This is a genomic window from Streptomyces sp. NPDC006283 (genome assembly GCF_040613325.1).
In the GTDB taxonomy this organism is placed as follows: domain Bacteria; phylum Actinomycetota; class Actinomycetes; order Streptomycetales; family Streptomycetaceae; genus Streptomyces.
Window position 1 is genome coordinate 1 of record NZ_JBEXRZ010000006.1, and the last position, 82,189, is coordinate 82,189.

The 82,189-nt window shown below is 71.5% G+C and carries 75 protein-coding genes, 1 other RNA gene, 3 pseudogenes and 1 riboswitch; of the genes and pseudogenes, 41 read left to right on the plus strand and 38 right to left on the minus strand.

From position 1 onward, the window contains the following. Nucleotides 1–494 precede the first annotated feature (494 nt). A pseudogene (locus tag ABZ070_RS02545) lies at nucleotides 495–671 on the minus strand (peptidoglycan-binding protein); the annotation flags it as partial. Nucleotides 672–848: 177 nt separating this feature from the next. Here ABZ070_RS02545 and ABZ070_RS02550 point away from each other — a divergent pair. After that, entirely contained in the window at nucleotides 849–2,915 is a 2,067-nt protein-coding gene (locus ABZ070_RS02550) for an MFS transporter (protein ID WP_356629089.1), read from the plus strand. A gap of 96 nt (nucleotides 2,916–3,011) precedes the next feature. On the opposite strand, the gene ABZ070_RS02555 is transcribed toward ABZ070_RS02550, so the two are convergent. Further along, nucleotides 3,012–3,491 carry a GNAT family N-acetyltransferase gene (locus ABZ070_RS02555; RefSeq protein WP_356629091.1) on the minus strand — a complete coding sequence of 160 codons (480 nt, stop codon included), beginning with the start codon at nucleotides 3,489–3,491 and terminating at the stop codon, nucleotides 3,012–3,014. A gap of 112 nt (nucleotides 3,492–3,603) precedes the next feature. Between ABZ070_RS02555 and ABZ070_RS02560 the strand changes: the two genes are divergently transcribed. Next, entirely contained in the window at nucleotides 3,604–4,230 is a 627-nt protein-coding gene (locus ABZ070_RS02560) for a hypothetical protein (RefSeq protein WP_356629093.1), read from the plus strand. Beyond that, nucleotides 4,230–4,790 (plus strand): hypothetical protein, encoded by a 561-nt coding sequence (locus tag ABZ070_RS02565; RefSeq protein WP_356629095.1) that lies wholly within the window; start codon nucleotides 4,230–4,232, stop codon nucleotides 4,788–4,790. The genes ABZ070_RS02560 and ABZ070_RS02565 overlap by 1 nt, the downstream gene beginning before the upstream one ends. A 31-nt stretch (nucleotides 4,791–4,821) precedes the next feature. Here ABZ070_RS02565 and ABZ070_RS02570 read toward each other — a convergent pair whose 3' ends face one another. The 3 genes from ABZ070_RS02570 to ABZ070_RS02580 all read right to left on the minus strand — a co-directional run bounded on the left by ABZ070_RS02570 (nucleotide 4,822) and on the right by ABZ070_RS02580 (nucleotide 7,353). Further along, complete coding sequence (locus ABZ070_RS02570; RefSeq protein ID WP_356629097.1) at nucleotides 4,822–5,163, minus strand: antibiotic biosynthesis monooxygenase; 342 nt, start codon at nucleotides 5,161–5,163, stop codon at nucleotides 4,822–4,824. A 345-nt stretch (nucleotides 5,164–5,508) separates the two neighbouring features. Continuing rightward, entirely contained in the window at nucleotides 5,509–6,180 is a 672-nt protein-coding gene (locus tag ABZ070_RS02575) for an O-methyltransferase (protein WP_356629099.1), read from the minus strand. Nucleotides 6,181–6,231: 51 nt separating this feature from the next. Next, nucleotides 6,232–7,353 carry a DUF2330 domain-containing protein gene (locus tag ABZ070_RS02580; protein WP_356629101.1) on the minus strand — a complete coding sequence of 374 codons (1,122 nt, stop codon included), beginning with the start codon at nucleotides 7,351–7,353 and terminating at the stop codon, nucleotides 6,232–6,234. Between the two features lie 243 nt (nucleotides 7,354–7,596). On the opposite strand from ABZ070_RS02580, the gene ABZ070_RS02585 reads away from it, so the two are divergent. Beyond that, nucleotides 7,597–9,621, plus strand: coding sequence for a bifunctional glycosyltransferase 87/phosphatase PAP2 family protein (locus tag ABZ070_RS02585; protein ID WP_356629103.1), 2,025 nt, complete (start codon nucleotides 7,597–7,599; stop codon nucleotides 9,619–9,621). A 119-nt stretch (nucleotides 9,622–9,740) separates the two neighbouring features. Here ABZ070_RS02585 and ABZ070_RS02590 read toward each other — a convergent pair whose 3' ends face one another. Further along, nucleotides 9,741–10,349 carry a TetR/AcrR family transcriptional regulator gene (locus tag ABZ070_RS02590; protein ID WP_356629234.1) on the minus strand — a complete coding sequence of 203 codons (609 nt, stop codon included), beginning with the start codon at nucleotides 10,347–10,349 and terminating at the stop codon, nucleotides 9,741–9,743. Between the two features lie 169 nt (nucleotides 10,350–10,518). Here ABZ070_RS02590 and ABZ070_RS02595 point away from each other — a divergent pair. After that, a pseudogene (locus tag ABZ070_RS02595) lies at nucleotides 10,519–13,024 on the plus strand (glycoside hydrolase family 3 C-terminal domain-containing protein). Between the two features lie 237 nt (nucleotides 13,025–13,261). Here the strand turns inward: ABZ070_RS02595 and ABZ070_RS02600 are convergent. After that, the gene (locus tag ABZ070_RS02600) at nucleotides 13,262–14,506 is read right to left on the minus strand and encodes a cytochrome P450 (RefSeq protein ID WP_356629105.1); all 1,245 of its coding nucleotides are present in this window, start codon (nucleotides 14,504–14,506) and stop codon (nucleotides 13,262–13,264) included. A 274-nt stretch (nucleotides 14,507–14,780) separates the two neighbouring features. Between ABZ070_RS02600 and ABZ070_RS02605 the strand changes: the two genes are divergently transcribed. Continuing rightward, entirely contained in the window at nucleotides 14,781–15,950 is a 1,170-nt protein-coding gene (locus ABZ070_RS02605; RefSeq protein ID WP_356629107.1) for a steroid 3-ketoacyl-CoA thiolase, read from the plus strand. Nucleotides 15,951–16,348: 398 nt separating this feature from the next. Here the strand turns inward: ABZ070_RS02605 and ABZ070_RS02610 are convergent, their stop codons facing one another. The 6 genes from ABZ070_RS02610 to ABZ070_RS02635 all read right to left on the minus strand — a co-directional run bounded on the left by ABZ070_RS02610 (nucleotide 16,349) and on the right by ABZ070_RS02635 (nucleotide 23,672). Next, nucleotides 16,349–17,257, minus strand: coding sequence for an ECF transporter S component (locus ABZ070_RS02610; protein ID WP_356629109.1), 909 nt, complete (start codon nucleotides 17,255–17,257; stop codon nucleotides 16,349–16,351). Further along, nucleotides 17,254–19,014 carry an ATP-binding cassette domain-containing protein gene (locus tag ABZ070_RS02615; RefSeq protein ID WP_356629111.1) on the minus strand — a complete coding sequence of 587 codons (1,761 nt, stop codon included), beginning with the start codon at nucleotides 19,012–19,014 and terminating at the stop codon, nucleotides 17,254–17,256. The genes ABZ070_RS02610 and ABZ070_RS02615 overlap by 4 nt, the downstream gene beginning before the upstream one ends. Further along, nucleotides 19,011–20,273 (minus strand): energy-coupling factor transporter transmembrane protein EcfT, encoded by a 1,263-nt coding sequence (locus tag ABZ070_RS02620; protein WP_356629113.1) that lies wholly within the window; start codon nucleotides 20,271–20,273, stop codon nucleotides 19,011–19,013. The genes ABZ070_RS02615 and ABZ070_RS02620 overlap by 4 nt, the downstream gene beginning before the upstream one ends. Nucleotides 20,274–20,434: 161 nt before the next feature. Further along, nucleotides 20,435–21,076 carry an SCO2322 family protein gene (locus ABZ070_RS02625; RefSeq protein WP_356629115.1) on the minus strand — a complete coding sequence of 214 codons (642 nt, stop codon included), beginning with the start codon at nucleotides 21,074–21,076 and terminating at the stop codon, nucleotides 20,435–20,437. Then, a complete protein-coding gene (locus tag ABZ070_RS02630; RefSeq protein WP_356629117.1) occupies nucleotides 21,076–22,314 on the minus strand; it encodes a prenyltransferase/squalene oxidase repeat-containing protein in 1,239 nt (412 codons plus the stop codon). Before ABZ070_RS02630 ends, ABZ070_RS02625 begins: the two co-directional genes overlap by 1 nt. Nucleotides 22,315–22,457: 143 nt before the next feature. Then, a riboswitch (cobalamin riboswitch) is annotated at nucleotides 22,458–22,528 on the minus strand. A gap of 67 nt (nucleotides 22,529–22,595) precedes the next feature. Beyond that, complete coding sequence (locus ABZ070_RS02635; RefSeq protein WP_356629119.1) at nucleotides 22,596–23,672, minus strand: MBL fold metallo-hydrolase; 1,077 nt, start codon at nucleotides 23,670–23,672, stop codon at nucleotides 22,596–22,598. 80 nt (nucleotides 23,673–23,752) lie between these two features. On the opposite strand from ABZ070_RS02635, the gene ABZ070_RS02640 reads away from it, so the two are divergent. The 3 genes from ABZ070_RS02640 (at nucleotide 23,753) to ABZ070_RS02650 (ending at nucleotide 26,062) form a co-directional block, all read left to right on the plus strand. Beyond that, nucleotides 23,753–25,213: an aldehyde dehydrogenase gene (locus tag ABZ070_RS02640; protein WP_356629121.1), complete on the plus strand. Its 1,461-nt coding sequence runs from the start codon at nucleotides 23,753–23,755 to the stop codon at nucleotides 25,211–25,213. Next, the gene (locus tag ABZ070_RS02645; protein ID WP_356629123.1) at nucleotides 25,213–25,446 is read left to right on the plus strand and encodes a ferredoxin; all 234 of its coding nucleotides are present in this window, start codon (nucleotides 25,213–25,215) and stop codon (nucleotides 25,444–25,446) included. Before ABZ070_RS02640 ends, ABZ070_RS02645 begins: the two co-directional genes overlap by 1 nt. A 91-nt stretch (nucleotides 25,447–25,537) precedes the next feature. Beyond that, nucleotides 25,538–26,062, plus strand: coding sequence for a hypothetical protein (locus tag ABZ070_RS02650; RefSeq protein WP_356629125.1), 525 nt, complete (start codon nucleotides 25,538–25,540; stop codon nucleotides 26,060–26,062). 29 nt (nucleotides 26,063–26,091) lie between these two features. Here ABZ070_RS02650 and ABZ070_RS02655 read toward each other — a convergent pair whose 3' ends face one another. Then, entirely contained in the window at nucleotides 26,092–26,772 is a 681-nt protein-coding gene (locus ABZ070_RS02655) for a TetR family transcriptional regulator (RefSeq protein WP_356629127.1), read from the minus strand. A 177-nt stretch (nucleotides 26,773–26,949) separates the two neighbouring features. Between ABZ070_RS02655 and ABZ070_RS02660 the strand changes: the two genes are divergently transcribed. The 3 genes from ABZ070_RS02660 to ABZ070_RS02670 are packed head-to-tail and all read left to right on the plus strand — an operon-like array spanning nucleotide 26,950 to nucleotide 30,124. After that, on the plus strand, nucleotides 26,950–28,278 hold the full coding sequence (locus tag ABZ070_RS02660; protein WP_356629129.1) for a glycosyltransferase family 4 protein: 1,329 nt from the start codon (nucleotides 26,950–26,952) through the stop codon (nucleotides 28,276–28,278). A gap of 35 nt (nucleotides 28,279–28,313) precedes the next feature. After that, entirely contained in the window at nucleotides 28,314–29,048 is a 735-nt protein-coding gene (locus tag ABZ070_RS02665) for a methyltransferase domain-containing protein (protein WP_356629131.1), read from the plus strand. After that, complete coding sequence (locus tag ABZ070_RS02670; RefSeq protein ID WP_356629133.1) at nucleotides 29,045–30,124, plus strand: prenyltransferase; 1,080 nt, start codon at nucleotides 29,045–29,047, stop codon at nucleotides 30,122–30,124. The genes ABZ070_RS02665 and ABZ070_RS02670 overlap by 4 nt, the downstream gene beginning before the upstream one ends. A gap of 696 nt (nucleotides 30,125–30,820) precedes the next feature. Here ABZ070_RS02670 and ABZ070_RS02675 read toward each other — a convergent pair. Further along, on the minus strand, nucleotides 30,821–31,114 hold the full coding sequence (locus tag ABZ070_RS02675) for a hypothetical protein (protein WP_356629135.1): 294 nt from the start codon (nucleotides 31,112–31,114) through the stop codon (nucleotides 30,821–30,823). Between the two features lie 126 nt (nucleotides 31,115–31,240). Here ABZ070_RS02675 and ABZ070_RS02680 point away from each other — a divergent pair, with 126 nt between their 5' ends. After that, nucleotides 31,241–31,810 (plus strand): hypothetical protein, encoded by a 570-nt coding sequence (locus ABZ070_RS02680; RefSeq protein ID WP_356629137.1) that lies wholly within the window; start codon nucleotides 31,241–31,243, stop codon nucleotides 31,808–31,810. Nucleotides 31,811–31,812: 2 nt separating this feature from the next. Here the strand turns inward: ABZ070_RS02680 and ABZ070_RS02685 are convergent, their stop codons facing one another. The 4 genes from ABZ070_RS02685 to ABZ070_RS02700 form a co-directional block, all read right to left on the minus strand. Beyond that, entirely contained in the window at nucleotides 31,813–32,823 is a 1,011-nt protein-coding gene (locus ABZ070_RS02685; RefSeq protein ID WP_356629139.1) for an LLM class F420-dependent oxidoreductase, read from the minus strand. A 119-nt stretch (nucleotides 32,824–32,942) separates the two neighbouring features. Further along, nucleotides 32,943–33,767, minus strand: a complete 825-nt coding sequence (locus ABZ070_RS02690) for a hypothetical protein (protein ID WP_356629141.1) — start codon at nucleotides 33,765–33,767, stop codon at nucleotides 32,943–32,945. A 151-nt stretch (nucleotides 33,768–33,918) separates the two neighbouring features. Next, a complete protein-coding gene (locus ABZ070_RS02695; RefSeq protein WP_356629143.1) occupies nucleotides 33,919–34,875 on the minus strand; it encodes an N-acetylmuramoyl-L-alanine amidase in 957 nt (318 codons plus the stop codon). 33 nt (nucleotides 34,876–34,908) lie between these two features. After that, nucleotides 34,909–35,565, minus strand: coding sequence for a class I SAM-dependent methyltransferase (locus tag ABZ070_RS02700; protein ID WP_356629145.1), 657 nt, complete (start codon nucleotides 35,563–35,565; stop codon nucleotides 34,909–34,911). A 126-nt stretch (nucleotides 35,566–35,691) separates the two neighbouring features. Between ABZ070_RS02700 and ABZ070_RS02705 the strand changes: the two are divergent. From ABZ070_RS02705 to ABZ070_RS02720, 4 genes and pseudogenes are all read left to right on the plus strand, one after another. Further along, a pseudogene (locus ABZ070_RS02705) lies at nucleotides 35,692–35,962 on the plus strand (XRE family transcriptional regulator); the annotation flags it as partial. Between the two features lie 127 nt (nucleotides 35,963–36,089). Further along, nucleotides 36,090–36,281: a DUF397 domain-containing protein gene (locus ABZ070_RS02710; RefSeq protein WP_356629147.1), complete on the plus strand. Its 192-nt coding sequence runs from the start codon at nucleotides 36,090–36,092 to the stop codon at nucleotides 36,279–36,281. Continuing rightward, nucleotides 36,278–37,411 (plus strand): hypothetical protein, encoded by a 1,134-nt coding sequence (locus ABZ070_RS02715; RefSeq protein WP_356629149.1) that lies wholly within the window; start codon nucleotides 36,278–36,280, stop codon nucleotides 37,409–37,411. The genes ABZ070_RS02710 and ABZ070_RS02715 overlap by 4 nt, the downstream gene beginning before the upstream one ends. A gap of 92 nt (nucleotides 37,412–37,503) precedes the next feature. Then, nucleotides 37,504–38,691: a lipid-transfer protein gene (locus tag ABZ070_RS02720; RefSeq protein ID WP_356629151.1), complete on the plus strand. Its 1,188-nt coding sequence runs from the start codon at nucleotides 37,504–37,506 to the stop codon at nucleotides 38,689–38,691. Nucleotides 38,692–38,699: 8 nt separating this feature from the next. Here ABZ070_RS02720 and ABZ070_RS02725 read toward each other — a convergent pair whose 3' ends face one another. After that, nucleotides 38,700–39,623: an aminoglycoside phosphotransferase family protein gene (locus ABZ070_RS02725; protein WP_356629153.1), complete on the minus strand. Its 924-nt coding sequence runs from the start codon at nucleotides 39,621–39,623 to the stop codon at nucleotides 38,700–38,702. Between the two features lie 393 nt (nucleotides 39,624–40,016). Here ABZ070_RS02725 and ABZ070_RS02730 point away from each other — a divergent pair, with 393 nt between their 5' ends. Genes ABZ070_RS02730 through ABZ070_RS02740 form a run of 3 tightly spaced genes read left to right on the plus strand, consistent with a single transcriptional unit; the run spans nucleotide 40,017 to nucleotide 42,437 of the window. Further along, complete coding sequence (locus ABZ070_RS02730; RefSeq protein ID WP_356629155.1) at nucleotides 40,017–40,601, plus strand: phosphoribosyltransferase family protein; 585 nt, start codon at nucleotides 40,017–40,019, stop codon at nucleotides 40,599–40,601. Next, entirely contained in the window at nucleotides 40,598–41,440 is an 843-nt protein-coding gene (locus tag ABZ070_RS02735; protein WP_356629157.1) for an inositol monophosphatase family protein, read from the plus strand. Before ABZ070_RS02730 ends, ABZ070_RS02735 begins: the two co-directional genes overlap by 4 nt. 28 nt (nucleotides 41,441–41,468) lie before the next feature. Beyond that, nucleotides 41,469–42,437, plus strand: a complete 969-nt coding sequence (locus ABZ070_RS02740; protein WP_356629159.1) for a glycosyltransferase family 2 protein — start codon at nucleotides 41,469–41,471, stop codon at nucleotides 42,435–42,437. Between the two features lie 7 nt (nucleotides 42,438–42,444). On the opposite strand, the gene ABZ070_RS02745 is transcribed toward ABZ070_RS02740, so the two are convergent. After that, nucleotides 42,445–43,086, minus strand: a complete 642-nt coding sequence (locus ABZ070_RS02745; protein WP_356629161.1) for a response regulator transcription factor — start codon at nucleotides 43,084–43,086, stop codon at nucleotides 42,445–42,447. 4 nt (nucleotides 43,087–43,090) lie between these two features. Further along, complete coding sequence (locus tag ABZ070_RS02750) at nucleotides 43,091–44,221, minus strand: sensor histidine kinase (protein WP_356629163.1); 1,131 nt, start codon at nucleotides 44,219–44,221, stop codon at nucleotides 43,091–43,093. Between the two features lie 412 nt (nucleotides 44,222–44,633). Here ABZ070_RS02750 and ABZ070_RS02755 point away from each other — a divergent pair, with 412 nt between their 5' ends. The 3 genes from ABZ070_RS02755 to ABZ070_RS02765 are packed head-to-tail and all read left to right on the plus strand — an operon-like array spanning nucleotide 44,634 to nucleotide 47,587. Continuing rightward, complete coding sequence (locus ABZ070_RS02755; RefSeq protein ID WP_356629165.1) at nucleotides 44,634–45,488, plus strand: MaoC/PaaZ C-terminal domain-containing protein; 855 nt, start codon at nucleotides 44,634–44,636, stop codon at nucleotides 45,486–45,488. Between the two features lie 23 nt (nucleotides 45,489–45,511). Then, complete coding sequence (locus ABZ070_RS02760) at nucleotides 45,512–46,588, plus strand: Zn-dependent alcohol dehydrogenase (protein WP_356629167.1); 1,077 nt, start codon at nucleotides 45,512–45,514, stop codon at nucleotides 46,586–46,588. 45 nt (nucleotides 46,589–46,633) lie between these two features. Beyond that, the gene (locus ABZ070_RS02765) at nucleotides 46,634–47,587 is read left to right on the plus strand and encodes a 3-oxoacyl-ACP reductase (protein ID WP_356629169.1); all 954 of its coding nucleotides are present in this window, start codon (nucleotides 46,634–46,636) and stop codon (nucleotides 47,585–47,587) included. A 321-nt stretch (nucleotides 47,588–47,908) separates the two neighbouring features. On the opposite strand, the gene ABZ070_RS02770 is transcribed toward ABZ070_RS02765, so the two are convergent. Then, entirely contained in the window at nucleotides 47,909–49,261 is a 1,353-nt protein-coding gene (locus tag ABZ070_RS02770; protein ID WP_356629171.1) for a hypothetical protein, read from the minus strand. A 183-nt stretch (nucleotides 49,262–49,444) separates the two neighbouring features. Here ABZ070_RS02770 and ABZ070_RS02775 point away from each other — a divergent pair, with 183 nt between their 5' ends. Genes ABZ070_RS02775 through ABZ070_RS02790 form a run of 4 tightly spaced genes read left to right on the plus strand, consistent with a single transcriptional unit; the run spans nucleotide 49,445 to nucleotide 53,417 of the window. Beyond that, on the plus strand, nucleotides 49,445–50,482 hold the full coding sequence (locus ABZ070_RS02775; protein ID WP_356629173.1) for an iron-siderophore ABC transporter substrate-binding protein: 1,038 nt from the start codon (nucleotides 49,445–49,447) through the stop codon (nucleotides 50,480–50,482). A 42-nt stretch (nucleotides 50,483–50,524) separates the two neighbouring features. Continuing rightward, the gene (locus tag ABZ070_RS02780; protein WP_356629175.1) at nucleotides 50,525–51,364 is read left to right on the plus strand and encodes a Nif3-like dinuclear metal center hexameric protein; all 840 of its coding nucleotides are present in this window, start codon (nucleotides 50,525–50,527) and stop codon (nucleotides 51,362–51,364) included. Next, nucleotides 51,361–52,104 (plus strand): C4-type zinc ribbon domain-containing protein, encoded by a 744-nt coding sequence (locus ABZ070_RS02785; RefSeq protein ID WP_356629236.1) that lies wholly within the window; start codon nucleotides 51,361–51,363, stop codon nucleotides 52,102–52,104. The genes ABZ070_RS02780 and ABZ070_RS02785 overlap by 4 nt, the downstream gene beginning before the upstream one ends. Further along, entirely contained in the window at nucleotides 52,104–53,417 is a 1,314-nt protein-coding gene (locus tag ABZ070_RS02790; RefSeq protein ID WP_356629177.1) for a bifunctional RNase H/acid phosphatase, read from the plus strand. Before ABZ070_RS02785 ends, ABZ070_RS02790 begins: the two co-directional genes overlap by 1 nt. Nucleotides 53,418–54,089: 672 nt before the next feature. On the opposite strand, the gene eda is transcribed toward ABZ070_RS02790, so the two are convergent. Further along, on the minus strand, nucleotides 54,090–54,713 hold the full coding sequence (eda, locus tag ABZ070_RS02795; protein WP_356629179.1) for a bifunctional 4-hydroxy-2-oxoglutarate aldolase/2-dehydro-3-deoxy-phosphogluconate aldolase: 624 nt from the start codon (nucleotides 54,711–54,713) through the stop codon (nucleotides 54,090–54,092). Between the two features lie 60 nt (nucleotides 54,714–54,773). Continuing rightward, a complete protein-coding gene (gene yaaA, locus ABZ070_RS02800; protein WP_356629181.1) occupies nucleotides 54,774–55,580 on the minus strand; it encodes a peroxide stress protein YaaA in 807 nt (268 codons plus the stop codon). A 111-nt stretch (nucleotides 55,581–55,691) separates the two neighbouring features. On the opposite strand from yaaA, the gene ABZ070_RS02805 reads away from it, so the two are divergent. Further along, the gene (locus ABZ070_RS02805) at nucleotides 55,692–57,134 is read left to right on the plus strand and encodes an RNB domain-containing ribonuclease (protein WP_356629183.1); all 1,443 of its coding nucleotides are present in this window, start codon (nucleotides 55,692–55,694) and stop codon (nucleotides 57,132–57,134) included. On the opposite strand, the gene ABZ070_RS02810 is transcribed toward ABZ070_RS02805, so the two are convergent. Together ABZ070_RS02810 and ABZ070_RS02815 are read right to left on the minus strand one after the other, a co-directional pair. Further along, nucleotides 57,121–57,951, minus strand: a complete 831-nt coding sequence (locus ABZ070_RS02810; RefSeq protein ID WP_356629185.1) for a hypothetical protein — start codon at nucleotides 57,949–57,951, stop codon at nucleotides 57,121–57,123. The two genes, ABZ070_RS02805 and ABZ070_RS02810, sit on opposite strands and share 14 nt — an antisense overlap. Continuing rightward, nucleotides 57,948–58,739, minus strand: coding sequence for a MerR family transcriptional regulator (locus tag ABZ070_RS02815; protein WP_356629187.1), 792 nt, complete (start codon nucleotides 58,737–58,739; stop codon nucleotides 57,948–57,950). The genes ABZ070_RS02810 and ABZ070_RS02815 overlap by 4 nt, the downstream gene beginning before the upstream one ends. Nucleotides 58,740–58,815: 76 nt before the next feature. Here ABZ070_RS02815 and rnpB point away from each other — a divergent pair. Next, an RNA gene (gene rnpB, locus ABZ070_RS02820) (RNase P RNA component class A) lies at nucleotides 58,816–59,226 on the plus strand. A 302-nt stretch (nucleotides 59,227–59,528) separates the two neighbouring features. Here rnpB and ABZ070_RS02825 read toward each other — a convergent pair. Then, nucleotides 59,529–60,518 (minus strand): TerC family protein, encoded by a 990-nt coding sequence (locus ABZ070_RS02825; protein ID WP_356629189.1) that lies wholly within the window; start codon nucleotides 60,516–60,518, stop codon nucleotides 59,529–59,531. Between the two features lie 183 nt (nucleotides 60,519–60,701). Here ABZ070_RS02825 and ABZ070_RS02830 point away from each other — a divergent pair, with 183 nt between their 5' ends. Further along, complete coding sequence (locus ABZ070_RS02830) at nucleotides 60,702–61,598, plus strand: slipin family protein (RefSeq protein WP_356629191.1); 897 nt, start codon at nucleotides 60,702–60,704, stop codon at nucleotides 61,596–61,598. 118 nt (nucleotides 61,599–61,716) lie between these two features. On the opposite strand, the gene ABZ070_RS02835 is transcribed toward ABZ070_RS02830, so the two are convergent. Then, nucleotides 61,717–62,175: a TIGR03618 family F420-dependent PPOX class oxidoreductase gene (locus tag ABZ070_RS02835; protein WP_356629193.1), complete on the minus strand. Its 459-nt coding sequence runs from the start codon at nucleotides 62,173–62,175 to the stop codon at nucleotides 61,717–61,719. 46 nt (nucleotides 62,176–62,221) lie between these two features. Next, nucleotides 62,222–63,016, minus strand: a complete 795-nt coding sequence (locus ABZ070_RS02840) for an SDR family oxidoreductase (protein ID WP_356629195.1) — start codon at nucleotides 63,014–63,016, stop codon at nucleotides 62,222–62,224. Between the two features lie 132 nt (nucleotides 63,017–63,148). On the opposite strand from ABZ070_RS02840, the gene ABZ070_RS02845 reads away from it, so the two are divergent. The 5 genes from ABZ070_RS02845 to ABZ070_RS02865 all read left to right on the plus strand — a co-directional run bounded on the left by ABZ070_RS02845 (nucleotide 63,149) and on the right by ABZ070_RS02865 (nucleotide 68,857). After that, a complete protein-coding gene (locus ABZ070_RS02845; RefSeq protein WP_356629196.1) occupies nucleotides 63,149–64,780 on the plus strand; it encodes an alkaline phosphatase D family protein in 1,632 nt (543 codons plus the stop codon). Nucleotides 64,781–64,911: 131 nt separating this feature from the next. Beyond that, entirely contained in the window at nucleotides 64,912–66,258 is a 1,347-nt protein-coding gene (locus ABZ070_RS02850; protein WP_356629198.1) for a Bcr/CflA family multidrug efflux MFS transporter, read from the plus strand. Nucleotides 66,259–66,292: 34 nt separating this feature from the next. Next, entirely contained in the window at nucleotides 66,293–67,288 is a 996-nt protein-coding gene (locus ABZ070_RS02855; protein ID WP_356629200.1) for a small ribosomal subunit Rsm22 family protein, read from the plus strand. 66 nt (nucleotides 67,289–67,354) lie between these two features. Next, entirely contained in the window at nucleotides 67,355–67,972 is a 618-nt protein-coding gene (locus ABZ070_RS02860) for a TetR/AcrR family transcriptional regulator (protein WP_356629202.1), read from the plus strand. A 126-nt stretch (nucleotides 67,973–68,098) separates the two neighbouring features. Beyond that, nucleotides 68,099–68,857, plus strand: coding sequence for a bifunctional DNA primase/polymerase (locus ABZ070_RS02865; RefSeq protein ID WP_356629204.1), 759 nt, complete (start codon nucleotides 68,099–68,101; stop codon nucleotides 68,855–68,857). A gap of 387 nt (nucleotides 68,858–69,244) precedes the next feature. Here the strand turns inward: ABZ070_RS02865 and ABZ070_RS02870 are convergent, their stop codons facing one another. Then, nucleotides 69,245–70,240: a hypothetical protein gene (locus tag ABZ070_RS02870; RefSeq protein WP_356629206.1), complete on the minus strand. Its 996-nt coding sequence runs from the start codon at nucleotides 70,238–70,240 to the stop codon at nucleotides 69,245–69,247. A 231-nt stretch (nucleotides 70,241–70,471) separates the two neighbouring features. Here ABZ070_RS02870 and ABZ070_RS02875 point away from each other — a divergent pair, with 231 nt between their 5' ends. Then, nucleotides 70,472–71,254, plus strand: a complete 783-nt coding sequence (locus tag ABZ070_RS02875; RefSeq protein ID WP_356629208.1) for a PhzF family phenazine biosynthesis protein — start codon at nucleotides 70,472–70,474, stop codon at nucleotides 71,252–71,254. Here the strand turns inward: ABZ070_RS02875 and ABZ070_RS02880 are convergent. Both ABZ070_RS02880 and map read right to left on the minus strand, forming a co-directional pair. After that, nucleotides 71,244–71,906, minus strand: a complete 663-nt coding sequence (locus tag ABZ070_RS02880) for a biliverdin-producing heme oxygenase (protein ID WP_356629210.1) — start codon at nucleotides 71,904–71,906, stop codon at nucleotides 71,244–71,246. The genes ABZ070_RS02875 and ABZ070_RS02880 overlap by 11 nt on opposite strands. 130 nt (nucleotides 71,907–72,036) lie before the next feature. Beyond that, entirely contained in the window at nucleotides 72,037–72,894 is an 858-nt protein-coding gene (gene map, locus ABZ070_RS02885; protein ID WP_356629212.1) for a type I methionyl aminopeptidase, read from the minus strand. 58 nt (nucleotides 72,895–72,952) lie between these two features. Here map and ABZ070_RS02890 point away from each other — a divergent pair, with 58 nt between their 5' ends. Next, nucleotides 72,953–73,180 carry a hypothetical protein gene (locus ABZ070_RS02890; RefSeq protein WP_356629214.1) on the plus strand — a complete coding sequence of 76 codons (228 nt, stop codon included), beginning with the start codon at nucleotides 72,953–72,955 and terminating at the stop codon, nucleotides 73,178–73,180. A gap of 152 nt (nucleotides 73,181–73,332) precedes the next feature. Here the strand turns inward: ABZ070_RS02890 and ABZ070_RS02895 are convergent, their stop codons facing one another. Then, the gene (locus tag ABZ070_RS02895) at nucleotides 73,333–73,953 is read right to left on the minus strand and encodes a hypothetical protein (protein WP_356629216.1); all 621 of its coding nucleotides are present in this window, start codon (nucleotides 73,951–73,953) and stop codon (nucleotides 73,333–73,335) included. 95 nt (nucleotides 73,954–74,048) lie between these two features. Between ABZ070_RS02895 and npdG the strand changes: the two genes are divergently transcribed. Both npdG and ABZ070_RS02905 read left to right on the plus strand, forming a co-directional pair. Further along, complete coding sequence (gene npdG, locus ABZ070_RS02900) at nucleotides 74,049–74,768, plus strand: NADPH-dependent F420 reductase (protein WP_356629218.1); 720 nt, start codon at nucleotides 74,049–74,051, stop codon at nucleotides 74,766–74,768. A 72-nt stretch (nucleotides 74,769–74,840) separates the two neighbouring features. Next, nucleotides 74,841–75,026 carry a hypothetical protein gene (locus ABZ070_RS02905; protein ID WP_356629220.1) on the plus strand — a complete coding sequence of 62 codons (186 nt, stop codon included), beginning with the start codon at nucleotides 74,841–74,843 and terminating at the stop codon, nucleotides 75,024–75,026. Here the strand turns inward: ABZ070_RS02905 and ABZ070_RS02910 are convergent. The 3 genes from ABZ070_RS02910 to panB form a co-directional block, all read right to left on the minus strand. Next, nucleotides 75,018–75,818, minus strand: coding sequence for a site-2 protease family protein (locus ABZ070_RS02910; protein ID WP_356629222.1), 801 nt, complete (start codon nucleotides 75,816–75,818; stop codon nucleotides 75,018–75,020). The two genes, ABZ070_RS02905 and ABZ070_RS02910, sit on opposite strands and share 9 nt — an antisense overlap. 304 nt (nucleotides 75,819–76,122) lie before the next feature. Further along, nucleotides 76,123–76,485, minus strand: coding sequence for a cupin domain-containing protein (locus tag ABZ070_RS02915; protein ID WP_356629224.1), 363 nt, complete (start codon nucleotides 76,483–76,485; stop codon nucleotides 76,123–76,125). A 126-nt stretch (nucleotides 76,486–76,611) separates the two neighbouring features. Next, nucleotides 76,612–77,472 carry a 3-methyl-2-oxobutanoate hydroxymethyltransferase gene (gene panB, locus ABZ070_RS02920; RefSeq protein WP_356629226.1) on the minus strand — a complete coding sequence of 287 codons (861 nt, stop codon included), beginning with the start codon at nucleotides 77,470–77,472 and terminating at the stop codon, nucleotides 76,612–76,614. A gap of 401 nt (nucleotides 77,473–77,873) precedes the next feature. On the opposite strand from panB, the gene ABZ070_RS02925 reads away from it, so the two are divergent. Together ABZ070_RS02925 and ABZ070_RS02930 are read left to right on the plus strand one after the other, a co-directional pair. Next, entirely contained in the window at nucleotides 77,874–78,908 is a 1,035-nt protein-coding gene (locus ABZ070_RS02925; RefSeq protein ID WP_356629228.1) for an endonuclease/exonuclease/phosphatase family protein, read from the plus strand. Between the two features lie 213 nt (nucleotides 78,909–79,121). After that, nucleotides 79,122–80,354 (plus strand): MFS transporter, encoded by a 1,233-nt coding sequence (locus tag ABZ070_RS02930; protein WP_356629230.1) that lies wholly within the window; start codon nucleotides 79,122–79,124, stop codon nucleotides 80,352–80,354. Here the strand turns inward: ABZ070_RS02930 and ABZ070_RS02935 are convergent. Beyond that, nucleotides 80,323–82,080 carry an NAD+ synthase gene (locus tag ABZ070_RS02935; protein WP_356629232.1) on the minus strand — a complete coding sequence of 586 codons (1,758 nt, stop codon included), beginning with the start codon at nucleotides 82,078–82,080 and terminating at the stop codon, nucleotides 80,323–80,325. The two genes, ABZ070_RS02930 and ABZ070_RS02935, sit on opposite strands and share 32 nt — an antisense overlap. Between the last annotated feature and the right edge of the window lie 109 nt (nucleotides 82,081–82,189).

The following is an 82,189-nucleotide window of genomic DNA, read 5'->3' on the forward strand; positions in this document are numbered from 1 at the left end:
GCTCCTCGGCGACCGCGAGGTCAAGGGCGTCCCGCCCGATCCGCAGGGCGTAACCGCCCGATTCGCTGACCAGGGAGTCGGGGGCCTTCCTCCGAGGCTAGGGGTCCGGCACCCGCCCAGTGCAACGTTTCTGCGGGCGTGGGCGCCCCCGGCGCGTCCGCGATGCGCGGCAACGGCGCGGTGTCGCCGCTCACGGCGGCCGATGCCGACGCCGCTCCCGCGGCGAACCCCCGGCCCTGCCCGTCCGGGCCCCGCCCGCCCGCCGCCGCAGTCGCGCCTTCGGTGTCCTCGGCCTGCGTCGCCCACGGCGCCGGCCCCGCCGCAGCCGCGCCTCCCGTGCCCGGGCCCTGCCCGGCCGACTCCGCGGTGTCGGCCGCCGTGTCCTCTCCCTGCGACACGGGTCTCCCCGCCATCGGCGTCCGGACCGGGCGGGGCAGCGGCGGGTGGGGCATCTCGGGTGCCGGGCCGAAGTCGTCGGCGGCCCCCCGCAGGCCCTCCAGCGTCACGTACGGCCTGATCCGCAGCGGGTCGAAGTCCTCCGCCGCCGCGATGTCCGCCCGGCGTTCCGCGCGCAGCGCGGCCCCCGCCCGCTCCGCGCAGTCGCAGCCGGGTCCGGCGGTGCCGTCCCCGTTCCGCGGTCTGTCGCACTCCGGACATCTGTTTCCGGTCATTGCCGGTCCCCTCCCCTTGGAATGCCGCCGATTATGCAGCGCTCCTCCCCGTCACCCAACGCCCCATCCCGGGGCGCGGCCGCATCCTTCGGCTCTCGGCAGGCCATAACCGGACAGACCCACCACGATGGAGGAAAGTGCGAATGGAGAGTGCGCAGCCGGAACGAGGAGATCGGCATGGCCCAGGATGTGAGCAGCGCGCAGTTGAGTCCCGCCCCCGGCGAGGGACAGGACCGGCGAACCGTCCTCGTAGCCATCGGCGCGCTGCTGCTCGGTATGCTGCTCGCCGCTCTCGACCAGACCATCGTCGCCACCGCGTTGCCGACCATCGTCAGCGAACTCGGCGGCATGGACCACCTGTCGTGGGTGGTCACCGCCTATCTGCTGGCCTCGACCGCCGCCACGCCGCTGTGGGGCAAGCTCGGCGACCAGTACGGCCGCAAGAAGCTCTTCCAGACGGCCATCGTCATCTTCCTCATCGGCTCCGCGCTGTGCGGCATCGCCCAGGACATGCCGCAGCTCATCGCCTTCCGCGCCGTCCAGGGCCTCGGCGGTGGCGGGCTGATGGTGCTCTCGATGGCGATCGTCGGCGACCTGGTCCCACCACGCGAACGCGGCAAGTACCAGGGCCTGTTCGGCGCCGTCTTCGGCGCGACGAGCGTGCTCGGCCCGCTGCTCGGCGGCTTCTTCACCGAACACCTCGACTGGCGCTGGGTGTTCTACATCAACCTGCCCATCGGCGTCGTCGCCCTGCTCGTCGTCGCCGCCGTCCTGCACATCCCGGTCCGGCGGACCCCGCACACCATCGACTACCTCGGCACCTTCCTCATCGCATCCGTCGCCACCTGCCTCGTCCTCGTCGCCTCCCTCGGCGGCACGACCTGGGCGTGGAGCTCTGCGCAGATCATCGGGCTCGTCGTTCTCGGAGTCGTGCTCCTCGTCGCGTTCGTCGCCGTGGAGCGGAAGGCCGCCGAACCGGTCCTGCCGCTGAAGCTCTTCCGCATCCGGACCTTCACGCTCGTCGCGGTCATCAGCTTTGTGATCGGCTTCGCGATGTTCGGGGCGATGACGTACCTGCCGACGTTCCTCCAGGTCGTCCACGACATCTCGCCGACCCTGTCGGGTGTGCACATGCTTCCGATGGTGCTCGGTCTGCTGATCACGTCGACCGTCTCCGGGCAGATCGTCAGCCGCACGGGCCGCTGGAAGGTCTTCCCGATCACCGGAACCGCGATCACCGCGCTCGGTCTCGTCCTGCTGCACCAGCTCAAGGAGTCCAGCTCCACCTGGCAGATGAGCGTCGTCTTCTTCGTCTTCGGCGCGGGACTCGGTCTGGTGATGCAGGTCCTCGTCCTGGTCGTGCAGAACGCGGTCGGCTACGAGGACCTGGGCGTCGCCACGTCCGGTGCGACGTTCTTCCGCTCCATCGGGGCCTCGTTCGGCGTCGCCGTCTTCGGCACGATCTTCGCCAACCGGCTGGAGCAGAAGCTCGCCGACGCCCTCGCCGGGCAGCAGGTCCCGCCCGGGGCCGGGCCGGCGGACATCGCCGCGGACCCGCGCGCGATCGCCGAACTCCCCGCCGGCCTGCGACCCTCGGTGCTCCACGCCTACTCGACGTCCATCACCGACGTCTTCCTGTACGCCGTGCCGGTCGTCGCCGTCGCCTTCGTCATCACCTGGTTCCTCAAGGAGGACAAGCTGCGCGCCTCGGTGACCGCGCCCGACCACAGCGAGACGCTCGCCTCCAACCCCGTCGAGCGCTCCTCCCACGACGAGGTGGCCCGGGCCCTGTCGGTGCTCGGCTCCCGCGAGGGCCGGCGGCACATCTACGAGAAGATCACCGAGCGGGCCGGTTACGACCTGCTGCCCGCGTCCAGTTGGCTGCTCCTGCGGATGAAACGCCATGGCGTCGTCGAACCGGCCACGCTCGCCGAGGCCACGCTCGTACCGCTGCGTGCCATCACGGAGGCGGCCCGCGAGGTGGAGGGGCGGGGTCTCGCCCGCCGTGAGGGGCTCGACCTGATGCTCACCGACAGGGGCGCGGAGGCGGCCGTACGCCTGTCCGAGGCCCGGGAGGACTCCCTCGCGGAGCTGCTCGGCGACTGGTGGGGCCCGGAACGGCCGACCGACCTCGTCCAACTGGTGCACGAACTGAACGCGGAGCTCTGCGGGTCCGACGCCGAGCGCCCGCACAGCCCCGAACCGCGCGGCGACCACCAGCGCCCCAAGCGCCACGCCGTCTGAACGTCCCGGACCGTGCCGTCGCTGCCCTCCGACCGTCCCGGACCGGGCTGCAGCTAGGGCCCGCTCGCTGATCCGGCATGATTTAAACGAGCGGCCCTACAGGTCCTTGCCGTACCAGATGTCCATGTACGGGCCCGTGCAGTACGCCGGAATCTCCGCGTACCCGTGCCGCAGGTACAGCCTGCGGGCCTCGACGAGATCGAGGCGGGTGTTGAGCACCATCCGGCGGGCGCCGAGCGAACGGGCCTCGTGCTCCAGCGACTCCATCAGCAGGCCGGCGCCGCCCAGGCCGCGGAAGTCGTGGCGCAGGAACACCCGGGTCAGTTCGGCGCGTTCCTCGTCCAGCATCAACACCCCGCCGCAGGCCGCCGCTTCGCCGTCGCACCGGCCGACGACGAACCGGCCCGTGGGCGGTGTCAGACGCTCGGCCCCGTCCCCGTCCAGACCTGCGTCGACCTCGGCGACGGTCGCCGGCCGGCCCCAGTAACGGCTCGCCACGTCGTGGTAGTAGGCGTGCCTGAGGGCGGTCGCGTCGGGGGAGTCGACGGCCTCGGCAGTCAGGGTCCACACAGTCATGGGAGTTCTGTATCCCACGTGTTGGTTGTTTGGCCAACGATTTCCTGGCTACTCGCAGCGAGGCACGCTCGCGAACAGTGAGCGTCCCACGGGTCAGCCCGGAAGGTGAGTCATGTCAACCCTGACCACAGTTCTGATCGTCGCCGCGGTGATCGTGGTCCTCCTGATCATCGCCGGCGCGCTGTACGCCCGCCGCACGCGTGGACACGGCGGCGGGAGGCGAGCTCTGCGCCGGCGGTTCGGTCCAGAGTACGAACGAACCCTCGCCCGCCACGACCAAGACGCCAAGGCCGCCGACCGCGAACTGCACGACCGCGTGAAGCGCCACGGCGACCTGAAGCCGCAGCCCCTCGCGCCCGGTGTGCGCGAGCACTACGACGCCGAGTGGACCGCCGTGCAGGAACGCTTCGTCGACTCCCCGGCCAGGGCTGTCGCCGACGCGGACCAGCTGCTCGGCCGACTGGCCGCCGACCGGGGCTTCCCGGCAGCGGGCCGCTACGAGGAACAACTCGCCGCGCTGTCGGTGCACCACCCCCACCACGTCGAGGGCTACCGCGAGGTGCACCGCGCCGCGCGCACCGGCTCCGAAGTGAGTACGGAAGGACTCCGCGAGGCGATGGTCGACGCCCGGGCCCTCTTCGAGGACCTGGTGGCGGATCGCGCCGTCGACCACGGCCGCCACCGTCCCGGCCGCCCCGGCCGAGGGCACGCGCTGCACCCGAGGGGGAGTGGCGCCTGATGAAGCACGGCCGTGACGACGAGCGCCACAGGTCTTCCCTGACTGCCGTTCCGCCCGGCGCCCCCGGCGACGCGGGAGACACCCACGTCCCCGCCGCGCCGGACGGGCGGGACGGCAAGCAGCCCGAACGCAGCGCGGCCCACACGCCCCGACCGGCCCCGGGCGGCGAGCCGCTGAAGCCGGCACTCGGCGCCGAGGCCTCCGGGGCGGTGGGCGCGGGTACGGGCACGGACCGGGGCCCGGGGCCCTCGGCCACCCCGGTCACCGCGCCGGGCGCCGGTGACGCCGAGCCGCGGGCGGCCCAACTGCTGCCCCAGCCCGAGCGCGAGCAGCTCGCGCAGCGACTGCAGCACGCCATGACCGGCTTCGTCGACGCCCCGCGCCGCGCCGTCGAGGAGGCCGCCGACGTCCTCCAGGACACCGGCGACCGGCTCACCGCCGCGCTTGCCGAGTGCCGTCGCTCGCTCGGCGAGGAATGGCGGCACGAAGAGAACACGGAGGAACTACGCCTCGCGCTGCGCGCGTACCGCGAGGTGACGGAGCGGCTCCTGCGGACCTGAGCGGTGGCCGGGCCTGTAGGTCTTTTGACCTTCAGGCTTTCGGGGCCGCCTGCTGGACGACCTCGAACGACCACAGGGTGGACCCGGTGGCGGCGGGCTTGGGACGCTCGCCGCCACCGTCGCCTTCGCCGCTGCCGCCGCCGCCCTGGTGGGCGGCCTTCATGGGCCCCTCCATCCATGCCTGGAACGACTCCTCGTCGCGCCACCGGGTGTACACCAGGTACTGGTCGGTGCCCTCGACGGGCCGCAGCAGCTCGAACCACTCGAAGCCGTCGGAGTTCTCCACGGAGCCGGCGCGGGCGCTGAAGCGCTTCTCGAGGGTCTCGCGCTGTTCGGCGGGGACGGTGAGGGCGTTGATCTTCACGATGCTCATGCGGCCATCCTGCCGCACGACGGGGCGGGTGCTCGCTCCCCCACCCCGCCCCTCCCCGGAACCGGGGTGAGCCCCGGACCCCCGCGCCTCGAACTTCCCCGATGGCGTGGCGGCCGGGGGAGGTGCCCCCGAGGGCTGACCTGTGCGCGGCGGGCTGTCTTCGTCAGCCCGTCCGGTGGCACTCCCCTACGCCTGGCGCGTGGGAGGCCCCCTACGGGCCGGAGGCCGCAGGGGGATCGAGGACCCTGCCGAAGGCGGTACGGGGTCCGGGGCCTGCTCCGGTTTCGGGTAGGGCGGGCAGAGGACCGGTCCCCGAGGGCCACGACCCGCCCCGTCCCCCACGCGTCACGCAATCACCCGTGCCACCAGCATCCCGTCGTACCCCTTCACCCCCACGGTCTGCAGCGCCGTCGCGTCCAACCTCGGCTCGCGTGCCACCAGTTCGAACATCTCGCGTGTACCGGTGATCGCCGGGTCCTCGCTCGACGCGTCCGTCACCGCCCCGCCCCGCACCACGTTGTCCACGATGATCACGCTGCCGGGGCGGGTCAGGCGCAGGGCCCATTCCACGTAGCGGGGGTTGTTGCGCTTGTCGGCGTCGATGAAGACCAGGTCGAAGGGGCCCGCCCCCGGCTCCGCCGCGATGCGCGGCAGGGTGTCGAGGGCCGCTCCCGTGCGGACCTCCGCGACCTTGTCGAGGCCGGCCCGGGCGAGGTTGGCGCGGGCCACGTCCGCGTGGGCCGGGTCGTACTCGAGCGAGATGAGCCGGCCGTCGGCAGGCAGCGCCCGCGCCAGCCAGATGGTGCTGTAGCCGCCGAGCGTCCCGATCTCGAGCGCCGTGCGCGCGCCCTGCGTCCGTGCCAGAAGGTGCAGCAGTTTGCCCTGGTTGGGTGCCACGCTGATCGCGGGCAGCCCCGCCGCGTCGCTCGCGGTGAGGGCCGCGGTGAGGGCCTCGTCCTCGGGCACGAGGAGATCGCTGATGTAGCTGTCCACGGCCTGCCATTGCTCCTGAGTCATACCCTTCAACCTACGTTCAGGAGACCGGCGGAGGCACGCGTCAACCTGACTTCAGGAGACCGGCGGAGGCACGCGTGCCGGCGTCGGCCGGCGTCGACCCGCCCGTACGCGCAGCAGCACGGCCGCCGTGAGTGCCACCGCCGCGCCGCCCACCGTCAGCAGCCATGCCGGTACGCCGCCGACCGTCAGCAGGTCGTCGTCGTACACCACCCGCCGAAAGGGTGTGTCCTGCGCGGTGGCCTTCAGTTCGTGGTCGCCGTCGATCCTGCCCGGCTCGGGAAAGCGCTGGTCGAGGGCGGTGAGGAAGCGTTCCTCCCCGCCGGTGAGGCGGCCCACCGCGCCCTGCGGCTCGACCGTGCCCGCAAAGGTCACCTCCGGCTCCGAGCCGCCGATCGTGTCGCGCGGCTCCATGCGGTGCCGCGCGAGGACGAACAGGCCGAGCGACTGCGGTGTCTTCGCCCGCCGGGACAGCCGCATCGGGTAGATGAGCCGGTCGCTGGCGAAGCTGAGCCGCAGCGGATCGAGCGTGCCCGTGAGTACCGCGCCCTTCTCGCGCGGCGCCAGTCGCACGGCCACGTACTCCCAGCCCTGGTCGACGTACGGGCGAAGGTCCTCGCCGAGTCCCTCGGGCAGTTCGAAGCCGTTCTCGTCCAGCCAGTCGCCGAGCGCGCCCGGGTCGGTGGCCGTCAGCCGGGCCACGTCGAAGTCGCCGAGCCGCTCCCGGCCGACCACACCGACCCCAGAGCCGTCCGCGCTCGCGCCCGGTGCCGCCCCGGCCGCGCCGTCGACGTCGTCGAGGGGCCAGTCGCCGCCCCGCGGCCAGAAGTAGTGACGCGTACGGTGCTCGGGCGCCGTGATCCGCACCAGTTCGTCGAAGAGCGCGTCGTCCGCCAGTTCGACGTCGGCCCGCGTCGGCACCGGCATGATCCACGCCGCGTCGGGCGCGTCCGAGGCGACCGTGAAGCGCATGACGATCTGTTCGGTGCGGCCGTCCCAGTCGATCACCGAAGTTTCCCGGTCGACGGACAGTTCCGCGTTCCGGTCGACCACCATCGCCCCGCAGCCGCAGGCGTACGCCGGGCTGATCAGGGACGCGATCTGCAGCACGAGCAGCGCCAGCACCACTGTGACCAGGCGCGCGCCCGGTCCGAATTCTTGTATGTTCCCCCGCATACCTCCTGTGACGGTGCCGTGAACATCTTCGGTTCCGCCGCGGACGTATCCGTTCCGCCGCTCTTTCCGCCGCTCGTTCCGTCGCGATCGGCGGGCAATACCGGCCGGTGACGGGGTGACAGTCAGGCGAACAGGGGGTTGCGTAGGTCTTCTTCACGGGGCAGTGCGACGCTCTACGGACGCGCTGTGGACACCAGATCTACAGACAACTGGACGACAAACGGTGGGGAGGCTCGGCGCGACGTGGCGAACGCGGAACACAGCCCGCGCGGGAGTGCGACGGCGGATTCGAGGATCGGCGCGGCGAGAGCCGCGCTGTGGCTCTTCGCGGTAGTGCTCGCGGTACGGCAGACGGCAGCGGTTCTGACCCAGCCGCCCGGCAAACGGCTCACCGATCTGGGGACGTGGATCGGCGACAACGGCGTCCTGCACGTCCCGGGCTCCCTCTACGAGTCCGGCCGGTTCACCGGCACGCCCTTCGCCGGGCTGGTCCTCAAGCCGATCGCCAGATCCGCGGAACAGAGCCTCGGCGTCGCCTGGACCTTCGGCACGCTGCTGCTCGTGGTGCTGCTCGGTCTGGTCGTGGCCCGTGCCCTGCCGATCCCCGTCTCGCGCCGCAGCACCCTGCTCGCCGCGCCTGTTGCCATCAGCCTCCTGATGCTGTCGCTGCCCGTCCGCAACAGCTTCCACCTGGGCCAGACCAGCATCATCCCCGTCCTGCTCGTGCTGCTCGGCTGCCTCGCGGTGCGCGGGGAGAGACCGGCGGGTGTCCTCATCGGTGTCGGGGCCGCCCTCCAGCCCACCGTGCTGCTCTTCGCGCCGCTGCTGTGGTTCACCGGCCGCCGCCAGGCCGCCGTGACCTCGGCGGGCACCTTCGGCGCCCTCACGGCGCTCGCCTGGGCGGCCATGCCGGGCGACTCGTGGACGTACTGGGTCCACCACGTCGCAGGCGCCGGGCTCGGCGACAACCCCGACAGTCTCGCCAACCAGTCGCTGCACGGCGCGCTCCTCCGCTTCGGCCTCGAGGGCCCCCTCGAGATCGCCGTCTACGTCCTCCTGGCCGCCGCCGTCGTCTTCTTCGGCCTGCGCCGCGCCGTCCACTACGCCCAGGACGGCCAACTGCTCCTCGCCGTGGCCGTGACCGGATGCGTGGCCGTCGCCGTCTCACCGACCGCCTGGCAGCACCAACTGCTGTGGGTGCTCCTCGCGGTCGTCGGCCGAGTCGGCAGGCGAGCGGCCGACCGGATGCTGTGGCCCGTTCTTGTCGTCCTCGCGATCACCCTGCCGGGCAACATGCTGCTGCCCGACATGACGGTCTTCCACCCGGTCCGGGACAACACGCTGCTCATCGCCGCGCTCGCCGCGGCCTGCGCGGTGCCGTACCTGTCGCTGGGCTCGCCCTACTTCCGCCGCCCCGTCCCGACCGAGTACGCCGCGCCCGCCCCGGCCCGCTGGGCCCGGGTGCCGCTGCTGCCGTTCTGGCGGAGGGTGCTCACCCGCCCGAATCTGCTGCTCGAACTGCTCGTCATACGGGTCGGCTACTCCGTCTACTCCCACATCCGCGCCGCCGCCACCGGGAGCGTGGCCGCGGCGGAGGAGCACGGCCGGCAGATCCACGCCGTCGAGGGCGTCCTCGGCATCGACATAGAACACTGGGCCAACCAGGCGGTGGTGAGGACGGAGTGGGTCGAGGCCCTCTTCAACTTCCACTACACGTCGTTCCACTTCCTGGTCCCGCTGTCCATCCTCGGCGTGCTGTACGTCCGCCGGCCCGCCGACTACCGGTGGGCCCGCTCGTCGCTCGCGTTCGCGACGCTCCTCGCGCTCCTCGGCTTCTGGCTGTACCCGCTGGCGCCGCCGCGGCTGATGCCCGGTATGGGCTTCGTCGACACCGTCCACGGCCCGCAGGACTTCGCCAATCCCGACTACGGGGCGATGACCGCCGTCACCAACCAGTACGCGGCCATGCCCTCGCTGCACTTCGGCTGGTCGCTGTGGTGCGGACTGATCGTGCTGATGCTCGCGCCCAAGCTGTGGATGAAGCTGCTGGGGCTGCTGCACCCGCTGATCACGGTCTGCGCGATCGTGGTCACCGCCAACCACTGGGTCCTCGACGCGGTCGGCGGCGCGCTGGTCGTCGGTGCCGGCTTCGGCCTGACGTACGTACTGGCGGGCCGCAGGAACCTGCTGATCCCGCCGAAGTCCGTACCGGCCCCGAGATCGCACGCGGACACGCAGGACGCGGCGGTCCCCGCCGGACGCGCGTGACCCCGGGGGGTACGGGTCCTCCGTACCCCCCGGGGTGGATCGCCGCGTCCAGTAATGGTCCGCCACCTGGGGGCCTTCCGCCACTTGAGTGACGGGCGGGGCGAGCCGCGCCCTGCCGGTCAGCCCCGGCGGCCGGGCCGTGCTTCAGCGTCCCCGCCGGGCCGCGCCTCGCCGTCCCCGCCCAGCAGGGACAGGAAGTCCCGGAACGCCTGCGGCATGTCCACCACCTCCGGCGACAGCAGCCACTGGTACTGCAGACCGTCCATCACCGCCGTCATCAGCGGGGCCGCCCGCTCCGGGGTGAGGCCTCCGGGCAGGTGGTCGCCGTACTCCGCGCGCAGGACGGCCGTCATGTTCTCCCGGACGGTCGCGTAGCGACGGGTGAAGAAGTCCCGGGCCGGGTGGTCCTCCGTGACGCTCTCTCCGAGGAGGGCGGAGAAGGTCTGGATGATGCCAGGCCTCATCGCGTTGTACTCGACGAGTGAGCCCAGCAGGTCGATGCGCCACTGGGTGTCGGGCACCGCGTCCCACTGGTCGCGCTCCTCCAGCACCGCGACGAGCAGCGCCGCCTTGCTGGGGAAGTAGTGCAGCAGGCCCTGCTGGGTGAGGCCGACCCGCTCGGCGATCGCGCCGAGGCTCGCGCTGCGGTACCCGCGCTCGGCGATCACCTCCAGGGCGGCCCGCAGGATCTCGGCCCGCCGCTCCTCACCTCTGACGCCGGCCGCCATCGCGTCCCTCCGGGGTTCTGGTTCCACTGCTGGTAGGACCGTACGACATTGCTTTGTAACGTAAATATAACGTAACCTACCGATCGCCAGGTAGGTGGAGCACGATGGCGCTCACCGCACCGACGTCCCTGCCGCGACGTCGCTGTCACGGACACGAGGAGGCCCCGCCATGCCCGAAGCCCTGGCCGATCCGGAAAGCAGTCGCACCGAGGCCGAAACCGCCGCTGCCCGGGTGCGCGAGGCGGCGGTCGACGCGGCACTCGGCAAGCTCGACCTCGACACCAAGACCCGGCTGCTGACCGGTCAGGACATGTGGTCCCTGCCGGCCGTCCCGCAGATCGGGCTCCGATCGCTCGTCATGTCCGACGGCCCGATCGGCGTGCGCGGTGTCCGGTGGACCGCGGACGACCCGTCGATCGCGCTGCCGTCGCCGACCGCGCTCGCCGCCACCTGGGACCCGGCCCTCGCCCGCCGCGCCGGTGGCCTGCTCGCCCAGGAGGCGCGCCGCAAGGGCGTCCACGTGCTGCTCGCGCCGACCGTCAACCTGCAGCGCTCGCCGCTCGGCGGACGGCACTTCGAGGCGTACAGCGAGGACCCGTACCTCACGGGGGCGATCGGCACCGGCTATGTGCAGGGCGTCCAGGCCCGGGGGGGTGGGAACCACCGTCAAGCACTACGTCGCCAACGACGCGGAGACCGACCGCTTCACCGTCGACAACGTCGTCTCCGCCCGCGCCCTGCGAGAGCTGTACCTCGCGCCGTTCGAGGCCGTCGTCAGAGACGCTCGCCCGTGGGGCATCATGACGGCCTACAACTCGGTCGACGGCACGACCATGACCGAACACCGGTATCTCGTCGGCGAAGTACTGCGGGGCGAATGGGGCTTCGACGGCTGCAACGTCTCCGACTGGATGGCCGCCCGCTCCACCACGGGCGCCATCGAGGGCGGCCTCGACGTCGCCATGCCGGGCCCTCACACCGTCTACGGCGCGGCCCTCGCGGCCGCCGTCCGCGGCGGCGAGGTCGACGAGGCGACGGTGGACGAGGCCGTTCGCAACGTGCTGCGCCTCGCTGCCCGCGTCGGTCTGCTGGAGGGCGCCGAGCCCGTGGCCGCCGAGGCCCCGCCCGAGATCGACGGCCAGGCGCTCGCCCGCGAGATCGCCCGTCGCGCCTTCGTGCTCGTACGCAACGAGGTGGTACCGGGCGCGGACGGTGCCGGACGTGCCCTGCCGCTGGACCCCGCCCGCGTCCGCAAAGTGGCCCTCCTGGGTGCGGCGGCCCGGGACGCCCGCGTGCTCGGCGGCGGTTCCGCGACCGTCTTCCCCGCGCGTACGGTCTCGCCGCTCGACGGCCTGACCGCCGCGCTGCCCGAGGGGTCGGTCACCTACGCCGTCGGCGCCGACCCGAGTGAGGAACTCGCCCCGGCCGGCCAGGGATTCACCCTCCGCGCCCTGTGCCGTGACGCCGATGGGAACGTCATCGGCGAAGGGAGCCTGCCGAGCGGACAGCTCCAGTGGATCGGCGACGACCTGCCCGACGGCGTCACCCACGACGCACTGCGCAGCGTCGAGATCACCGGCACGTTCTGGCCGCGGGAGAGCGGCGAGCACGCCTTCGGCACCCGCGGGCTCGGCACGTTCACCCTCACCGTGGACGGGCAGGTCCTCTACGACGGCACCCAGGCGATGGGCGACGAGTCCGATCCGTTCGAGGCGTTCATCGGCGCCCCGCTCGAGCGCGGCAAGGTGGCGCTCACCGAGGGCGAACCGGTGCGCGTGTCGCTGCTCCACACGCTGCCCGAGCAGTCCGCCGCGCCGCTGCCCGGCGTGCTGTTCTCGCTGGTGCACCTCGGCCCCCGCCGTGACGCGGAGGAGCTGATCGCCGAAGCGGTCGCCGCGGCCCGCGACGCGGACGCCGCCGTCGTGGTCGTCGCCACCACGGAGCGCGTCGAGTCCGAGGGATTCGACCGCCGGGACCTGTGCCTGCCCGGCCGTCAGGACGACCTGGTACGCGCGGTCGCGGCCGTCAACCCGCACACCGTGGTGGTCGTCAACTCCGGCTCTCCCGTCGAGCTTCCGTGGCGCGAGGAGGTGGCCGCGGTCCTGCTGAGCTGGTTCCCCGGCCAGGAGGGCGGCGCCGCGCTCGCGGACGTCCTCCTGGGGGCGGAGGAGCCCGGCGGGCGACTCCCCACCACCTGGGGGGACCTCGACCGGGCCCCCGTCACCGAGGTCGTGCCGACCGACGGCCGGCTGCGCTACACGGAGGACGTCTTCATCGGCTACCGCGCCTGGGAGAAGGCGGGCCGGACCCCTTCGTACGCCTTCGGGCACGGCCTCGGCTACACGCAGTGGACGTACGAGACCATCGAGGTCCGGGGAACGTCGGTCACCGTCGGGGTCCGCAACTCCGGTGCACGCGCGGGCCGGGAAGTCGTCCAGGTGTACCTGGCGCCCGTCGGGGAGGTCGAGGACCGCCCGGCGCGGTGGCTCGCGGGGTTCGCCGCCGTGGCGGCGGAGCCGGGCGAGACTGTGCGTGTGACGGTCGAGCTGCCGCCCCGGGCCTTCGAGACGTGGGACGAAACGGCCGGGACCTGGCGGCGGATGACGGGAGCGTACGAGGTCCAGGCGGGCCGCTCCGTCGCCGACCGCCGCCTGAGCGCGCCGCTCACGATCTGAACGGGCACACCGGTGGCGCCGGCGTTTCATGATGCGGCCACCCCTCCGCCACGTGCCGCGCCCCCGTCACCGGCCGTCTGCGTCTTCGTGCCCGGGGCGCTCGTACGCGTGGTGCACGTCAGCCACCCGCCACCGTCGCGGCGCCCTCCCCGGACGCCACGACCGTGCCCCTCCCGGGCGGCGCGACGCCGTAACGCTGCCTTCCCCTTGCCGGGCGCGGCAGCGCGGTCCCACCGGTCAGTCCGTCGTGACCTGGAGCTCCTTGATGCCGTTCAGCCACGCCGAGCGGAGGCGCCGGGGGTCGCCGGCGAGGCGGAGGGTGGGGAGCGCGTCGGCGATCGCGTTGAAGATCAGGTCGATCTCCATCACCGCCAGGGACTTGCCCAGGCAGAAGTGCGGGCCGCCGCCGCCGAAGCCCAGGTGGGGGTTGGGGTCGCGGGTGATGTCGAAGCGTTCGGGGCGGTCGAAGACCGCCGGGTCGTTGTTGGCGGAGGAGTAGAAGAGGCCCACCCGGTCGCCCTTCTTGATGCGGGCGCCGCCCAGGACCACGTCCTGTGTGGCGGTGCGCTGGAAGGAGACGACCGGGGTCGCCCAGCGCACGATCTCCTCGGCCGTCGTGTCCGGCCGCAGCCGTTTGTAGAGCTCCCACTGGTCGGGGTGGGTGAGGAACGCGTGCATGCCGTGGCTGATCGCGTTGCGGGTGGTCTCGTTTCCGGCCACCGCGAGAAGGATGACGAAGAAGCCGAACTCGTCGGACGACAGGTTGCCTTCGCCCTCCGCCGCCACCAGCCGGCTGACGATGTCCTTCGCCGGGCACTCCTTGCGTGCCGCCGCGAGGTTCATCGCGTACGCGACGATCTCCATGGCGGCCTCCGCACCGACCTCCTCCGTGATCGCGTACTCGGGGTCGTCGTAGGCCGCCATCTTGTTGGACCAGTCGAAGATCTTGGCCCGGTCCTCCTGGGGGACGCCGATGAGTTCGGCGATGGCCTGGAGGGGCAGTTCGACGGCGACGTTGGTGACGAAGTCGAAGCTGCCGTCCGGTTTCGCGCCCGCCTTCGCCGTCTCGACGATCGCGCGTGCGCGGCGGCGCAGTGCCGCCTCCAGGGAGCGCACCGCGCGGGGGGTGAAGCCGCGCTGGACGATCTGGCGGACACGGGTGTGCTCGGGCGGGTCCATGTTGAGCATGATCAGCTTCTGGACCTCGATCTGGTCGCGGCTGATCGACTCGTTGAAGCGGATCACGGCCGTGTTGGTGTTCGAGGAGAAGAGCTCGGGGTGCGTGGAGACGTGCTTGACGTCCGCATGCCGGGTGACGACCCAGTAGCCCTCGTCGTCGAAGCCGGAGATGCCTGCGCGCTGTTCGCACCACCAGACAGGCGCTGTACGCCGCATCTCGGCGAACTCGGGGTGCGGGACGCGGGCTTGGAGGAGGTCGGGGTCGGTGAAGTCGAACCCTTGGGGCAGATGGGGGCAGGACATCGGCAGCTCCCGCTTCAGGTCTGATGGTCTGACGGTCCATCAGGAGTGGCCGAAAGGTAGTAACGAGTTCTACAAGAGGCAAGGCATCCGGTCGGAACTGTTGCGAGCCAGGGCTGCAGCAAGAGGCGTGCAAGACCCTTGCGTACCGGCGGTAGCACTCATAAGACTTCTCGAGGAACTAGAACGCGTACCAGTTCCATGTTTCTCGATTTTCGAGAGTTCGGCCCGGAAGGGCGCCGGGACGCCCGAACGGCCGCGAGGAGAGGACGAGCTCATGGCCGCGGAACCCGTCATCGTCGAAGCCGTACGCACTCCCATCGGCAAGCGGGGAGGACTCCTCGCCAACCTCCACCCCGCCTACCTGCTCGGCGAGACCTACCGTGAACTCCTCGGCCGCACCGGCATCCACGCCGACTGTGTCGAGCAGATCGTCGGAGGCACGGTCACACACGCCGGCGAGCAGTCCATGAACCCCGCCCGCACCGCCTGGCTGACCGTGGGGCTGCCGTACGAGACGGCGGCCACGACCGTCGACTGCCAGTGCGGCTCCTCGCAGCAGGCAAGCCATATGGTCGCCAACATGATCTCGGGCGGCGTCATCGACATCGGCATCAGCTGCGGCGTCGAGGCCATGTCCCGGGTGCCGCTCGGCAGCGGCTCCAAGCACGGGCCGGGCAAGCCGTTCCCCGACGAGTGGAACGTCGACCTGCCCAACCAGTTCGAGGCCGCCGAGCGCATCGCGCGGCGCCGCGGCCTGACACGGGAGGACGTCGACAGGCTCGGACTGCTGTCCCAGCAGCGAGCGGCGACGGCGTGGAGCGAGGAACGCTTCAAACGCGAGACGTACGCCGTGCAGGTGCCGACGACGGAGGAGGAACAGGCGGCGGGGCAGGGCATGTGGCGGCTCGTGGACCGGGACGAGGGACTGCGCGACACGTCGGCAGAGGCGCTGGCGGGTCTGAAACCGGTCATGCCGACCGCGGTGCACACGGCCGGGAACTCCTCGCAGATCTCCGACGGGGCCGCCGCCGTCATGTGGGCGTCCAAACGCATGGCGCGGGCGCTCAAGCTGAAGCCGCGCGCCCGGATCGTCGCGCAGGCGCTCGTCGGCGCCGATCCGCACTTCCACCTCGACGGCCCGATCGACGCGACGCGGGCGGTGCTGGGCAGGGCCGGCATGTCGCTCAAGGACATCGACATCGTGGAGGTCAACGAGGCGTTCGCGTCCGTGGTGCTGAGCTGGGCGCAGGTCTTCGACCAGGACCTCGAGAAGGTCAATGTCAACGGCGGCGGGATAGCACTCGGGCACCCGGTCGGTGCGACGGGTGCCCGGCTCATCACGACGGCGCTCCATGAGCTGGAGCGCAGGGACAAGGAGTTCGCGCTGATCACCATGTGCGCGGGCGGCGCGCAGGCGACCGGCACGATCATCCAGCGGATCTGAGGCCCATCGCCCTGGGAGAGGCCGGTCGGTATCAGCCCTGGCCCTGGCAGGGGGAGGTGGTCCGGGCCCCGCTCGACCTGGTGGCCGGGTCGGCCCTCCTGTCGGCGCCGGCGCCGGGCATGCCGGAACCCCGGGGGGGGGGAGGGGGTTCCGGCCGCCGGGTGGGGCGCTGCCGCCCCGTCAGGAGCACGGCGTTGCGCCTTGCGACCGGACCAGTGTGAGCGGCGCACCGGACACGGTGCAACGCCCCCGACTACTAGTCGCTCTCGCACCGGGGGCGATCTGCCCAAGGCTTGACGGCCGCGAAGTCCGCAGGTCATGGCCGTGTGGGCGGTCGCCGTCCCCCTCGTAACGTCTACTAAAGGACCTCGTACGGGTCGAAGGGCATGTGGGGCGCCTCACGGGCGCGAGGCCCCCGGCGGTGCCTCGAATGTGACCTGCGCCTCGAAGGCGGCCCGCCGGGTCGCCCGACGCAGCGCCTTGAGGAGCGTCGCGCCGAGCGTGAGCGTCAGCACGACGGTGAGGACCGCTCGGCCGAGGTCCCAGCCGAGGGAGGTGGCGGCACAGAAGGCGACGAACCGCACCAGGTTCTCGTGGAGCGGGTCGCCGGCGTGGAACGAGATCCCGGACGACATGCCGGTGATGAGAGTCCAGCCGTGGAGGTTCATGACCGTGCCGTACGCGAACGCCGCGAGCGCCCCGTACCCGGCGAGCATCAGCAGCTCCGTCCTGCCCCGGAGCCGGTGCGGCCCCGGCAGGAGACCCGCGCCCATCGTGAACCAGCCCATGGCCAGCATCTGGAACGGCATCCACGGGCCGACGCCGCCCGTCAGCAGCGCCGACGCGAACATCGTCACCGAGCCGAGCACAAAACCGAAGCCCGGCCCGAGGACGCGGCCGCTCAGCACCATCAGGAAGAACATGGGCTCCAGGCCTGCCGTCCCCGCCCCCAGCGGTCTGAGCGCCGCCCCCACCGCGGCGAGCACGCCCAGCATCGCCACCGCCTTGGCGTCCATGCCGGTGTCGGCGATCGTCGCGACGACGACGGCGACGAGAAGGGGGAGCAGCGCGCCGAACAACCACGGTGCGTCACCGGAGTGCGCGAGGCCGGACTGCGGTTCGGCCAGCAGCGGCCAGCCGAAGAACACCACCCCCACGCCGCTGATCAGGACGAGGGCGGCGACGGAACGGGGGCCGAGACGGACAGGACGGGCCGCGTTGCGGCCGGGGGCGTTCTTCACCGGGCTGTTCTTCACCGGGCTGTTCTTCGCCGGGCTGTTCTTCGCCGGGCGGGCTGCGTTCCTCATGGGGCTGCCTCCACGGCGGCCTCGACCTGGGAGACCGTAAGCCACTGTTGCGGCGCGAGGACCTTGGCGACCTGTGGCGCGAACGCGGGCGACGAGACCACGACCTCGGCCGTCGGCCCGTCGGCGACGACCTCGCCGTCGGCCAGGATCACCACCCGGTGCGCGAGCTCGGCCGCGAGCTCCACGTCGTGCGTGGCCAGGACGATGGCGTGCCCGTCCCCGGCGAGGCCGTGGAGCACCTCCACCAGCCTGGCCTTCGCCGCGTAGTCGAGGCCCCGGGTCGGCTCGTCGAGCAGCAGGAGCGGCGGCCGGCCCGTCAGGACGATCGCCAGCGCGAGCGCGAGGCGCTGGCCTTCGGACAGGTCGCGGGGGTGGGTCGCGTCCTGAACGCCGGGGAGGAGCCGTGCGACCAGCGCCCGGCAGGTCCCGGGCGCGGCCTGCGCGTCGGCATCGGCAGCAGCGCACTCGGCGGCGACGGTGTCGGCGTAGAGGAGGTCGCGGGGCTCCTGCGGGACGAGGCCGACCTGGCGGACCATCTCGCGAGGCTGTGTGCGGTGGGGTGTCCGGCCGCCCACGGTGACCGTGCCGGTCGTGGGCTCGATCATGCCGACGAGGGTACCGAGGAGCGTGGACTTCCCCGCGCCGTTACGGCCCATGAGCGCGACGGTCTCGCCGGCGGCGACGGTGAGACCGACGCCCCGGAGGGCGTCGACACCGGCTCGCCGGACCCCGAGGCGGGTGGTGGTGGCCGTGTCGGGGGACGTGGCGGAGGGGGTGGCCGTGACGGTCGCGGGGGCGTGGCCGCGAAGGCGGGCGAGCATGCGGCGGGCGGGGCCGCCGCGCGGGGCCGTTCCCTTGCCCGCCACACTGTCCGCGACGGCCGGACGGGCCGGCGGCATCGGTCCCGTCGGCATCCGAGGCGCGGGCGTACCGGGCAGGACACCCTCCAGTCGCTCCCGCAGCGCCCCCGCGCGCCGCCGGGCGTCCCGTACCGACAGGGGGACCGGCGTCCACCCCGCCAGCCGGGCCAGCGCCACCACCGGCGGGTGGACCGGTGAGTCGGACATCACGGTGGCCGGATCGCCGACCACGGGACGCGCGCCGCGCGCGGGCAGGAGCACGACCCGGTCCGCGTACTGCACGACCCGCTCCAGGCGGTGCTCCGCCATCAGCACCGTCGTGCCCAGGTCGTGGACGAGGCGCTGCAGCACCGCCAGGACCTCCTCCGCCGCGGACGGGTCCAGCGCCGAGGTGGGCTCGTCGAGGACGAGGACCTTCGGGTGCGGGGTCAGTACGGAGCCGATCGCGACACGCTGCTGCTGGCCCCCGGACAGGGTCGCGAGCGGCCGGTCGCGCAGGTCCGCCAGGCCCAGCAGGTCCAGCGTCTCCTCCACCCGCCGGCGCATCACCTCGGGCGCGAGCCCCAAGGACTCCATGCCGTAGGCCAGTTCGTCCTCGACGGTGTCGGTGACGAAGTGCGCGAGCGGGTCCTGGCCCACCGTGCCGACAAAGTCCGCCAGTTCACGCGGCTTGTGCGTGCGTGTGTCACGCCCGTCCACGGTGACGCGGCCGCGGAGTGTGCCGCCCGTGAAGTGCGGGACGAGCCCGGACACCGCGCCCAGCAGTGTCGACTTGCCGACTCCGGAGGGGCCGACGAGCAGCACCAGTTCCCCTTCGGGGACGGTGAGGTCGATGTTCTCCAGCGTCGGCGCGGCGGCGTCGCCGTACGTCACGGAGACGTTCTCGAAGCGGATCACGGGGTCGACTCCTCATGAGGAACAGGACGAGGAACAGGCCGAGGAACGGGCGCGACGAACGCCGGAAGCAGCCCGATCAGCACGGACAGCGCGGGCCACAGCGGCAGCGCGGGCGCCGTCAGCGGTACGACGCCGGGGTGCAGCGCCTCCGGCGAGTGCGCCGCCGCCCCGACCATGAAGGCGGCGACGGCCGCTCCCGAGCCGGCCACCAGCCAGGCGCGAGCACCCCAGCGGTCCGGGCGGTACCGGGTGCGGACGGAACGCCTGCCGCCCAGCCACAGGCCCCCGGCCGCCGCGGTCAGCCCGACCGCGAGCAGCGGCACCCCGTAGACCGAACCGGTCGAATCGAGCAACCCGTACGAACCGATGCAAACGCCCAGCAGCCCGCCCAGCGTGAGCACGGTTGTCGTGCGGCGTACGGCGGGCGGGACGTCGGCGGTTCGCCCGTATCCGCGGGCGTCCATGGACGCGGCGACCGCGACCGACCGCTCCAACGCGCCTTCCAGGACCGGCAGTCCGATCTGGGCCACCGCCTTGACACCGCCGGTGGGGCGGCCGCGCAGCCGGCGGGCCGTACGGAGCCTGAGCACGTCCGCGACCATGTTCGGCGCGAACGTCATGGCGACGACGACGGCGACGCCCGCCTCGTACAGCGCGCCGGGCAGCGACTTGAGGAGCCGCGCCGGGTTGGCGAGCGCGTTGGCGGCGCCGACGCAGATGAGGAGCGTCGCGAGCCTCGCGCCGTCGTACACCGCGAACACGAGCTGCTCGGCGAAGACGCGTCCGCCGATGCGTATACCGTCCGCCCAGTCGGGCATGGGCACTTCGGGGAGGGCGAAGAGGACGTGCGTACCGGCGATGGGGGAGCCGAGGGCGACGGAGAACACGACGCGCACGGCGATGACGACGAGCCCGAGCTTCACGAACGCGCCGTAGGAGCGGGCCCAGGGCGCGTCGGCGCGGCGCGCGGCGACGACGTAGCCGGCGACGCCGACGAGCAGCCCGAGGAGGAGGGGATTGGTGGTTCGGGACGCGGCGACGGCGAGGCCGAGGGCCCACAGCCACCACGCGCCGGCGTGAAGGGCGTTGCTGCGGGTGGCGGTGGGCGCGCGGAGCGCGCCGAGGGGGTCGCGGCGGTGCGGTGCGGGGCCGCTGCGCGGAGCTGTTCCCCTGCCCGCCCCTTCCCGAACCGGGCTCCCCCCGGAGCCGCTACGGCGCTCGGCGTGGTGCTCGGGGGGTCCTCCTCCGCTTGGCGGCACGGGAGAACTCTCACCGGACAGCCGCGCCGGGGCTTGATGCGCCCGTTGGTTGCCGGCAGGGTCCGGTGCGCCGGGCACCGACGAGGCCGGCTTGTCCGGAGGCATCGGTACCGCCCGGTCGGCCTGCTCGTGCACCGCCCGGCCGGACCGGTCGTGCCGGGTCATCGGGGCCGGCGGCGGGCCTGCCACATTGCCGCCGCGCCCAGTGCCAGTACCGCCGCGATGCCCGCGAACACGCCCACGGACGGGCCGCCGTCGTCCTTGGTCCCCGCCCCTTCGGCGCTCCTGGCCTTGGGCGCGCTCTTCGTGACCTGCTCGCCGCAGCCCGACTTCGGGTAGCCCTCGATCGCGCACAGCAGCGCCTGGCTGTTGTAGCGCAGGGGCTTCGCCGTCCGGGCGAGTGCCTCCGCCGTCGTCGCGTCGGGAGCGACCTGCGCGCATGCCGTGCGCTGGGCGGGCGGCGTCTCGCCCTGCGGGGCGTCGGACGCCGTGCCCGGGTCGACGACGAGTGCGATCCGCTTCGTACCGTCCTTCGCCGCAGTCTTCGCGCAGATCGCGTCGAAGTCCGGTGCCGTACGCGGCTTCGCCGAGTCGGCGCTGTCCTCGCTGACCGAGAAGCGGAAGCCGTTCACGGACCCGTCGGCGGGCCTGGCCGTGGCAGGGCCCTCGGTGGCGTACGTCCAGGAGCCGCCGCTGCTCTGCCAGTACGACCAGTAGCGGTAGCCGGCGGCTTGCACGGGCGCCGCGCCCAGCACGGTGAGCAGGGCGCCGAGCCCGAGGAGGACGAGGAAGCGGGTGCGCATCAGTTCTGGTTCTTCCGGCGGCCGCTGAACAGGAAGCCGACACCGACGGCGGCCACGAAGAACACGCCCACGATCCACCAGGTCGTGGAGGAGGAGTCGGAGGACTTCTCCTCCCGGGCGTCGGCACTGTCCGCCGGGCCGGGGGACGCGGCCGCCTTCGGCGCCGGGCCCGTCGCGCCCAGTGCGGCCACGAGGTCCGTGCCGCCGAACTGTTTCGGGTCCGCGCCGGTCGCCCGCGCGGCGAAGATCAGCTGGGCATAGGCGGCGGGGCCGTTCTCCTTCGCCCACCGGGACGCATTCTGCTGCAGCCACTCGAGCGGCTGCGCCACCTGCCCGGGCAGGCCCTGCGCCGACAGGGCGACGACCGCGTCGGCGGTGTTGCCGAAGTCCGGCTTGGGGGCGGAGTCGTCCGCGCCCGGCATCGGCGGGGTGTCGAAGTGGCCCTTCTTCGCGAGCCCGTTCGCGAGGAACGCCGCGCCGTTGTGCGCCGCGCCCTCGAGCGTCGTCGCCTTCTCGCAGGCCGTGCCCTTCTCGTCCTTCTTCGCGCCGTCCCCGGTGGCCGCGAAGCCCTTGCCGTGCGAGGCGAGCACGACCGCCGCGGTGGAGTCGGCGACCATGCCGGGCGACTTGACCTGGTAGACGAACGCGCCGCCGTCCTTGACCCCGCACGGCTTCGCGAACGTCAGCAGCGCGTCGTAAGGGGACTTGCCGCCCTTGGAGCGGGCGTCGGCCGGCTTCTCGCCGGCCGCGGCGAGCGCGCCGATCACAACGGATGTGGAGTTGGCGTCACTGGCGCCGCCCGGGTTGTAGCCCCAGCCGCCGTCCTCGTTCTGCACGGACTTCAGCCAGCCGACGGTCTTCTTCACGACGGCGTCCTGCCCGCCGAGCGCGGCCAGCGCCTGGACGGCGGCGGCGCTCGCGTTGGTGTCCAGCGGCAACTTGGCGTCGCAGTCCTTCGTCGCGTCGGCGCGGTACGAGGGGAAGCCGCCGCTCGCGCACTGCTGCCCGGTGAGGAAGCCGACGGCCTCGTCAGCGGGTTCGACGCCGACGGTGTCCTGGGCGAGCAGCGCCAGCGACTGCCGCCAGACACCGTCGTACGTCGGGTCGCCCTTGCCGTACAGGCCGGCGGGCAGCTCGGCGGCCGGTGACGGGGACGGCGCCGCGAAGGCGGGCGCGGCGGACAGGCCGAGCACGGCGGACACGACGAGCGCGGCTGCGCCGCGGCGAAGGGTGGTCATGGCGGGCTGTGCCTCTCCTGCGGTAATCCCGGCGGGATCCGGGCACGGGCACGCTCAGGCACCTGGGCTCCGGCTCCGTATGCCTCGACGGTGCCGGTCACCGGCGGGCTGCCGGTGACACGAGCCGGTCACGACCGCGCACGGGGCATTCCGACTCACCGCACGACGGCGGCTCACGGTTGCGGGTCAGTGCCGGATTTGCACCGGCTTCCCCCCGTACGGGCAATGATGACGACGTCGCCACTCTACCGGCCGGTCACCGGCGGGCGGCGGGGCGCAGGTCACACCGCCACGTACCGGGCCGGGTCCCCGCCCGCGGCCACCTCGGCACGGCCGAGCTTCACCAGCCGCCGCAGATGGGCCTCGGCCTCGGAGACGGCGATGTTGCGCGAGCCGTACGGGATCCGGTCCCAGGGTCTGTTCCACTCCATCCGCTCGGCGACCTGCCAGGCCGTGAGTGGTTCCGCGAGCAGCGTCAGCAGTCCGGTCAGCCGCTGTTCGTGGTGGGCGAGCAGTTCCCGTACCCGGTCTCCGGCGCCGGTGAAGACGTGCTGGTGGGCGGGGAGGACCTCGGCGGGGGCGAGGCGGCCGACGCGTTCCAGGGAGTCGAGGTAGTCGCCGAGCGGGTCGGTGACGGCGGCGTCGTCGGGATCCTCGTAGAGGCCGATGTGGGGAGTGATCCCGGGCAGGAGGTGGTCGCCGGAGAAGAGGCGGCCGTTGCCGGGGCGGCCCGCCGGGTGGGCCTCCTCCAGGTGGAGGCAGACGTGGCCGGGGGTGTGGCCGGGCGTCCAGACGGCCCGCAGCCGACGGCCCGCGAGGTCGAGCAGCTCGCCGGGGACGATCTCCCGGTCGGGCAGCGCGGGGCGCAGACCGGGCAGGCCGCCACCGCCGCCGGAGGCGCGTGCGGCGCGCAGCGGGGCGATGTGCGCTTCGGGCGCCCCGGCGCGCTCGAGTTTGCCCGCGAGGTAGTCGAGCCACAGCCCCGGCTCCGCCTCACGGGTACGGCGCACGACCGTGGCGTCGGCGGCGTGCATCGCGATCCACGCCCCGGACTCCTCACGGACGCGGCCCGACAGGCCGTGGTGGTCCGGGTGGTGGTGGGTGACGACGACGCCGTGGATCTGCGCGGCCGACGTGCCGCAGGCCGCCAGTCCGGCCGTGAGGGTCTCCCAGGAGGTGGGGTCGTCCCAGCCGGTGTCGACGAGCACCGGCCCGCGGTCGGTGTCCAGGAGGTACACGAGGGTGTGTCCGAGCGGGTTGTCCGGGATCGGGACGCGCAGGGAGCGGACGCCACCGCCGTGGTCGGTCACGCGCGGAGCCGAGAGACCGTCCGGAGCCTCGTCTGTCGTCGACGGCATGCCCATTGCCCCCTGTAACTAGAACTGATATCAGTTCTGAAACTGTGTCAGATAGTGCGGCCCGGCGGGAGGCAGCAGTCATGACCGAGCTTGTGGAACACGGAGAACTGTTCATCGGCGGCGAGCTGACGGCCCCCCTCGGCACGGACGTCATCGAGGTGATCTCCCCGCACAGCGAGCAGGTCATCGGACGCGTGCCGCACGCCTCGCGCGCCGACGTGGACCGGGCGGTGGCCGCGGCACGCCGGGCCTTCGACGAAGGGCCCTGGCCCCGGACGACGCTCCACGAGCGCATCGAGGTCGTCGGGCGGATCAAGGACGCGATCGCGGTACGGCACGAGGAGATCGCCCGGTCCATCAGCGCGCAGAACGGGTCCCCGTACTCGTGGAGCGTCCTCGCGCAGGCGCTCGGCGCGATGATGGTGTGGGACTCCGCGATCGCCGTCGCCCGGGACTTCACCTACGAGGAGCAGCGCACCGGCGTCCTCGGCCCCATCCTGGTGCGGCGCGAGCCGGCCGGTGTCGTCGCGGCCGTCGTGCCGTGGAACGTCCCGCAGTTCACCGCCGCCGCCAAGCTCGGGCCCGCGCTGCTCGCCGGATGCACCGCGATCCTCAAGCCGTCGCCCGAGTCGCCCCTGGACGCCTACATCCTCGGCGAGATCGCGCGGGAGGCCGGCCTGCCGGAGGGGGTGCTGTCGATACTGCCCGCGGACCGCGAGACCAGCGAGTACCTGGTCGGGCATCCCGGCGTCGACAAGATCTCCTTCACCGGCTCGGTCGCGGCCGGCAAGAGGGTCATGGAGGTCGCCGCCCGGAATCTCACCCGGGTGACGCTGGAGCTCGGCGGCAAGTCGGCGGCCGTGATCCTTCCCGACGCCGACCTCGCCACCGCGGTCGCCGGCATCGTCCCGGCCGCCTGGATGAACAACGGCCAGGCCTGCGTGGCGCAGACCCGTATCCTCGCGCCACGCAGCCGCTACGACGAGATCGCGGAGGCCTTCGCCGCCGCGGCGTCCGCGCTTGTGGTCGGCGACCCCCTCGACGCGGCGACCCAGGTCGGTCCGCTCGTCGCCCGGCGCCAGCAGCAACGCTCCCTGGACTACATCGGCATCGGCCAGGAAGAGGGCGCCAAGGTCCTGTGCGGGGGCGGCCGCCCGGCCGGCCTCGAACGCGGCTGGTACGTCGAACCGACCCTCTTCGGCGGCGTCGACAACTCCATGCGCATCGCCCGCGAGGAGATCTTCGGCCCGGTGATCTGCCTGCTGCCCTACGGCGACGAGGCCGAGGCCGCCGCGATCGCGAACGATTCCGACTACGGCCTCAGCGGCAGCGTCTGGACCGCCGACGTCGAGCACGGCATCGACTTCGCACGCCGCGTGCGGACGGGCACGTACAACGTCAACACCTTCAGCCTCGACATGCTCGGCCCGTTCGGCGGCTACAAGAACAGCGGCGTGGGCCGCGAGTTCGGCCCCGAGGGGTACGGCGCGTACTTCGAGCACAAGATGATCCACCTGCCCACCGGATACGGGAGCGCCTGATGGGAGACCGCTGGCACATCGAAGTGGACCGCAGCGTGTGCATCGGCTCCGGCATGTGCGTGGGTCAGGCACCGACCGCCTTCGAGCTCGACTCCGCCCGCCAGTCGCACGCCCGCGCGGACGTGGCCGACGCAGGCGAGCAGCTCCTCGCGGCGGCGGAGAACTGCCCGGTCGAGGCGATCACGCTGACTCTGGCGGACAGCGGCGAACCGGTTTTCCCACCAGAGGATTAGCTGTCGCGAATGCCGCACGCAACTCCCGTGCAAGACTGCTCCCTTGACCGCGCGGGCGACGGGCCCGCGCGCACGCGGGATTGGGAAATCTGTGCGCAAGGCGAGTTGGGCGGCTGCGGCTGCCGGTGTGGTGCTGCTGGTGGCCGGCTGCGGCGGCGAGGGCGGCTCGGACGAGGGCAAGGGCGGCTCGGACGGATCGTCCTCCGCCGCGCCCGCGGAGGCCGGCGGCAGCCTGGACGCCGCGACCGTCACCAAGGAGATCGAGGACGCGGCAACGGCGGCCGGCTTCACCGAGAAGCCGGACGACGACGACATCCCGCCGGCCCTCAAGGACTGCATGATCTCCTGGCAGCCGGACGCGGAGAAGGCCGCCGACTCCAAGAAGTCCTACGACGACACGGTCGCCACCCTCACCAAGGGCGGCTGGAAGGAGTCACAGGACTTCGAACAGCAGGGCTCGACCATCAAGTCGCTGGACAAGAACGGCTGGACGCTGAAGGCGAGCCACCAGGGCCAGAAGGACACCTTCGTGCTGGTCCAGTTCATCGCGACCGACAACGGTCCCGCGTGCGAGAAGCTCTTCCGCGAGGACCTCGAGAAGAACAAGGATTCCTAGGGTCTTTCGTTCGGATCCCGCTCGCGCCCTCAGGTCCGTGGCCGGCCGCGCCGCTTCTGCTGTGCGGCCGGAGCCTGTGGGGCCTGTGGGGCCTGTGGGGCCGTCAGGTCGATCAGACGGCAGACCGTCTCGATGTCGATCTTCACCTGCGCGATCGACGCCCGCCCCGACAGCCAGGTGATCAGCGCCGAGTGCCAGGTGTGCTCGATGACCCGGACCGCGGAGAGCTGCTCGGGGGTCGGGTTCTCGAGCCCCATCGCGTCCAGGATGATCGCCGTCGTCTGCCGCGAGACGGTGTCCACTTCGGGGCTGACGCTGCGGTCCGCGAAGGTCAGCGCCCGCACCATCGCGTCCGCCAGATGCGGTTCGCGCTGCAGCGCACGGAACGCCCGCATCAGTGTCTCCGCCACCCGCTCCGCCGCGCTGTCCCCGCCCGGCGGGCGTTTACGCAGCGTCTGGTGCATGTGCTGGAGCTGGTCCTGCATGGTCGCCACCAGCAGATGGATCTTGGAGGGGAAGTAGCGGTACAGCGTGCCGAGCGCGACGCTCGAGGATTCGGCGACCTCGCGCATCTGCACCGCGTCGAAACCGCCCCGGCTCGCCAGCTGCGCGCTCGCGTGAAGGATGCGGCGGCGGCGCGCCTCCTGCCGCTCGGTGAGAGGCGGCGACGCGGGGCCCGCCACTGCCGCCGACCTGCCTTCCGCTGTCATCAGTCCCGTTGTCCGTCCTTCACGTGCCCGCCGTGGCGGGAATCACCTGATCCGCCGGTCACAGTTGCGCTACCGCCCGGTAGATTCGAAGCTCCTTGAACGATCAAGTCTGAAACTTGTTCTAGATTAGCGCGACCGATTACGCTCCGCCGAAACGCAGTGAGAAGGGGGCCCCGGGTGACCGCAGAGGCCATAGAGGCCGGCCCCCGTGCGGGCACGTCCGGCATGACCGCCGACGGCGGTGACGCACCGCTGCGGATCGCTCTCCTCACGTACAAAGGGAACCCGTTCTGCGGCGGTCAGGGCGTTTACGTACGGCACCTGTCCCGTGAGCTCGCCCGCCTCGGCCACCGCGTAGAGGTGATCGGCGCGCAGCCCTACCCCGTCCTCGACGAGGGCGTGCCGCTCACCGAGCTGGCCAGCCTCGACCTGTACCGCAGCCCCGACCCTTTCCGTACGCCGGGGCGTGACGAGTACCGCGACTGGATAGACGCCGTCGAGGTCGCCACCATGTGGACCGGCGGCTTCCCCGAGCCGCTCACCTTCTCCCTGCGCGCCCGCCGCCACCTGCTGGCCCGCCGCGGTGAGTTCGATGTCGTCCACGACAACCAGACCCTCGGCTACGGGCTCCTCGGCGACCTCGGCGCTCCCCTCGTCACCACCATCCACCACCCGATCACCGTCGACCGGCAGCTGGACCTCGACGCCGCCGGCGACTGGAAGCGCCGGGCCTCCGTGCGCCGGTGGTACGGCTTCACCCGCATGCAGAAGCGGGTCGCCCGCCGGCTGCCGTCCGTGCTCACCGTGTCCGGCTCCTCGCAGCAGGAGATCGTCGACCACCTCGGCGTACGGCGCGAGCGCGTCCACGTCGTCCACATCGGCGCGGACACCGACCTGTTCTCGCCGGATCCGGCGGTCGCCGAGGTCCCCGGCCGGATCGTCACCACCTCCAGCGCCGACGTCCCGCTCAAGGGCCTCGTTTACCTCGTGGAAGCGCTAGCCAAACTGCGCACCGAGAACCCGGACGCCCACCTCGTCGTCGTCGGCAAGCGCGCGGAGGACGGCCCCGTGGCCCAGCTCATCGAGCGGTACGGGCTCAAGGACGCGGTCCGGTTCGTGAAGGGCATCACCGACTCCGAACTCGTCGACCTCGTGCGCAGCGCCGAGATCGCCTGCGTGCCCTCCCTGTACGAGGGGTTCTCGCTGCCCGCCGCCGAGGCCATGGCCACCGGCACGCCGCTGGTCGCCACCACCGGCGGCGCGATCCCCGAGGTCGCGGGCCCGGACGGCGAGACCTGTCTCGCCGTACCTCCCGGCGACGCGGAGGCCCTCGCCGCCGCCCTGCGCCGGCTCCTCGGCGACCCGGACCTGCGGGCCAGGCTGGGGGCCGCGGGCCGGGCGCGGGTGCTGGCGCGCTTCACCTGGAAGCAGGCCGCGATCGGCACGGCCGAGCGCTACCGCGAGGCGATCGCCGCGGCTACCGCCGCCCCCGTACGCACCCACTGACCCCCAACGCACAGCCCCCAGGAAGGCAGACCCCCGTGCTGACCGTCGACTTCTCCCGCTTTCCGCTCGCCCCGGGCGATCGTGTGCTCGATCTGGGCTGTGGCGCAGGCCGGCACGCCTTCGAGTGCTACCGGCGCGGCGCGCAGGTCGTGGCCCTGGATCAGAACGGCGAGGAGATCCGCGAGGTCGCCAAGTGGTTCGCCGCCATGAAGGAGGCGGGCGAGGCCCCCGAGGGCGCGTCGGCCACCGCGATGGAGGGCGACGCGCTCAATCTGCCCTTCCCCGACGAGTCGTTCGACGTCGTCATCATCTCCGAGGTGATGGAGCACATCCCCGACGACAAGGGCGTGCTCGCGGAGATGGTCCGCGTCCTCAAGCCCGGCGGCCGTATCGCCGTCACCGTGCCGCGCTACGGCCCCGAGAAGATCTGCTGGGCGCTCAGCGACGCCTACCACGAGGTCGAGGGCGGCCACATCCGCATCTACCGGGCCGACGAACTGCTCGCCAAGATGAAGCAGGCGGGCCTCAAGCCGTACGGCACCCACCACGCGCACGCCCTGCACTCGCCGTACTGGTGGCTCAAGTGTGCCTTCGGCGTGGACAACGACAAGGCGCTGCCGGTGAAGGCGTACCACAAGCTCCTCGTCTGGGACATCATGAAGAAGCCGCTGGCCACACGGGTCACGGAACGGGCGCTGAACCCGCTCATCGGCAAGAGCTTCGTGGCCTACGCGACCAAGCCGCACCTGCCCAAGGTCGTCCAGGCGTGACGACTCCCGGACGCACAGAACACCTTGTCCTGCCCGGGGTCCTGAGCGCCGAGGAGGCCGGGGAGACCGTCGCGGGCATCCTCGCCGCGCAGCGCCCCGACGGCGCGATCCCGTGGTTCCGGGGCCACCACCTCGACCCGTGGGACCACACCGAGGCAGCGATGGCGCTCGACGCGGCGGGTGAGCACGAGGCGGCGGCACGCGCGTACGAGTGGCTGGCCGCCCACCAGAACGGCGACGGCTCCTGGTACGCCGCCTACCACGACGGCGACGCGGATGACGTGACCGACCGTGGCCGCGAGACCAACTTCTGCGCCTACATCGCAGTCGGCGTCTGGCACCACCATCTCGCCACCGGCGACGAGGTCTTCCTCGAGCGGATGTGGCCGGTCGTGTACGCCGCGATCGAGTTCGTACTGGGGCTGCAACAGCCCGGCGGCCAGATCGGCTGGAAGCGCGAGACGGACGGGACAGCGGTGAACGACGCGCTGCTGACGGGCAGTTCGTCGATCCACCACGCGCTGCGCTGCGCGCTCGCCATCGCCGAGCAACGCGAGGAGCCCCAGCCCGACTGGGAACTCGCGGCCGGTGCACTGGCCCACGCCATCCGCGCTCACCCCGAGCGTTTCCTCGACAAGGACCGCTACTCCATGGACTGGTACTACCCGGTCCTGGGCGGCGCCGTGACCGGCGTCGAGGCCAAGGCCCGTATCGAGTCCCGCTGGGAGGACTTCGTGGTGCCGGGCCTGGGCGTGCGGTGCGTGCTGCCGAACCCGTGGGTGACGGGCGGCGAGAGCTGCGAACTGGCGCTCGCCCTCTGGGCCATGGGCGAGTCCGACCGGGCGCTGGAGATCCTCCAGTCCATCCAGCACCTTCGCGCGGAGGGCGGCCTGTACTGGACGGGCTACGTCTTCGAGGGCGAGCGCGCGGTGTGGCCGGAGGAACTGACGACGTGGACGGCGGGATCGCTGCTGCTGGCGGTGGCGGCCCTGGGGGGCGACGAGGCGACGACGGCGGTGTTCGGGGGCGAGCGCCTGCCGAAGGGGCTGGCACCGGACTGCTGCGGGGTGGAGTGAGGGGGAGTGGGATCGCGCCCTGCGGGGTTGTTCCCCTACCCTCTACCCTCCCCTGCGGCCTGACGGCCATGGGGCACCCCCACTTCCCGCTGTACCGCTGGGCGGCTCCGCCGCATGGCGGGCAAGCCCCGGCCCCGGGCACCGCGCTCCGCGCGGTGTCCGCAGGCTCCCCCTACGGCCTGCGGCCGTGGGCGGAAGTACCTCCCACACCGCCAGGCGTAGGGCGGTGCCCCAGACGCGCTGAACTGCCGCTCCGAGGCATCCAGCCCCACGGGCGGACCGCCTCAAGCCCCGTCCTCCAGGACGGAATTCGGGACGGCGCCCCCGACGAGCGTGCCCGGCTCCGCCGGCCGGGGGCACGTTCAAGCCTCGTCGGCGCCCCCGGCGCGGGGGTTCGGGGCGGTGCCCCGTTACGTGACGGGCAGGTTCCCGCCCGGCCAGCGACCGGGGGCACATTCACAACTCGTCGGCGCCCGCCGCGCGGGATTGGGAGCGGCGCCCCGACCGGAGGGCCAACTCCGGCCCGCTGGGGGACTCCCCCTATGCCTGGCGGCGTAGGAAGCCCCCACCCGCGGCCGCAGGCTGTAGGGGAGTCAGGGGTGCGGGTTCGGGCGGCGCCCCGACGAGATGGGCAGGTTCCGGCCTCGCCGGAGGCCCCGGCGCCGGGCGCCCGGGATGCGCCGCGCTGCGCGCGGGCTAGCGGCGGCGCAGCGCGCCCGCCGCCGCGTGGCCCACGAAGAGGTACACGATCGCCGCCAGGCCGTAGCCCGCGACCACCCGCGCCCATTCCTTGTCGAAGGTGAACAGGTCGTGTGACCAGCCGGCCAGCCACCGTGCGGTCTCGCGGACGAATTCCACGAGGTCGTTCGCACGGTTGGCGTCCAGCAGGTACATGAGGATCCACAGGCCGATGACGAAGGCCATGACGTCCGCGATGACGGCGACGATTCTCGCCGCGGTAGTGGTGTTGGTGCTCGCGCGTGTTGTCATGCTCAGCGTCTTGCCGCTTGTGCGCGTGTGAAACCCGTTCGGGCGAACACCGATGGCCGCCCCGCCGAGCCGGAGAGAGGGTCGAAGGCGTCTGTCCGCCTGCTCCGAGCGCCCTTGGAGGCCGCCGTGACCGCCGCCGCCCACACGACACCGACCGGTCCGATACGCCGCGCCCTCCTCGCGCTGCTCCTGTGCTGCGCTTTCCTCGGCTCCGTCGTGGCGTGCGGCGGGGGTGGCGAGGAGGCGGGCAGCGCCCAGGCGACGCCGTCCGGTACGTCCTCCGCCGAGAAGCAGAAGTTCGCCAAGACCCGCTTCGTCGCCAACGCCGGTCTCGCCGCAGGGGCGACGTACCAGTGGATCGTGAAGCCGTACCGTGAGGGCAAGTTCAAAGAGGGCGCCCAGGGTCGGAAATCCGCGCTCGTCAAGGCAGGCTTGGCGGGGGCGTTCACGTACAACCGGCTCAAGGCCGCCGTGAAGAACGCCAAGGGCGACCCGCTGCTGTCGAAGGCGGTCGCCCCGCTCGACGAGGGCATCGAGAAGCTCAAGGTCATGGCGACCAAGCTGCGCGACGGCAACGTCAGCGACAAGGACGTCAGCAGTTTCGAGTCGGTCATCACCGACGTGAAGGACGCGGGGAAGGGCGCGGGCGCGCCGGTCACGGACCAGGTCCCCTCGGTGTCCCAACTGGGCGGGTAGGCTCACGCGTTCAGCTCGGCCAGCACCCGCAGCGTATGCGGGTCCGGCGCCGTGACCAGCAGGTCCGTGACCGGGCCCGACCGCCACAGGGCCAGCCGTTCCGCGATCCGTTCGCGCGGGCCCACGAGCGAGATCTCGTCCGCGAAGTCGTCCGGCACGGCGAGCACTGCCTCCTCCCGCCGCCCTGTCAGGAAGAGTTCCTGGATCCGGCGGGCCTCGTCCGCGAAACCCATCCGGGCCATGAGGTCGGCGTGGAAGTTGCGCGCCGCGTGCCCCATGCCGCCGATGTAGAAGCCGAGCATCGCCTTCACCGGCAGCAGCCCTTCCGCGATGTCGTCGCAGACCCGGGCGCGGGCCATCGGCGCGACCATGAAACCTTCCGGCGCGTCCGCCAACGACGTCTGGTGGACGTCGGTGCGCATCGGCGACCAGTACAGGGGGAGCCAGCCGTCGGCGATACGGGTCGTCTGCGCGATGTTCTTCGGCCCCTCCGCGCCCAGCAGGACGGGCAGGTCCGCGCGCAGGGGATGCGTGATCGCCTTGAGCGGCTTCCCGGTGCCCGTTCCGTCGTCACCCCCGTACGGGTGCGCATGGAAGCGGCCCGCGAGCTCCACGGGCCCCTTGCGCGCCAGGACCTGGCGGATCACGTCGACGTACTCGCGCGTCGCGGTGAGCGGGCTCCTCGGGAAGGGGCGGCCGTACCAGCCCTCCACCACCTGCGGCCCCGACAGGCCGAGCCCCAGCATCATCCGGCCGCCCGAGAGATGGTCCAGGGTCAGCGCGTGCATCGCCGTCGCGGTCGGCGTGCGCGCCGCCATCTGCGCCACGGCCGTGCCGAGCCGGATGCGGGACGTGTGCGCCGCGATCCAGGCGAGTGGTGTGAAGGCGTCCGACCCCCACGCCTCCGCCGTCCACACCGAGTCGTAGCCGAGTCGCTCCGCCTCGCGGGCCAGTTCGAGATGGCGGGGGTCGGGGCCGCGGCCCCAGTAGCCGAGGGCGAGTCCGAGTCGCATGCCGACCATCCTTCCCGAGCACCGTTTCTGACGGGGTGTCAGAGCGCTGACGGGGCGTCAGGGTACGGCAACGGCCCCCCGCCCGGAAGGGCGAGGGGCCGTGCGGTGTACGAGGGGGATCAGCCGCGCTGGATGCCCGACGTGTCCTGCAGGACGCCACGACGGCCGTCCTGTGTCTGGGCCACCAGGCCCGGGCCGCGCTGCTCCACAGCGAGGTACCACGTGCCGGGCGCCAGCTCGGCGATCGGCGTCGGCGAACCGTCCTCGCCGTACAGCGGGCGAGCCACCGGAACGGCGAACCAGAACGGCGTGAAGTCCGACGGCGCGCCGCTCTGGGCGGCGTCGGCCGGGGCGGCCGCGGCAGGCTGGCCGGCCTGCGGCTGCGCCTGCTGCGCGCCGTAGGGCTGCGCCTGACCGGGCTGGCCACCGTACGACGGCTGACCGGCGCCGGCGCCCGGGTAGCCGTAGCCACCCTGTGGCTGCGGCTGCATGCCGTACGGCTGCTGGGCCGCGGCCGGACTCGGCGCGCCGACCAGCGGGGCCTTCAGTGCCGGGACCAGCGGCGTGGCGATCGCGCCGCCCGCGAGGGCGATCGTGGCGAGCAGGCCCAGGATGGCGCCGGCGCCCGCGCTGTTCATGTCGATGATCGTCCAGAACATCGCCCACAGCGCGAAGATGGTGAGGGCCACACCGAACTGGCCCAGGTCCAGACCGGCCACCTTGCGGCCCGGCATGCTGCGGCTGAGGATCAGCAGCGCAGCGCCGATGATCCCGCCGATGTAGATGGACATCACTGTGGAGAGCGAGTCCCAGGCGTTCATCGCGTCGCAGTCGACGCCGCTCGGGCAGTCGACGCTCACGAAGCTGAGGAACGAGGCGATGAACAGCACCACCGCTGCTCCGATCACCACGCCGTCGCCTCGAGTGAGGGAGCGGATGTTCACGTAAAAGTCCTTCGTCGTCGTCTCATCATCGGGGCGGTCTTCGCTGCCGCCTTGTTCGGCGGTGTGCACTGACGCGGAGCTCGGGGGTGACTCCCCATCGTAGAGGTGAATCTATCGTCTGCCGGTTCCGGGCGTCTGCCCGGTATCGCACTCACCGCTGGAGGTAGCTGCTGATCCCGTCGGCCATTCCCTGCGCCGCCTTCTGCCGCCAGCTCGCGCTGGTGAGCAGAGCGACATCCTCAGGATCGCGCATGTTGCCGCATTCGATGAAGACCTTCGGCACGGTCGAGAGGTTGAGTCCGCCGAGATCCTTGCGCACGTCGAGGCCGGTGCCGCCGCCCACGTAGTTGGACGGTGAGCTTCCGGTCGCCCGCAGGAACTTGCCGGCGATCCGCTCACCGAGGTCGCGTGAGGGGCCCACGATTTTCGAGGTGTCGGCGGCGCCCGCGTTGACCCGATCGGGGAGGATCACGTGGAATCCGCGGTTGCCGACCGCCGACCCGTCGGCGTGGATCGAGACGACCGCGTCGGCCTTCGCTTCGTTGCCGAATCGTGCCCGTTCGTCGACGCACGGGCCGAACGGCCGGTCGTCGTCCTGGGTCAATTCGACCTTGGCGCCCTGCTTTTCGAGCAGAGTGCGGAGACGACGTGAAACATCCAAGGTGAAATCGGCTTCGCGGTAACCGGCGTTGGTGGCGGTACCTGTCGTGTCGCATTCCTTGCGGTTGGTTCCGATGTCCACCTGCTTGTTGATCTCGCGGGTGTGCGAGAAGTTCCCCGGGTTGTGCCCCGGGTCCACGACGACGACCTTCCCGGCGAGCGGCAGATCCCGCTTCGCGGGCGACGTCGACGGCGCGGGCGAGGAGGTGGGGGGTGCGAGGGTCTCGGACCGGGTCGGGGCGGGCGTCGGGGACGCGGAGTCGCCCGGCTTGCCCGCGCTGGTGGCGGACCCCGCCGGGGCGTCGCCCCCGGGTCCGTCGTCGGCCCGCTGGACCAGCCACCCGCCCAGCCCGCCCGCCACCAGCGCGGCGGCCGCCACTACGGCGACGACACCGCGCCGGGAACGGCGTGGCCGGGGATCGTGGTGCTGGTTCTCGTCGTACGACACGGTCGCGATGCTAGCGGTCGGCCGGCCAGGTGCTCAGATGCCCGCGCCCGTGCGTCGCAGGACACGCAGCGAGTCCGTGACGGAAATCTCGCTGAACGCCCCCGACGCGAGCGCGCGCAGATAGACGCGGTAGGGGGCCTGGCCCGTCCACTCGTCCACCGGGTCGGGGAAGACGTCGTGGATGACGAGCAGCCCGCCCACGGCCACATGCGGGGCCCAGCCCTCGTAGTCGTTGCTCGCGTGCTCGTCGGTGTGGCCGCCGTCGACGAAGACCAGCCCGACCTCCCCGCCCCACACCTTCGCCACCTGAGGCGAACGCCCGACGACGGCGATCACGTGGTCCTCCAGGCCGGCCTTGTGCAGGGTGCGCCGGAAGGTGGGCAGCGTGTCCATCAGGCCGACCTCGGGGTCCACGACCGTCGGGTCGTGGTACTCCCACCCCGGCTGCTGCTCCTCGCTGCCCCGATGGTGGTCGACGGTCACGACGACGGTGCCGGCCGCGCGGGCCGCGTCCGCCAGCAGGATCGTCGAGCGCCCGCAGTACGTACCCACCTCGAGCAGCGGCAGCCCGAGCGCACCCGCCTCGATCGCGGCCGCGTGGAGGGCGAGGCCCTCGTTCACGGGCATGAAGCCCTTGGCGGCCTCGAAGGCGGCGAGGGTCTCCGGCTTGGGGGTGGGGGCGGCGGTCATCGGAACCTCCCGATAAAGGGGCGTACGGAGGCGGACAGGGGGTGCAGGGATGGGGAGGCCATCGTGCCCTACGCGCCGGTAGCTCCTGCGCGGGCGGGCGGGTTCCGTGGTTCACGTCACCCTGGTGTGCAGTGGCCCGAGCAGGGCCCGCCGGGCGACATCATCTTCTTCACCGGGTCACTGATCGGCCAGATCGAGACGGTGAAGAAGGTCCCGACGCGGGACTTCAGCGAGCGTCTGGACGCGGCACTGGGCGGACGGCATGTTCCCCCGGCTGATGGGGCCGGCGCTCCGCAGCCGGCTGCCGCACTGGTGACGGGCGTACGCGGAGATGGAGGCCAAGGCGGCGTACATCTCCACGTATCAGACGCAGTTGGTGTACGGGCTGCTGCGGTCCAGGGTCACATGACGGCCAATACGAGCGCTGTGGGGGAGGTTGCACTCCGTTACGATCACTCGCAGGCCGCCGCGCTCTCCGTAGGACGATGCGGCGGCGCTGATCGCCCGCGTGACGGAGGAACGGTATGGACACCGGACACAGCCTGACGGGCGCACGTCGGCGCAAGTCCTCGTACAGCGGCGACACCGGCGGTGACTGCGTCGAGGTCGCAGAGCTCGCCGCCCACGACTCCGAGCGGCCCGCCGGGTACTTCGTCTCCACCACGTCCGCCGCCTTCGGGGCGTTCGTCGCCGCGGCCGGAGCCGGGCGCCCTTGATACGCCCTTCCCTCGAGGACCGTGAGGCCGGCCCGGACCGTCGGGAGCCGCTGCGCCGCTTCCTTCGCCACCGGACCGCTCGTGCCGCGGTCGCCGCCGGCCTCGTCGGCGCGCTGCTCGGGGCGGGCCTCGTGGCATGGAGTACGGACGCGCTGCCGTCGGCGAGGCCCGCCCCGTGCTGGGACTCCCTCAGTGACTCCGCGGTCTCGGGGCTGTTCGGTGACCGCCGTCTCGAGGTCGACGAGCAGGCGCTGCGGCGCGATCCGGGCGCCGCCTCGCTCTCGTACGGGCAGTGCAGGATCACCAGCTTCAAAGGCGAGGAGGCTCGTCGGCAGGCGATCGTGCGTGTGCACACCCTGGACGGCCTGTACGGCACCGACGGTCGCCGCTGGCCCGCCGAGTTCCTGTCCAGCCGGATGGTCGCCCTCGGCGACGGGCTGCCCGGCATGGTCACCCCTTCGCGCGCATGGCTTGCCCTTCCGCGGAGCTGCACCGGGAAGCCGGGCGAGAACTCCGGCTCCACGGTCGTCGACGTGACGCTGGGGGAGCGGGATCTGGACATGTCCGCCCAGTACGACGAGGGGGACCGTGACGCCATGGCCCGCGTGGTCGTCGATGCGGCCAACGGCGTCATCCGGGAGATGGGCTGCAGTGGCAGATACCGCGTGCCGGCCGAACTGCCGGCCGTTCCCGACTGGCGTGACGTGCAGGTGGGCGCCTTCTGCGGGGTGAAGGGCCTCGAACTGCCGACCGCGTACCGGGACACGCTGCGGGTGGAACGTGCCGGCGGCGACGGCGGGTCGGCCCGGGTCTGCGAAACCGGACGGTCGGCGGCGAGGGTGAGGCTGCTGAGCGTCGTCGACCCGGGGGTGAACGGGATCTTCTCCTGGGAGACGACCAGGGGTGGCCCCCGCATCAGGGGAACCAGGGGCGACGGGACGCTCAACCCGACCCGTGGGGTGTACCGGCTCCGGTGCGGGACTGAGCGCGTCGTCTTCGTGGTGGAAGACCTCAACCCGCACAGCCGGCAGGCGAATCTCGTCCGCGATCTGCTGCCCCGGTACGTGCGGGCGGAGACCGAGCGGATCGGCTGCGGTCGGGAGGAGGTGAGTACCACGCCCCTCCGATGAGCCCGCGTGCTCTTGACCTTCCGTCAGGTTAGAACGTGTTCTACTCTGGTGCGCCCGTTCTCGGCCTGTCCGTTGAGACAAGGAGCGCTCGGATGAAGACGTACATTGTCGGCGTCGGCACCACCAAGTTCGAGAAGCCCGAGACCCGTGACTGGCAGTACTGGGACATGGCGCGCGAGGCCGGCTCCGGTGCGCTCGCCGACGCGGGGGTCCCGTACGAGCAGGTGCAGCAGGTGGCCGTCGGTTACTGCTTCCAGGTTTCCACCGCCGGACAGCGGGCCGCATACGAGCTCGGCCTCACCGGTGTTCCCGTCTACAACGTCAACAACAACTGCGCGACCGGTTCGACGGCCCTGATGCTGGCCCGGCAGTTCGTCCAGGGCGGCATGAGCGACTGCGTACTGGCGCTGGGTTTCGAGAAGATGAGCCGCGGCGCCCTGGGAAGCGGGGCCGGGCAAGGCGACTTCGCGACCTCGCCCGTCGCCCGCCACTACGGGATCATGGCCGCCCGCCACGGCTTCGAGGCCGCCCCGCCCACCGCGCAGATCTTCGGCAACGCCGCCCGCGAGCACATGGAGCGCCACGGTACGACCGAGGCACAGCTGGCCGCCGTCGCGGCCAAGAACCACCGGCACTCGGCGAACAACCCGGACGCCCAGTTCCAGGACGTGTACTCCGTCGAAGAGATCCTCGCCGCCCGCCCGATCCACCACCCGCTGACCAAGCTCCAGTGCTCGCCCACCTCCGACGGCGCCGCTGCCGCGGTCGTCGTCTCGGAACGCTTCGTCGTGCAACACGGTCTCCACGACCGGGCGGTCGAGATCGTCGCCCAGGCCATGACCACCGACACCGACGAGTCCTTCGCCTCCGGCTCGTGCATCGACGCGGTCGGCAGGCCGATGTCCCGCGCCGCGGCACGGGCGGTCTACGAGACCTCCGGGCTCGGCATCGAGGACGTGGACGTCGTCGAACTGCACGACTGCTTCTCCGTCAACGAGCTGCTGACCTACGAGGCGCTCGGCATGTGCGAGGACGGCGGGTCCGGCAAGCTCGTCGAGAGCGGCGCCACCACCTACGGCGGCCGGTGGGTGGTCAACCCGTCCGGCGGCCTGATCTCCAAGGGGCACCCGCTCGGCGCGACCGGCCTGGCCCAGGCCGCCGAACTGGTCCGCCAACTGCGCGACGAGGCAGGCCCCCGCCAGGTCCCGGACGCCCGGGTCGGCCTCGCACACAACATCGGCCTGGGCGGCGCGGCGGTGGTGACGCTGCTGCGGCGCTGAACGCGCCCCTATTCCGTACCGAACCACGCCTCGGCGAGCTCCTGGAGCGTGCCCGCCTCCGGAACGGGCCGCTCCCGCATGTACCAGGGCAGGTTGCTGTACACGTGCAGCAGCGTGTACGCCATCAGCACAGCCGGGTCGAAGGGGCGGCCGTACGCCTTGAGGAGCCGGCCCAGCAGACCCGGCTCGCCGCGGGTGACGAACAGGCCGACGGCGACGAAGTCGTACGCCGGGTCGCCGATCATCGCGGGCTCGAAGTCGAGCAGGCCGGTGAGCCGCCGGCTGCCGGGATCGACGACGAGGTGCTGGCGCATGAACTCCGTGTGCAGCAGCACGCGTTCGCTGCCGGTCGGCAGGGCCACGGAGTCGAGGAAGCCCGGGATCTGCTCCAGCCAGGCCTCCGGCAGGCCTCGTTCCCGCTGCTGCTCGACCGCGCCCGCGCGCTGCCGCGCCACGAACGCGTCCCAGTCCCCGGGCCCGAGGGCGTCGGCGAGCGGCCCGTGGTCCAGTGCGTGCAGTGCGGCGAGCGCCTCACCCGCCTCCGTCACGATCTGCTCCCGGTCGGCCTGCGGGATCCTTTCCCAGGCGACGGCCAGATCCTCGCCCCGGAGGCGGGACATGAGGACGTACTGCCACCCGTTCTCGTACGGGCCGAAGCTGTGCACCTGCGGCGTGGGGATCGGCAGCCGCCCCTCGAGATGGCTCAGCACCCGGCCCTCGGCGATGCCGTCGGCGGCGGCGGCGCCGGGGAAGAGCTTGAGGACGTGCTCGTCACCGACGGCGTAGACGGGCTGAGAGCCCGCCGAGTACCGGGTCATTGGTGCCCCGGTGAGCCCGAGCCGTGCGCAGAGGTCCTCCGCGCCGGGGCGCATCACGCTCTCGTCGGGTACGACTTCGTCCCACTGTTCGTCTGTTTCCACCACGGGCAGCATGATCCGGACCGTATGACGGCAACTGTGCGGCGGACAAAGCATTTTGCGTGATCAACACCTCCAGCGCCATGAGGCGGGCTGGGCCCGGCGACCCTGTCGACGGTCGCGCCTCCCGCTCCGGCGGCGCCACTGACCCGCGGCCCCTTGCCTCCGCCGGAGAGAGGTCAAGGTATCGCAAAGCGTCAGGCATCCGGGCATCGGGGGACGGTGGGGCAAAGATACCCTGTGCCTGATTTTATGCGCTCTTCACGCGACACTTTCTGATCGAACTCTGCGTCTCGAACTCTGCACCTCGAACTCTGCGTCTCGAATTGCTCTGCCCGGCGGCAGTACGTCAACCGCGAACAAACTCGATTGGGGTCACCCGTGCCGGACATGAATATGACGTTGGCCGTGGGGGGATTGATCGTCGGAGTGGTCGGCGTGGTCCTCACGATCGTCTATGCGCGCAAAGCGGAGCGTCTGAACAGCATTCGGAAGCGCCTCGACTGGGCCGATCTGCAGGCAGCCGCCTCCGACCTGTCACAGAAGATCAGGGCGGACTTCAACCCCGTAGCAGTGGTCACACCGGGCCTGACCGGGGCCACCTTCGCCAATCTGCTGGTGACCGACTTCCCGGGCCAGCCCCCTGTGTACGTCGGAATAAGGACCTGGAAAGCGGCGGACCACTCGTCCGGACTCAGTTCCGAGTCGATTCGGATCGAGACCAAGAAGTGGATAGTGGAGATACCCGCGAGCGTGACGGCCCTCATCGAGAGCCAGGGCGACATACTCATCGTCGACGACTTCGCCATGTCGGGGGACTTCCTCGAGATGCTGCGGTCCGAGATGGTGGCGGCCGGATTCGGTCCGGAGCGCATTCACTCGTGCTCGCTCGCGGTCACGAAGGTCGCCATCAAGAACCACAAGTCACCCGACTACTACTGGTGGATCGCCGACGACGACGAGTTCTACTTCCCCTGGGGGAAGGCTCGGTGACCAAGGCATCGGAGTTCTCCTCGATCTGCGGAGAAGTGGTCACGACGGTCGAGCACGAGGCTTCCCGGGTCCCGGACTACAGCGCAGATTTCAAGAACCCCTCGCAGGTGCAGACCAAGACGTCCATCGGCGATGTGATCACTCAACTCGACCGCACGATAGAGCGCGAACTGATCCAGAAGCTGACGGCCATCATTCCCGGATCCCGCGTGATCGGCGAAGAGTCGGGGCAGCACGGCGAGGGATTCCTCAACTGGATCGTCGACCCGATCGACGGATCGACGAATGTGCTGCACGGAATGCCGCACGCAGCTGTCTCGGTGGCGCTGTGCGAAGGATCGATCCCCCGGGTCGGAGTGGTGCACAATCCGTTCACGGGCATGAGCTACTACGCGGTGGCGGGCGAAGGGGCGTTCTCCCACCGTCGACAGGCTCCTCCGGGCAGGGAGGCGGACGAACGGATCGAGGTGTCGCCGAACAGGCGGCTGTCGCACTCCCTGCTCGGGTTCGGACTCCCCTACGACCGCAGCAAGGCGCCAAGGATCTTCCACGTCGCGGAACGGGCATTCGGCCAGTGCCAGGACCTGCGGCGACGCGGCAGCGCTGCGCTCGACCTCGTCTCCGTGGCGACCGGCGAGCTCGACGGCTACTTCGAACTGGATCTCCGGGTCTGGGACGTCGCCGCTGCCGGGCTCATCCTGCAGGAAGCCGGCGGCTCGATCTCGTCCTGGGACGGAAAGAGTCTCCGGTGGGAATCTCCGGAAAAGAAGCTGGACGTGCTGGCGACGAACGGTGCGATCCACGGAGCCCTGCAAGGAATCCTGCTCGAATGTCCCTAGGTAGAATTCATTCCGAACCGGGGGAAGCATGGCGCCGGCGCGCATCAGTATCGTGATACCGAGCTCGTTCCGAACGGAAATGCTTCGAAGGTCCGTCAGATCGGTACTCGACCAAACCATGCCCGACCTGGAACTCGTCGTGGTGAACAACGGGAGAGCCGCCGACGTCGCGGCCTCGATGCTGGGGGACTTCTCGGACCCTCGGCTGCGTATGGTGAGTCTCCGTAGGAACTCGTTCTTCTGCGCTCCTGTGAACTACGGCGTGTCCGTCTCCACGGCCCCCTACGTGGCCACACTGAACGATGACGCATATCTGGACTCCCACTGGGCCGAGGCAGTCGTCACCGCATTCGAGAGCAACCCCGAGGCAGGTTCGGTCGCTTCGCTGATCGTTCAGGCAGGTGATCCGGGCCTGATCGATTCTGCCGGCAGTCACGTGGACCTCTGGGGGCGCGCGTCCAACCTCCTGTGGGGCTCGTCACTGGATGCGCTGTCCGGCGGAGTGCGCCCGGTGTTCTCCGTGTCGAGCTGCTGCGCCGCCTACCGGCGAGAGGCGTGGGAAGCGGTCGGCGGGCTGGACGAAGATTTCACGGCCTATCTGGAGGACGTCGACCTGGGGTTCCGGATGCAGTTACTCGGGATGACCTGCCTGCTCGACCCGTCCTGCCGCGCGTACCATTACGGATCGAGCACGCCCACCCCATCGTCCTACAAGGCGTTTCTCATCGAGCGCAACCATGTGTGGAACGTCGTCAAGAATTTTCCCACTGCACTTTTGGAGCGCCACGCGCTGTCCATCATGAAAGCCAACTCACGCCCGGTCGTGCTGCAGAACGGGAGCTCCGTGCGGACCCTTCTGTCGGGCAAGATGGCTGCCGCCGCTCTCTGCCGCAGAATGCTGGGAAAGAGGAAGTCCATCCAGCGGTCCCGGCGTATCTCCGTAGCAGCTCTGGAATCTCTCCTCATGCCGATGAGTCCACCGGTGTGCAAGCTCTAGGCGCTTGTCAGAGCCAGCCCTGCCGACGGGCCTCGCGGACTGCCTCGATGCGGTTGCGGGTGCCCGTCTTGCCGATCGCCGACGACAGGTAGTTCCGTACGGTCGACTCCGACAGGTGCAGCCTGGCTGCGATGTCGGCGACCGTCGCCCCGTCCACCGCGGCGCCCAGCGCGTCACGCTCCCTCGCCGTGAGCGGGTTCGGCCCTGCGCCGAGTGCCACCGCGGCCAGTGCCGGATCGATGACGGTCTCGCCCGTCAGCACCCGCCGGATCGACCGTGCCAGGTCCTCCACCGGCCCGTCCTTGACGAGGAACCCGGCCGCCCCGGCCTCCATCGCCCGACGCAGGTAGCCCGGCCGGCCGAACGTGGTGAGGATCAGCACCCGGCAGTCGGGGACCTCCCGCGCCAGGTCCGCCGCGGCGTCCAGGCCGCTGCGGCCCGGCAGTTCGATGTCCAGCAGGGCCACATCGGGCCGCGAGACGAGCGCGGCGTCCACGATCTCGTCCCCGCGCCCCACCTGCGCCACCACCTCGATGTCCGGCTCCAGGCCGAGCAGCAGCGCGAGGGCGCCCCGCATCATGCCCTGGTCCTCCGCGAGCAGGACACGGACGGACTTCGCCGGTCTGTGGTCGCGGAGCATCTCGTCCATGACCTCAGGCTACGGCCGTGACCGGCAGCTCGGCCGTCACGCGGAACCCACCGTCCGGCACCGGGCCCGACTCGAGCGTTCCCCCCGCCGCGCCGAGGCGTTCCGCCAGCCCCCGCAGACCGCTGCCGCCGGAAGTTCCCGCGGGGTCGGGGCCCCGGCCGTCGTCGGTGACCGTCAGGCGGGCCCGTTCCGCCGTGCCCGTCAGTGCGATCACGCAGTGCGCCGCCCTGGAGTGGCGTACGACGTTGGTCACCGACTCCCGTACCACCCAGCCCAGCAGCGCCTCCGCCTCCGGCTTCAGCAGGGGACCCGACAGCCGGACCTCCGGCTCGATGCCGGCCGTGCTCAGAGTGTCGCGTGCGCGGCCCAGCTCGGCGGTCAGGCTGCCCTCGCGATAGCCCGTGACGGCCTCGCGGATCTCCGTCAGGGCCTGTCGGCCCACCGCCTCGATGTCGGAGATCTGCGTGAGCGCCGCGTCCATGTCCCGCACTCCCAGGCGGCGGGCGGCCTCCGCCTTGACCACGATCACCGACAGCGTGTGACCCAGCAGGTCGTGCAGATCGCGGGAGAAGCGCAGCCGTTCCTTCTCGACGGCGCCGCGCGCCAGCTCCTCCCGGGTGGCGCGCAGCTCCCGTACGGTCTCGGAGAGCCTCAGCACCGCCGCCGTGACCATCGACGAGATGAACGTGCCGTACACGACGCTGATCGCACCCCAGCCGTCGCGCCACGCGGCGACCGCACCGGCGGCGACACAGAGCGGAAGGACCACCCACACCAGCTGCCGGCCGCGCAGGACCGCGCCGACGGCGAGGCCGAGGAGCGGGAAGAAGAGCAGCCAGTCGCCGCCGTAGCCCGCGGCGAGGGCGAACGTGACCCCGGCCAGTGCCGCCAGCGCCCAGCGGGAGGCGGCGGCGGACTCGCGCCTGCCGCTGTTGAAGGCGAGGAAGACGACGGCGATGTAGAGGGAGTTGAAGGCGAGCAGCCCCAGACCGCCGATCCACGGACTGGGCGTCTCGCCCTGGAGGAGGTGGGACACGGCGCCCATGCCCATCAGCAGCCACGGGAGCATGGCGAACCCGCTGGGTGGCCCTGCGTGCACGGGCCCACAGTCGTGAAGCGTCTTGGAAACGGTCATGGCGCCGACGCTACGGATTGGGGAGCCGGCCCGGCAGATGCGCATGTACGGTCCCGGCGGTGACAAATGTCCTGGCGGTGCGGAGTCGGGGCGTTCGCCCCGCCGTCCTGGGCAGCCTGCGCAACGGACGCCTCGGCGCCCGTACGGCTGCCGAGGCGTCGGGACCGAGCCGGCTCCGCCCCCGGGGCAACGGAGCTGACATACCGTCAGTCGTCTTCACAACGTCCGGAGGCCGCGCTATACATAGGGCCATCGGCCTAGAACGCGTTCTAGAACGGGCTCGCCGGGCCGGTCACGTACGACCTCGGTGCGGCCGACGGTGCGGACGGCCGTGCCGAGGTCTCCGGGACCGAGGTCTTCACACCGAAATCTCCGCACCGAGGCCTTCCACTCCTCGAGGAGCAGCAGCCCCATGCCCATTGACGTCGCCAGGGCCGTCGCAGCAGAGCCCCGCTCCACCACCATCGCCTGGGACCACAAGGACATCCAGCTCTATCACCTGGGCCTCGGCGCGGGCCGCCCCGCCACCGACCCCGACGAGCTGCGCTACACCCTGGAGTCCAGGCTGCACGTGCTGCCGAGCTTCGCCACCGTCGCCGGGGCGGGCATGGGCGTCGTCGGCGGAATGTCCGCGCCCGGCCTCGACATCGACCTCGCGTCCGTGCTCCACGGCAGTCAGCGTGTCGAACTCCACCGCCCGATCCCCGTCAAGGGCACGGCCACCTCCCGCTCCCGGGTCGCCGCTGTCCACGACAAGGGCAAGGCCGCGGTGATCGTCCTGCGTACCGAGGCGGCCGACGACGACGGACCGCTGTGGACCTGCGACGCGCAGCTCTTCGTACGCGGCGAAGGCGGCTTCGGCGGTGAACGCGGGCCCTCCCGACGCCTCGAACTCCCCGCCCGCCGGCCCGACCGGACCGTCGAGCGCGTGATCCGCGAGGACGCAGCCCTGCTCTACCGGCTGTCCGGTGACTGGAACCCCCTGCACGCCGACCCCGAGTTCGCGAAGCTCGCCGGGTTCGACCGGCCGATCCTGCACGGATTGTGCACCTACGGGGTGACGCTCAAGGCGGTCGCCGACACGCTCCTCGGCGGCGACGTCACCCGCATCCGTTCGTACGGCACGCGGTTCGCCGGAGTGGTCTTTCCCGGCGAGACGCTGCGCATCCGGATGTGGAGGGACGGGGGCCGGGTCCAGGCGTCGGTCACCTGTGCCGACCGGGACGACGCGCCGGTACTTGCCGACACCCTCGTAGAGACCATGTGACAGCCTGCTGAAGGGACCCCGCCATGCGCGCAGCCGTAGTGCACGAGATCGGGCAGGACAAACTCGAAGTCCTCGACGACGTCCAGGCCGTCGGATTCGGCCCCGGCAAGGTGAAGATCCGGGTCCGCGCGACGGGCCTGTGCCACTCCGATGTCTCCGCGATGAACGGCGTGCTGCCGCAGCCCGCGCCGTTCATCCCCGGTCACGAGGGCGCCGGCGACATCCTCGACGTCGGCGAGGGGGTGCAGGGCCTCGCGGCCGGCGACCGGGTGCTGATGTGCTGGCTGCCCGCCTGCCGGGTCTGCCCGGCCTGCAAACGCGGCCAGACCCAGCTGTGCCTGGCCGGCTTCATGAACGCGGGCACCCCCAACTTCCGCAGGCCCGGCGGGGACGTCTTCGGCTTCGCCGGTACCGGCACCTTCACCGAGGAGGTCGTCGTCGACGCGGGCTGCGCGGTGCCGATACCCGACGACGTGCCCTTCGACATCGCCGCGCTCATCGGCTGCGGCGTCACCACCGGACTCGGCGCGGCGATCAACACCGCGAAGGTGGAAGCCGGTTCGTCCGTCGCCGTCATCGGCTGCGGCGGCGTCGGCATCTCCGCGATCCAGGGCGCGAAGCTCCAGGGCGCGGCGCAGATCGTCGCCGTCGACCCTGTGGAGTCGAGGCGTGAAGCGGCCCTGCGGTTCGGTGCCACCGAGGCGGTCGCGCCCGACGGACTCGCCGACGCCAAGCAGCGCATCACCGCCGGCGAGGGCTTCGACTACGTCTTCGAGGTCGTGGGCAGGTCCGCGACCGCCCGCACCGCCTACGAGACGACCCGGCGCGGCGGGACGCTGTGCATCGTCGGCGCCGGCGCGATGGACGACAACCTGCAGCTCAACATGTTCGAGTTGTTCTTCGACGAGAAGCGGATCCTGCCGTCGATGTACGGCGGCGGCGACGTGCTGCGCTCCTACGAGCGGGCCATCGCCCTGTGGCGGGCCGGCCGGATCGACCTGGCGGGCCTCATCACCCACCGAGTACCCCTCGCGGGGATCAACGACGCGCTGGACCAGATGCGCAGCGGTGAGGCGCTGCGCACATGCATCGAGCTCTGACCCGTCTTCGACCCCGTCTCCGGTGGATCTCCGAGAGGACTGCGCATGCCACATCCCCCTGAGGGCCCGCTCGCGGGCCTGAGCGCGATCGTCACGGGCGCGGGCCGCGGCCTCGGCCGGGCGGAGGCCCTGGAACTGGCCCGGCTCGGCGCGGCGGTCGTCGTCAACGACTACGGGCAGCCTCGTCGCGACGGCTCCGGCGAGGCCTCCGCCGCACCGGCGGAAGAGGTCGCCGCCGAGATCCGGGCGGCAGGCGGCCGGGCCGTCGCCCACCTGGGCGACGTCGCGGACTTCGAGTCGGCCCGCGCCCTGGTCGACACCGCCGTACGCGAGCACGGCAAGCTCGACATCCTCGTCAACAACGCGGGGATCCTGCGGGACCGGATGATCTTCTCGATGAGCGAGGCCGAGTGGGACGCGGTGGTACGGGTCCACCTCAAGGGCCATTTCAACACCACACGTTTCGCGGCAGCACACTGGCGCGAACGCTCCAAGGCGGCGGGCGCGCCGGTGTACGGCCGTGTCGTCAACACCTCCTCCGAGGCGTTCCTCGCCGGCTCGGCCGGTCAGCCGAACTACGCGGCGGCCAAAGGCGGCATCGTCGGCCTGACCACGTCGACGGCGCTGGCGCTCGCGAAGTACGGCGTCACGGCGAACGTCATCTGCCCCCGCGCCAGGACACGCATGACGGAGGACGTCTTCGCGGGCTTCGCGGAACCGGAACCGGGCCACCTCGACGCACTGTCACCGGAGCATGTGGCACCGCTCGTGGGCTATCTGTCGTCGCCGTCGGCCTCGGCCGTCAACGGCCAGTTGCTGGTCGTGCACGGCGGCATGGTGGCCGTGGTCGAACGGCCACGGGTGGCGGCGAAGTTCGACGCGTCGAAGGAGGCGTTCAGCTTCGAGGAGCTGGAGGGGGTACTGGGCGCGTACTACGAGGGGCGCCCGGTGGGAGAGACGTTCGCGGCGGGGGAGGTGCTGGGGCTGAAGCGGGGGTGAGGCCCCCATGCCGCCGGGCGGAACTGGCCCGCCCAGCAGCCCACTTGGGCCCCTTCAGCCCCCGTCCGCCGACGACGGCCTCCGGTGCCGCCCCTGCGCCGGCGCGGACGACTCGTCCCGCGCCGCCGCACCCCCTCGGTGTTTGCCGCCACCGGCACCGTCGCCCCGGCCCGCGCCCGCGGGCTGCGGGCGCTCGTGGGTCGCGTCGGTTCGGGCTTCAGACATGTGGGAAGTCACCCCGTTGTAATCGCTGCGTACAGGTGTCGCAGGGCGCCCGGCCACACCTGCGGAACCGTGACGCGGTAGCCCCGGCCCGTGAGTCTAACCACGGGTGCTGCGGCCGCTGAGCGGCGCCTGCTGCAAGGGAACCGGCCTGCGCACAAGAGGACTCCGGGAGCCCTCGCATGGTTCCCCACCTGCGGCTTCCGGTTGTGCCGGTTCTGTGGCCGTCGCGTGAGGAGAGGTTTCTGCAGACTCGGCCGCGAACACTTCGGACGCCGCCGCGCGAGCCACACCGCACGGCATCGACTGGGTGACGTAAGGGAGTTGCAGCACACCCTCCCGGCTCCACATGCCCGCCCCGGCCAACCATCCCTCGGGCACCGCCAGCTGATGGAGACGACGGCCCGAGGGCCGCCAGACGCCCACCCAGCTGCCCGCCGCCCCGTCGATGCGCAGGGCCACCGCGCAGCTCTCCGGCATCAGCACCTGGGCCGGCTGCACGGCGAACGGCGTCACCAGTGCGTCCGGCAGGCGCAGGCTCTCCGGGAAGCGCACCGGCCGCAGGCTGCCCAGTACACCCCAGCCGAGACGTTCGTCGCCGGGGCCCGGCGCGTTCGAACGGATCATCAGCAGGCCGCTGTCGGCGTCCGCGAGAAGCAGCCGGTCGTCGCTGTCCTCCGTGATCTGCAGCAGCGGTGTCACCTCGCCGCCCCGCGCCAGGTCGACCGCGACCGTCTTGACCGGGCCGCCGTCCGGCTGCCGGCGGTCGAGCGCGAGCAGCCGCCCCGTACGGTCCAGCCAGGCGCCACCCGAGCAGCGCCCCGGCACGTCGGCGAGATGCTCGGGCCCGAACGCCCCGCCCGCCACCAGCCAGATGCCGGTCGAACGTTCGCCCGGGGCCAGCGCGTACGCGCGCACGCCGTCCGGCGAGGGCGGCAGCAGCCACAACTCCTCGGCGGTGACCGCCCCGAGAGGCAGCTCGCCGGTCGCCGGTCCGGTCGGGTAGAGCAGGGAGAACGTGTGGCGCTCCGCGACCCGCCGGCGGATCAGCACCCGCCCGTCGCTCAGCGGCAGTACCTCCGCCTCGCGCTCCTCGGGCTGGTGCAGCGGCAGCGTGACCGCGTACGGCTCGGGTCCGTCGAGGGTCCAGCGTTCCGGGTACACCGCGTCGCCCGTACCGGCGAGGCGGGCGCCGTACGTCCCGTCGGCGGTGATCGTGAACCCGGCGTCCGTCGCGGCACCCGCAAGCCCCGTCGCGGTGTCCGCCCCGGTGCTCGCGAGCCCCGTCGCGGTGTCCGCCGCAGAACCCGCAAGCCCCGCCGCCTCCCCGGCTTCCGGGACCTCCGCGCCGTCCGCGCCCCCTGGGGCCTCCGGGTCCCCCGCGCCCTGCGTACGTTTCTTGGTCGCCACCGCCCCGTTCTCCGTGGCGGTTTCGACGGCACAGGCTGTCATCGATGCCTCACCTCCGGCCACCGAAGCTAGGTATCGCACTTCCTGCCGAACAACACGAGACACGTGTCTTCACACATAAGGGTGGCCATGCCCTGGTTTGCATGAGAACGGGAGGGCGGTTGTGCTCGGGGTTGCGGCCGCGCTTAAGGTAAGGGCCCCCTAAGTCCGGATCAGGAGCACGCCATGTCCCTTCGCCGTCGCGGTCCCGCCGTCGCCGCCCTCGCCCTAGCCGCCGCCCTCTCCCTCGCCGCCTGCGGCACGGGGGGCGATGCGGGCAAGGGCGCGGAAGCGCCGGCCGGCGACAGCGGCAAGAAGGTCGCCCAGGGCGGCGAGGAGTTCGGCGACGCGGCGGAGAAGACCGCGGCGATGGGCACGGACGCGCAGCCCGGAGAGTTCCCGCGCACCATCACCCACGCCCTCGGCACGACCGAGATCGAGAAGGCACCCGAGCGGGTCGTCGTCCTCGACGTCGGCGAACTGGACAACGTCGCCTCCCTCGGCGTGCAGCCCGTCGGCTACGCGCCCACCGAAGGCGACGACGGCATCCCCGGCTACCTGAAGAAGGAAGCCGGCAACCCCAAGAGCGTCGGCACCATCAACAGCCTCAACCTCGAAGCCATCGCCGCCCTCAAGCCCGACCTGATCCTCGGAAGCCAGCTGCGCGCGAGCGACAAGTACAAGGAGCTGTCCCGGATCGCCCCGACGGTCTTCTCCATCCGCCCCGGCTTCACGTGGAAGGAGAACTACCTCCTCAACGCAGCGGCCCTCGACAGGACCGAGGAGGCCAAGACCAAGCTCGAGGCGTACGAGAAGAAGGCCCAGCAGCTCGGCACCGACCTCGGCGACAAGAAGCCGACCGTCACGATGCTCCGCTACATGCCGGACAAGATCCGCCTCTACGCCCAGGCGTCCTTCATCGGCACGATCCTGCGCGACGCGGGCGTCCCGCGGCCGAAGAACCAGCAGATCGAGGACCTCGCCGTCGAGATCAGCCCCGAGAAGATGGACCAGGCCGACGCCGACTGGATCTTCACCGGCGTCTACGGCGACCCGTCGAAGACCAAGCGGGACACCGCCGAGTCCAACCCGCTGTGGAAGGATTTGAAGGCCGTCAAGGCCGGGCAGGCCGAGAACGTCCCCGACGAGACCTGGTACCTGGGCCTCGGCGTCACCGCCGCCGACGAGGTTCTGGACGATCTGCGCGGCCACCTCGTCAAGTAGGTGCAGGCTTCCGGGACGGGCGGGGCAGGTAGCCTTTGCTGCGTGCCCCGTCTGTCTGAAGTCATCGCCGCGCTGGACGCCCTCTGGCCCCCCGAGCGGGCCGAACAGTGGGACGCCGTCGGCACCGTCTGCGGAGACCCCGACGCCGGGATCACCCGCGTGCTGTTCGCCGTCGACCCCGTACAGGACATCGTCGAAGAGGCGGTGAAGCTCGGCGCGGACCTGGTCGTCACCCACCACCCGCTCTATCTGCGCGGTACGACGACCGTCGCCGCAGGCCACTTCAAGGGCCGCGTCGTGCACACCCTGATCAAGAACGACATCGCCCTGCACGTCGCGCACACCAACGCCGACACCGCCGACCCCGGCGTCTCCGACGCCCTCGCCGGCGCGCTCGACCTCCGCGTCGTCCGGCCCCTGGTGCCCGACCCCTCCGACGCGAGCGGCCGACGGGGCCTCGGCCGGATCTGCGAGCTCGACCACCCCGAGACCCTGCGCGAGTTCGCCGCCCGCGCCGCGAAGCGCCTGCCCGCCACCGCGCAGGGCGTCCGCGTCGCCGGCGACCTCGACGCGCCGGTGCGCACGGTCGCCGTCAGCGGCGGCTCCGGCGACAGCCTGTTCGAGCAGGTACGGGCCGCGGGCGTGGACGCGTTCCTCACCGCCGACCTGCGCCACCACCCGGCGTCGGAGGCCACCCAGCACTCACCTCTCGGGCTGATCGACGCCGCGCACTGGGCCACCGAATGGCCCTGGTGCGAACAGGCCGCGGCACAGCTCGACGCAATCTCCGACCGGAACGCCTGGGACCTGCGGGTCCATGTGTCAAAGACGGTCACCGACCCCTGGTCCTCTCACCACGATTCCTCTGGAGCCCCCAACTGAACGCCGCGCCCGCCGACCAGATCCGACTCCTCGACGTCCAAGCCCTCGACATGCGCCTGTCGCAGCTGGCGCACAAGCGCAAGTCGCTGCCCGAGCACGCCGAGATCGAATCGCTGAACAAGGACCTCACGCAGCTGCGGGACCTGCTCGTGGCCGCGCAGACCGAGGAGAGCGACACCGCCCGCGAGCAGACCAAGGCGGAGCAGGACGTCGACCAGGTACGCCAGCGCGCCACCCGCGACCAGCAGCGCCTCGACTCCGGAGCCATCACCTCGCCCAAGGACCTGGAGAACCTCCAGCGCGAGATCGTCTCCCTCGCCAAGCGCCAGGGCGACCTGGAGGACATCGTCCTCGAGGTCATGGAGCGCCGTGAGTCCGCGCAGGAGCGCGTCGCCGAACTGACCGAGCGGGTCTCCTCCGTGCAGAGCAAGGCCGACGCCGCGACCGCGCGCAGGGACACCGCTCAGGCGGAGCTCGACGCCGAGGCCGCGTCCGTCACCAAGGAGCGCGAGGTCGTCGCCGGCTCCGTCCCCGCGGACCTGATGAAGCTGTACGAGAAGCTCCGCGTCCAGCAGGGCGGGGTCGGCGCGGCCCGGCTGTTCCAGCGGCGCTGCGAGGGCTGCCGGCTGGAGCTGAACATCACGGAGCTCAACGAGGTCCGCGCGGCCGCGCCCGACACGGTGCTGCGCTGCGAGAACTGCCGCCGCATCCTCGTCCGCACGTCCGAATCGGGGCTGTAGTGCCTGCACCGCGCGAGTTCGTCGTCGAAGCCGACGGCGGCTCCCGGGGCAATCCCGGTCCCGCCGGGTACGGCGCGGTCGTCCTCGACCCGGTCACGGGCGAGACGCTCGCGGAGGCCGCCGAGTACATCGGCGTGGCGACCAACAACGTCGCCGAGTACAAAGGCCTGGTCGCCGGTCTGCGAGCGGCCCATGCGCTCGACCCGGAGGCGATCGTCCGCGTACGGATGGACTCCAAGCTCGTTGTCGAGCAGATGTCCGGCCGCTGGAAGATCAAGCACCCGGACATGAAGCCGCTGGCCGCCGAGGCCGCGCGCGTCTTCCCGCGCTCGCAGGTCACCTACGAGTGGATCCCGCGCGAACGCAACAAGCACGCGGACCGGCTCGCCAACGAGGCGATGGACGCCGGCAAGAAGGGCAAGCAGTGGGAGCCGTCGCGCTCCACGGCGGCGCTCGACGCGCGCGATGCCGGGGCGGCCCGTGTGGTGGGCGACGCGGCGGCGGGCGCGGCCAAGGCACGGGCGGCGCTGGGACGGCCGAGCGTCGGCGCGGGCGCGGCGGCCGCGGCGGGGTCCGTCGGCACGCTGGAAGCGACGGCGCGGCCCGCGGTCACGGCTGAGCCGGCCGCCGGTTCGGCCGCCGGGGCTACTGAGCCGGTTGCCGGGGCCGGCTGGGCCGCGCCGGACCTCGGCGTGCCCGCGACCTTCGTCCTGCTCCGGCACGGCGAGACGGTCCTGACCCCCGAGAAGCGCTTCTCCGGCAGTGGCGGCAGCGACCCGGTGCTGTCGGCCGTCGGCCGCCGCCAGGCCGAAGCGGTCGCGGCGTCACTCGCGGCGCGCGGCACGATCCAGCACATCGTCAGCTCGCCGCTGCGCCGCTGCCGTGAGACGGCGGACGTGGTCGCGGCGAAGCTCGGCCTCGACGTCAGCGTCGAAGAGGGCCTGCGCGAGACCGACTTCGGCGCGTGGGAGGGCCTGACGTTCGCGGAAGTGCGGGAGCGGTATCCCGACGACCTGGACGCGTGGCTGGCCTCCCCGAAGGCGGTCCCCACGGGCGGCGGCGAAAGTTTCGCCACGGTGGCGCGGAGGGTCGCGGCGACCCGCGACAAGCTCCTGGCCCGCCACCAGGGCCGCACGGTCCTCCTGGTCACCCACGTGACCCCGGTCAAGACCCTGGTCCGCCTGGCGCTGGGGGCGCCGCCGGAATCCCTGTTCCGCATGGAACTGTCGGCGGCGTCGCTGTCGGCGGTGGCGTATTACGCGGACGGGAACGCGTCGCTGCGGCTGTTGAACGACACGTCTCACTTGCGGTGAGGGGTGGGGCGGGGCGGGGGCCGTGCCCCTGCGGGGCTGTTCCCCTCCCCGCCCCTTCCCGCAACCGGGACAAGCCCCGGCCCCCGGCACCGCGCTCCGCACGGAGCCTCAATCCCCTACGGCCTGGTGGCCGCGGGAAGTCCCCCTGACGGGCTGAAAATGCCGATCCATGATTCAGCCCCGCCGGCGGGCCCCTCAACCCCCGCAGCCGTCAGGAGGGCACTCTCAGCCCGTAGGCGTGTTCCCGCCTGGCTCCGCCGGTGGGTGGGCATCTCCAGCCCGCCGCGGGCTCTGGGCGCCGCCGCGATGAGGGGGCACGTCCTGTCTGGCCCGTAGACGTGTTCCCACCTGTCCCCGCCGGTGGGGGCATTTCAAGCCTCGCCGGCGTTTGAGGCGCGGGGTTCGGGGCGGAGTCCCGACAGGACCGGCCGCACCACGACCGGTCGGCGTTTGTGGCGTGGGGCTCGGGGCGGCGCGCCGAGGAGCGGGCGCGTTCCCGCCTGGCTCCGCCGGTGGGTGGGCATCTCCAGCCCCGCCGGCGTTTGAGGCGCGGGGTCCGGGGCGAGCCCCGACAGGATCGGCCGCACCAAGCCCCGCCGGCGATTGAGGCGCGGGGGCCCGGGGACCGCCTCCCCGGGAGAACGTGCGCAGCCACGCCCCGTGCTCAGCGCCTCAGCGCGTGGTCCCGAGCTGCGCCGCCTCGCGTGCCAGGGACTCGACGCGTGCCCAGTCACCGGCCGCGAGGGCGTCCGCGGGCAGCATCCATGTGCCGCCGACGCAGCCGACGTTCGGCAGATCCAGGTACGTCGGGGCCGACGCGAGCGTGATGCCGCCCGTCGGGCAGAAACGTGCCCGGGGGAGGGGGCCCGCAAGAGACTTCAGGTACGGCGTGCCGCCCGCCGCCTCGGCGGGGAAGAACTTCATCTCGACCACGCCGCGCTCCAGCAGCGCCACGACCTCCGACGTGGTGGAGACGCCCGGCAGGAACGGCACTCCGGATGTCCCCATCGCGTCCAGCAGGGCGTCCGTCCACCCGGGGCTGACCAGGAACCGTGCTCCGGCCGCCACCGACGCCGCCACGCCCTCCGCCGAGATGACGGTGCCCGCGCCGACGACCGCGTCCGGCACCTCCGCCGCGATCGCCCGGATCGCGTCGAGCGCGGCCGGTGTCCGCAGCGTCACCTCGATCGCGGGCAGGCCGCCCGCGACGAGGGCACGCGCGAGCGGCACGGCGTCGGCGGCGTCGTCGATGACGACGACCGGAATGACGGGGGCAAGGTCGAGCACGGAGGTCATACGCCCATCCTGCCCGGAGGCAGGCAACATCCGCAACGAGCGTTGCGCGCTGCGCAACGCTCAGTGGATCTCCGACACCACGACGTCCAGAACCCACGGCTTGCCGCCCTTCGCCGGGGCCTCGGCCTCGACCCTGTAACCGAGGTCCCGCAGCGCCTCGACCAGCGCCTCGGGGTTCTTCGGCGCGGCGCCCGCCTCCAGCAGGCTCCGTACGATCCGGCCCTTGGTCGCCTTGTTGAAGTGACTGACCACCGATCGCTTCTCGACTCCGGTCGATTCGTCGATCCGCGCATGCAGGACCCGCACCGTCGCGGTGCGCCCCGCCACCTCCCCCTTCGGCCTCCACGCCGCCGCGTACGCGGACGAACGCAGGTCCAGCACCAGTCCGTTCCCGGCGGCCTCCGGAAGGACCGACTCCATCGGGCCCCGCCAGTACGCCCCCAGTGCGCCGAGCCCCGGCAGCTTCACGCCCATCGAGCAGCGGTACGACGGGATGCGGTCACCGATCCGCACGGCGCCCCACAGGCCGGAGAACACCAGCAGCGACTGCCGGGCCCGTCGGCGCGTCGCAGCGTCCAGCGTGGCCAGGCCCAGTGCGTCGTACAGGACGCCCGTGTAGATCTCGCCCGCCGGGCGCGTGCCCGCCGTCCGCAGCTCCACGTTCTTCGCGATCTCGCCGCGCAGCCCCTCGCTCAGGCCGAGGACCTGCTGCGCCTTCGCCTCGTCGGCGACGCACAGCTCGACCAGCTCGTCCAGCACCGCCGCCCGCGCTTTTGCCAGGCCCGGCAGCGACAGCGACTCGGGCTTCAGCGGGGACCCGCGGCCGGAATCGGCCTTGCCCTCCGACGGCGGCAGCAGCACGAGCACGACAGGTCTCCTTCACGGCGTACGGGGGAGGGGGTGCGGCCCCCGCGCCAGCCTACAAAGCGGCGAGCCCCTCAAAATGCCACGGCCCCCGCCCGGCCCTACGCTCGGTCCATGCCCCGCCGCCAGACGAACGTGACCGGCGCAGCCGAGGCCCCGCTGCGCGCCGCCCTGTGTGAGCTGCGCACGACTCTCGACGTACCGGGTGACTTCCCGGCAGCCGTCCTCGCAGAGGCCGAGGCCGCCGCCGTGGCGCCTCGGCTGCCTTCGGAGGACGCCACGGACATCCCCTTCTTCACCATCGACCCGCCCGGCTCCGTCGACCTCGACCAGGCGATGCACCTGGCCCGGCGGCGCGGCGGCGGCTTCCGCGTCCACTACGCGATCGCCGATGTGGCCGCCTTCGTGGCGCCCGGCTGTGCGCTGGACGCCGAGGCCCACCGCCGCGTACAGACCCTCTACTTCCCCGACGCGAAGGTCCCCCTCCATCCGCCCCGCCTCTCCGAAGGCGCCGCCAGCCTGCTGCCGGACCAGACCGCGCCCGCCCTGCTGTGGCGGATCGATCTCGACGCCGAGGGGCGGACCGTCGCGGCTCACGTGCGCCGGGCGCTGGTACGGAGCCGGGCCAGGCTCGACTACGACGGCGTCCAGCGTCGGATCGACTCCGGCAGCGCGGAGGAGCCACTCGCTCTCCTCAGGGACATCGGGACCCTGCGCGAGGCGCTCGAGGTCGAACGCGGCGGGATCTCCCTGTCAGTGCCCGAGCAGGAGATCGCGCAACGGGACGGCGGATACGTGCTCGAATACCGGGCGCCGCTCCCCGCCGACGGCTGGAACGCCCAGATCTCGCTCCTCACGGGCATGGCGGCCGCCGAGCTGATGAGTGCCTGTGGCAGCGGGATCCTGCGCACTCTCCCGACCGCCCCCGACGGCGCGGTGGCACGGCTGCGCCGCTCGGCGACGGCGCTGCACGTCCAGTGGCCGCACCACGTCTCGTACGCGGAGCTCGTCCGCTCCCTCGACCCGCACGAGCCGCGCCACGCCGCCTTCCTCCAGGAGTGCACGACCCTGCTGCGCGGCGCCGGGTACACGGCGTTCACGGGCGGGGTGCTGCCGGTGCCGGCCGTGCACGCGGCCGTCGCGGCCAAGTACACGCACTGCACCGCGCCGCTGCGGCGGCTCGTCGACCGTTACGCGGGCGAGCTGTGCGTCGCGGCCGTGGCGGGGCGGGAACCGCCGCACTGGGTGACCGCCGCCCTGGACGCGCTCCCCAAGGAGATGGCCGAGGGGTCGCGGCGGGCCAACACCGTCGAGCGCGAGTGCGTCGACATCGTCGAGGCGATCGTGCTGCGCGAGCGCGTCGGCGAGCTCTTCGACGGCGTCGTCGTGGACGTGAAGGACAACGATCCGGCGGTGGGCACCGTCCACCTCGAGGACCCGGCGGTCGTGGCGCGGGTCGAGGGCGACGGCGCGGCGCTGCCCCTGGGGGAGCGGCTGCGGGTACGCCTCGCGGAGGCGGACCCGCTCCGGGCGAAGGTCCGGTTCACGCCGGCGTGACCGGAGCCTTTCCCGCACACTCCCCGTTCGTCACCTCCCGCAGGGTCTTGGCGAAGGCCCGGGCGTCGTCGGCGTGCACCCGCACCGTGCGGACCGGCCGCTGTCCGCCCAGCAGACCGACGTGGACCACCGGCTCGGACAGCTCCAGCGTCACCGACGTCTGCGAGGCGACCTGCAGGTCAAGTTCGCCGTCCCGTTTCTCGTGGGTGAAGCGCAGTTCGTGGCGGACGTCGGCGATCCGCTCCAGCGGTATGAGCAGGTCCACGTGCCCGGCCTGGCGGAGCCGCAGCGTCTTCGCCGACAAAACGTGGGGGCGGGTGACGGAGGCGGCCTGGATCCCGAGCATGAACAGCACCGTGTAGACGTCCAAGACGAGCAGCACGGCGTGCACGGCCGGCCAGTGCCTCAGCAGATACGACACGGCCACGGTCTCCACGACGCAGACGAGCGTGAAGCCGTACATCAGCGCCGCCTGGTCGCGGGCGTGCCCGAAGGAACGGTCACCCGGTCCGACGCCGTGGCGCCGCCGCGAGACCCAGAGCCACAGGCTGTACATCAGCCGCAGTTCATGCCCCACGAGCCGCAGCACGGATACGGGCACCAGCTCGGACACCGCCTCCCGCCGGGTCAGGCCCTTCCTGCGCAGCCGGAGATAGGCGAACCCTTCGGCGGCGAGCAGCAGCGCCATGGCGGCCTCGGCGACGGCGAGCACGGCCATCGGGATGCGTACCCCGCCCACCAGGCATGTCGCGAGCAGCACCTCCGCGGGCAGCACCGCGTACGCGATCGTCCGCAGCGCCTTCAGTAGCAGGCTCACCGGACACGCTCCACGACCAGTTCCAGAGCACGGGTCAGTACAGCGGCCTGCGCGGGGGAGAAGTCCGCGAAGAAGGCATCCATGAAACCGGCTCCCGACGTGCCCGGCGCCTCACCGGTGTCCAGACGGACCCCGACGTCGTCGGGCAGCATGTCGGCGAGCGTCCGCGCCGCGCTCTCGACCCGCGGGTCGGCCGGATCCACCTCCGCGAGGGCGTCGAGCTCCTCGTACAGCGCGTACGCGCGGTCCACGGCGCCGGGGGCCTCCATCATCCGCCGCATCTCCCCCATCAGGCGCTGCTGCTCCTCGTGCGGTGCCACGGTGTCGATCAGCGCCAGCAGCTCGCGGTCCCTGGCGGCGATCGACGGCTCCGGCCCCGGCCGGTCGGCGGAGGCGCGAGCCATGTCGGCGAGCAGCGCCGCCAGCTGCGGCGACACCGGCCCCTCCGCGGGCAGTTGCCCGCTCCGGGCCTGCTCGAGCAGCGGGGTCAGCCGCTCCCGTCGCTCATGGATCAGTGCCTCCTGCCGCCCCAGGTCGGCATCGAGCTCCTCGAGCACCTCGACAAGATCGCGGCCCCGGTCGTCGGCGAGCACGTCCCGCACCTCGTCGAGACCGAGCCCCAGCTCGGCGAGACGCCGGATCCGCGCGAGGAGCACCGCGTCGCGCAGGGTGTAGTCCCGGTACCCGTTGCCCCGGCGCACCGGTTCGGGCAGCAGCCCCAGATGGTGGTAGTGCCTGACGGCCCGCGTGGTCACCCCGACGAGCGCGGCGATCTCTCCGATTCGCATGCCACCAGTAGAAACGTTGACGCTGCGACAAGGTCAAGCTCGCCGGAACGGCAGGTAGCATGGTCGACACGGCAGACGAGCCGGGCGGGCGGCCGCGTGAGGATCGGCAACGATCTTCCCGAGGAACGTCCGGGCTCCACAGGGCAGGGTGGTGGGTAACGCCCACCCGGGGTGACCCGCGGGACAGTGCCACAGAAAACAGACCGCCGGGGACCTCGGTCCCCGGTAAGGGTGAAACGGTGGTGTAAGAGACCACCAGCGCCTGAGGTGACTCAGGCGGCTAGGTAAACCCCACCTGGAGCAAGGTCAAGAGGGGCCGCCTCTCGCAAGAGGGCGGTCCTGCGCGGACGCATGAGGGCTGCCCGCCCGAGTCCGCGGGTAGACCGCACGAGGCCGGCGGCAACGCCGGTCCTAGATGGATGGCCGTCGCCCCGACGACCGCGAGGTCCCGGGCGCACAGAACCCGGCGTACAGCCCGACTCGTCTGCCGCCTTCGCGCCGGCCCCCGGCCGTCCCGGGTCGGTCGCCGTGTTCAGTCGGCCTCCTGATGCCGATCCTCCGGCTTCTGCGACTGCGGCTCTGACACGTGTGCGGAGCAGCGGGGATTTCCGCACGGATCCGGGACCCATACGGGAACGAATACCCCGAGGGACTTGTGCTTCTTGATCGTCGCCGTAACGGGCTGCCTGCAGACGGGGCACTTGTGTGACGCCTGCGTACCGCCCTGACGCATCACTTTGACCATTTCTTTACGATAGGTCCTTACCGGCGAGTCGGGCAGTGGTCTCCTCATTCTCCTTTGCCCTCGGGCGGTCGGCCGCGGGCGGGCTCGGCATCGCGTTCGGCCTTGGCGGGTCGTCGCAGACTCATGGTGATGGAGATGGTCAGGACCACGACGATCACCCCGAGGCTGATCGGCGACGGGATTTCGGGAATTCCGGTGCTGATCATCTTGTGCGACGCCTGAAGGATGAGCTTCACGCCGATGAAGGACAGGATGACCGCAAGGCCCTTGTTCAGGTAGCGGAACCGGTCGAGCAGCCCCGCGAGCAGGAAGTACAGAGCCCGCAGGCCGAGAATGGCGAAGGCGTTGCTGGTGTAGACGATGAAGGCGTCGTCGCTGACCGCGAGTACGGCCGGAACGCTGTCCACGGCGAAGATCAGGTCGGCCGCCTCGATGGCGGCCACCACCGCGAGGAGCGGCGTGGCCATGAGCTTGCCGGCCTCCTTGACGAAGAACTTCGGGCCCGCGTACTCCTCACGTACCGGCATGACCTTGCGCAGCAGGCGTACCGCGAAACTCCGTCCCGGATCGAACTTCTCGTCCTCCTCCCTGAGAATCTTGTAGCTGCTGTAGAAGAGGATCGCCGCGAAGGCGAACAGCACAGCGGTGAAGCGACTGACCACCGCCACCCCGAGGGACAGGAAAATTCCGCGGAAGAGCAGTGCGCCGATGACGCCCAGAAACAGCACCCGGTGCTGATACTCCCGTGGCACTTTGAAGTACGCGAAGATCAGCGCGAAGACGAAGAGGTTGTCGACCGACAGGCTCTTCTCGAGAAGCCATGCGGTGGTGTATTCCGTTCCCGCCGTCGGGCCGAGGACCAGAAACACGACGACGGCGAAGACGATCGCGAGGCCGATCCACAGTCCGCTCCAGAGCGCCGCTTCCCTGAATCCGATGACATGGGCGCTGCGGTGGGACAGCAGGTCCACCGCCAGCGACAGCACCACGGTCGCGGCGAAAGTCCCCCAAAGCCAGAACGGCACATCGAGCACGCTGAATCCTCACCGTGGTTCCGCGGGCTGTCTCGGGCCTTATACAGGAGTGTGCGGCATTTCGCCCCGTGGCGCGCCGGGACAAGGAGTGCCGGCGGCAGAGACCCGTCGCCCGGAGGGTCAAGCGATGGCAAATATGGGCATACCGCTTACGGGTGTTCATTCCGCGGGAAGGCGGCCGTCATGGTGCAGGAACTGCTGGCAGCGCTGGCCGTGGCGGGCGCGGGCGCAGTCATGTATGTGCTCAGTGCTGCGCGGGTCGTCAAGCAGTACGAGCGAGGGGTGGTCCTGCGCTTCGGCCGGCTGCACAGGCAGATACGCAACCCCGGATTCACCATGGTGATCCCGGTCGTCGACCACATGCACAAGGTCAACATGCAGATCGTGACCATGCCGGTGCCCGCGCAGGACGGCATCACCCGGGACAACGTCACGGTCCGCGTGGACGCCGTCATCTACTTCAAAGTCGTCGACCCGGCCGACGCGATCATCCGTGTCGAGGACTACCGCTTCGCCGTTTCCCAGATGGCGCAGACCTCGCTGCGCTCGATTCTCGGCAAGAGCGAACTGGACGATCTGCTCTCCAACCGCGAGAAGCTGAACGAGGGCCTTGAACTGATGATGGACAGCCCCGCCGTCGAGTGGGGCGTCACCATCGACCGCGTCGAGATCAAGGACGTCTCCCTGCCGGAGACGATGAAGCGGTCGATGGCCCGGCAGGCCGAGGCGGACCGTGAGCGCCGGGCCCGCGTCATCAACGCCGACGCGGAGCTGCAGGCGTCCAGGAAACTGGCGGAAGCGGCCGGTGTGATGGCCGATCAGCCCGCGGCGCTGCAGCTGCGGCTGCTGCAGACGGTGGTGGCCGTCGCCGCCGAGAAGAACTCGACTCTGGTCCTGCCCTTCCCCGTCGAGCTGCTGCGCTTCCTCGAGAAGGCCACCCCGCCCCAGGTCGCACAGGCGGCCCAGGCCGCACAGAAAGCGGTCCGGGCCGCCGCCCCGAAGCCGGAGAGCCCTCCGACCGCCTTCGACGGACCCGCACCCGAAGCCGTGCCTGACAAGGAGCGCCTCGCCCCTGCGTGAGGAACCGCCCCCGCGGAGGTAGGGGGCGCCGGCCCCAGGACCTCTCATTCGGATCGCGCCGAGCCAGGCCTGATCGAATCGCGCCCACACTGATCCGGCCTGAGTCAAACGAAAGACCCTAGCCTTCGATGTCGAGCGCCGTCCCGTAGAGCCGCTGCACCGTGAGGCGGATGACCACGCGGCGTTCCGCGACCTGCTGGGTCAGGAACGCCGCCGGGTCCTGCGGCTTCGCGGCCTCCGGCAGCATCGAGAGCAGTTCGCGTCCCACCGCGTCGCCCGGCTCGGTTGTGACGGCGGAGACCTCCGCCTCGCCCTCCGCGACGGCGAACGACCACACGTCGGGGCCCTGCACATGCACGGCGGCCCGGGTATCGCGGCTCAGGTGCTGGGGCTTGACCCGGTCGGCGGTGGTGGAGAACCGGACGACGCGGGTCGCCGGGTCCCAGTGGTAGAGCATCGTCGTCAGGTGCGGATGACCGCTGCGCTTGTTCGTGGCGAGCGTGCCGAACTGCTGCTTGCCCAGCAGGTCGACGAGCGCTTCGTCGGAGAGCGGCCGGGGCGCGGGTCCTTGAGTCATGGTCGCCTCAACTCCCTTGCCCCGTACGGCATTCCCGTCCGCTCGCTCAGCCCCTGCCGATGAACGGCATGTTCGTCGCCAGCACCGTCGCGAACTGCACGTTCGCCTCCAGCGGCAGCTCCGCCATGTGGCGCACGGTCCGCGCCACGTCGCCCGCCTCCATCACCGGCTCCGGCGCCAGTTCGCCGTTCGCCTGGAGGACACCCGCCTGCATGGCCTTCGTCATGTCCGTGGCCGCGTTGCCGATGTCGATCTGGCCGCAGGCGATCGAATACGGCCGGCCGTCCAGCGACAGTGACTTTGTCAGGCCCGTCAGCGCATGCTTGGTCGCGGTGTACGGCGCCGAGTTGGGGCGCGGGGTGTGCGCCGAGATCGAGCCGTTGTTGATGATCCGGCCGCCCTGCGGAGTCTGGTCCTTCATCTGGTGGAACGCCGCCTGCGCGCACAGGAAGGCGCCCGTCAGGTTGGTGTCGACCACCTTGAGCCACGCCGAGTACGGCAGGTCCTCGAAAGGGATGCCACCGGGGCCGAACGTGCCCGCGTTGTTGAAGAGCAGATCCACCCGGCCGTAGTGCTCGCGGACCGCAGCGAAGAGCGCGGTCACCGCTTCCGGGTCCGTTACGTCCGTCGGTACGCACAGTACGTCGGCGTCGAGGCCGGCGAGCGCCGCGGTCTCCTCGAGCGTCTCACTGCGCCGTCCGGCGAGTGCCACTGCCCAATTCGGGCCAATGCGCGAACCGGTGGCCGTGTCCTGCCCGCTTTGTGCCAGTTCCAGTGCCACGCTCCGGCCGATGCCGGAGCCGGCACCCGTCACCACGGCAATCCTTCGTGCAGCGTTCATGGCCCGCAGCGTACGCGTAGGTGACCTCCGCGGATCTCATCCGACCGCCATGCGGATGTCGTGTCCGTGACAGCACGGATTCGTCGGCTCCGACTCCAATGCGACTGACAACAGCCGTCAGGGGAGGGCCATATGACACCCGCGCACCGCACCCACTCGCCCGCACTCAGAGCTGCGGCAGCCCGGCACCTCGGCCGCCGTACCTTCCTCACCGCCACGTCCGCCGCAGCCGCGCTCGCCTTCGCGGTGAACATGCCCGGCACCGCGCACGCCAAGACCATCAACGGCAGGAAGATCACCGAGGACCCCTTCACCCTCGGCGTCGCCTCCGGCGACCCCCGGCCCGACTCCGTCGTACTGTGGACGCGCCTCGCGCCGAAGCCGTACGAATCGGGCAGCGGACTCCCGCAGGCCAATGTCCAGGTCCGGTGGGAGGTCGCGTACGACGCCGGCTTCGCCAAGATCGCGAAACGCGGCTCGGTCACCGCCTTCCCCGAGTTCAACCACAGCGTCCACGTGGAGGCCGTCGGCCTCGAGGCGGACCGCGTCTACTACTACCGCTTCCGCACCGGCACCTGGATCAGTCCCACCGGCCGCACCCGCACCGCGCCCGCCCCCGGCGCCGTCCTCAGCGAACTGAAGCTCGCCGCCGTGTCCTGCCAGGCCTACCACGACGGCTACTTCACCGCGTACAAGCACCTGGCCGACGAGGACCTCGACGTCGTCTTCCACCTCGGCGACTACCTCTACGAGTACGCCGTGAACTCCGCCGGCGGCGCCCGCAACTACAGCGACCGCGTCCTTCCCGCCCACTTCAACCGGGAGACGGTCACGCTCGAGGACTACCGGCTGCGCTACGGCCTCTACAAGTCGGACCCGGACCTGCAGGCCGCCCACGCCGCACACCCCTTCGTCGTCTCCTGGGACGACCACGAGACCGAGAACAACTACGCCGACGAGATCCCGGAGAACGGTGTACCGCCGGAGGAGTTCCTGCTGCGCAGGGCCTCCGCCTACCGCGCCTACTGGGAGAACCAGCCGCTGCGCGCCCCGCAGCAGCCCAGCGGCCCGGACATGCAGCTGTACCGCCGGCTGCACTTCGGGCAGCTCGCGCAGTTCGACGTGCTGGACACCCGCCAGTACCGCTCCGACCAGGCGTACGGCGACAGGGCGCACGTCCCCGGCCCCGAGTCCGAGGACCCGGCGCGCACGATGACCGGCGCGCAGCAGGAGCGCTGGCTGATCGACGGCTGGCGCGCCTCCACGGCCGTGTGGAACGTCGTGCCGCAGCAGGTCAACTTCTCCCAGCGCAAGCTCGACCTCAACGAGGTCGCCAAGGTCAGCATGGACGCCTGGGACGGCTACCCGGCCTCCCGCGACCGCATCCTGGACGGCGCCGAGTCGGCGGGCGTCCGCAACCTGATGGTCCTCACCGGCGATGTGCACGTCGCGTACGCCTACGACATCAAACGCGACTACGAGACGCCCGGCGCCAAGGTCGTGGGCACCGAGATCGTCGCCACCTCCGTCTCCAGCGGCAAGGACGGTGCCGACCGGCCGGCCACCTGGGACACCTACACCCGGGCCAACCCGCACATGAAGTTCTACAACGGCCGCCGCGGCTATGTGACGATCGCCCTCGGAGAGCAGCAGGCGCGCGCCGACTTCCGCACGGTCGGGGCCGTCACCACACCGGGCGCGCCCGTCTCCACGACGGCCTCGTTCGTGACCGAGGCGGGCAACCCCGGTCTCGAGCAGGTGTGACCAGCGGTCGGATGCGACCCCCGACCGGGTCGGGGGTCGCCCGCCCCACTTCACGCGTTCGCGCCGGAAAGGTGTCGATCGATTCGGAGGAGCTGAGAGCATTGGTGTGACAAGAGGATGAGGAGCTGTCGATGCCGGAGAGCGGCCAGAGCACGCAAGGACACATATCCGACGCCGGACCGGCATCCGACCCCTCGCCCCCTGCTGCGCCTCCTGCCCCTCCTGGGCCGTCGGCTCCCGTGGCCCCGGTGGCCGTGGGCGCCGGCGCCGCCCGCCGGGCCGGGCTCGTCGTCACCCTGGTCCTCGGTGGCCTCACCGCGCTGCCGCCGCTGTCCATGGACATGTACCTCCCGGCGCTGCCCGCCGTCACCGACTCGCTGCACGCACCCGCCGCGACCGTCCAGCTCACTCTCACCGCATGCCTCGCCGGCATGGCCCTCGGGCAGCTCGTCGTCGGACCGATGAGCGACAAGTGGGGCCGCCGCGGACCGCTGCTCGCCGGCATGCTCGTCTACGTCGTCGCCACCGCCATCTGCGCCTTCGCCCCGACCGTCGACATGCTCATCGCCTTCCGCCTGCTGCAGGGCCTCGCCGGAGCGGCCGGCATCGTCATCGCCCGCGCCATGGTGCGCGACCTCTACGACGGCGTGGAGATGGCCAGGTTCTTCTCCACCCTGATGCTGATCTCCGGCGTCGCGCCCGTCATCGCCCCGCTCATCGGCGGCCAGGTGCTGCGGATCACCGACTGGCGCGGCATCTTCGTCGTGCTGACCGGCGTCGGCGTCCTGCTCACGCTTGTGGTGGTGAAGTGGCTCGGCGAGACCCTGCCCGTGGAGAAACGGCACAGCGGTGGAGTCGTCGAGGCGCTGCGCACCATGCGCGGACTGCTGGCGGACCGGGTCTTCACCGGCTACGTGCTCACCGGCGGGCTCGCCTTCGCCGCGCTGTTCGCGTACATCTCGGCGTCGCCTTTTGTTGTGCAGGAGATCTACGGAGCCTCGCCGCAGACGTTCAGCCTGCTCTTCGGAATCAACTCGGTGGGCCTGATCGCCGTCGGCCAGATCAACGGAAAACTGCTCGTGGGGCGGGTCAGTCTCGACAAGGCGCTCGGGCTCGGCCTCGCGGTGATCGCCCTCGCGGCGACGGCGCTGCTGCTGCTGACGTCCGGTGTCTTCGGCGAGGTCGGACTGGTCCCGGTCGCGGCGGGCCTGTTCGTACTGATGTCGGCGATGGGCCTCGCGATGCCCAACACGAACGCCCTGGCGCTGATGCGTACGCCGCACGCCGCGGGGTCGGCGTCGGCACTGATCGGCACGTCGTCGTTCCTGATCGGCGCGATCGCGTCGCCGCTGGTGGGGATCGCGGGCGAAGGGACGGCGATGCCGATGGCCGTGGTCCAGACGGCGTGTGCGACGGGGGCGGTGGCGTGCTTCGTGCTGCTGTGCAGGCCGTGGCGCGGGAGGGCGGAGGCGGTCTGAGCAGGCGGGGAGTGGCCGCGCGTAGACTCTCCCGGTGAACGCCGTCGCCGCCCCCACCGCCGAGACCCTGCGCAGCGCCCTCGCCGGGCTGCTGGACGGGCTGCCGCCCACGCAGGCCGCACAGGCCGTCGAGCGGCTGATCGCCAATTACCGGGGCACCACCCCCACCGACGCCCCCGTGCTGCGGGACCGGTCGGACGTCGCCGCGTACGCCGCGTACCGGATGCCGGCGACGTTCGAGGCGGTGAGGGCCGCCCTGGCGGGGCTGCGGGCGGCCGCACCGGAATGGACCCCCGGCACGCACACCGACATCGGCGGCGGCACGGGCGCGGCGAGCTGGGCGGTCGCCGACGCGTGGGACGAAGCGGCGCCGAGCACGACCGTGCTGGACTGGGCCGAGCCCGCGCTCGCACTCGGCCGGGAACTGGCCGTCGCCTCCCATGTGCCCTCCCTCCGCGCCGCCAGCTGGCAGCGCTCACGGATCAGCTCGGCGCTCCGAATCGAGAGCACCGATCTCGTGACCGTCTCCTACGTCCTGAAGGAGCTCACCCCCGCCGACCGCGCCGCGGTCGTCGCCGAGGCCGCCCGCGCCGCCCAGGCCGTGGTCATCGTCGAGCCCGGCACCCCGGACGGTTACGAGCGCATCATCGAGGCCCGTGAGGCACTGATCGCCGCCGGGCTGCGCGTCGCCGCACCCTGCCCGCACAGCGCCGCATGCCCGATCGAGCCCGGATCCGACTGGTGCCACTTCGCCGCCCGCGTCTCCCGGTCCTCCCTGCACCGGCAGATCAAGGGCGGCTCGCTGCCGTACGAGGACGAGAAATTCAGTTACGTCGCAGCGACCCGCTTCCCGGTGGATCCGGCCGGCGCCCGGGTGACCCGCAAGCCTCAGATCCGCAAGGGCCTGGTGCTGCTCGACCTCTGCACCGAGGGAGAGGGCCTGCGCCGGGACACGGTGACCAAGCGGCACGGGGTGCGCTACAAGGAGGCCCGCGGCGCGGCGTGGGGCGACGCCTGGCCGACGGACTGACGCTCCCGGGCCGTCGCACGACCGGCAGGCGAGACGGCTCGTCTCGTTGAATGCTAGATTGCCGTCATGTCCGCGACGAAGGCACCCGACTCCTCCCGGCGCAGCGAACGCTCCCGCCGCGCGATCTACGACGCCGCCCTCGCCCTCGTCGGTGAGATCGGCTACGCGAAGACGACCATCGAGGGCATCGCCGCCCGCGCCGGAGTGGGCAAGCAGACCATCTACCGCTGGTGGCCCTCCAAGGGCGCCGTCCTGCTGGAGGCCTTCCTCGACATGGCGGAGCAGGCCGCCGAGGCCGCCGGCCCCGACGGGTACGTGCTGCCCGACACCGGCGACCTCGAGGCCGACCTCCGCGTCGTGCTGCGCGCCACCGTCGACGAGATGAACACCCCCGTCTACGACGCCCCCGCCCGCGCGCTCGCCGCCGAGGGCGTGGTCAACGCCGACGCCGGCGCCCAGTTCGTCGAAAGGCTTCTCGAGCCCCAGCTCCAGCTGTACGTCACACGGTTGCGCGCCGGCCAGGAGGCCGGGCAGGTGCGCGCCGGGATCGACCTGCGCATCGCCCTCGAGCTGTTCACCGGACCGCTCGCGCACCGCTGGCTGCTGCGCACCCTGCCGCTCACCCACGAGTACGCCGACAAGGTCGTGGACTACGCCGTGAACGGCCTCGCCCCGCGCGGCTGAGCCTGCCCCCGGGCCGCCGGGAAGACACCGGGAGCCACCCCGGTTGGGGACTGTGGCCACCCAGGGAGCAGGATGGTGGGACCATGGGGTGTCCGCGTGGGGCGAGCGTGAGGTGTGAGGGGATAGATGGGCGACGGTATCGGCCGCTTCCGCGGCACGGAGGGCAGGCCTTCCAAGGAGCGCAGGCTGGCGCAGTGGCTGCGCCGCCGCCCCCGGGACACCGATGCGGACGACGCGCAGCGCGAGACCCTGCTCCTGGCCGCCGCCGACGCGGGACTGCCGCTCGCTCCCGCCGCCCATCCGATCGGCTACCGCTGCTCCTGCGAGCGCATCGGATGTCCGACGCCGGCCACCCACCCCGTCTCCTTCGCCTGGCAGACGCAGTCCACCACGGACAGGGCGCAGATCCAGCGCTGGGCACAGGGCCAGCCGGACGCGAACTTCATCACCGCCACCGGCATGGTCCACGACGTGCTCGACGTGCCCTTGGAGGCGGGGCGCAAGGCGCTCGCCCGGCTGCTCGAGCGGGGCATCGACGTCGGCCCGGTGGCCGAGTCCGGCGAGGACCGGATGCTCTTCTTCACCGCCACCCGCGGCACGCCCGAGGACGAGGACGAGTGGTGGCCCTGTGCACTGGACTGCCACCCGGAGACGATGGACGAGCATCCCGGCCTGCGCTGGCACTGCCGCGGCAGCTATGTCCTGGTGCCCCCGGCCCGTCTCCCCGGTGACGGCGACCTGAACGTCGCCTGGCTCCGCGGCCTCGAGCATCCGCTGCCGGACCCGCTGACGCTGCTGGAGACGCTGACCGACGCGTGCGCGCGGTACGCGGGCGAGAACGAGCACGTGGACCACCACGCCGCCGCCTGGCCCCTCGGCCGCTGACCCACCGCCGGGGCGGTTCCGAGCCAGGGGCTCTCAATGCCCCCGGGGCGCCTGCCACCCGCCCGGGGGCGGTGACCACCCTCGGGCGCCAGCCCCCCTGGGCGCCTGCCACCCCCTGGGGCGCTGACCACCAACGAGCGGTTACGACCCCCGGGCGCTTGTCACCCCTCGGGCGGTTACGTCCCCCGGGCGCCTGCCACCGGCTCCGGGCGTCGACCGCCCCTCGGGCGCCTGCCACCCCAGGCGCTTGCCACCCCTCGCGCGGTTACGACCCCCGGGCGTTTGTCACCCCTCGGGTGGTTACGTCCCCCGGGCGCCTGCCGCCCGTCGCGCGGTCACGTCCCCCGGGCGCCGACCGCCCCTCGGGCGCCTGCCACCCTCGCGCGGTTACGACCCCTTCGCAGCGGTGAGTCCCGTCAGCCGGCCCAGTACCTCCACTGCCGGGCCGGCCTCGCCGCCGTTGCCGGCGGGGACGATCACCGCCTGGTTGGAGACCCGCTCCTTGGTGATCGTGGACTTCACCTCGCCGGTCAGCAGCGCCTTGACGTCCGGAACGACCTTCAGCCGGACACCCTTCGCGGCCGTCTGGCGCTCGAAGTTGCGCATCGAGAAGAAGACGAGCGCCCCGCCGTCCTGTGTGGCCAGGCCCAGCGGTGCGTAGTCGCCCGTGTCAAGGGGCTGGTCGATGTACTGGGTCGTCATCCCGAGCACGTTCGCGCTCTGCTTGCGGTTGTCGCGCCACACGGAGGTGTGCGGACCGGGCTTGAAGTGCTCCGGCTTGCCGTTCTGCAGGTACGAGGTGTACTCCTCGCTCAGGTTCCGCGGGGCGACCGCCAGCGCCGCGCTGTCCAGGGCGACCGGCTCGGCGTATCCGTCCTTGTCCGTCTTGAAGGCCGGTATCTGCCGGGGGGTCAGGATGTTCAGATACGCGGCCCGCCAGCCCTCCTTGGCGCCGTTGCGCACGAAGACGAGCACCCAGCGGTTGTCCCCGGCGCCGCCGTCCCGGTCGCGGTTGGAGTCGGTGTCCGCCACGAACCAGCGCGGCCAGCCCGCCTTCTTGGGGATCGTGAACTTCGGGTCCGTCAGTTCCAGCGGCACGTGGTTGGGGTTGCCGTCCGGGAAATTGACCTGCCGGGCCTTGAGGCCTGCCTGGTTGATCGCCCCCAGAGCACCCGTGACATGAGCCGCGTCGAGCGTGGGATCGTAGGCCTTGTCGGCCTTGTTGTAGGCGTCCGTGAACGCCGCGAGCGCCTTCGCGGCCTCGTCCTGTGTCGCCGCCGGGACGACTTCCCGCTCCCCGTGCACCGTCACGCACGCACTCGCCGTCAGGGACAGTACCGCCGTCGCCGCGAGCCCCGTCGCCGCCCGACCCAGCCTTCTCATCGGTTGCCTTCTGCTCCTCGACCCCCATGGACCGTCCGAACCCTACCGGGGCCCGCAACTGGCCGGGCGCGGGGACCGGATACAGCGCCCACACCGTGATCTCGCGGTGGCACGGAGCGGGGCTCGTGCGGGTCGCTCCAGCAGGCGGGCGGCGTTGCGGCACGGCCGTGGTCCGCACGGCCCGCCGCCGGAAGACCGCCCGTCCCCGAACCGGGATGCTTGAATGCCTGCGTGAACGAACTCGACGCGCTCGGCGTACTCGACGTCCTGAACGTCTTCTGCGGCGGAGACGGGCGGCACGGCAACGCCCTCGGTGTCGTGCGCGACCCCCGGCGCTTCCCCGACCGTGAGTCCCGACAGGCGCTCGCCGCCGAACTCGGCTACAGCGAGACGGTGTTCGTCGACGACCCGGAGCGCGGCGTCGTCGACATCTACACCCCCTCCGTACGGCTGCCCTTCGCCGGACACCCGCTCGTCGGCACCGCCTGGCTGCTGGACCTCGAGGCGGTCAATCCGCCCGCCGGGGAGGTGTGGGCGCGGAACGACGGTGAATTCACCTGGATCAGCGCCCGCGCCGAATGGGCGCCGCCGCGGCGGCTCGAGCAGTACGCGTCACCGCAGGAGGTCGACGCGCTGCCCGCTCCGCCGCCCGGTGAGGGCTGGCTGTACGCGTGGGCGTGGCAGGACGAGGCGGCGGGCCGGGTGCGTGCCAGAGCGTTCCCGCGGCGCGGGGACCTCGTCGAGGACGAGGCGACGGGTGCCGCGGCGCTGCTGCTGACCGACCGGCTGGGTCGCGCCCTGAACATCACCCAGGGCCAGGGGTCGCAGATTCTCACCGCCCCCGGCCCTGACGGCATCGTCGAGATCGGTGGTCGCGTACGGCTCGCGACGCCCGCTCCCACGCCCACGGCGCCCGCTCCGGCTGCCGCGTCCCTGGCCCCGCGGATGACTCTCCCGCGCGGCGAGCGGACCCGTCTGCCCCATGCGGTGACCGCGCCCGGCCTCACGCGCTGAGGGGGAACTCCCGCTCCAGCGCCCTCAGAATGGCGACGTTGTGGTCGAAGGCGAGCCGGCACTCCTCGACCATGCGCTGCTTCTCCAGGTCGTCGGCCTCCACATGGTCCAGCAACTCGCGGTAGGTCCGCTTGAACGCGGCCGGGTTGGGGATCTGCTCGAAGACGTAGAACCGGACGCCGTCGCCCTTGCGGTCGAAGCCCCAGGTCTTCTCCGCCATGTCGCGCAGCACCTGGCCGCCGGACAGGTCGCCGAGATAGCGGGTGTAGTGGTGCGCCACATACCCGGCGGGCCAGGTCCGTGCGCACTCCTCGATCCTTGCGGCGTACGCGGCCGTGGCCGGCAGTGGCATGAGATCCTCCGGCCGGCTGTCCGCACCCCGCAGATGCAGGAGGTCGCGCTCCAGCTCCGCGGTGCGCATCAGCTCGGGCCTGATGAACGGACCGGCGACCGGGTCGTCGGCCAGCGACCCGGCCGCGGCCTCCAGCGCCCGGTACACGAACCACAGCTCCTCGGTGTAGCGGGCGTACGCCTCGACGCCCAGCCGGCCGCCGATCAGGTGGTCCATGAAGGGCGACATCTGCACCGTGGTGTGGCGCTCGTGCGAGGCGAGACGGATCAGCGTCGAGAAGGGCGTGCCGGTTGCATCCACAGCGGGCCTCCAGGGACCGGAGAGGACGGGAACGCTCGGTGCTGCTGCCACCACCGATCCTGCTGCTCGGGCTCCCCCGAGTCAAAGCGTTCCCGACGATCTGTCGGTAAAACGGTACCCACCCCGGGGCTCAGGGCAACGTGAGAATTTCGGCCCCCGTCGCGGTCACCGCCAGCGTGTGCTCGAACTGCGCCGTGCGCTTGCGGTCCTTCGTCACGACCGTCCAGCCGTCGTCCCACATGTCGTACTCGTGCGTCCCGAGCGTGAGCATCGGCTCGATGGTGAAGGTCATCCCCGGCTGGATCACGGTGGTGGCGTGCGCTGCGTCGTAGTGCGGGATGATCAGTCCGGAATGGAACGACGAGTTGATGCCGTGGCCGGTGAAGTCGCGGACGACCCCGTAACCGAAGCGCTTGGCGTACGACTCGATGACCCGGCCGATGACGTTGACCTGGCGACCCGGCTTGACCGCCTTGATCGCACGGTTCAGCGCCTCGCGGGTGCGCTCCACCAGCAGCCGTGACTCCTCGGCGACGTCACCGCAGAGGTACGTGGCGTTGTTGTCGCCGTGCACGCCGTTGATGTAGGCGGTGACGTCCAGGTTCACGATGTCGCCGTCCCGCAGGACGGTGGAGTCGGGGATCCCGTGGCAGATCACTTCGTTGATCGAGGCGCACAGCGACTTGGGGAACCCCCGGTAGCCGAGCGTCGACGGGTAGGCACCGTGGTCGCACATGAACTCGTGCGCGACACGGTCCAGTTCGTCCGTCGTCACGCCCGGGGCGATGTGTTTGGCGGCCTCCTCCATCGCCTGCGCGGCGATGCGCCCCGCGATGCGCATCCGCTCGACGGTCTCCGAGTCCTGGACCTCGGGCCCTGAATACGGGGTCGGCGCGGGCTTCCCGACATACTCGGGGCGCCGGATGTTGCCGGGAACGGAGCGGGTGGGAGAGAGCTCCCCTGGTACGAGCAGCGACTGGCCAGACATGGCAGCGAGTCTAACCAGGCCGGCTGGGGCAGCATGGCCTGAGAGGAAGGAGCCGACGATGGCCCTGTTCAAGAAGCGCACGGTGGGCAAGCCGGGCGAGTGGTACTACTGCCTGCAGCACAAGAAGGTCGAGGAGGGGCCGGAGTGCCCCGCCAAGGACCGCTTCGGGCCTTACACGTCCCGCGAGGAGGCGACGCGGGCGATGGAGACGGCGCAGGAGCGCAATCTGGAGTGGGAGACGGACCCCCGCTGGCACGACGCCGGCGACCGCCCACCGGCCGACTAGCACGCGTCGCCGCCTGCGTGTGCGGCCGCCGCGCGGAGCCCGTCCTCGCTGCGGTCTCCTCCCGGAATCGGGGCTAGCCCTGGACCTCGGGTTTGCGGGGGCAGGTCACGGAGACCCATGCTCCAGCAGCCTCGGAGCCTTGGGCAACGGAATCACCAGCGTGCCGGCGGCGGGGACGTCAGCTGGTCCGCCAGCCGCGACAGCCGGTCCCGCAGCCGCGAGCGTCCGCGCGGCGCGGGCACGCTGTTCTCGCCCGCCGCCGCGCTCACCAGGTGCTGCACGGTGTCAAGGTCGATCTCCGAGGCCCCTTCGGCACGGTCCGGACCCGGTACCGTCAGCGCCTCGTGGGCCAGCCCGTGCACCTCGGGGTCCCCGCCGTCCAGCGACAGCACCGTCGCACCCGCCCGCCGGGCGTCGTGGAGCCGCTCGAGCAGGCCCTCGTCCGGCGACTCGGGCGCCACCACCAGCAGCGTCTCCCCGCGTCCCGCCGCCTCGAGTCGGCCGAGCCCGACGGCCAGATGCGCCGGGTCGGCGGTGCGCACCCGGTGCCGCACGAGGGTCGGCGCCAGCTCGGGCTGCCCGGACCAGGTGGCCTCGTCGACGAGATGCGCGGCCAGGTGCCACGGCTCGTACGCCTCGGTCCCCACCAGCAGCAGCCCGCCGCCCCGCGGCACCACGGACGCGCGCAGCACGCCGGCGAACCTCCGGGTCGCCGCGGGCCACTGGGTCCCGGCGAGGACTTCGCGCAGCAGCGCGACGCGTACGGCATCCATGGCGCAGCATCCTGCACCCGAGCCCCCCGGCGCGGGGCCCGGTCGGTCCCGGCTCACCCGATCGGGAGGTTCGGGTCCCGAAGTAGGGTCGCCTCATGACTACTACTGGTACTGACAGTTCAGGGACCGCGCCCAAGGCCCCGGCCAAGGATCCCTGGGACCTTCCGGACGTCTCCGGCCTCGTCGTCGGTGTTCTCGGCGGCACCGGCGACCAGGGACGCGGTCTCGCCTACCGGCTGGCCAGGGCCGGCCAGCAGGTGATCATCGGTTCCCGGGCCGTGGAGCGCGCCGAAGCCGCGGCGGAGGAACTGGGCCTCGGCATCGAGGGCGCCGACAACGCCGAGTGCGCGCGGCGCAGCGACATCGTGATCGTGGCCGTGCCGTGGGACGGGCACGCCAAGACGCTGGAGACGCTGCAGAAGGAGCTTGTCGGCAAGCTCGTCGTCGACTGCGTCAATCCGCTGGGCTTCGACAAGAAGGGCGCGTACGCGCTCAAGCCGGAGGAGGGCAGCGCGGCGGAGCAGGCCGCCGCCCTGCTGCCCGACTCGCGGGTGACGGCGGCGTTCCACCATCTGTCGGCCGTGCTGCTGCAGGACGAGTCGATCGAGGAGATCGACACCGATGTGATGGTGCTGGGCGAGGTCCGCGCGGACACCGACATCGTGCAGGCCCTGGCCGCCCGGATCCCCGGTATGCGCGGTGTGTTCGCCGGCAGGCTGCGCAACGCGCACCAGGTCGAGTCGCTGGTCGCCAACCTGATCTCGGTCAACCGTCGCTACAAGGCACACGCGGGGCTGCGCGTCACCGACGTGTAGGGCGCGCCGGGGCATGAGGGACACTGGACGGGTCAGAAAGCCCCCGGCAGGACCCGACAGGAGCCGTAACCCATGCCCCGCCTCGCTCTCTACTCCCTCGCCGTCTGCGTCCTCGCCGTGGTCGCGGCGGTGCTCTCCTTCGTGCAGGGCATGTGGTTCGGGATCGTGTGGGTGCTGCTCGGCGGGCTGTCGTCGAACATGGCCTGGTACTACTGGCGCCGGGCGAAGGCGGAGCGGGCCGCCGCCGGGTCAGCCTGACGCGGCGCAGAAGTCGTTCTGTCCGTTCCAGAACTCGAACAGGTCACGTCCGCAGAAGATGCCGAGCTCGTCCACTCCGAGAGCCCCCATGATCCCGTGGATCGCGTCGAAGAAGACGGCGTTGACCTCGGGGATGAAGAGGACCACGAAGACGATGATCAGGCCGAACGGTGCGATCGGCTCCACCTGGCGGCGCACCTTGTACGACAGCCAGGGCTCGATCACGCCGTAGCCGTCCAGGCCGGGGACCGGCAGGAAGTTCAGGATCGCGGCCGTGACCTGGAGCATCGCGAGGAACGCGAGCGCGAAGCGGAACGCGGTCGGCACGCCGTCCAGCGCGCCCAGCCAGAACGGGGCGGTGCACACGGCGGCGAACAGCACGTTCGTCAGCGGGCCCGCCGCCGAGATCATGCTGTGCTTCCAGCGGCCCGAGATGCGGCCCCGTTCGATGAAGACCGCGCCGCCCGGCAGACCGATCCCGCCCAGGATCACGAAGACGACCGGCAGCACGATGCTCAGCAGCGCGTGCGTGTACTTCAGCGGATTCAGCGTCAAGTAGCCCTTGGCGCCGATGGAGATGTCGCCGCCGTGCAGCGCGGTGCGGGCGTGCGCGTACTCGTGCAGGCAGAGCGACACGATCCACCCGGAGACGACGAAGAGGAAGACGGCGAGACCGGGGCTGGCCGCGAAGTCCGTCCACACCGCCCAGCCCGTCACCGCCATCACCGCGGCGATCCCGAGGAAGACGGGACTGATGGCGCGGTCGCTGTGGCGCCTGGCAGCGGTGGTCATGGACGCGGCTCCTGACGTGCGGCGGGGGACGTGCGGCGAGGGACGTGCGGGGTGCGGAGTAGACCGTACCGGTGACACGCGGGGAACGTCCTGGGGCCGTTCCCGGTTCCTGCTCCTGCCCCGCCCGAGCTTCGCCGACACGGGCACCGGGACATGAGCTGCACTGGTTGCCGTACGAGGAGCGCGGCGCACTCGCGCCGGTCGGCCTCCGTCCTGAACCGGCCGCGCCGCCATACGAGTTGATGCTTGGGGCCGTCGACAACGGGCCGCCGACGCCGAGTCGGCGGCCCGCCCTGCCGAAAGGTCAGGCCCTGGCGTAGTCGCCGAATCCGTACCAGTCGAGCATCACGCACGGCTCGTCGCCGACCACGTACGCGTCGTGGCCCGGCGCGACGCTGATGAACTGGCCCTGCCCCACGTCGGCGCTCTCGCCGTCGTCCATGGTGATGGTCATCCGGCCGCTGACGACATAACCGACATGTGACGCCATGCAGCTGTCCGTTCCCGCGATGGGCTTGACGTGCGTCGACCAGCGCCAGCCCGGTTCGAACACGGCCCGGCCGACCGGCCCCTGCTCCGTGTTCAGGAGATCGAGCTTCCCCTTCCCGTCCTTGAACGCACGGGTCTCATCAGCCGAGTCGAAGGTCCTGCTCACGATTCCAGCCATGATCTTCCGCCTCCTGGCGGGCCATTGCTGTGTTCCCGAGGCCATTTCCCACGTTACGCCGCCCACAACGCCGACAGCCCGCCGACGGGGGAAGATCGGCGGGCTGTCGTTGGTGCCGGAAGTGGCTCAGTGGAAGCTGTGCTCCTCGGCGGGGAACGCCCCGCCCGCGACGTCGTCGGCGAACGCCTTCGCCGCGTCCGTGAGGGTCTGCCGGAGGTTCGCGTACTGCTTGGTGAAGCGCGGCACCTTGCCGCCCGTCAGGCCCGCCATGTCGGTCCACACGAGGACCTGCGCGTCGGTGTCGGCGCCCGCGCCGATGCCGATGGTCGGGATCTGCAGCGACCTGGTGACCTCGGCGGCGAGCTCCGCGGGCACCAGCTCCAGCACGACCGCGAAGGCACCCGCGTCCTGGGCGGCCTTGGCGTCGCGGATCAGCCGGTGGGCGGCCTCGTCGCTGCGGCCCTGCACCCGGTAGCCCATGGTGTTCACGGACTGCGGCGTCAGGCCGAGGTGCGACATCACCGGGATGCCGGCCTGCACGAGCAGCTCGGTCTGGCCGAGCGAACGCTCGCCGCCCTCCAGCTTGACCGCGCCGACGCCCGCCTCCTTGACCAGCCGGGTCGCGTTGCGCAGGGCCTGGACCGGGCCCTCCTGGTAGGCGCCGAAGGGAAGGTCGCCGACGACGAGGGCGCGCTTGGTGCCCCGTACGACAGCGGCGGAGAGCAGCGTCATCTCGTCCATCGTGACGGGCACGGTGGTCTCGTAGCCGAGGTGACAGTTGCCCATGGAGTCGCCCACCAGCACGACGGGAATGCCCGCCTCGTCGAAGACGGACGCGGTCATCGCGTCGTAAGCGGTGAGCATGGGCCACTTCTCGCCGCGCTCCTTGGCGGCGGCGATGTCGTGCACGGTGATGCGGCGCGTCTGCTTGCCGCCGTACAGCGCCTTGCTGCTGTCGGAGGTCTTCTGGGCAGGCTGAAGCGTCATGAGTAATCGGCTCCTTCGTCATCTCGAGGCGCCCTGACGGCGTCCCCGGATCGCCTCCATGGTGGCACTTCATGCCGCCCGGGCGAAAGAGGACCCCGTCACAACCGCCGGAATCCGCCCCCGCCCCCGGCTTCGACGCGCGGGCGCGTGCGTCCGCCCGGTTGAACCACGCCGGCGGTGGCCGTCCGGGGCCCCGGTCCGGGTCGGTCCGCGGCGCGCCGAGTGTGCCCGTTCTGTCACAGCGTCCTCACCCGGCCCGACAGCCGGAACCCGGCGCCCCGCCCCGTCGTCATCGAGGCAGTACGGCCGTCTCAGGACGGCAGAGCTACCACCGGTCATCGCCTAGTGTCCTAGGGGCGGCGGCGAGGCCGGTGTGACAGCAAGGCAGTGAGGACAGCTTTATGGCGCAGGCGTACACGGCGGAAACGGGGAACGACGCAGCGCGGACGCGGCAGACCGGGTCCGGAGCCGGGAGGGTGCGGGCCCTGCTCGAGCGCCTGCGCGGCGACCGCGGCATCTGGCGGCGCGGCGTCATCCTCGCGGTCTTCGCCGTGATCATCGCCCTGCTGATGATCCTGCACGCACAGATCCCCAACCGGCTGGGCAACCTCGGCAGCCTGACAGAGACGTTCCTGCCGTGGTTCGGCGTGTTCGTCCCGCTCATCGCCGTGGCGGCGGTGCTGCGGCGCTCCGCCACGGCGATGATCGCCGTACTGCTGCCGCTGATCGTCTGGCTCAACCTCTTCGGTGGGCTGCTGACCGGCAAGGCCGCGGCGGCCGACGGCGAACTGACGGTCGCCACCCACAACGTGAACGCGGACAATCCGGACCCGGTGGGCACCGCGAAGGAGGTCGCCGCCTCCGGAGCGGACATCCTCGCGCTGCAGGAACTGCCGGGCGGGCAGGTCGCGGCGTACGAGCAGGCGCTGGCGGGGACGTACCGGTATCACGCCGTCGAGGGCACGGTCGGGCTGTGGAGCAAGTACCCGCTGACCGACACCTCTCCCGTGGACATCAAGATGGGCTGGACCCGGGCCATGCGCGCCACGGTGGAGACGCCGGACGGAAGCGTCGCGGTGCACGTCGCGCACCTGCCGTCCGTGCGCGTGAAGCTCGAAGCGGGCTTCACCGCGAACCAGCGCGACAACAGCGCCGACGCGCTGGGGGAGGCGATCGCCCGGGAGCGGACCGACCGGGTCGTGCTGCTCGGTGACCTCAACGGCACGATGAACGACCGCTCGCTGAACGCCATCACGTCCCAGATGCGCTCGACGCAGGGCGCGGCGGGCGACGGCTTCGGTTTCAGCTGGCCGGCGTCGTTCCCGATGGCGCGGATCGACCAGATCCTGGTACGGGGCGTGGAGCCGGTCTCGTCCTGGACGCTGCCGCGGACGGACAGCGATCACTTGCCGATCGCGGCGCGCGTCAAGCTGTGACGTTTGCCGGTGTGATGTTCGCCGCTGTGACGTTCCCCACCCCGCCCTTTGCCGGCGCCGGGCAAGTCCCGCACGCCGAACCGCGCTTCGCGCGGTGGTCGGGGGAAGGGGCGGGGTGGGGAACCTCGGCGCAACCCGCGGTTCATCGGGGGGAACAAAACGTCTGAGAGCATTTGTTCCGAGAACGAACTTACTCGGAAAGGCTCACCCCACATGCCCTTGGCGCTACTCGCCCTCGCCGTATCCGCCTTCGGCATCGGAACCACCGAATTCGTCATGATGGGCCTCCTGCCCAACGTGGCCGACGACCTCGGTACCTCCGTTCCCACCGCAGGCCATCTCGTCTCCGCCTACGCGATCGGCGTCGTCATCGGCGCCCCCCTGCTCACCGCCCTCGGCTCCCGCGTCCCGCGCAAGCGGATGCTGCTGCTCCTGATGGCGCTCTTCACCGTCGGCAACCTCGCCTCCGCCCTCGCGCCGGGCTTCGCGACGCTCATCATGGGACGCGTGCTCGCCGGGCTGCCGCACGGGGCGTTCTTCGGCGTCGGCGCCGTCGTCGCGGCACGTCTCGTACGGGAGCACCGCCAGGCCCGCGCGGTCGCCACCATGTTCCTCGGACTCACCGTCGCCAACATCGTCGGCGTCCCCGCCGCGACCGCGCTCGGGCAGCACCTCGGCTGGCGTGCGACGTTCCTCGTCGTCACCGGCATCGGGCTCGTCGCGATGGCCGCCCTCGCCCGGCTCGTCCCCGACACCCCGCTCGACGCCCACCAGAGCGTCGGCCGTGAACTGCGGGCGCTGGGGAACAAGCAGGTGCTGCTGGGACTGCTGACCGCCGTCTTCGGTTTCGCCGGCGTCTTCGCCGTGTACTCCTACCTCGCGTCGATGACGACCGAGGCGATCGGCCTCGGCGAGTCGTCGGTCACCCTGGTTCTCGCCCTGTTCGGCATCGGGATGACGCTCGGCGCGCTGGCCGCCGGCCCCCTCACGGACCGGGCTCTGCGGCCGACGCTCTACGGCTCGCTCGCCGCGCTCGCACTCGTCCTGGTGGCCTTCCCGTTCACGGTCCACGTCCCGTGGCTGGCCCTGACCACCGTGGCCGTCCTCGGCGCGGTCGGCTTCATGACCACCACGCCGCTGCAGATGCTGGTGATGCGCAAGGCCCAGGACGCGCCGACCCTGGCCTCCGCCTCCAACCACTCGGCCTTCAACCTCGCCAACGCCGGCGGCGCCTGGCTCGGCGGCGCGGCGATCGCGGCGGGATGGGGCTGGACGTCCCCGGCATTCGTGGGCGCGGTCCTCGCCGTAGTGGGCCTCGCCGTCGCGGCGACCGCCGGACTGCTCGACCGCGAACGTACGGCGAAGGGGGTTTCCCGCGTCGTCGCCGCGGGAAACCCCCGTACACCGGAGCAGGTCAGGCCGTCGTCTCGCGCCAGCGGTTCGTGATCGGCAGCCGCCGGTCCTTGCCGAACCCCTTCGCGGAGATCTTGGTGCCCGGCGGGTACTGGCGCCGCTTGTACTCCGCCGTGTCCACCATCCGCAGCGTCCTCATCACCAGCGCCTCGTCGAAGCCGGCCGCCACGATCGCGTCCTTGCCCCGGTCGCGGTCGACGTACAGCTCCAGGATCCGGTCCAGCACGTCGTAGTCCGGCAGTGAGTCGGTGTCCACCTGGCCGGGCCGCAGCTCGGCGCTCGGCGGCTTGGTGATGGAGGCCTCCGGGATCGGCGGGGTCTGACCGCGTTCCTCGGCGGCGCGGTTGCGCCACTGGGCGAGCCTGAACACGGTCGTCTTGTAGACGTCCTTGATCGGCCCGTACGCGCCGACCGAGTCGCCGTACAGGGTCGAATAACCCACCGCCAGCTCGGACTTGTTGCCCGGGGCGAGCACGATGTGGCCCTCCTGGTTGGAGATCGCCATCAGCATCGTGCCGCGCAGCCGTGACTGGAGGTTCTCCTCGGCGAGACCGGTGAGCCCCAGCGAGCCCATGTACGCGTCGAACATCGGCTCGATCGGCACGGTACGGAAGTTGAGCCCCGTCCGGCGGGCCAGCTCGGCGGCGTCGCCCTTGGAGTGCTCCGAGCTGTACTTGGACGGCATGGAGACGCCGTACACGTTCTGCGCGCCGAGCGCGTCGCAGGCGATGGCGGCGACGAGGGCGGAGTCGATGCCGCCGGACAGGCCGATGAGCACCGACCGGAAACCGTTCTTGGCGGCGTACGCGCGCAGGCCGACGACCAGCGCCGAGTACACCTCCTCGTCGTCGTCGAGCCGGTCCGCGTAACCGCCGGTGAGTTGCGCCTCGTACGCGGTCAGCGGCTCCTGCGACAGCACCACCCGGTCGATGCGCAGTCCGTCGTCGACGACGCCGGTGGGGGCGTCGGCCGCGGCCGCGGGCAGATCCAGGTCGAGCACGACGCTGCCCTCCGCGAACTGCGGTGCGCGGGCGATGACTTCGCCGTCCGCGCCGACGACGATCGAGTCGCCGTCGAAGACGAGCTCGTCCTGCCCGCCGATCATCGCGAGATACGCCGTGGTGCAGCCGGCCTCCTGGGCGCGTTTGCGCACCAGCTCGAGGCGGGTGTCGTCCTTCTCCCGCTCGTACGGGGAGGCGTTGACCGAGATCAGCAGCCCGGCCTTCGCGCTGCGGGCGGCGGGGACGCGGCCGCCGTCCTGCCAGAGGTCCTCACAGATCGCGAGCGCGACGTCGATGCCGTGGACCCGTACCACGGGCATGCTGTCGCCCGGCACGAAGTACCGGAACTCGTCGAAGACGCCGTAGTTCGGGAGGTGGTGCTTGGCGAAGCTCAGTACCACCTCACCCCGGTGCAGCACGGCGGCGGCGTTGCGCGGGGCGCCGGCGGGCTGGCCGTACTTCGGCTGAGCGGTCTCCGAACGGTCCAGATAACCGACGATCACCGGCAGTTCGCCGAACCCCTCGGTGTCGAGCCGCCCGGCGAGCGCGCGCAGCGCGGAGCGGGACGCTTCGACGAAGGACGAGCGCAGGGCGAGGTCCTCCACGGGGTATCCGGTCAGCACCATCTCGGGAAACGCGACAAGGTGCGCCCCCTGCTCAGCGGCGTGCCGGGTCCAGTGCACGATCGCCTCGGCATTGCCGACGAGGTCGCCGACGGTCGAGTCGATCTGATTCAGAGCGAGGCGTAGTTGAGGCACGGGCCCAGTGTAATCGTCTTTCTGACGCGATGTCCTGCCGGGCTTGGCTTCCCCCCTCGCCGCCAGGCGTCAGGGGGAGTACCCCCGGCGGGGCTGACAAAGTCAGCCC

Bases quoted from the DNA above. Each gene is read 5' to 3' on its own strand.
- ABZ070_RS02685 (WP_356629139.1), bottom strand. From the start codon at position 32,823: ATGCGACTCGGACTCGCCCTCGGCTACTGGGGCCGCGGCCCCGACCCC.
- ABZ070_RS02725 (WP_356629153.1), bottom strand. From the start codon at position 39,623: ATGCTGCCCGTGGTGGAAACAGACGAACAGTGGGACGAAGTCGTACCC.
- ABZ070_RS02895 (WP_356629216.1), bottom strand. From the start codon at position 73,953: ATGGATGCCGTACGCGTCGCGCTGCTGCGCGAAGTCCTCGCCGGGACC.
- ABZ070_RS02765 (WP_356629169.1), top strand. From the start codon at position 46,634: ATGCCACATCCCCCTGAGGGCCCGCTCGCGGGCCTGAGCGCGATCGTC.
- ABZ070_RS02890 (WP_356629214.1), top strand. From the start codon at position 72,953: ATGGCCCTGTTCAAGAAGCGCACGGTGGGCAAGCCGGGCGAGTGGTAC.
- ABZ070_RS02580 (WP_356629101.1), bottom strand. From the start codon at position 7,353: ATGCGGGGGAACATACAAGAATTCGGACCGGGCGCGCGCCTGGTCACA.
- ABZ070_RS02700 (WP_356629145.1), bottom strand. From the start codon at position 35,565: ATGACCGCCGCCCCCACCCCCAAGCCGGAGACCCTCGCCGCCTTCGAG.
- ABZ070_RS02625 (WP_356629115.1), bottom strand. From the start codon at position 21,076: ATGCGCACCCGCTTCCTCGTCCTCCTCGGGCTCGGCGCCCTGCTCACC.
- ABZ070_RS02910 (WP_356629222.1), bottom strand. From the start codon at position 75,818: ATGACCACCGCTGCCAGGCGCCACAGCGACCGCGCCATCAGTCCCGTC.
- ABZ070_RS02675 (WP_356629135.1), bottom strand. From the start codon at position 31,114: ATGACAACACGCGCGAGCACCAACACCACTACCGCGGCGAGAATCGTC.
- ABZ070_RS02550 (WP_356629089.1), top strand. From the start codon at position 849: ATGGCCCAGGATGTGAGCAGCGCGCAGTTGAGTCCCGCCCCCGGCGAG.
- ABZ070_RS02770 (WP_356629171.1), bottom strand. From the start codon at position 49,261: ATGACAGCCTGTGCCGTCGAAACCGCCACGGAGAACGGGGCGGTGGCG.
- ABZ070_RS02835 (WP_356629193.1), bottom strand. From the start codon at position 62,175: ATGACTCAAGGACCCGCGCCCCGGCCGCTCTCCGACGAAGCGCTCGTC.
- ABZ070_RS02775 (WP_356629173.1), top strand. From the start codon at position 49,445: ATGTCCCTTCGCCGTCGCGGTCCCGCCGTCGCCGCCCTCGCCCTAGCC.
- ABZ070_RS02590 (WP_356629234.1), bottom strand. From the start codon at position 10,349: ATGGCGGCCGGCGTCAGAGGTGAGGAGCGGCGGGCCGAGATCCTGCGG.
- ABZ070_RS02560 (WP_356629093.1), top strand. From the start codon at position 3,604: ATGTCAACCCTGACCACAGTTCTGATCGTCGCCGCGGTGATCGTGGTC.
- ABZ070_RS02655 (WP_356629127.1), bottom strand. From the start codon at position 26,772: ATGACAGCGGAAGGCAGGTCGGCGGCAGTGGCGGGCCCCGCGTCGCCG.
- ABZ070_RS02555 (WP_356629091.1), bottom strand. From the start codon at position 3,491: ATGACTGTGTGGACCCTGACTGCCGAGGCCGTCGACTCCCCCGACGCG.
- ABZ070_RS02930 (WP_356629230.1), top strand. From the start codon at position 79,122: ATGCCCTTGGCGCTACTCGCCCTCGCCGTATCCGCCTTCGGCATCGGA.
- ABZ070_RS02740 (WP_356629159.1), top strand. From the start codon at position 41,469: ATGGCGCCGGCGCGCATCAGTATCGTGATACCGAGCTCGTTCCGAACG.
- ABZ070_RS02600 (WP_356629105.1), bottom strand. From the start codon at position 14,506: ATGTCCTGCCCCCATCTGCCCCAAGGGTTCGACTTCACCGACCCCGAC.
- ABZ070_RS02815 (WP_356629187.1), bottom strand. From the start codon at position 58,739: ATGCGAATCGGAGAGATCGCCGCGCTCGTCGGGGTGACCACGCGGGCC.
- panB (WP_356629226.1), bottom strand. From the start codon at position 77,472: ATGACGCTTCAGCCTGCCCAGAAGACCTCCGACAGCAGCAAGGCGCTG.
- ABZ070_RS02865 (WP_356629204.1), top strand. From the start codon at position 68,099: ATGGGCGACGGTATCGGCCGCTTCCGCGGCACGGAGGGCAGGCCTTCC.
- ABZ070_RS02630 (WP_356629117.1), bottom strand. From the start codon at position 22,314: ATGACCACCCTTCGCCGCGGCGCAGCCGCGCTCGTCGTGTCCGCCGTG.
- npdG (WP_356629218.1), top strand. From the start codon at position 74,049: ATGACTACTACTGGTACTGACAGTTCAGGGACCGCGCCCAAGGCCCCG.
- ABZ070_RS02850 (WP_356629198.1), top strand. From the start codon at position 64,912: ATGCCGGAGAGCGGCCAGAGCACGCAAGGACACATATCCGACGCCGGA.
- ABZ070_RS02760 (WP_356629167.1), top strand. From the start codon at position 45,512: ATGCGCGCAGCCGTAGTGCACGAGATCGGGCAGGACAAACTCGAAGTC.
- ABZ070_RS02805 (WP_356629183.1), top strand. From the start codon at position 55,692: ATGCCCCGCCGCCAGACGAACGTGACCGGCGCAGCCGAGGCCCCGCTG.
- ABZ070_RS02925 (WP_356629228.1), top strand. From the start codon at position 77,874: ATGGCGCAGGCGTACACGGCGGAAACGGGGAACGACGCAGCGCGGACG.
- ABZ070_RS02845 (WP_356629196.1), top strand. From the start codon at position 63,149: ATGACACCCGCGCACCGCACCCACTCGCCCGCACTCAGAGCTGCGGCA.
- ABZ070_RS02645 (WP_356629123.1), top strand. From the start codon at position 25,213: ATGGGAGACCGCTGGCACATCGAAGTGGACCGCAGCGTGTGCATCGGC.
- ABZ070_RS02755 (WP_356629165.1), top strand. From the start codon at position 44,634: ATGCCCATTGACGTCGCCAGGGCCGTCGCAGCAGAGCCCCGCTCCACC.
- ABZ070_RS02635 (WP_356629119.1), bottom strand. From the start codon at position 23,672: ATGCCGTCGACGACAGACGAGGCTCCGGACGGTCTCTCGGCTCCGCGC.
- ABZ070_RS02745 (WP_356629161.1), bottom strand. From the start codon at position 43,086: ATGGACGAGATGCTCCGCGACCACAGACCGGCGAAGTCCGTCCGTGTC.
- ABZ070_RS02605 (WP_356629107.1), top strand. From the start codon at position 14,781: ATGGCCGCGGAACCCGTCATCGTCGAAGCCGTACGCACTCCCATCGGC.
- ABZ070_RS02610 (WP_356629109.1), bottom strand. From the start codon at position 17,257: ATGAGGAACGCAGCCCGCCCGGCGAAGAACAGCCCGGCGAAGAACAGC.
- map (WP_356629212.1), bottom strand. From the start codon at position 72,894: ATGTCTGGCCAGTCGCTGCTCGTACCAGGGGAGCTCTCTCCCACCCGC.
- ABZ070_RS02860 (WP_356629202.1), top strand. From the start codon at position 67,355: ATGTCCGCGACGAAGGCACCCGACTCCTCCCGGCGCAGCGAACGCTCC.
- ABZ070_RS02640 (WP_356629121.1), top strand. From the start codon at position 23,753: ATGACCGAGCTTGTGGAACACGGAGAACTGTTCATCGGCGGCGAGCTG.
- ABZ070_RS02830 (WP_356629191.1), top strand. From the start codon at position 60,702: ATGGTGCAGGAACTGCTGGCAGCGCTGGCCGTGGCGGGCGCGGGCGCA.
- ABZ070_RS02710 (WP_356629147.1), top strand. From the start codon at position 36,090: ATGGACACCGGACACAGCCTGACGGGCGCACGTCGGCGCAAGTCCTCG.
- ABZ070_RS02565 (WP_356629095.1), top strand. From the start codon at position 4,230: ATGAAGCACGGCCGTGACGACGAGCGCCACAGGTCTTCCCTGACTGCC.
- ABZ070_RS02750 (WP_356629163.1), bottom strand. From the start codon at position 44,221: ATGACCGTTTCCAAGACGCTTCACGACTGTGGGCCCGTGCACGCAGGG.
- ABZ070_RS02575 (WP_356629099.1), bottom strand. From the start codon at position 6,180: ATGACTCAGGAGCAATGGCAGGCCGTGGACAGCTACATCAGCGATCTC.
- ABZ070_RS02840 (WP_356629195.1), bottom strand. From the start codon at position 63,016: ATGAACGCTGCACGAAGGATTGCCGTGGTGACGGGTGCCGGCTCCGGC.
- ABZ070_RS02870 (WP_356629206.1), bottom strand. From the start codon at position 70,240: ATGAGAAGGCTGGGTCGGGCGGCGACGGGGCTCGCGGCGACGGCGGTA.
- ABZ070_RS02570 (WP_356629097.1), bottom strand. From the start codon at position 5,163: ATGAGCATCGTGAAGATCAACGCCCTCACCGTCCCCGCCGAACAGCGC.
- ABZ070_RS02915 (WP_356629224.1), bottom strand. From the start codon at position 76,485: ATGGCTGGAATCGTGAGCAGGACCTTCGACTCGGCTGATGAGACCCGT.
- ABZ070_RS02905 (WP_356629220.1), top strand. From the start codon at position 74,841: ATGCCCCGCCTCGCTCTCTACTCCCTCGCCGTCTGCGTCCTCGCCGTG.
- eda (WP_356629179.1), bottom strand. From the start codon at position 54,713: ATGACCTCCGTGCTCGACCTTGCCCCCGTCATTCCGGTCGTCGTCATC.
- ABZ070_RS02720 (WP_356629151.1), top strand. From the start codon at position 37,504: ATGAAGACGTACATTGTCGGCGTCGGCACCACCAAGTTCGAGAAGCCC.